The organism is Flavobacterium hydrophilum (genome assembly GCF_003202405.1).
Taxonomy (GTDB): Bacteria; Bacteroidota; Bacteroidia; order Flavobacteriales; family Flavobacteriaceae; genus Flavobacterium; species Flavobacterium hydrophilum.
Map to the genome: position 1 here is coordinate 980,271 of NZ_QJHL01000001.1, position 115,343 is coordinate 1,095,613.

The window sequence follows — 115,343 nt, forward strand, 5'->3', positions numbered from 1 at the left end:
ATTTTTTTTGAACTTTTTTTCGTTAGTATTTTTTCAAAATCATATCGGTTTGCCTGTTGTGTTTTGTTTAGGTTATAAAATTCCTGAACACTTTGAGGTACAATATTATCATTTAAATAGTCATCTAAATAACTTAAGCTTAAACCCGCCCGATATTTACTTGCAATCTGTTCATTGAATTTTATGAGTGTATTTTTCGGGTCTCCCAAAGGCTGATCCAGATTCTTTCGGGCCATAAGCATATAGTAATAACTGTATTGCTCGTTAAATGTCAGATTGGTAATGTTATAACTTTTAAAAAGTTTCATTTTTGAAAGTCTGCCCAGCATCTTTTGATCCATGTGATGTTCTTCCATATATTTCATCATCGTGTAAATCTGGATTCCGTCATATACCCAATTGTCTTTTCGGGGATCCAGGCGAAGGCTGTATTGAAGATAATTGTTTAAATACGTTTTTAAAAAGGTAATTTCAAACATGAATTCATCCGAAAAAGGACTTATAAAAGATGGCAGTTGATTCAGCCCGTAAAAAGGGTTCCGGTCATAATCTGCCTGGGAAACCGTAATTTTTTTATGCGGATATTTTCCAATAAAATCATTAGCAAAACTGATTACTCGATTGATAATAATCGCTTTTTGTATCTCGTCCAGTTTTTTGTTTTTTAAATTGGTAAGAACCTCCAGTTCACCATTATTATAGCTGTTAAAGGTATTTTGTTTTTCAATAAATAAATTAAAATCGGTTCTGTTATTTCCGGAAAAAAGATAGGTACTGAATGCAGGAGAGGAGGAATCCTTTGAAATTGAATTCAGATCACTGTTAATAGTATATTGATTTGGAATTTTAATTTCTAATTCATAATCAGTCACTGCATTTGCAATATCATCAAGATTGTAATTGTGATATTTTATAAAATCATGATTTTCGAAACGTGCAGGACTTAAAAACCAATTTCTAAGATTCATGCCTCCGTTTTGAGTATAACCATAACGGGTAAATTTATCACTTGGAATCTTAGAGCTATAAGTAAGATGTAAATCAATTTTACTGTTGGGAGGCAATTTGTTTTTTAGCTTGATTATGATAAAATCAGGATCTTCATTAGTTCTTTGCCATTCTAAAGTCATAAATTGATCGTCAGTCAGTTCTAATATAGTTGTGTTTCCGCGTTCTTCTTGTTTTGCCAGATGGAAGCCTTTATAAAACTCATCAGAAAAGCGCAATGCCAATGGAGTATTTTTATCAGAGAAGGCATTATTCCAGTCATTTAGAACAATAGAAGTCAAAGAATCTTCAGAAGTGTTGAAATATGTAATATCCTGTTTTATATTTAGTGTTTTAAGCTCAGGATTCACCGCCACCTCCATCTTAGATTGATGCTGCGCGAATTGTTTTAATGGGAACATCAAAACAAAAACGAAAAGAATGATTTTAAAAAATGATTTCAATGCTGGCTTAAAATTTAGGTGTATAACTTTAGTTACGGGCTTATGACTCTTTTGGTTTTATTGTAAAAATAATATAAAAAAAGCTGTTTTTAAACAGCCTTCTTTTTTTACGATATTTATTTAAACATATAAGTAATTAAGAAAATATAAGTTTTATACGGGTCAATTTAATGGACTTATATTATTTATATGGTAAAAAATATTAAAAGTTTGGACTTAAATCGTATTTCTTGTAGAATTTGTCCAGCACATCAACTACTTCATCTTCAGTATCTACAATTTTGAATAAGTTTAAATCATCTGGGCTTACCGTCTGCATTTTTTCAACCAAAACGGTTTTTACCCAGTCAATCAATCCTGACCAAAATTCAACACCTACTAATATAATAGGGAATTTTCCAATTTTTTTAGTCTGAATCAGGGTAATGGCTTCAAACATTTCGTCTAATGTTCCAAATCCTCCAGGCATCACTACAAATCCTTGTGAATATTTTACAAACATTACTTTTCGAACAAAAAAGTAATCAAAATTCAGGTTTTTATCATGATCAATGTAGGGATTGAAATGCTGTTCAAAAGGCAGTTCAATATTCAAACCAACAGAAGTTCCTCCGCCTAAATGTGCGCCTTTATTTCCTGCTTCCATAATTCCTGGACCACCACCTGTGATAACACCGTAACCGGCTTTACTAATTTTGTAAGCAATTTTTTCGGCAAGCAAATAATATTTGTCATCCGGTTTTGTCCTTGCTGATCCAAAAATTGACACACACGGACCAATACGCCCCATACTTTCATAACCGTTTACAAACTCGGCCATGATTTTAAAAATTGCCCAGCTGTCATTGGTCCTGATTTCATTCCACGTTTTTTGTTTCAAACGATCCTGAATTACTTTATCCTCATCATTGTCAAAATCTTCTAATCTCATTTTGTGTATTATTAATTTTATTTTATTCTTTGGTTTCTTCGGTGTAATTTCAATTTATATCAGAAGACAACAGCTTTGTCAAATGTTTAAAACCCTGACAAAGCTGTTGCACTAAATTAACTCTTTTTTTGAAAATTGTTATAAAAATCGGTTATTAATTCCCTCAAAAATAAAGTTGTTTCATTTAACTACTTCATTCCTATTGTCTTTAGGGGACTAAATTCATTTTTTTTGATTATTTTTTTACAAGTTTCTCTTTAAAAAAATCAATAGTTCTTTTCCATGATAAAGTAGCTGCTGCTTCATCATATCTTGGTGTTGTGTTGTTGTGAAAACCGTGGTTAACCCCCTGGTAGAAATAAGCAATATTTTCAACTTTATTTTTATTCAGTATTTCCTCAAAAGCAAGCCAGCCTTCATTGACACGTGTATCAAGCTCCGCGTAATGCAAAAGGAGCGGAGTATTTATTTTTTCTGCTTCATCTTTGGTGGGCTGTCCGCCGTAATACGGAACTGCAGCTGATAAAGAAGGTATTTTTACTGCCATCATATTCGAAATCCATCCGCCAAAACAAAACCCGACAACGCCAACAGATCCATTACAATCTTTGTGTGATTTCAGATATTCGTATGCGGCAATAAAATCCTCCAGCATTTCTTCTCGGGTTCGTTTTTTTTGGAGTTCACGTCCGGCATCATCATTGCCTGGATATCCACCTAGTGGAGATAAAGCATCAGGTGCCAAAGTAATAAACCCTTCTATTGCAGTCCTTCTTCCCACATCTTCAATATAAGGGTTTAATCCCCTGTTTTCATGTACAACAATAATTCCTGGTAATTTTTTCTTAGTTTCTGCAGGCTGGGATAACTGTCCCTTGATGTTTCCTCCTCCTTTTGGGGAATCATAATTGATGTATTGTGTTTTTAATCTTGGATCAGTTGGCTGAATCAAAATACTATCGACATAATTTGGTGTCATAAAACTTAAAAGAGAAGGAAGGGTGATAGCTCCTACAGCAAAAATGGAGAGTTTTTCAATAAACTGTCTTCGCTCAATTTTATTGTGAGCATAGTCATCGTATAAATCAAATATTTCCTGGGATATATCTTCTTTGGTTAATTTCCGCATATGTTAATTATTTAGAATAATTTAGAAAAAAAGTTCAAAAATATAAAAGTAAAAAAAAAACAATTAAGAGTGTTTTTTTTACAATTTTGAATAATGTATCATGTTTTTTAAAAGTATGGCATCGAATTAAAAGTTATTTAAGGAACTATATCTTTTTTTACTATTTTTATTAAATGTATAAATTACAGCTAACATATTTGTAAGCATATTTAATTTTTAATGATGAAATTATCGTATCAAATACTTTTAGCATTTACCCTGATAATTTTATTGTCTGTTGCTGATTCTTATACTAATTATATGCTGTCAAAAAAAGTACAGCTTAATTCACAGTTTCTTGCCAGGTCAGAAGAGATAATTCGAAATTCGAATAAAACCCATAAAGCTATTATTGAAATGCAGAGTGCTTTTCGGGGTTATTTGCTTACAAATGATGAGACTTTTCTAGACGCTTACTTTAAAGGAAGTCAAATTGTACCCAAACTCATAAAAGAGCAGCAGCTTCGGATTGGTGATGGCAACAAACAGCGTGGAATATTAGATTCAATCAAAAACTTGCATAACAATTGGCTCAGCTATTCTGCTCAATTGATATATTCGAGGGAAAAGTTTCCCAATTCGTATCAAAATCTGTTTGATAGTTCATTGAAAAAGCACGTTGGAAAAAAAATAAATGATGCTATTAATGCCAAATTTTCAAGATTTGATAAAATAGAATATAAAATGAGGAAACGCCATACGGACAGATTACTGATTTCCTTAAAAAACGCCCATACATTTTCCCTTATTTTCCTTACATTAACGATCGTAGTAGGCGTGTTTAGTACTGCGTTTATCTTGGTGGTTACGACTAAAAGAATCAATTTAATGGTAAGCCTTGCCGAAAATATTTCAAAAGGTAATTTCACCCGTGTTAAAGATACGGGTAACGATGAATTATCTGCTCTGGCTGTTTCTTTAAATAGAATGTCTGAAAAGTTAGATAAAAATATTCATGAATTAAAAAACAGAAATGCTGAGCTGAATAAATTTGCGTATGTAGTTTCTCATGATTTGAAAGCTCCCATTCGTGGCATTCATAATGTTATTACATGGATTGAAGAAGATCATGCTAATGAACTTTCGCCGGCTCTTAAAAGGTATCTAAGGATTATCCCCCAAAAGACACAGCGTATGGAGGCACTCATTAACGGTCTATTGGATTATGCAAGATTGAATCTCAAAACCCCATCAGAAAAAATAAATACAAATGCCCTTGTTCAGGAAATTGCAGATTCTATAATCCCTAGAACTTTTACATTTGAAATAGGTGATTTGCCCGATTTGTTTACAGAAAGAATCAAGCTCGAACAGGTTTTTGCTAATTTGATAAGTAATGCAGTAAAATACACGCCACAGGAGAAAGGAGGAATAATTCAGATTAAATGCAAAATATTTCCTAACTTTTATGAATTTTCAGTAAGAGATAATGGAATTGGAATTGCGGTAGAATTCCATCAAAAAATATTCGAAATATTTCAGACACTTCGCGAACAGAATGAACAGGAAAGTACTGGTGTAGGCTTGGCAATTGTAAAAAAAATAATAGATGACCAACAAGAATCCATTACCGTAAAATCGGCATTGGGAGAAGGTGCTGAATTTATCTTTACGTGGAGAAATAATTAAGACGACAAACTTTTACAAATAGTAATAACTAAATGAAAAAACCAACAATTTTATTAATAGAAGATGATGAACTGGACATCATAAGTGTAGAGCGTTCTTTAAAAAAAATTGGTAGTGAATATGTACTTCATACAGCTTATAATGGTATTGAAGCCTTAAAAGTCCTTAGGGATACAAATTTGGGATTGATTCCGGATGTTATCCTTTTGGATATTAATATGCCAAGAATGAACGGAATAGAGTTTTTAAAGGAAATAAGAGAGGATAAAAAACTTAAGAATTTAAAAGTTTTTATAATGACTACTTCTTCTGAAGGTGATGACAGATTTGAAGCAGAAAAATTAGGAATATCAGGTTATATCATCAAACCTTTGAATTATACGGATAATTCGAAAAGACCTGATTCTATGGATGCTTTTGTCCAATTTCATTTAAGGAAAATATTGCTTGATGAAAACATATAAATGTTTTTTAATGATAACTTAGAGGTTTATTATTGGAATTTTAAGTTATGATAATTTGGTTGCCAGAATTTTTTAAATCATTCTATATAAGATTGGGAATATGAAAAAAATAAAAAATAACAATACACAAAATCCTGAAAGTGTAGTAGTACTTCCGGTTCTTGCTGGAGAAAAACCTATAAAAACCAAAGTGAAGAAAGCAGATTTGGAGGAGTCTATTTTGACAGATGCGGAGTTTCTGAAGATTTTGCTCAAAGTTAAAAACGGTAATTTCACTCAGCGCTTTCCAACCGATCAAAATGGGACAAAAAGATCTATTTGCGAAACTTTAAACGAAATCATAGACCTAAACGAAAGAATGGTTTTTGAATTCCAAAAGGTAGGTAAAAGCATCGGTAAGCAGGGAAAACTAACGAATCGTGTGGCACTTGACGGTGCAAGAGGTTCCTGGAGTTCCTGCGTAGATTCGGTTAATACACTGATATCAGATCTTGTGCATCCGACTATTGAAATTGCACACGTAATTACTTCGGTAGCAAAGGGAAATCTGTCACAGGAAATGCCGCTTTCTATTGAAGGGAATCCGCTTCAGGGAGAATTCCTTAGAATTGCAAAAGAGGTAAACGGAATGGTGAAGCAGCTAAACCTTTTCTCGATGGAGGTAACCCGTGTGGCGCGTGAGGTAGGTACAGAAGGTAAACTGGGAGGTCAGGCAAAAGTAAGAGGAGTTGGTGGTGTTTGGAAAGATTTGACCGACTCTGTAAACAAAATGGCGAGTAACTTAACCGGTCAGGTACGTAATATTGCCGATGTAACCACGGCGGTAGCAAAAGGAGATTTATCTAAAAAAATTACTGTTGACGTAAAAGGAGAAATCCTCGAACTTAAAAATACCATCAATACGATGGTGGATCAGCTGAACTCCTTTTCTTCTGAGGTAACGCGTGTGGCACGTGAGGTAGGAACCGAAGGAAAACTGGGAGGTCAGGCACAGGTAAAAGGTGTAGGAGGAACCTGGAAAGATTTGACCGATTCGGTAAACCAGATGGCATCCAACTTAACCGGTCAGGTGCGTAATATTGCCGATGTAACCACAGCGGTAGCAAAAGGTGATCTTTCTAAAAAAATTACTGTTGACGTAAAAGGAGAAATCCTTGAACTTAAAAATACCATCAACACAATGGTGGATCAGCTGAACTCATTTTCTTCAGAGGTAACCCGTGTGGCGGTTGAGGTAGGTTCAGAAGGAAAACTGGGAGGTCAGGCAAAAGTACGAGGTGTTGGTGGGGTTTGGAAAGATTTGACCGACTCTGTAAACCAGATGGCGAGTAACTTAACCGGTCAGGTACGTAATATTGCCGAGGTAACCACAGCAGTTGCAAAAGGCGATTTATCTAAAAAAATTACAGTAAACGTTGCAGGGGAAATTCTGGAGCTTAAAAATACAATTAATACGATGGTGGATCAGCTGAACTCCTTTGGTGCCGAGGTAACCCGTGTGGCACGTGAGGTTGGTTCGGAAGGAAAGCTGGGAGGTCAGGCAAAAGTAAAAGGAGTTGGTGGAACCTGGAAAGATTTAACAGATTCCGTGAATCAGATGGCATCAAATCTTACAGGTCAGGTACGTAATATTGCCGAGGTAACAACGGCGGTAGCAAATGGTGACCTTTCGAAAAAAATTACAGCTGTTGCTGAAGGAGAGATTCTGGAGCTTAAGAAAACCATCAATACGATGGTGGATCAGCTGAACTCATTTTCATCTGAGGTAACGCGTGTGGCGCTTGAGGTTGGTACCGAAGGAAAACTGGGAGGTCAGGCAAAAGTAAAAGGTGTGGGCGGAACCTGGAAAGATTTAACGGATTCTGTTAATCAGATGGCATCCAACTTAACCGGTCAGGTACGTAATATTGCTGAGGTAACAACCGCCGTAGCAAAAGGCGATTTATCCCGCCAGATTACCGTAGATACAAAAGGGGAAATCCTTGAGCTTAAAAATACGATTAATACGATGGTGGGGCAGCTGAACTCATTTGCATCTGAGGTAACCCGTGTAGCACGTGAGGTAGGAACCGAAGGGAAACTCGGAGGACAGGCTCAGGTTGAAGGTGTTGGTGGAACCTGGAAAGATTTAACGGATTCGGTTAACCAGATGGCGGGAAACCTTACTGCTCAGGTACGTAACATTGCTGAGGTAACAACAGCGGTGGCAAAAGGCGATTTATCACGTCAGATTACCGTGGACGTAAAAGGAGAAATCTTAGAACTTAAAAATACCATTAATACGATGGTGGATCAGCTCCGTGACTTTGCTTCGGAGGTAACAAGGGTTTCTCGTGAGGTAGGTACAGAAGGAAAACTCGGTGGTCAGGCAAATGTACCAGGAGTTGCCGGAACCTGGAAAGATTTAACAGATTCGGTGAACCAAATGGCGGGTAACTTAACTGCTCAGGTACGTAATATTGCCGATGTAGCGATTGCCGTTGCCAATGGGGATATGTCCCGAAAAATTACCGTTGACGTGCGTGGAGAAATTCTGCAATTAAAAGAAACCCTAAACACGATGGTGGACCAGTTAAGGGAGTTTGCTTCTGAGGTAACCCGTGTGGCTCGTGAGGTAGGAACCGAAGGAAAACTGGGAGGTCAGGCAAATGTACCGGGTGTTGCCGGAACGTGGAAGGATTTGACCGATTCGGTGAATCAGATGGCGGGTAACTTAACCACACAGGTACGTAATATTGCTGAGGTAACAATCGCCGTTGCTAATGGGGATATGTCCAAGAAAATTACGGCCGATGTACGTGGAGAAATTCTTCAATTGAAAGAAACCGTAAATACCATGGTGGATCAGCTTCGTGCTTTTGCTTCTGAGGTAACGCGTGTAGCACGTGAGGTAGGAACCGATGGAAAATTAGGAGGACAGGCATTTGTACCCGGAGTTGCCGGAACGTGGAAAGATTTAACGGATTCGGTGAATCAGATGGCATCCAACTTAACCGGTCAGGTTCGAAACATTGCCGATGTAACCAAAGCGGTAGCAAACGGTGACCTTTCGAAACAAATTACGGTGGATGTTAAGGGAGAAATCCTCGATTTGAAAAATACGTTTAATACGATGGTGGAACAGTTGAATTCCTTTTCATCTGAGGTTACGCGTGTGGCGCGTGAAGTAGGAACGGAAGGAAAACTGGGAGGACAATCTGAAGTAAAAGGGGTTGCGGGAACCTGGAAAGATTTAACGGATTCGGTTAACTTAATGGCTTCTAACTTAACTTCTCAGGTACGTGGAATCGCAAAAGTAGTAACATCTGTAGCAAAAGGAAACTTAAAACAAAAACTATCGATTGATGCTAAAGGTGAAGTTGCACAATTAACCGACACGATCAACGAAATGATTGATACGCTGGCAACCTTCTCCGATCAGGTAACAACTGTGGCACGTGAGGTAGGAGCTGAAGGTAAACTGGGAGGTCAGGCGAATGTACCGGGAGCTTCCGGAACCTGGAAAAACTTAACAGAAAACGTAAATCAGCTTGCGGCAAACTTAACAACTCAGGTACGAGCTATTTCTGAGGTGGCATCAGCGGTAACACAAGGGGATTTAACTAGAACTATTGGTGTTGAAGCCAAAGGTGAGGTGGAAGCTTTGAAAGATACCATTAACCAGATGATTTCGAACCTGAAAGCAACAACTTTAAGAAATCAGGAACAAGACTGGCTGAAATCGAATTTGGCTAAGTTTACCCAAATGCTTCAGGGGCAAAAGGAATTAAATTCGGTTACCAAGAAAATCCTTTCTGAGCTAGCAACCGTTGTAACTGCACAACACGGACTTTTTTATATTTTACAGGAAGGGGAAAATTTTGAAGATTCAAAACTGAATCTGATTGCTTCTTATGCTTACATTAAAAGGAAAAATTCTCCAACGCAATATGCAATGGGAGAGGGACTTATAGGTCAGGTTGCGGTTGAAAAAGAAAGAATTATTTTGAGTAATGTACCGAAAGATTATATCAAAATCAATTCCGGGCTTGGAGATGCAAAACCAAAAGATGTTATTATTTTACCGGTATTATTTGAGGGACAATTAAAAGCGGTTATCGAATTGGCATCATTGGATACTTTTAGCGAAACTCACTTAGATTTCCTCGAAGGATTAACAGAAAGTATTGGTATTGTATTGAATACGATCGAATCGAATTCAAGAACAGAAGAATTACTGGTTCAGTCCCAATCTTTGGCGGGTGAGCTTAAAAGTCAGCAGGAAGTATTGAAAAACACCAATGAAGAACTGGAAGAGAAAGCTTTCTTATTAGCGAATCAAAAAGAAGAAGTAGAGCTTAAAAATCAGGAAGTTGAGGTAGCGAGAAAGGCATTGGAAGAAAAAGCCGACCAGCTGACATTAACATCCAAATATAAATCGGAGTTTTTAGCGAATATGTCACATGAACTTCGAACTCCATTAAACAGTTTGCAGATTTTGGCAAACGAATTAATTGCAAATAGAGACGGTAATTTATCAGAAAAACAAATTCAGTTTGCCAAAACAATCAACTCATGTGGAGATGACCTTATTCAGCTGATTAATGACATTCTGGATTTATCTAAAATCGAATCCGGATATATTTCTGTTGATTACAATCCGATTAGTTTTGATGAAATCAGCCGATTTGTAGCTTCTACTTTCAATCCGATCTCAGAAGCCAAACACCTTCGTTTTAATATTATTATGGATGATGATCTTCCTGAAGTAATGGAAACCGATTCGCAGCGATTAAATCAGATTTTGAAAAATTTACTTTCTAATTCGTTTAAATTTACGGAAAAAGGAGAAGTAAAACTGAAAATTTATAAAGCTAATAACAATTGGAAAACCAATAATCTCAGCCTTGAAAATGCAGAGAACGTTGTAGCTTTCGAAATTTCAGATACCGGAATTGGTATTTCTAAAGAGAAGCAGAATATCATTTTTGAAGCGTTCCAACAGGCGGAAGGTTCTACAAGCCGTAAATATGGAGGAACTGGTCTGGGGCTTTCTATCAGCCGTGGACTTTCAGATTTGCTTGGTGGAAGTATTGAACTGGAAAGTGAAACGAACGTAGGAAGTAAATTTACCTTATTCCTTCCTTTAAAGTACGTTCATGTTGCTGAGGTAGAAAATATAGATGTAAATGAAGAAAATGATGTAAAAGGCCGAATTAAATCATTGCCATCAGAAAAATTCAACAGATCTGATATTGATTTGTTCTTTGTGGATGAAGTAGGAGATGACAGAACCGATATTAAGCCGGATGACAAAGTATTACTGATTGCTGAGGATAATTTGATTTTTGCGAGAATTATGCTGGAGCAGGCACATATTCATGGTATTAAAGCGATTGTTACTACCAAAGGAAATGATGTAATTGACTTTATCAATCAGTTTCGTCCCCATGCCATCACAATGGATTTAAATATGCCGGATACCAGCGGATGGAAAATTCTGGACAGATTAAAAACGGATTTTAATTTACGTCACATTCCAGTGTATATTATTTCGGGTGAAGACGAAAGAAATAAAGGCCTTAAGCGCGGTGCGAGAAATTTTTTCGTAAAACCGGTAAAGAATGATTCATTAAATTATTTGTTTAATGATATTCATGATTTTAAGAATAAAAAGGTAAAAAACCTGCTTGTAGTTGATGATAATCAGGCAGAATTAGACAGAATATTACAAGCTGTAGATGGCGATGATATTACAATATTCTACGCTAAAACGGCTACTCAGGCAGTTGCACTTTTGAGAGATCATTCGTTTGATTGTATTATATTAGACTTAAAACTGCCCGACGCAGATGGACTTGAAATTATTACCGACTTAGAAAATAATATAACAGGTCAGGAAACAGCCATTATTATACACTCTGCCGGTGATGTTACCAAGAAACAAAAAGCGAAACTCAACAGATTTGCGCATAGTATCATCACAAAGAGTGCTACTTCAATGGACGAATTAATTGATCAGACAGCCTTATTTATGCATCGTGTTCATAAAGAATTGCCTGATACTATGAGAGAAGTAATAGAATCATTTTATTTAAAAGATGATGTGCTTCCGGGCAAAAAAGTATTGCTTGTAGATGATGATGTACGTAACCTGTTTGCATTGACTACTGCTTTAGAACGTTATGGATTAAATGTTATCAGTGCCGAAAGTGGTCAGGAAGCCATTGATTTAATTAATGAAGATAAAACCATTGATATTGTTTTAATGGATATCATGATGCCGGAAATGGATGGTTATGAAACGATGAAACGCATTCGTAAAGACTCTAAACATAAAGATCTTACTATTATTGCTGTAACGGCAAAGGCGATGAAAGGAGACAGACAGCGCTGTATAGAATCAGGTGCCTCAGATTATATGACCAAACCTGTAAATGTAGAACAGCTGTCTTCATTGATGCGTGTGTGGCTTAAATAATTCAAATTAGATTTCAATATAAAAACAGAATGAAAGACAACGCAATAAAAATCCTGATTGTGGATGACAAAAAAGAAAACCTGCTTTCTTTGCAAGTTATCCTGGCTGATCGTGGTTATCAGTTTGTTGAAGCAACATCAGGAAAGGATGCCCTGCGGATTCTGTTGAAAAATCAGGATTTTGCAATTATACTTATGGACGTGCAAATGCCATTGATGGATGGTTTTGAAACCGCTGAATTAATTCGGCAGAGTGATAAACTCAAACATGTTCCTATTATCTTTTTGACAGCCAACATGAATACTAATGAGTATATATTTAAAGGCTATCAGTCAGGCGCGGTTGATTACATGATTAAGCCGTTGGCACCAGAAATTTTGCAGGCCAAAGTGATGGTTTTTACCGAATTGTTCCGAAAAAATCAGGAGTTAAAAAAGAAGGAAGAAGAAACACAGGCTCTCAATGAAATCATTTTAAAAAACAATGCCAAGCTTGCTTCTCAATATGAAGCTATTGCAAAACATGCAGAAGAACTTAAGAAGAAAAATATGGAGCTTGATGCTTTTACCTACATATCAAGTCATGATCTTCAGGAGCCTTTGAGAAAAATTCAGACTTTTGCGAATCTTATCATGGCAAATGAATATCCAAATTTATCAGAAGATGGTAAAGCCAGGTTTAACAGGATTCTTTATGCGACTAACAGAATGCGTGAGCTTATCAACAGTCTTCTTACTTTTTCCCGCGCAACTCTTGATGACAGAAGGTTTGAAACAGTAGATTTAAATGCTATTATTGCTGATGTAAAAGCAGCTTTATATGAAAATTTATCAGAAAAAAATGCTGTTATTGTTACTGATTTTCATGATAATATTAAGGCTATTCCGTTTCAGTTTGTTCAATTAATGGAAAATATGATTCATAATGCCATTAAGTTTTCACAGCCGGAAATTCCATTACAAATTACGATTAAAAGCCGTTTTGTTGATAGCTCAGTTTTAAATGATGTGCAGTTATTACCTAACGTTAAATACTGTCATATTAGTTTTGGAGATAACGGAATAGGTTTTGAGCAGGAGCACAATGAAAAGATATTTGGAGTTTTTCAGAAATTACATGGCCGGGATTTGTATGAAGGAACCGGAATTGGGCTTGCCATTGTTAAGAAAATAATTGAAAACCATGATGGCTTTATAAATGCCACAGGCGAACCCATGAAAGGAGCCACATTCAATATTTACATTCCTTATTAGAGTAATTTTTAAAATTTACACAAAAACAAAACCATTAAAGTTAATGGTTTTGTTTTATAAGTCTAATATCTAAAAACTCTCGGACTGTTTACCGGATCTGTTTCTTCCAGATCCTGATCAAGATCATATTCCAGATCAAGTGGATCCTGTTTCGAATTATCTGTGGCAGAATTATTAAGATCGCGATCATTTTCATCATAATCTTCTTCAAGATCGTCATCAATATCGTTTAAACCTGTTTCATTATCCCATTCATCTGCATAAAAATTAGTGTCGGGATTATTTGCAGCCTCATATTCATTATCTCGTTCTAACGCATTAGAAAATTGATTATTTAATTCATCATCATCTTCATTGTTGATGATATCATCATCCTGATTTACAATTTCTTCATCATCATTATCTCTTTCATATTGGTCTATATAACTTTCATTGTCCAAATCCTGATTAGTTACATCTGAAAATGGTCTCATATCGTCTTCCGGATGATGAAAACTACGAACATCCCGACCGTAATTTTCCTGGTGTTGTGTTGTCATAATAAATGATTTAAAAGTTATTTCTGTTGTTACAAAAGCTGTAAAAATCAAAGTTAACCTAAAATCATTTTTTTTAATTTATAGAATTTTGTTTGGTAATTATATAATTTGCAGAGTGTTAATTTTTTGTTTTGAAAATAAATTTGGAAAACATAAAAAGCACTCAATAATTAAATACAATGTAAATTATATAACCTAAAAAATATATTTTGTAAGTTTTTTTGTCTGTATTTTAAAATATTTGCTACGTAAATTTATTTTTTTTTGAATAATGCCGAGTAATTATGTATGAATTAATTTATCCAAATGACTTATGAATAAAAAAGGACCTATAGTAATTATTGAAAATAAGCAGGGAGATCGTAAGTTATTTATAGAGGTTTTTTCTGAATTGAATTATCCAAATCAGGTAATCTATTTTAATAACCCGGAAACTGCCTGCAAACATTTGCTGCGACATAAAATCAAACCGTTTCTTTTCTTTTCGGATATTGTTTTGTTGAATATTATGAATCATAAAGTGATAGAAACTAATATTGATAATGTAGGTACATTGTTTAATTGTCCCTATCTTTTTTTTACGACATCTTTTAATCAGACGTATGTAATTGATCCTTATTCGATACCTACGCAAAGTTACTTTGTCAAGCCTTATGATTATGTTGAATTCAAAAAAATTATAAAAACAATAATCGATTACTGGCTAAAATCGAAATCAATTGTTCAGCATACTAAAAAAACAATAAAAACCAGCGACACTCAATAAAGAAAGGCACCATTTTGGTGCCTTTCTTTATTGAGGTAAGTAAATGTAAAAAGTAGTTCCCTGATCTGTTTTGCTGGATACTTTTATAAATCCTTCATGATTTGCAGCTATTTTCTTAACCAGTGTTAATCCCAAACCACTGCCGTGATACTGATCATTATTGTGCAGTCTGAAAAAAGGATCAAAAATTTTAGAAGCGTATTCCTGACTAAAGCCAATACCGTTATCGCTTACACAAATTTTCACATACTTAATATCTTTATTTCCTCCAATTTCAAGTATTTCTTCAGTCTGGGGCTCTATTGCTTCAATTTTAATTTCCGGTATAATGCCCTCTTTTATATACTTAATAGAGTTGAGGATTAAATTTGTAAAAAGCTGCTGTATCTGATAGGAGATAATATTAATTTGAGGAAGTGGCAAAATAGTAATTTTAGCCTTTTTTTCTAAAACAGAGTCCTTAATATCAGCAACTGTTTTTTTCAGCACTACATTTAGATCTGTTTTTTTATATTCTTTTTTTACAAAAGTAATTCTGGAATAGTTAATAAGGTCGGCCATTAACTGACTCATATTATTAACTGAGAACAGCACACGTTCGAGATTATGTTTTGCGGTTTCACTTAAGCCTTGTTCATTCTCAAAAATTCTTTTGCAGAACATATGAATTTTTCGGAGAGGTTCCTGTAAATCATGACTTGCTGCAGATGTAAAAGCCTCAAGCTGCTCGTTGTGTTTTTGTAATTCAATATTTTTATTTGTCAATAATTCATTTGTAGTTACTAAATCCGTAATATCTTCGAGGGCCAGAAGAATCAAACCCTCAGGTGTTGAATTGAGTATAAGACTGGCATTTACTATAATGTTTTTTTTCTCTTTGCCAGCACAGATAATATCTATTTTTAAATTTTCTACCGAAAATTCAGGGTCTACTTTAATTAATTGCTGCTTAAATTCCGGAATGTCCCATTGGCAATTTCCAATTTCAAAAAGACTGAAGCCCTCAGTAATTTTTTCGTTTGTATTAAAATATTCGTAAAATGCCGGATTGGCACTCTTAACGATAAAGTCCTTGCTTACAACTAATAATGGCTCACGAATGGTTTTAACAATTAATTCGGAATAATTACGCATTGATATGAGCTGTTTCTGACGATCGATAAGTTCGTCATTTAGGCACATCAGTTCTTCATTGTTCGACTGAAGTTCTTCTGTTGTAGTTTCCAGTTCTTCATTCATCGCCTGCAGTTCTTCTCCACTACTGAGTAATTCTTCATGACTTGTTTGTAATTCTTCAAAAGCAGTTTGTTGCTCTTCGGTTATTCTTTTTATGTTTTCCCTTAATTGTGTCAACTCTCTCTCAAGTTCATCGATACGTTTTTGCGCTGAATTATCATGTAGCTTTTTATCTTCAGGGAGCGGCATCTTATAAAAAAGAATCATAAGGTGCTCATCATCATTTGGAAGTAAAAATATTTCAAAAGAAATCTGATAGGATTGTGCCTTAACCTTAATATCGTCTTTTCGGATGTTTTCCTTTTCTTCTTTTATTTTTGAAATAGCATTCTGTAATTCAAAACCAATCCCTTCACGGGCCATTTTTAAAATATTAAAATTTGGTTTTCCTGGTGAAGGAGCTAAAAATGGACTGGTGTCACCATGAAAATGTACAATGTCAAGATTTTTATTAATAATTACACTGGCCGGAGTATATTTCGTTAGTAAAATGTCTGAAGTGATTTTTCTGAAATCATCTTCCGGAAACGCTTTTACTTCAGATTGCAATTTTACCTGTAAATTGCCCGGTACAGGTTTAAATGACTGTGTATTATATTTTCCCGGTACAAACTTGCGAGCATAAATTCTTTCATGTTTTTTCACGCTCTCAAATAAATCCTGAGAATGGGTTACTGATTCTGATTTTCCAAGAAACAGCAGGCCTTTTTCTTTTAATGAATAATGAAAAGTACCTAAAACTTTATTTTGCAGATAAGGATCAAAATAGATGAGTGTATTTCGGCAGGTAATTAAATCGATTCTTGCAAAGGCAGGATCTTTTACAAAATTATGTACGGCAAAAATACACATATCGCGAATAACTTTGTTAATATGGTAATTGCCATCACTTTTAGTAAAATAATTATGCAATCTTTCCTCTGACACCGCCTGAACATCCTGATAAGAATAAACGCCGGACCTGGCTTTTGTGATGCATTTCTCTGATATGTCAGAAGCAAAAATCTGTACCTTAATGTCTTTACTATTGGTTTTCAAAAAATATTCATGAAGACAAATAGCTAAAGAATAGGCTTCCTCTCCTGTGGAACATCCTGCTACCCAGATTCGCAGGTTGTTATTTGTGATATTTTTGATTAATGATGGAAAAACATTTTTGGACAGATTTTCAAAAGCTTCAGAATCTCTGAAAAAATAAGTTACATGAATTAAGAAATCACTAAATAAGAGATCCTGCTCATTTTTACTGTTTCTTAAAAAATTATAATAATCTTCTATGGTACTTTTCTCTGCTATAACCATCCTTCGCGCTATGCGGCGTCTTATAGTAGGGTGTTTGTAATGTCTAAAATCATTACCTGTTCTCGAAAAAATAAGGTTAATGATTTGTAAGATAATTTCCTCGTCGTTTCCGGGAATATGTTCTTCTTCTGTATAACCATAATTTGAAATATAGCTATTGCGTATTTCCATCAATTGTGATGGGATTTTTTCAGGAGCCAGAACGTAATCAGCTGCGTCAGTATCTATAGCGCTCTGAGGCATTCCTTTGTAAGCTGAAGTGTCAGGATCCTGCACTATTGTAGCACCTCCTAATTCCTTGATTTTTTTAAACCCTACTGTACCGTCAAAACCAGTGCCGGAAAGTATAACTCCAATAGCAAATGTTCTGTAGACATCAGCAAGTGATTCAAAAAAAATATCGATGCTGTTATTTCGTTTTTCGCTTCGGGTTATTTGCTTAAGTTTTAAAAAACCTTCTTCTGCTATGAGAAGATTGTTTTCCGGAATAACGTAGATATTATTCGGTAACAGATTTATATTGCTAATAATTTCGTGTACAGGTATATGGGCATATTGTGAAAGTATTTCCGTAAGACTGCTGGGATAATCCGGTGATAAGTGCTGGACAATAACATATGCCATTCCTGAATCTGGCGATATTGCTGAAACTACCTTTTTAAAAGCATCTAATCCTCCGGCAGATGCACCAATACCAACAATTGGAAATTTTTTGGCTATATATTTGATTTCATCGGTTTCGGTTACTTTCATGAGAAAAATTTTCAACAAAGATAACCAGTGTTATACTATAAAACTAAAGCTTTTATAGTCAAGTGGAAATTATGTAAGATTTTAGGTTCAAAACTATAAATTGAAGTGGTTAGGATATGACTAAGCCTCTTTTAATAGAAATTCTGGTCAAATTTATTTATAAGTAAAATTCTATACAATATTACGTAAAATAGTTTTCATTGCGCCAAAATCATTTGGCTTTACATAATAACCTGCCGCACCCAAATCCTGAAATTTATTTTCGAAGTCTGAGGGTATTGAGGTAGAAAGTATTATTACGGGGATGTGTTTTATTAGTTCTTTTTTATTCATTTCAACTAATAATTCCATACCATTCATCATAGGCATGTTAATATCTAAGAAAATGACATCCGGATGTATTTCATTACAGACAAGTTTCTGTAATGCCTGAACAGGATTATGTATTGCAGTATACGAGGCAGCGGCCGATACTTCTTCGAGTGCCTCTAAAAAGAAATCGCAGTCATCATAATCGTCATCAATCTGTAAAATGTTTTTATATCTCATAATTGCTTTAATTGAAAATTATATCATAATTAAATAAAATTATGATTCTAAAGAGAAAGGTAGATTTCAATAATGTATTATGCAGTTTCAGGACTGTATGAACACATAAAAACAATTATATATAACACAAAGTAGATTTTTTTCATAAATAATATTAATTATTAGAATTAGAAGTCTTTAATAAAGTTGTAAGTGGATTAATCTACAAGGATTTTCAGTGAATCTTTTTGATGCAGGACTGCTTCGTTTTGATCTCTTGTATAGTCTTCATCATCACAATGAGGGGAACAATTAGAATTTATAAGTGAAATAAAAACAGTGAGTAAAATAATTGAAAAGTTCAGTTTTTTCATATCATTAAATTTATGAGGTAAATTAATTCTTATAAAAATATCCTGTTGTTAAAAATTTAATTTATATAATTTTTATGTTTTGTTACATAATACCCATTTCAAACTGATATTGATTTTAAGATAATTGACCACAATGTTTTAATGCACAATTGTGTAAGGTGTATTTAGAATTCTGTAAGTATTTAGCAGCTAATAGTTTTACATTTCAAATTATAAAAGCTAAATAAATAATATTATGAAAAAATTACTAATATTAAAGGTTGCATTCGTGCTTATTACTACAGGATTATTGTTGTCGTGTAAAAAAAATGATGGGAATACTGAATATTCAAATGGAATTGATTCTACAGAAATGACTGTTGATACTGTTGGGCCGACAATGGATACTATTAATGCTAATTCAGAAAACGGTACTGGAACAGGTGCAAATGGAGCAGGTACGACTGGAGCAACCGGTGAAGGTTCAACCGGCTCAGGATCAGCCGGAACAACACAAAAGGGTAATACTTCAGTAAGAACAGATTCCATTAGTAGTGATAATGGTAAATAACTTATGCCAACTTTTCAAAACTAAACTCTATTTATGAAAAAGCCTGTAATGATTTAAATCGTCATTACAGGCTTTTCTATTTAAAACTGAGCAAGCACAAAATATTAGAATCAATTAGATTCTAAATAAGTTTTAAAATTTTTAAGATCCTCTTTCACCAGTTTTTCAAAATAAGGATTAAGAAGTTTAGCAGCACCTTCACCTGCAATTCCAAGTGGGGCGTGATAAGATATAGTAACAATTATTTCTGTCCCTTCGCTACTTGGCCTGAAAACAACTTTTCCGGCATTTTTAATCGAAGATTCCGGTAGTGAATTCCAACTGATAAGCCTTTCTTTTTCATCTTTAACAATTTCGGCTATCCATGAAAGTTTTCCAATTCCGGCCGGACCTTTGGCTGTCCATTTAGATGTAGTATAACTTAAAGGTTTAACAGATTCAATATGAGTCATGAATTTTGGCAGATTTTCAAAATCACGCCAAAAAGTATAAACTTCACTAATAGGCTTATTAATTGTACTGTTAATTCTGATATTTACATTAGAAGCTTTATCATTCTTTAAATGATCAACAGCATCATAGATAGGGCAATAGCCGGACAATCCTCTTAAAAGCATGGTGCTGCCAGTGCCAATTTTCGCAACGTTTTTCTTTTCTTCGGATAAGCCTTTGTAGAGTAAATAACCCCCACTGGTAATCATTGCAATTCTTTCGAGTGTCGAAACATTCGTTTTTAATTTTGATTTTTTTTGTATTTGTGTCGGTGTTAATGCATTCGTTTCCATAATTTCTATTTTTTTATCAATTTGTTTAATTGAAATATTGTGTTTAAGATGTTAAAAATAAATGGTTTACGTTAATTTAGTTTTATACTATTCTGATGATTAATTACAAATTTAACCTGTGTTATACGTCGTCAATAAAATTTTTAAAGTAGAGAGAGTCGACAGGAGAAGTTATAAACACAAAAAAACCGTTCAGTCAGAAACGGTTAGTCTGTTTTTTTATCTTTTAAAGGTCTCTGTCGCGATACAGGTTTCTTTTATTTTTGACTGTATCATCTTCATCTAAATCTTCATCATCATCATGAAAATTATCTTTATCTAAATTATTATTCTCCACATCCTCTTCCTTTAAGTCGTCTGTTTCATCATTATCTTCAAACAAATCATCCTCTTCTTTCAGTTCATCTGCGTCAGTAAAATTTTCATCTTGTTCAAGATCATCTGGGTCTATGTCGTCCGTATCTCTGTAGTTTTCATCCGGATCATTTTGATTATAAATATTTTGTTCCTCTTCATTTGTAATAGAACTATCTAATACATTTGATACTGAATCATCATCTTTATATTGTATTTTGTCTTGAAAATACAGGTCACTTTGATCGTAATTTTCTCTTCCAGCTATGTTCATAATAATTAAATTTTGAGGTTATATACTGCTAAAGTACAGGTAAGAAGGATTAAAAAATTACATCAGGAGTATTTGTAATTACATAATTTACAGACTGTTGAATTGATGGGTTTAGTTATATACTGCTTATGCTGTCAATAATGAGCTTTGCGGTTTTATCAATTGTTTGTAATACAATTTCTTCAGGAGTTCCGTGAAAAACTTCTCTATGACTTATTTTCTCAGTTGGAGTTGTAATGTAGAAGAAAATGGTGCCTACTGGCTTTTCTTGGGTTTCGCTACCACCCGGGCTTGTTAACCCGGTGATAGCGACTGTTATTTTTGAATTAAATATTTTAGATGCCTGTTGTGCCAATATTTGTGTTACTTCAGCAGACTCGGGCGTGTATTTTTCAATAATTGCATGTGGAATATTTAAGATTTGTTCTTTAACAAACACATCATAGCAAACAATTCCGCCCCGTAAAATTTCTCCTGAATGAGTGGTCATTGCAAATTCAGCACTCATTCTGCCGGCAGTAGCGCTTTCTGCAAAAGCAATATTCCATCCTTTTGATGCTATTGCTTTACTACATTTCATAACAATATCTGAAGGCATATCAGGATATATTATACTAATTTTAGGCATTCACGTTCATATACTTCTTTTCGGAGTCCGCTACTGGAGAAACGATGATTGCGTTTATTGAAAACAAGCTTGATCTCCATTTTGTCACAATATTCGCGGCCGGTAAAGTTTTTGTCTCTATATTCTTCTCCCAGAATACGAACATCAATAGGAAGTGCCTGAAGTATGTCCTGAAGATCCTGCTCAGTGGTATACGGAATAATCTCATCTACAAATTTGCAGCCTTTAAGTTGTATGTATCGCTCAACAACAGATTGAGTGGGTTTGTTTTTTTCGGGTCTGTCAATTGTCGGATCTGTTTGCAATCCTACAATTAAATAATCACAGTGTTGTTTTGCTTCCTCAAGCATTCTAACATGTCCTGCATGTAATAAATCAAATGCACTAAATGTAATTCCGGTTGTCGTTCTGGTTAATTTCATCTTACCTGTTTTTAATCGTTGTTAATAAATTGCGAATTCGGTTTATAATTTCGGTTAGATAGTATTAATGTCAATTTCTACAAAAATAAAATTTAATAACGATGATTTCTTACAAATCAAGCCAAAAGAGTTACATAATTTTCATGTGTAAAAGTTGAAGGATGTAGAAATTATATATAAAACTACTTTACGGCCTTTTTGGTTGCTAAAGGTATAATGGCTTTCATATCTGTTTTATTTAATGTGAATTTTCGACAAATCAGTTTGAGCCGGACCATTAATTACTGTTCCTTCTATATCAAATCGGGAGCCGTGGCAAGGACAGTCAAAAGATTTTTCATCATTATTCCAATGCACTATGCAGCCCAGGTGAGGGCAAACGGCAGAAAAGGTTTTTAAAGAATTGTCATAATCACGATAAACTGCAATTTTTTTAAATCCGGAAGAAAGTACAGCACCTTCTCCGGAAGGTAAATCTGCAGTATTATTTAAGTCGGATCCACTTACCCAATCCAGATATTGAGAAGCCATATTACCTGCTTCTTTAATAAAATCGCCTGTAGTTTTCAAAGTAATTCTGGACGGACTGTATAAATCTTCCCATTTATTTTTAATGCCCAAAATACTGTCACAAATAATCATAGCACCGATTGTGGTGTGCGTCATTCCGTTTCCTGAGTCTCCTGTAATGATGTAAATATTGTCGTCTCCGGGATTTTTTCCCATAAAACCAAGGGAATCTACAGTTTCCATTACTTGTCCGGACCATTTGTAAGTGAGATCATTTTCTAACATAGGGAAATAATTTCTTGTCCACGCTTCCAATCGGTCATAACGCGCTGATTCCGGAATACCTTCATCTGCCTGACCTGTTTTATGATCCTCTCCTCCCGAAATAAGCAAATCGTATTGATCATCATAACTTTCCAAACGGACATAATGATACGGCTGAGAAACCCATTTAGATTCCTGATCTCCCGTGTCCCACCAAAGAGCGTATGGAAGTGTGTCTTTCGGAATTTTTCCAGCAATTACATATGTTCTGTACGCATGCTGTTTGGTATGCATCGTAACAATATCATTAATTGGAGTGTTGGTAGCTACCACTATATGATCAGCAGAAAAGGTAAAACCATTTACTTTTGCCCCTTTTTTAGTGATGTCTTCTGCATGTGCTTCGGTATAAATAATTCCGCCAAGCGAAATAACAGCATCCGCCATTCCTTTCAAGTAATGTAATATATGAAACTGTGCCTGATTGCTAAAAACCACACAAGGTTGTTTTTCACAATTTGCCATTGCAGGAATTCCTTTTAGCAAAGTAGTTCGTAATCCTGCCTTTTGCGTTGCATGAAATTCTTTTTCTAAGTTTTCTTCTTTATCAGTTGGATCAAGGAATAAGTATCCGTTCACTCTTTTAAAAGAACATTCGATATTCAAATTGATAACATTTTTTTCTATCTCGTCAATTGCAGCAGCGTGGCTTTCGGCAGCCAGTTTTGTAGCTTCTTCTCCAAAAGTATCTTGAAGGAAATAGTATCGGTCATCAAGGGCACAGGTTAAATGTGCTGTTGTACGTCCGGTTTCACCGCTACCAATAAAACCATCTTCAACAATGACTACTTTTTTGCCTGCTTTCAATAATTTATAAGCGGTGGTAAGTCCTGCGATTCCGCCTCCAATAATAAGGACTTCTGTCTGAATATCCTGAGTAGGATTATTACCGGAAATGATCGGACTAGAATCAATCCAAAATGAAACATTTTCGCCAGAAGTAATACTCGAGCTTTTTAAAGTATTTGAATTATCCATAACATAAGTTTTATTAATGATTTAGCTGAAGCGTAACTCAATCAAAACTAATAATGACAAATATGGAATGCTTACAGTTTTAGTTTTAAAGTTTATAGGATTGCCATTGTGTTCTTTATGTAAGTATTCGGGTGAATGATATAAGTGTAAGAGGTTTTATATGAGTTAATTAGGTTTTTATGAATTTAAAAACTTACATATGAAAGCAGCTGTTATACATGGGCCTGGATCAATAAAATACGATACCGTTGATGATCCCAAATTAGTTGAGAAAGATGATATTATTTTAAAAGTCACTTCGACCGCTATTTGCGGATCTGACCTTCATATTTATTCCGGTGGATTTCCGCAGCCAAGGCCAATGGTGCTTGGACACGAATTTATGGGAATAGTTGAAGAAACCGGTTCTGCTGTTACACACCTTAAAAGAGGTGACAGGGTAGTGGTTCCTTTTCCGATCGCTTGCGGAAACTGTTTTTTTTGTAACCATGATGTTCCTGGAAATTGTGAACACAGTAATCCGGAACATTACGGACCTGAAGGAGGCATATTAACACAAAAAGGTGGTGCTCTTTTTGGCTATACCGATCTATACGGAGGATACGACGGTGGACAATCGCAATACGTTCGGGTACCTTATGCGAATTACGGACCAAGAATAGTTCCCGATAATTTATCAGATGAGCAGGTACTTTTCCTGACAGATATTTTTCCTACAGGATACACCGGAGTCGATTGGGGAGAAGTAAAAGGAGGAGAAACCGTAGCCATTTTCGGATCTGGTCCCGTAGGTTTAATGGCTGCCAAAAGTGCCTGGATTCGAGGTGCTGGACAAGTAATTATTGTAGATACTTTGCAATACCGACTTGACAAAGCAAAAGCAACAACAGGTGCAACAACCATACTTTGGGAAGATGGTGCAAAAGATGTTGTAGAACAGATTCGGGCACTTACACAAGGCCGTGGTGCTGATGTCTGTATTGATGCTGTAGGTTTTGAGCCAGATCGTAGTTTTGTAGATCGCGTTAAAGCTACAGTCAATTTTGAAAAAGGATCAACCAAAGTATTAGAAGCTTGTATGAGCGCCGTGAGAAGAAGCGGTATTGTTTCGGTACTGGGTGTTTATGGTGTTAATTATGATAATTTCCCAATTGGACAGTTTTTCGACAAAGGAATAGTATTGAAAGGAGGTCAGGCACCGGCACACAAACATATTGACAAACTTTTAGAATATGTAATTCAGGGAAAAGTAAAGCTGGATGATATCATTACACACAGACTTCCATTGTCTGAGATTTCACATGCCTATGACATTTTTAAAAAGAGAGAAGACGGCTGCGTAAAAGTTGTTTTAGATCCTTGGAAATAGTATTTAATTAGAAGATGAACTCTAAACAATTATTTGCTTAGAGTTTCATTTTTATAAACTATAATAAAAATATTATTTGATAGTGAAACCATTTTCTTTAAGGGCTTCGGTTACCTTGATTATAATTTCCGAAAGATGATGGCTTATAGATAATTCGGTTTTTACCCAATATCTAACATTAATCTGAATTGTATTTCCTGTAACGCCGGAAACGACAGCCGAATTAAAATAGTCCTTGTCCACAATTTCAGTGTCATTTTTCAATTCTTCGGTAATAACATTCAGCGCTTTCCTGTAATCCGTTATCGAATTAATCTAATATTTAATCAGGATTAGCAGCTTTTTCTGCTAAAATTTTCCACGTTTCCACTTTTTGACTAAACGAAGTCCCGGCATTTAAACCACTTGTTGACGGAAGAACGTAATACGATATCCCAATTTGGGGAGTAGAATATTTAGTATAAAATTTTGCTGCTGATTTGCTTTCGAAGAAAACATATTTAATGTTTGGATATTGAATATGAAAATTTACAAAATCATTTATGCTTTCATTGGTTATCTTAGAATCACTGCTTCCTTCCCTGATACAGGAAGCCAGTACATTCCAAAGAGCGATTTTATGTTTTTTCAGAAAGGTTTTACGATCGTCGTATGAGGTAGTGTAGTTTTCTTCAAAAATCGTAAACATGATTTTCCAGAAATGATTTCCCTTATTCCCATAATACTGCTGTTTTGCAATAGACTGATCGCCCGGCATAGTCCCGAGAATCAATATTCTGCTGGAATTATCAATTAGTGGATGTAAAGCCGTTTTATACATAAAAATTGAAAATTGAATGGTATAATAATACAAAAAACATCTGTCGTAGCACAGATGTTTTCTTGTAAAAATGAATATTAAAATTCTAAACAGAAAAGTATTATTCGGCTGCTACACTATTTACAACGTTTAAAGCAACGTCGTTAAGTATGCAATCTGCTTCTTTTTCTTCTGCTAATGTTTGTGTTAATAGTTTTGCAGCATCATTTTCTCCGAGTGTTTTTGCAAAAGCAACAAGCGTTCCGTAAGTCGCAATTTCATAATGCTCAATCTTTTGGGAAGCAGCAATAATACCGGCATCCCTAACAGGTCCGGGTGTTGTTTCTTCGAGGATACTGTCGCCTTCTTTAAGTAATCCGGCCATAGCCTCGCATTTTTTTCCTTCGGCATTTTCTGCTAAAAGGTCAAAAACTTGTTTTAGTCTTTCCACCTGAAGCTGAGTGATTTCAAGATGTTCTAAAATTGCGCTTGCAAGTCCGGGAGAACTCGCATTGGCCGCCATTTTTGGAAGTGCTCCAACAAGTGCGTTTTCTGCCCAGTAAATATCTTTCAGACTGTCAATGAAAAGTTCTTTTAATTCTGTTGCAGCATCCGGAGCCGGTTCTACAATGTTTATTTTTTCATTATTTTTTATAGCTTTTGTTTCAGTAGCCTTTTCTTGGGTCGCATTGGTCTGACCTTGTTTTTCTGAATTTTTCATGTTTATTTTTTTTAATTAAATATATAAGTTTGGTTCACGGTTCCAGAAACGGTGCACACCCATTGCAGCGATAAATTCCTGGGCAAATGCTTCAGATGCTATCTCGCTGGTAATAATAATTCCAGGATCGTCATTTGTTAGTTTTGAAGCAAAAGTGGTTCCGCTCAGCAATTCAGATGCTTCTCCGTCAGCGCCTATAACTTTACAATGTTTGTAAGCATCATTAAGGTACTCAAGAGCATCATCATTTTGTGCCAGAACATTCAGCCCAACTCCGTGAGGAACATACACCGCATCAAATAAAACGGATGAAGCAGTAAGGAAACTGAATTCAGCGGCAAGTGCTCCATCAGAATCCGTAAGAACTGATCCCAAATGTGGAGCAATTACACATCCTTTTGCACCTTGTTTTTTAAGGGCGCTTTTTATATTCATAACCGCTGCCTCAGAAACTCCGTCAGAGCAAAGAATAGCCACTTTTCGGGATTCGATTGTTGGTGAATTGGTTGGATTTTTAACCATACTCAATGGCTCAGATAAACTTACAGAGGATTCGACCGTTTTAGGCTCCTGATTTCCGCCTTCGTTTTCCGGCGAAACGCCTTTATTAGCAGGGAATTCAAGTATCGGAGGTACAGAGGCTCCAAGTCCTAATGCCACTTTTTCAGCTAATTGAGCATCTACCTGCGAAAGAAGTCCTAACATTCTGATTCTGATCGCAGTCGTTTCTACTTTACCAAGTTCAAAACGAAGTGCTTTTACAATATGGCTTTTTTCTTCCGGAGTCTGGCTGTTAAAGAATAATTTTGCCTGTCCGAAATGATCTGCAAAACTTTCGCTTCTTTCTCTGACTTTGTGTGCTTCAATACGTTCATTAAAACTCGAGAATCCGCCTTCAGCAATTTGAGCCTGGTACGGACATCCCCCGCCTAATGAATTTGGATGATAACTTACACGGCCTTTATTAACTTCCTGACGCATGAATCCATCACGCTGATTGTTGTGAACGGGAGCAACACTTCTGTTAATTGGAATTTCATGAAAATTTGGTCCGCCTAATCGGGTAAGCTGTGTATCGGTATAAGAGAATAATCTTCCTTGCAGCAATGGATCGTTCGAAAAATCAATTCCCGGAACAACATGCCCAGGGTGAAAAGCAATCTGCTCTGTTTCTGCAAAGAAGTTATCCGGATTTTTGTTCAAAACCATTCTTCCAATAATAGTAACCGGCACTAACTCTTCGGGAACAATTTTTGTCGGATCAAGCAAATCAAATTCATATTTGTTTTCATCTTCGGAAGGTATTACCTGAACGCCTAATTCCCACTCAGGAAAATTACCCATTTCGATTGCCTGCCATAAATCTTCTCTGTGGAAATCCGGATTCTTACCCGAAATTTTTTGTGCTTCATCCCAGGCTACAGCATGAGTTCCTAATTTTGGTTTCCAGTGAAATTTCACAAAAGTAGATTCATTAGCTTCGTTGATCAGTCTGAAAGTGTGAACACCAAAACCTTCCATCATACGATAGCTTCTTGGAATCGCACGATCAGACATTGTCCACATAATCATGTGCATGGATTCTGGCATAAGCGAAATAAAATCCCAAAAGGTATCGTGTGCTGATGCAGCTTGTGGCATTTCGTTATGAGGTTCAGGTTTTACTGCATGAACCAAATCCGGGAATTTTGAAGCATCCTGAATAAAGAATACAGGAATATTATTTCCTACCAGGTCATAGACTCCTTCCTGTGTATAAAATTTAACTGCAAACCCTCTAACATCTCTGGCAAGGTCAGTAGAACCACGAGAACCGGCAACTGTAGAAAATCTTGCAAAAACGGGAGTCTTGATTCCGGCTTCTTGTAAAAACCCGGCTTTTGTCAATTCAGGAATCGGATTCGTTACTTCAAAAAAACCATGAGCTCCTGAACCACGTGCATGAACTACACGTTCCGGAATTCTTTCATGGTCAAAATGAGTAATTTTTTCTCTTAAAATAAAATCTTCCAGAAGAGAAGGACCACGATCGCCTCCTTTTAGTGAATTATTATCATCATTAATGCGAACACCCTGATCGGTAGTCAGGAATTTATTAGTTCCGTCTGATTTGTTTATCGACAAATCACGTTGTTTTTCGTCTTGAAAATTTTTCATATAGTAATCATTTACATGGTTAAATTAAAACTTGTTTTTTTTTTTGAATTGTTTTTTTAAAGTCAGATTTACAGAAAGTTACATGGATAATTTCTCGTATTTTTCAAATTTACCTTATAATAAAACAGTGGTTTTATAGAATTGTAAATTGATATTTCACAATTACCATTTGCCTTTTGAAAACTCTATATAATCTGCAAATGTGGACGTATCTGCATCGTTACAATGTCACATCTTTTCGGCTGCGATAAACAAAACAAAACACTCATGGCAATATCTTCAGCTTTCAGCATTTCCATTTTATTTATTTTTTTTTCATGCTCTTCTTTTGTACCAGGCTGCATATCGCTTGTTACGGCGCCGGGCTCAATAAGGGAAACTTTGATTCCGAAAGGATTGACTTCCTTACGCAAAGAAGTACTGAATCCTCGTATTGCATGTTTTGTTGCAACGTAAATAGTACTTTCCGGGGAATCTGTTTCTGCACTCATAGATCCAATATTTATGATATATCCTGATTTTTGATTTTTCATCCTTGAAACAGCTTCCTCTGCAAAGGCTAAATACCCGGTAATATTGGTGTCAATTACATATTTATAATCTTCGTAAGTGCTGCTTGTAATTCCGTCGGCCCCAAGTGCAGCATTATTAATAAGAATATCCATTCCGCCAAGTTCCTGATCCGCCAATTTTAAGATTTTATCGATATCTTCTTTTTTTGTTACATCGGCCGGAGTGCCATAAAGTTCGCAGTCAGGAAATTTTTGTTTGATGTCATCAAATGCATTTTTGAAATCTTCGTGGTCTCTTCCAAAAATCAGTACACGTCCGCCAAGCGAGACTAATAAATCGGCAATAGCTTTTCCTATACCGGTTGTACCGCCTGTAATAACAATTCTTTTGTTTTTTATATTTTGTCCAAAGTAGTTCGTTAAATTTTCCATATTTGTGTTTTATAAAGTGTCTGATTGATATTTGTAAAGACTGTTTGTGGGTTTCGGCAGCATTTTTTTCTTGATTAGGTCACCATTGAACTTTAATTAAGCCAAAACCAGAAATATTATATTCATGCATTTTTGCATTTTTCATGAATGGCTTAAGTATTTCGTTTTCATGAAATACTTTCATCTGAATCTTATTACCCTTCAGTTTGATAATTTTTAAATTGTACGACATGTCTTTATCCCCGTCAAGATGTATGGCAACCGATTTTCCTCTTTTGTGAGGTGTCGTCAAAGGATAATCGATAAAAAGAAGAAAATCTTCATCGATTTTGATGTATTGTCTGGATACAATTCCAAAGGCCATTCCGGCTCCGTAAACTTCCTGGCCAACCTGACCGCTTTGTTGCCATCCATTATATAAATCTTCTAAAGGAATCCATAAATCAGATTGTATTTCTCCTGTTTTTACTTCCTCCGAAAGCATTTCTTTTGGCAGCATAGGAGGGTAATAATAGGCAATTCTGTTTATGGCATATTTAATAAACTCCGGAATCAGGGTTCTTAAAGAGGGTAAAATATCAACATCCTTCGCCTGAATAAAATATTCTGACAATGCAGCATAAACTTCCAACTCTTCGTAAGCCGCTGTATAGGGGGCATCATTGAGCGGAAACACTGAAAAGAAATTCGTATAATTTTTGCCATAGCCATATTTGCAATCATAAAGCTGAATATTTTTAAAGAGTCCGGTAAGACAGGTGTAACTTATATCCAGATATAATTTTTTTTGGGTAATCTTGTACAATTCTAATAGTGCACCGGCTGCAAAAGCGGTATTATTTGCCTGATACAATATGTTGATGCCCAATGCTGTTAGTGTTTTTGCAGCTTTTTTGGCTTCATTTAAATAGCGTTTTTCTTTGGTCAATTTAAAAACAAGCAGCATTAAGTGTGCGTATGCACCCGCAACATCTCTTTCTCCTCCAGCTCCGGGAGCTGTTTCTTTTTTGATTGTTTCAAGTGTTTCCATATTATAAAATACGGGCCATACATACTTAAAATGATGGGCAACTTTTATAACATACTCAACAGAATCCAGCAGCAGTTTTTTTGCTGTTTTTTCACCATCCAAAGCCAGTCTTGCCAAATTCATTAATGGATGATGCAAATACCAGGAATCCATTACCATTTCTTTTTTTTGCTCTTCAGATTGGTCAAGTTTATCAGCGAGTGCAGGGAGCCAGCGATTTATGCAATTTATTTTTGGATCGTAAAAGGCAGGCAATCCGCTAATTATGTCTGAGTAGATCGGATGTTTTTCTCCTTTCCAGTTTTCGTATTCTTTGTAGGGAGTCAATACAGCAAGCTGAACCATGCTCTCAGAAGGCGTTTCATAATCACATAAATAAGCATTAAGATAGGGAATTCCGTTAGTCTGGGTCCAGGCGCCTTTGCTGTGATATAAATCCGTTAAGGACTTTTGAGCTATATCCGGCCAATCGTGATATTCAATTTTTGACTGTGGAATTGCTTTATATATGTTGACAAGATTATTTAAAAAGTGTTCACAAATAGCCGGCGTTTCTTCTATTGTTTCAGCTTCCAGAACTACATAGGCATCTGAAATTATAAAAGATTTACCTGATGGAAGAGGAAGCTTGTCCGTGATGGGCAGCTGAAAACCAATTTCAGGCCAGGTTCCTCCAACGGCATTTTTTGATTCAGTTTCAGTGGCTTCACAATATTCAGACAGTGAAGTTAAATTTTGAAAATAAAAAAATGAACCTGTCGCGGGTTTTGTGATGCTCGCAAATATCAATCCGGATCGGGATCCAAATTGCTCCATATGAATTTTTCCAGTAGTGTTTTCTACACTGCCATCTTCTGTAAGAGGTATAATGTCTCTTGGCCAAAATGGAATCATTAATGATACATTGGCTGTAAAAGTGGTGGTGTAATGCAACAAAGGTTTTGTTGTGTTCGGAAAATCTACGCGAACTTCATAGCTTCCCAGTTTTGAATTTAATGCAATGACAATCGTATCTCCATCATCAAAAAGATTCACGACTTCAAAACAGCTGTTCATACCAAATGCTGCACGAAAAGCTATTTTTCTGTTTTGAGGTGTAATGACTACAATCCAAAAAGAATCGCCCGTGTTATAAAATTGATAGCTATAATCAAGAATTTTTCTTTCTAAAAGTAATGCACTATTCTCAATATCTAGCTGCACCGTTGTGCTCCAGGGACTTACTGTATGCATAATGATAAGTTTTAGGTTGTTTTACTTTTTTGAAGTACCGGTTTAATAAATGCTATTATTCCCCGGTTTCCATATTAGGGGCATCTATCGGTTTTGATTGCGAAGATCCAATCTGGCGTAAATAAACAGTTAATACAACAATAGCAAATACAGAAAGAAACTCGCTTTGCCAGTTTTGAAAAGATTCAAACCAAAATCTGGAATCACTGATATAATCAGAGGCAGTTTCTAAAGTTTTGCCTTTCAATAATAATTGCTCGTTTTCGTCTTTAAGACTGCCATAAAAATGGGCCACAAAAGAAACTATGAAAAGAAAAAGCAATACAATCGATAATGAATGTTTATAGATTTGAAGTATAAAACCACCTTTTTTAACAGGCCACGGAGCATCTTTTCGGGTAGGAGAGGGTTCTCTGTCCACTTCTTCCTCTTTATCAAGATCTTTGGATTCTGAAGAACCCTTCTGCATTAAAAAGACAGTAAGAATGACTAATAAAGCCATTTGCAGAAATTCACTTTCCCAGTTCTCAAAAGTAGCCTGAATAAAATGTCCCGAAACCAGATAAGATGAAAGGTTTATTACTGTGTTGCCTTCATCTATAAGTTCTTTATTATGTTCCTGAAAACCAAAAATTATTTGGCCCAAAAATGCTCCGAAAAATAAAAGCAGGAAGCAAATACCCAAACCGTTATTGCGTAAAAAAGTTTTCATTATGTCATTTGTTTATTACAAATTGACAAACAAAAACTCACTTTTATTTATATAATTCCAGTCTTGTCTTACAGAATTATGTTCTAAAGTATTTAAAATCAGGTATAAAAAAACCGTCTGAGTAATCAGACGGTTTGATTTTTGAATTAAAAAATATCAGTTATAATGCGCTATTTTGCATTTTATTTATTTTTTCTATTTTTTCGGGAGAATCAAAAACTTTTTCAAAAAGTTTGCTTTTTTCTTTGGCAAATCTCTCTACTGCTTCTAACTCCTGAATGGTCATTTTAGGACGACCGGCCCAAAAGTTAGTAGATTTCTCTATTTGTATTTCTACTAAATCCCTTAATTGTTTTGCTCCCATAACGTTACAAATATACTATTTTTTTATTATCTCAGTAATTAGAGGTCTTTTTTTAACTTAAACAAAACAAATTGATAGTCAGCTGTTTTGGTCGTATTGTACTTTTCAATACTTTTTATTTCAACACTATTGCTAAGTGATGTCAGGTCTTTTTCCCGAATGGTTCTTTCATGTTCTTTTCCTTTTCGGGTAATCGTTTGTTTTTTTTCTATAATCTTTATTTGCTGTTCCATTCTACCTCCTGAAATCTCCAGATATTGTTTTAAAATGATCATATTCGAAGAAATTTTTTGTTTGTACAGACGATGTTTATGCAGGGTGTTTCCAAAAAACAAAATAGTATAGTCAGGATTAGAAATAAAAAAATGAAGAATACACATAAATACTGTAGCTAAAACTTCATCATAATCGTTATTATTAATTTCGGCCAGATCGTTAACGATTATGGTATTTTCATAATTTTCCAGATTTCCAAAACCTACGCTGTACCAATTCAGATTTTTATTTATAGGAGAAATGGAAACAATTTTGGTTATTTCCTGAATGCCCATACTAATGAATCGAAACTGGTAAACTTCGTTAGTAATTCCTTCAAAATTATAATTATACGCTTTATCTAAAAAATCCAATTTAGTTTATTTCAATTTATAAGTAAATATAAATATCATTTTGGATTATTAATTATAAGAAAGAATTTTATTGTTATTTATTAAGGTTTTGTGTGGTGAGATTTTTCTTAAAGCGTCGATTCTAAAAGAAAAAAAACGACAATCCGAAAAATAAGACAAGATTCAATGTTTTTCCAAAAACGTTTCCAGTGAATTGAATTCATCTTATTAAAGATTATCGTTTTCTTAATATACGTTTGAATTGATTTTGTAGTTTTGAATATAATTTCAAATTTTCAATTAAGTTACGAAAAAATGTTTAAATGTAGGATTTTTATTTATATATTTTTATTTAAATTTAAATTTTATCCAAAAAAAAGCTATAGTTTTATCAGGAACTTCAGTTATGACCCCTGTATTTTCAATGTAGGAAAATTTAATTTTCATATAGATTTTTAGAATAAATTTCTGTTCTTTGTACTGCTTAAGCAATATCTAAAAAAAACAACAAGCCTTAAAATATTTAGAAGGCAATATTATTTTGGACATTGAGTTAAGTTTATTATCATGTTTATGTTATGGACAACAAAAAGTTTATATTAAGTTTAAAAAAAGGCAATGAAGCTTCTTTCAAACAGGCTTATTTAAATTACTACGACAAACTGATAAATATCGCTAAACGATTTAATTTTACAGTACTTACGCCACAGGATTTTGTTCAGGAAACTTTTTTAAGACTTTATAATAAAAAAGAATTACTTAATGAAGATGTTTTATTTGATAAACAATTGTTTACAATATGCAAGAACATCATAATTAATCATGTTAACCGCGAAAACAAAATTATCCAGCTCGATCCTTCACAGTTTCAGCCAGAGCATGAAGATTCAGAAACAGGAATTTTTGAAGAAAGACAGGAAAAACTACAAACTTTCATAAATCAGCTTCCTGAGCAGCAGCAAAAAATATTTACTTTACATAAACTGGAAAACCTTAGCTATAAGGAGATTGCAGCAATTACGGATCTTTCTGAAAAGACAATTGCCAATCATATTTATCTTGCCAGTAAATTTATTCGAAAAAAAGTCGAAGACCATTAGGAACTTTTTTATTCTCGTTTGTTATATATAAAAATGAGAGCAAAAATGCATATTGAAGCGTATAAAACGAATGTCAGAACAAAAAAGGATGCAAGCCTGCTTGTAGCTCTTTTACAATTCATCATTTCTGATTGTATTATCAATTTTGATTTCAAAAACCGCGAAAGAATTCTTAGGATCGAAACCAATAGAGACATTCAGGAAATGGTGTATGGTGTTTTTACTAAACAGGGATTTTATTGTAAAAAACTTAACCCGTAAAAGGTCATGGATAAAGAAAAAATGGACAAGGAATTTGAAAAATTATGGAACGAAACTCCACTTTCGCATTCAGAAAGCGAAAAAGAAGCTTCATGGGAACAATTTCAATCTAAAACCTTTGCTGCTAAAAAGCCAAAGTTTAAAGTTTGGCGCTATGCAGTAGCGGCAGCAGTCATCATTTTTGTGCTGATAGGAACTGGTATTTATTTTAATGGTAGTCCGTTACAGGATGATATTTACCTTACTTCAAATACAGTTGAAAATACTACTTCGATAATTAAAACTGTAGCCCTCCCTGATAGTTCGAGGGTAGAACTGAGCCCAAATTCTAAAATTGTATATGCTAATAATTTTGAAACCAACAGAAAGATTATAGTAGAAGGTGAAGCCTATTTTAAAGTTACAAAAGATAAAAAACACCCTTTTCAGGTTTTCTGTAATGAAACTACAACTACTGTTTTAGGTACTTCTTTTACGGTTCAGGAAAATGCACAAAAAGGAGTGACGGTTTCCCTTTATGAAGGAAGTGTCCAAATGAATGTAAAAGATCAGGATAAAAAATGGATACTTAAACCGGGTGAAAAATTTATTTATGGAAACAATACTGCTGAAGTAGCCGAATTTAACAGATTTACAGATTTTGAAAACGAAAAACTGAGTATTGTCAGCGATTATATTAAAACAAACTATGGCTATACTATGACAATTCCGGAGGAATACAGTAATCAGCGAATTACAATTAGAATCAATAAAAAAGAAGATTTAAAAACAATTGTTCAATTAATATCAGAAATGTATAACTTAAAATTTGAAATAAACGATGAAGTAAAACAGATTACTTTTCGATAGAAAAGAAAAGGATGCACTAGCCGCGAAACTAAACATCCTCCTCATAGTCAGGGTAGTATAGAACTATCCCATGTAATAATAATTCAAAAATACAAAATTTCATGAAGCATATAATTTCAGCATGCTTTTTTTTATTCAGTTTGTGTATGTTCTCTCAAAATGTATCAGTAACTGTAGATCAAAATATGACATTAAAAGAAGTGTTTAAGCAAATAGAGAACCAAACGGATTTTAAATTTGCTTTTACCGATCAGATTAATACAAACCAAAGGTATTTTAATCAAAAGAATACTTATAAAAATATCGAAATAAAAGCCCTTATCAATGAGCTGAATAAGAACAATTCGATTCAGTTTTCTATCGTTGGGAATAATATTTTCGTGAAGCAAAAAACTTCTAAAGCAGCTACTTCCAAAAAAAAAAGTAAGTTAACCGGACAAGTTCTTGATGAGAATAAAGAGCCTGTTATTGGCGCCAATATTTTTATTAAAGAATTGGAAACAGGTGTTACTAGTGATGCAGACGGGAAGTTTTCGTTAGAATTGAATAAAGGAACTTATACTGTTGTAGTCAGTTATGTTGGTTTTAAAAATGGAGAAAAACAAATAACAGTTTCTGATGATGAAAGAATAAATTTTATTATGGATGCCGACAGCCAGCAGCTGGAGCAGGTAATTGTTACAAACTCAAAAGCAGTTGATGTAAGAAATACGCAGATGAGTGTCAATAAACTTACGATGGAAGAGATCAAAAAAATTCCATCAGCTATGGGAGAGCCAGATCCTTTAAAATCAATATTGACATTACCGGGAGTTACAAATGCAGGAGAGCTTTCGTCAGGTTTTAATGTCCGAGGAGGTGCTGCCGATCAGAATTTGACTCTTTTAGACGGAGCCCCTGTGTATGGAGACTCTCACATGTTTGGTTTTTTTTCCATCTTTAATGCAGATGTGGTCAACGGACTGGATTTATACAAAGGAGGGATTCCTTCAAAGTTTGGAGGAAGGGTTTCTTCTGTTCTGGATGTGAGTCAGCTAACCGGAGATTTTACAGATTATAAGGTGAATGGAGGAATTGGATTGATATCCAGCCGTTTGCTGGTACAAGGACCAATCAAAAAAGAAGTTGGTTCCTTTGTTGTTGCAGCGCGAACCTCTTATGCCCATTTATTTTTAAAGCTGGCAGATAATAATAATTCAGCAATGTTTTATGATATAAATGCTAAATTAAATTATCGTCTGGGTGCTAATAATACGCTGGCTTTTTCCGGATATTTTGGAAATGACGTTTTCGATATCAATGAACGTTTTTCAAGTACTTACGGAAACACAATGGGAATTTTAAGCTGGAAGCATCAGTTTTCTGATAATTTAAATACCAATTTATCTGTTTTCTACACCGATTATAAATTTAATTTGGGCATTTCAACCGAAAATTTTGAGTGGGACAATACCATAAAAAGTTATGGATTAAAGTATAACTGGAGTCAGACTGTATCTGAAAAGCTTAAACTTAACTACGGAATAGACGGTCAATATTTTGATTTCAATCCCGGTACCGTACAGCCCACCAGTTCAGATTCACCGTTCAATTACAAACAGCTTGATAAAAAATATGCTTTAGAATCGTCTGCTTACCTTGATTTCGAACATCAGATTACCGAAAAATTGAATCTACGCTACGGACTTCGTTATAGTATGTTTTACCGTTTAGGAGGAGAGGAGATTAGCACTTATGAAAATGGACAGGCAGTTGTATACAATCCGTTATATAATATTTATGAAGAAGGTACTCCAACAGGAAGTATCTCTTATAAAAGTGGAGAAACCATAAGTAAGTTCAATAATTTAGAACCGCGTGCAGCATTATCATATGCTTTTAATGATGATAACTCGGTAAAAGCGAGTTACAACAGGATGGCACAATACATTCATATCTTATCAAATACACAGTCACCATTGCCAATGAATATCTGGACACCAAGCGGACCTTTTACAAAACCACAGCTTCTGGATCAATATGCAATAGGCTATTTTAAGAATATTAAGGATGCTGAATATTCTTTTGAAGGAGAATTGTTTTATAAAAATATCCAAAACCGTATTGATTACATAGACGGTGCAGATATTTTGGCCAATAATAATATAGAGCAGGTTATCTTGAATGGCAAAGCCAGATCCTATGGTTTGGAATTATTATTTAGAAAAAACACAGGTAATTTAACCGGCTGGGTTTCTTATACACTGTCAAGAGCTGAGCAAAAAACTCCCGGCAGAACTTCCGAAGAACCAGGAATAGCAAACGGTAATTGGTATTTATCAGGATATGACAAACTGCATAATCTAAATATTGTGGGTAGTTATCTGTACAATCCAAAATGGTCTTTTAATGCTAATTTTTCATTGCAGTCAGGTATGCCTGTAACGTATGCAAATGGTTATTATGAATTTGGAGGAATCAATATTCCTAATTTTTCACTTAGAAATGAAAACAGATTACCGCTTTACCATCACCTGGATCTGGCAGCGACTTACACGCCTAAACCGGATAAAAAGAAAGGATGGCAGAGCTATTGGGTGTTTAGCATTTATAATATCTACAACCGACAAAATGCTGCTTCTATGACATTTGCAACAAATGAAGATACGGGAGCGAATGAGACCAGAAGACTATCCATTTTTGGAATAGTACCTGGTATTTCTTATAATTTTAAATTTTAATGAATATGAAAAGGCTTGAAAAATATAATTTTAGAAATAAAATACTGACTCTACTGAGTTTTCTTTTTGTAATAACTTTTTCATCTTGTGAAGAAACAGTGACTCTTGATTTAGAAACCGGTGAAACAAAAATAGTTGTAGATGCAGAAATTATCTGGCTAAAAGGAACAACTGGTAATCAACAGACCATAAAAATCAGTAAAACAGCTCCTTATTACAGCAACACTACGCCAAAAGTTTCCGGAGCCCAGGTAAGGGTTGAAAACAGTAATGGCGATGTTTTTACTTTTAATGAAACAGAACCTGGGACTTATGTATGTACTGATTTTGTTCCTGTCATTAATATGGATTACACCCTTTATGTAACAGCAGAAGGACAAAATTTTACAGCTGTTGAAAAACTGACTTCTGTGACGCCAATTGACAAAGTAGAGCAAAAGATTGTTCCTGATTTTGGAGGTGAAGATGTAATTGAACTTACCTTTTATTATAAAGATCCTGCAAACGAGGTTAATTATTATCTCACAGATTATCAAAGTGATTTCCTGTTGTTTCCGGAATATGAATTGACAGATGATGAATTGTTTAATGGAAATGAAATAAGCACACGATTTTCAGACGAGGATAAAATGAAACCCGGAAAAACAGTTCAAATTACGCATCGTGGTATTTCTAAAAATTTCTATAATTACATGAAATTAATTTTAGAAATATATGGAGGAAGCCCTTTTTCTGTTCCTCCCGGAAATATCAGAGGTAATATCGTAAATACGAGTGATTCCAAAAATTTTGCTTTTGGTTATTTCAGACTTTGTGAAGCAGATAAAGTATCGTATCTGGTAAAATAAAGATTAGATTATTTAGGTTGATTTGTATGTGCATCTGCTATTAAATATTTTTTTGGCAGATGTACGCTTTTTTATAATCTGCTTAAACGTTACATCATTTTTCCTTCTTTTACATACTCTTTTTTTATTCCCTGAAGAAGGTGATTGAGGTTAATATTTTCGTTATCTTCTTCCAGTGTTCTCAGGCAGGCATATTGGATGATGTTCACAATATTGGCGCCGGTAATGTCGTACTTTTTTGAAAGTTCATTAAGATTAACATCTTCAGCAATTTTGATTCCTTTAGGCAGATTATTTTTCCAAAGCTGCAAACGTTCACTATAAGAAGGCACTTCAAACTCAATTATGGATTGAAATCTTCGGGTAAAAGCGGTATCAATATTTGCTTTAAAATTAGAAGCCAGAATAACCAGTCCGGGATGATTTTCGATGCGCTGAAGTAAATAGGAAACCTCCTGATTGGCATATTTATCATGAGCATCACGAACATTTGTACGTTTTCCAAACACTGCATCAGCTTCATCAAAAAAGAGAATCCAGTCTTTATCAGCTGCTTTGTCAAAAAGAGATGAAAGATTTTTTTCTGTCTCACCGATGTATTTCGAAATTACCATAGACAAATCAATACGGTAAACATCTCTTTTAGTGTATTTTCCCAAAAGCGAAGCAGTAAGCGTTTTTCCCGTACCCGGTGCACCATAAAACATAACTCTGAAACCGGGTTTAATCTTAGCTTTCATATCCCATTCGTGAAGTAAAATTTCATTGAATTTAAGCCACGTTTCTATTTCTTTTATTTGATTTAAAGTATTGGAATTAAGTACCAAATCATCCCAGTCTAATTGAGTTTCAATTAATTGAGCAGGAAAGATACTGCTCAGCTGTGGTTTAAGGATTTTTCCGGTAATGAATTTTTCAATGTATTCATCTTCCAAAATTAATAAACCACTCAGTTTGGGTTCACCATTTGGAACAGCTTCTATTTTGATGATCCCTTTATGATAAAGAAAAGACTGATTGTGTAAATAATTATAAAAGGCAATTCTTTCGTTAAGATTATTTCCGGCAATTAAAAACTGAGCTGTTTCGCCTGTAGGTAAAATGCCACGATGGTTTTTCGTTTTTATTCCGCCAAACTCAGGCAGTTCACCGCCATTTGGTAAATATTCTGCAATAATCGAACTTAAAAAATCGGGTTTCACGTGCGGCGCAAGAGCCAGTCCTAACAAAAGGGTGTCAATTTCTGTGAGGTTATTTTCGATGATGAATTCGTTTATAAAACCATTCGAATCAACTTGATTCAAAACAGGTTTTTCCATTGGGTTTTCGGCCAGGAAAAGAGTATCAAGCTGAAATACGAATTGGTTTTTTAAGTGTTCGAATAGTGTTTCCATAACTACGTTCTTAAGAATTCGAGTAATTTATTTCCTAATATTACCTGTTCATCAATTGATGAAATTAATTCTGATGTGTTGTATTCAATATTTTGAATATTAGGAAGATTTCCGTTCAGGGTTTCTTTCCAATTGTTTTTGTTGTTTAATTCAACAAAATTGTAAAGTTCTTTTTGTTGGTTAATATCTTTGAAATAATTAGGGGAATCAATCAATGGATAATAGCCAGAATACGGTTGTGGCAAAATACCCAATGATGAAAAATAAATTTTATTTTCTTTAGGTTCAAATATGAAAAACAAAGGTTCGCTGTAAATGCATGTTCTTAATAAAGCAAATTTCCTATCCAATAGTCTTTCTTTTAATTCCTTTAGCTGAGGAAGTATATGATCAAGAATACCAAAATTATTGAAATCTTCGTTTGATGACATTGAGATTTTACTTAATAACACGATCATTTTATCCAGTCTGGGTTTCCATTCGGGAGTATTTTCAAGAAAATCACTAATCGTTATAGCGCTTCTGGGCGGGAAATCATCATTGCCTTCCTCATCATCAGGGTTGTATATATAGAATGTTATCATTAGATATTAGTTTTTATCAAAAATTAATAAGTAAAAGTATGTTTTTTTTGCGTTATATGCTTTGCCATAAAGTCACTACTGCCTTCATGAGTTTTCCTTCAATTTGTATGCCCACACTTCCTTGAGGATAAAGAGACAATACCCCGCGTACGTTGTCTAGACTCACCCACATTTGATGACTTGCGGCCATTGTTCCTTTTCGTACATCAGTTCTGTTTAATGTTCTGATTAAAGCTTCCAATTCGGGTGAATTCAAAAGGGAACGGGCTAAACTTTCTAGTTGTGCAAAATCAGTTCCAAGATTAAACATACTAACTCTCGATTCAATATTGGCAAAAGAATTTACAAAGAAATATTTCCATGTATGACCGGCTGCGATATGTGCAATATCAGCATTTTCAATCGTAACAACCACAGATGTGCCATCAGCTATAAGGAAACTTTTACTGCCGACTTGTCCGGTTCCGGCGACACCTCTTGCCGGGACATTTAAATTTGATGTACCTAGGCATTCATTGGCCAGATTTATGGCATATTGTAATCCGTTTTCCCATTTTGAAGCTGCTCCACTAGTGGCAACTCTGTCAAAGAAATTAATTATTTTATCAATTTTTTTGAATCTATGTACCGGACAGGCTTCTAAAAAGTCAAGAATAAAGGTTGAGCCAGATGTGGCGCGAGACAATCCGTTAGCAATTGCTTTATCGACAATAGTCATTACATCGGCAAAATTTCCAAAATGATTAATAAAGTTTGTTAATTTGTCAAGGTCCTTAATTTCATCCAGAACTTTAATCAGGTCATCAACCACTCCACCGGCTTGAGTTAGAAGATTTCTTAGTTTAGCCACGGTTAAGTTTTCCATGTGAAGGAGTTTCTCTAATTTGCCAACTGTCATTCCGGGGTCGTCCAGAAATCTAACAAAATCATCCAATTCACCTGCGAGAGCCTCTAGTTTTGGCAAGGCTGCATTTATATCTGTCAATCCTTCCAGAAAAGGAACCAAACGATCTAAGGCAGCGCTTCTTCCTAAAATGGTTACTACTTTGTCAGCATCTGTAACTGTGTTAAATACAGCTAATAATCTGTTAGTATCTGCAAAAGAATCAAAAGCAATGACTAACTTATCCAATTCCGCAACTTTATCAAAAAGAGCAATTATTTTATTGATATCAGAAGCTTCTTCAACTATTCGGAGCATTGTTGCAAAATCGGCAGCTTTGGTTACAATTCGAAGCAGTGCCGGAATATCATCGGCAGTCTGAATCAAAGTAATTAATCTTCCCATATTAGCTGTTCCTACGCGTTCCATTGCAATAATCATTTTGTCAATATCACCTGCTTCAGATAATACTTGTACAACTCGTGCAAAATCATCGCCGGAGCGTTCAAGTACAATAAATAATTTTGCTAATTCTTTTGCTTTGCTTAATATAGTTATAAGGGTTTCGGCATGACCAACCTGTATTCCTCTTTCAATGAGCGTTAAAATCCTGCCTACATCATCTGCTTTACTAAGAATAATAAGTAATTCATCTGCTTTTCCAACGGCAAGTAACGCCTCAATTATTCTTGCTACATCATCAGCACTGCTCAATAGTTTGATTAACAATTCAAGATCTTTAATCTTATCCATTAGCAAAAGCAGTCTTTCAAGATTGGCAATGCTGTCTATCAGTGCAATAAGAGCTCTGACATTTTTTACTCGTGCAACAATTCTTATGAATCGTGACAAAGTTCCTACTCTTGCTACAATTTCGGCAATTCTTCCTAAACGTGGAATCCAGCCCATTAAACGTGCATAAACACCTGTGCCTATTAAAGCGAAAGCGATTTCAAAAAGGGCTCTTCCAAACAATCGTCCTCTTTCGTAAGGCGATAAACCTTCAGTAGTAACTGCTCTGTAAATGAAATAAATGGCGGTAAGTACTCCTACAACTATACCAATAATCATCAATACCAGCATAACTTTGGCAAATGCTACACTAAATACAAAAACAGCAATTAGAATAATAATAACGATTATGAGAATAGCTACCCAGAAAAACAAGGTTCCCATTGCATCCCATAAAGCAGACACCAGGCTGGTGAAGCCTTCGACAAAACCGTGTGCCATTCCTGAGATAAAATCAGTTACATCATCCCACCAGGAACGGGAACGATTGAATTCTTCGTCAAGATTTGCAGTAAATTGATTTAATATTTCTGATTGTTGAAGTAAACCACTACTTACGGTTTCGCGCATGTTGGTAATATCATCGGTGAGCTGGCTGTTCCATCTCGTATCGCTTTCGTCAATTTTTTCCTGTAAACCACCATCAAGCGAATCTGCAACTGTTTGCGTTTCGGTTTCAGATTCACGGGCACCGTCATCTATTGTTTTGACAGTATCTGTTTTTAGTTTATCTGCAGATTCCTGGTATCCGTTTGCCGTTTCAGCTAACGAATTGTTAATAGTATCCTGATTAGAAGTAAATTCATTTTTAAATTGAGTCGAAATGTCCGTTACTTTTTTAATAACGTCAGTAATGTATTTGTCTACATCTTTATGATGTTCATCAATGGCATTGCCTAAATCATTTTGTGCTTCGGCTACCTCTTCATTGTACCAGTAAATTTTCCCTATATCGTTTTTGAAGTGATCGATTTCTTCTAATGTCGTAGCTTCATTGGTATCAATTTTTGCAAGTGTGGTTTTTAATATATCATCTAATTCGGCGTCAGTTTTTACAGGTAATGTTTCTAATATGGTTATTTGTGAATTAACACTTGTTTCCAATTCTGTTTTTAGATTGGTGGTTTCTTCATTTAAACCATTAATGGCTTCCCTTGCACAATCAGTTATAGTAGTTATTATTCCCTCTCTTCTGTCAACAATAGCGTCTATGGCTTCTTGTTTTTTATCGCCAAAATTAGAAGCAATATTCGAGGCATCATCTCTATAATTATCTGCTAATCGTAATGAATGAGTGACAATTTCAGAAGAGATAATATCGCCGGATTCCTGAATTTTTTGTACCGTTTCTGGTTTACTCGACCATGCCGCTTCAATAATATCTCCCACATTGTCTTTACCGCTATACTGACCTTGTTTTTGACGGATAATGGAATCAACCTGTTTAATGTTGTTAGAAGTTGTAGTCAACGCCTGAGTTGATTGTTCGGTTCCTGTAGAAATCACGCTCTGTGCCTTTTCTTCGGCAATTGAGCAAATCAGTTCGGTTTTGGTTACAATAACCTCATCAACCCTTAATAATTCTGCATCAGCCGTATCTCTTGCGCTTTGTATTTCACTATCCCTTTTTTGGATAATACTATTGGTTGTCTGTTCATGCGCTTTGTTAATTTTTTCAATTGTGACTCTTTTAGTTTCCTTCAATCGATCAATTTCTGCCTGAATAGTCTCTTTGTTTTTTCTTTTTTCTTCGTTAATGCCGTCTGTTAGTTCTTGTTTTTTATTTTTAAAATAGGTTACAGACGCTTGTTTTTTCTCTTCTACATAAGCAAGAAATAAGTCATAACTGGCAAAACCACCACCCGTTTCACCACCTCCGGAAGAAGACGAAGTCGCTTCTGAAGTAGAAGTTGTACTGCTCGAAGTTCCACCAGAAGAATCGCTGCCCGATGTTCCCGTATCAGCTGATTGATTTACAGAAACGCCTCCTTCAGATTCCGTGCTTGTTTCCTGAGTTGATTCTGAAGTCGCTTCAGATGTAGATCCGGCTGTTGATTGATTTTGAACAGCACTTGTAGTGCTTGAAACGGATTGATTAGCTGAATTGCTATTTGGATCTAATGTACTTTGATTAGTTGCTGTACTTTGCGTATTGGTATCTGTTTTGCCTGATCCTGATCCCGGAGTATCTTCAGAAGAAGTGTTTTCAGTTGGATCAGTTGCTGCTTTCGTGCTTTCCTGAGTTGTATCAGTTTCTGCATTTGAGGTATTTGGTTCTTCTTCTTTTTTCTGAATAGCCGGTTGAGGTGAACCTTGTTGAATGGTATGTGTTAATTCGTGAGCTAATAAATGCTTTCCACTCTGAGAATCCGGGCTAAATTTTCCTTCATTAAAATAAATATCATTTCCATTTGCAAAAGCCTGCGCCCCCAGTTCTTTATTCATTTGAACCGCGTTTGAATCATTGTGTATGCGGACATCTCCAAAATCAGTTCCGAAACCAGACTCCATCTCCGTTTTCGTATTTTCGGGAAGAGATGAACCGCCGCCTTTTGAGCCGTTAAGTTTTTGCTCAATATTAGGATTGTTTTTTTGTATATCAGATTGTGTCTTTTCCTGAACGGTTTCTTCTTTAACAGGCTGAAGCTGAACCACAGGAGTTATAGACTCTGCTAATGGTTTTTCCTGAATTTCATTTTCAGATTCTTCCTTTTTCTGAATTTCATTGTTTTGTTTTTTTTGTATTACAGGAGCCGGAGAAAAAAAGGTATCACTGTTTTTATTTTCATTTTTAGAAACCACTTTATCTGCAACAGCATCAGCTTCTATTTCGTATTTATCGTTCGATTTTCCTATATTGAGTTTTGCCTGAACTCCAAAAAAAGATTCTTCTCTCTTACTTCCTGAAGGAGCAGAGTGATTGGGAGAAGAATTATTTTTTTTAGAAAAAACGCTCATTTTAAATGCATTTTACAATTTATTTTTTCTTTTGATTGATAGCACCTTGTTGAATGGTATGAGTGAGTTCATGAGCTAATAGCTTTTTTCCTTGTGCTGAATTTGGATTGTATTTTCCTTTATTAAAATATATGTCAACCCCATTTGTAAAGGCTTGTGCACCCATTTCCTGACACATCGTGACTGCATTGTCGTCAGTATGAATTCTTATCGGACTAAAATCAACTCCGAAGGATTTTTCCATTTCAAATCGTATAATACGATTTAAAGGATTTCCGCCTCCTTTTTTTAAATTATTTTCAATATTTGAAGTTGGTTCTTTCTCTTCCTTTTTCTGAATTGATCCTTCGTTCGTTTTCTTCTGAACACGTTCCTCTTTTTCTTCAGCTTTCTTTTGAACAGGTTCTTCTTTTTCCTCAGTTTTCTTTTGGACTGGTTCCTCTTTTTCTTCAGCTTTCTTCTGAACAGGTTCTTCTTTTTCCTCAGCTTTCTTTTGGACCGGTTCTTCTTTTTCTTCAGCTTTCTTCTGAACAGGTTCTTCTTTTTCCTCAGATTTCTTTTGGACAGGTTCTTCTTTTGACTGCAAAAGCCCTCCGCCAGAAAAATTGTTATTTACAACTTTATCGGCCACTTTATCAGCCTCTACCTCAAAGCTGTCACCCGTAGTTCCGGTTTTTAGTTTTTTTTGAATTTTTGGTCCAAAAAAAGGAGAAGGAGAGGGGTTAGCTATTTTTTTGTGTTCAAATTCTCTCATGATTTATTATTTTACCATTTTTGGTTAATAATTTGTTTAACTAAACAAACTGAAGATTATTCCCAATAATACCTTCTTTCTCTAACACGCTTTTGATTTGCTTATACCAATACGGAAATATTTTAGAGAGTCGAAGTTCAATCTCGTCAACAACATATTTTTCATATTTTTTCATTCCAAAAAAATGCGAATAGCCAATATTATCTGCATATTTTCCCTGCTCTGTTATGTTTTCTCCTTTCAACAGTATTTCAGGATTATTGTTTTTATAGTTCAATAGCGATGCTAGCGTATATTGTTCTATTAGAATGCAGGTTTCATAACCCTCTTGTTTCAGTTCAGTAAAGTTTTTTTGGTTTTCGACGTATATTTTCTCCAAATCATAATAGCTTTTTATAAATTCATCGCGGAGATTGAGATTGCTAAAACCAAATATTCCACAACTATAGGAATAACCTAAATTGGTATGCCAATAAGGAAGATTACGGGTGTATTTGTTGAAAAACTCTACCTGCTTTTTATAATGGATTTCATAAGTATCTTCTTTGCGTTCTACTATTACATCATCAAAACTAAAATCTATTTTTTTCTTAATAAATATGTCAGTGTCTATGTGAATAAATGGTTTTGTCTGCAATTCCATAGCATTAATTTTAGATTTCATCCAAAGTTCTATTCTATTGTTATTCTGTACTTTGGTAACGGCACATGGAAGCATATATAAGAACTTAAATCCTAATTCATCTACATAAAGTTCAATTTCGTCATACCACATATGACTGTATAAGACACTTAGGGCGGTCATGTAGATCGTTTCCTTTAGTTTGTCTCCCATTTCCCATCTGTTATTTATTATGGGAAGTACATCAAGGCTATAAATCATCCTGTGTTGTTGTTTCATATGTGTGATATTATTACAGTTATTTTAAACAATGCCTTCTTTATCTAAGGCACTTTTTACTTCTTTATACCAATACGGAAACAGTTTAAAAAGCCTGTTTTCTATTTCCTGAACTAATGTCACTTCTATATTTTTTTTGACCTACAATGTGTGAGTAACCCATTTTATCTGCCAGCTGGAAATTTTCGAACAATGTTTTTTTCCACAGCAATAATGTTGGTTTAATATTATGATGAGCTAATAATGACGCAAGATTATATTGTTCTAAAACAATGCAGGGTTCTATTTTTGCTGTTTTTGGATTATGATTTTTTATAAAAATTTCTTCTAAATCATAAAAAACTTTTAAAAACTGATTCCGAAGTTCCAAGTCTCTAAAACCTAATACACCGCAGTTAAATGCATATCCCAGATCTGGTTTCCAATAGTCTAAGTTTTGAGTATATTGGTTAAAAAAATCTACCCGATATTGGTACATACCGTATAATTCGTAATCGTTTTGTTCAACAATTACCTTATCAAAATCAAAATTTATTTTTTTCTTTATAAAGACATCATTGTCAAGATGCACAAAGGGTTTGGTTTGTTTTTCCATCACATCAATTTTCGATTTCATCCAAATAACAGTGTCCTTATTACTGCTAATTTTAGTAACTCTGCAGGGAAGCATGTATAGAAACTTATAAGCTGTTTCATCAGCATAAAGTTCGATATCCTGATACCATAAATGGCTGTATAGTATACTTAATGCAGTCGAATAAATTGTTTCTTTAAATTTATTCCCCTGATTCCATCGATTATTACTGACAGGAAATGCATCTAAGCTGTAAATTATTCTGGGCTCTTCCCTCATAAAATATTTTTTTTAATTGTATGAATTAAGTTTTTTTCTTCCAAGAAAGTTACATTGTTATATAAAGAAGCTTTTCGGCTGTGTTTATATAATCGTTTCCATTGATAATTTATTCCTGCTATTTCCGAGGTTTTTAGATGTATCTCATTGTTATGAAATTTTTTCATTTCATCAAATGAGGAGTGCCATACCATTTTGCCCAAAAGAGGTGATTGGGTAAGGCCTAATCTCGAAAAATCATTGGGGAAATTATCTACATTTATTTCCTTACCATAGATTTTGAATTTATAAACCAATGTTTCTCCGTTTTTGGTTCTGTAAAATTTAGAGGTGTATCTCTTTATGTCAACTTTATGCTTAATTGGGTTTAAATCTTCTTCGTTTTCATACATTATGTCCAGATCATTTACGCGCATTTGATAGTACTGACGAAGGTTCAAATAATCTGCTATTCCTCCACAAAAAGCGATTTTTGACAAATCAAGATTATCGAATACAAATCCAAGCGCTTTTTGCTGTTCAGTAAGAATATTTTTTTTATCGTATTCTAAAAAAGAGTCATTTTCAATATTCATACGTTTAGTTTTTACCAGTTAACATATATGATTCGTTTTTTCCAGGCCAATTTTATGATGCTCAGATTCCAGTTTAATTTTTCTAATAAAACATCCTGTGTTTTTCGCTCTATAATTATTGTGGGACTTTCATCTCCATTTACAGTCAGTTTTCCAGGACGCTGCAAGAATTCGTTTTGCAGCAGTTCTGTAGATGATGTTTTCATTATATCCCAATTACTCAATACAGCCTCCAGCATTGCTATCCCTTCTTTCTTCATCTCTTCAGAGAGTATAATGTTTCTCTCAATAGGTTCAGCTATTGGAATGTTGCATAAGAATTTTTCGAAAGCCATAGCGTTCTCATAATCCTGTTCTTGTCCTGTAGCTATATAATGCAAAAGGTGCGCGGCAACTTCTGGATCATTTATAGTCTTATCTTTGTTGAGTAGCCTGCAATTTTCAAAAAGAGATTTCATAAAAGGATGTACCAATAGTAAACCTGCATTTTCAAGATATAATCCGTTACTATCTGTTTCAATAAGATCTTCTTTCTGCTCAAAAGAAGAATCTTTTTCCGCCATTATTTCTTCGCGTTTGTTTAGATTTTTTTCTGTTGAATCATTTGTCACGGATTCGCTATTTTTATCGTTACGATGGATATTTTCATTTTTGTTTTTTAAGAAAATCAAATCGGAGTCGGGTGTGGTTTTTTCCTTATTTTCTTGAATTCGTTCTCTTTTAATTTCTTTTTCTTTTTCTGCTTCAGGCTCATTTATTTTTGTTTTATCTTCAATTTTTGATTCATTTTTTATCTCTGCTTTATTCTCTATTTGCACCTCATTTGTTATCTCTTCTTCAGTTTTTATTGGTGCTTGATTTTTTGGAAAAGTTTCGATTCCCTTTTCTTTTTCTTTTAAAATAATGTTGTCTAATTTTTTTTCGATAATCAAAACAACAGCATCAAGATTAGCAAGTAATTCCAGTTCGTTTTGGCTCTCAATCTGATTTTCAATTTCTTTTAGAAAAAGTGCTTTGTGTTCTAAAAAGCTGTTTTTTTTATGAAACTCAAATACACTGCAAATCAATCCGGAAAGCTTTTTTTTTAAAATTACATCGCTTGTTTCCAAAAGGTTTAAAACAACAATTTCCCACATTAAAAATCTCTGATTTGGAATTAATAGATTTTTTGAAACACCGGTTTCAATGTGTTTTTTTATAGCGTTGATTCTGATTATTTTGGCATTGCTGCCTGCCTTATTTTTTTGGGTTAATATTCCTTTTTTTATAATTGTTACAATTTGGCTATCCTTAAATTGTTTGATAAACCTCGTTCTCACAATTGGTTTTTGGACTGCATTTTTCCATTTAAAAGCAAAGGTTTCATCATGGAGCATTTCATCAAATGTTGAGTCATCTACTGTTTTGAAATCATTGTTTAAGCTTGTCCACCAGGCATCTGTGCCTGTTTCCAGAAAATGAAAAAAGCGTTCTATTTCTTTTTCTTGTGGTTTGATGAGTTTATAGCCTTCTAAATTTGTTCCTTCATTTTCAAAAACTTCTTCAACTTGTTTTGTGATTTTTTGTAGAATTTGCTCTTTAAAATCTTTATAATCCAAATTTTGATTTATGGCAATATCAAGGTTTAGTTTCTCTAATTGTATACTGTGCGAAGGGTTTTTCGAATCCAATGCATTGAAGTATTTTTCTAAAGTTGAGAATATTTCCTTTTGTAAAAGCACATCAATATGGTCCTTGAGATAATATCCTTTTTCTTTAGAATTGGTATTTATCTCAAGGAAAACTTTATTGATAATATGTTTATTTGAGTCTTGCATTAGTTGTAAGAGCTTCTATTTGTATATTTAAATTGGCCACTATAAAATCGATTTTTGGAAACACTTTTAACATGCCTGACAAAAACTTTTTCAATGATCCATCTGTATCGGCATTGAATTTTCTTTCTATGAAACTTTGAAATAAATTATTGAAAAGCAATGCTGTCGGAACAATCAGTTGTTCAGATTCTTTAAGCAGTTTTGGCTCCTGACATCTTAAAATCGTATAATACAAGGAAGTATTTAGTGATATGAGTGTTTGTACTGCTGCAGTCAGTTCTGGATTTTCCGAGTTAATAGCACCAGCGACAACTAGAGATATTAAATTGAAATGTTCCTGTGTGAATAATTCAGATAATTTATCATTTGACTTACCGATGATGTAACTCTCAAGATCTTTTTGAACTGTGACCAGCCTGTTTTCGGTTTCAGAAATTAAGCGATTAGTTTCTCTACTGAATTTATTTGAAACAGAAATTTCTTTTAATTTGGAAATCGTTTCAATTGAATCTTTTACAAATAGATCAGCATTGTTAAGACAAGTATTTTCTTCAACGGGTTTTCTAATTTCTATTACTTTTGGCCCATCGGTTACAGAACCGCATTTTCCTTCTGCAGTTAATGAAACGGAAACAGAAGGGTCTTTAAATATAGAAATTGGTCTTGTTATCGGGTCTTTTTTATCCGTTACTATTATTTCAGTATCAATTTTCCAGGTATACGCTGTGGCATTTAGAGAATTGTTGTTTAAGGTTAGATTTCCAGCCGGGTCTATTGTAAAAGTAAAATCAGCAACAGGAAGCTCTAAAAGTGTAATGGTAAGATTAGAGGGTTTGTCGTCTACAAAAATGGTTACGTCTTTGACATCTTTAGGTACATCGCCTGGAACAAACATATATTTTTCTCCTAATGTTACGAGAACTCCTTCTCCGGAAATTACAGCTCCTTTTACATTAGGCTGAAGAGTAAGCGACACAGGTTTATCGTTTCGACAAAAGGATATTTTGTTTACTAATTTACCATCTACCAGTACTTTTGGATCTTCAATTTCAAAACTTACAGGATGCATGATTTGGAAACCGCAGTTGCCATTGTCTGCACTAAGAGTAACATCAAATGTGAATTTCTTTTGCGATTCACTATCATGCTTGTAGATATGTTTTATTTCTGTTTTGTCATCTGTTATAAGATCGGTTTTGTCTCCAAAATCCCAGGTATATTTATTACCGTCAATGTTTTCTCCAGTTACGGTAAAAGTGACTTCGGTTTCGTCAACTGCCGAAGGTTTTGAAGGAACTGCAGTAAAATCGAATTTTGGTTTTTCAAAAATGGTTATCTTACAATTCGTATCAAAATTATTGACTGTAAAGGTTATCGGCTGACCTATTAGCTCTTTGCTGACTAAGTTTGGATCAAAAACGAGTGCACCATATTCATTTACTTTTATACCTCCGCTTTGATCAGGTCTAACATCAGCTTTTACAAAACCTCCCGTTGGAGATACTTTAAAAGGCAGAGGAGGAGTTTTGCTGTCAAAGCAAATTTTATCTACAGGCAAAGTAAGCCCTATATTGTTTTCGTCACAACATAAATACGGTAGTGAAAAATCAGCAACAACCGGATTTAAAATGGGTATGCCTTCCGCAAATTTTTCAAAGTCACCGGTTAAAGATAGTCTACGGCTTTTATAATAAGGTGTTTTTTCTTCCAGATAGAGCATTATAAATGTGCCTCCGGGAGCTACGCCTGCTTTGTGCTCATATCCGTGGTTTTTATTGAGGTAATATTTGGTAAAATATTGGATGGTTTTATCCAGTTCATTAGCATTTACTGCCAGAATCATGATATTAAATCCAAGTCCGTTTTCTAATCTAATTTGTTGAATAGCTTTTAGTGCTTCTTTGTAATTACGTCCCTGATGTCCTTCAATTCTATAAAAATCACTGTCAAGATGTATTTCGAGCGGTTTTTTAGTATTCAATAAATCATCATGGTAACTCACATTGTTTTTTTGTAATCCTAAAATGGTTTTATCAAAATCCCAGGCGTTAATAAGTGAATCTGTTACATTGTTGTAAAAAGGAATGGCTTTTTTGCCCAATTTGCCCAATTGTAAAGAAGGTGTAATTTTTATAACATCATATGAAGAATTGTAATTTTCTAATAATTGCAAACTTCGCAGAATAAGGCTGTACATTTTTTGTCTGGCTGTATTTTCGCCATAGCATACTTTTATTTCATCTGTTTTTACTTCATCCGCTTTTACCTTTTTCTTTTCTTTTGAATCTATAAAAGGAGCGTCATCATCTGCAAGGCAGTCATGGCAAGTGGTAAGACTTTCTCCCGTAAGTAAAGGCGATTTGTAAAAGGCATGACGAAATTCAAAACAAGGTTCCTTTTTTATTAATTCGCCCAGCATTAAATGTTTTGGAAAAGCATTAATATCCGGATAACAATAACTATCATCAATAGTAAGCAAAAGTGCTCTGATTTCGTTGTAAGTATCCACAAGATCGTTAAGCAGATCATATCGGTATTGAAAATCTGGTGGAAGTACCGGGTCTCCTTCGAAATTAAATAGTTCGTCTATATTTTTCTGAATTGATTCTAAAACGACTTGCATGTTTAAGCCTTTCAGCAGTTTGTTGTTGCCTTCCTGCAAATTCTTAACAACATCGTTTTTGAAAATTCCTTTGGTAAAAGTTTGTTTTATGGCATCGAGATGAACAAAATCTTCTTTTTTAAGTACAATTCTGTTTGATTTTAGGTCTGGTAAATTATAGTATAAATTAGAATAATTGATTTTGTCAATCATACTGTCAAGACTTATTATCTTTTTTGCAACGTCTTTGCTGACAATTAAAACTTTATAATTGCCCACAATTTCTAATCCCTGATTGTCACACGAAAGGCTTACGCAAAGATCAGATTCTTTTTCATAGGACTCCAGATACAAAAGAATTACGGCTTCTTTAAACTCAAATTTTGTATTGGCAGGAAATTCTGCTAAAGAAAAATACGGGTCTTTTTCTTTTTTTTGCTGTTCTTCTGTTAAGAGTTCAAAAAGTGGCAATTGCTTGTTTGACCCATCATAAAAAAATGGTTTATAAGCTGCTTTTGCATTATCATAAATTTTGCAATGCGTATAGGTTTTAAAGTCAAAATCGATTTTTTTATTTCCCAATACATCTGCCTGATATAATTTAAAAAGATCACCATCAGTAGTAACACCGGTTCCCTGCGTTATTGAAATGGTTTTTTTATCCGGATCATAAGCAGGATAAAATCCGCAAACTATACCAACGCCACTCAGGTAAATGCGGGATAGGCGATCCTGATTGTCAAAAAAATCTACTACCTCATTAAGGTTTCCTTCTGTAAGTACCTGATTCTTTGTGAATCTTCGGTATTGTGTTGTTATTGTTGAAAGTTTTGCTGACATGAGAATAGTTTTTATAGTGATCCTAAATTCGTTTTTCCTAGTATAATTTTATCTGACAATCGCTCGTTTTCATCGCTGCAGTCAAACAGTCTTCCTGTTGGGTAAACATTGTCGAGAACGGTTAACGCTTTAATAAAGCTGATTAATTGAGGTTCTGGCTGCTCTTGATTCAAATCGGTTTTGGCGAACAAATAGTCTTTGTATGTTTTTTCAAATTGAACAAGCTGGTTTTCTGCGGGGTCTTTTATATCTTTTTCCCTATATCCAATCCAGCATATTTTTGCCAGAACGTGAGCCGGTAATTCTTCCTTAATTATTTTTTCTATATAATTTCTAAAATCGGTATTGGCAAATCGCAATGTATATCCCGGCAGCACTACACTTACACGGTAGGAGTAGGGATCTATAGGCTCGCAATTATCGCATTCATCGGCGCAGATAGGCATGAAAGTCTCAGGATTTACGGTTGTTAGGTTTACATCTGGACGAAGCATCATGTGTTCTATCAAAAACATTCCTTCTTCGGTAAAATCTTCTTTCATGAATTTAATCAAATCCAGAATCGATTTTTCTAAATCCTTCAAATCACTATAGTATTCAAATCTGCGGGCAATAATGCGGTCTGGATTTTTCTTGTCTTTAATGGCTGGATTTATAATGTCATAAGAATATTTTCCGGCATCTGACTTTTGAATTAAAATATTGTCGACAATGGATAAATCTTTTATTGTGCCGTTTTTAAAAGCCTCTTTTATTTTATATTCCCTAGTTTGGATAATTTGCAATACGGCAAAATAAAGCTCCTTATTTGCTGCCGATGTATCGAAATATTCTGCGGTTGAAGAAAGTACAATTTCCTTGTTAGTGTCTACAATACGCCATCTGTAAACAGATTGATTGTCTGAATCAATAAAATTGTACATTTCGACAAACGAATTAGAAAGGTTCCTGCGGCTGTAATCTTTAATACCAATGAGTCTCGAAATTCTTTTTTCGGCTCCTGAAACATTATTGGTATTCCATAAATTGGCAACAGGCTGTTTGTAATAATTAAAAGCATTGCCGCGCTCTTTGCTGACTACTTTATAATCTTTCAAAAAGTTTTCTTTGTCGCGTAATACTACCTGATCTGTAGTGTTGCCATAAATGGTTTTGTTCACAAATACGTATTCAGAGAAATTTTCGGCAAAACGGGACAAGAGGTGATCTAAAATTTTATTTCTTCGTTCAATATTATTGTCCTGCTGGTCAAAAAGCAATGCTGTAATAGTTTCATCGTCGTAATTTTTTTCATATCCGGTTACAATGTCATCAACTCCTTCAATGTCTTTAACGACTTGCGTAAAAAGGGTTCGGGACAAGTTTCCGCTTACTGAAAGCATTTCGTTTACCTTACCTAATTGTTTAAAATAACTTCCTAATATCTGATCAAAAAATAAAAGATATCCTTTTAATTGTTTGGCTTTAGATTTACGTTCCACAGATGATCTGGAAGGAAGCCCGACTTCGCCAATTCCATAGGTTTCAGGAAAATCATTTTGTATGGTTGTATAAAAATCGGTGTTAAGATATTCGCCATTTGGTATTTCTAATTCTTTATTTTGGCTGGCGTTTGTTGTCGCTTTATCTTTTTCGGCTTTTATGGCGTCTAAATAAATTTTTACCTGAGCCTGATTGATATTAAGAGGCAATAATCCTTTGTTGTAATTGAAAACACTTTTGACACAAACAACAGGTTTTTCGTAAGGTGAAAGGCAAATAAGCCATTTGTTTTCCAAATCATCACCGCCGCAATTTCCCAAAGAAATATCTTTAATCAAAAGTACATCCGGCACCGACATTATTATTCTCATGATATCTGAAAGGCGCACTTCGTTTCTCAAATCGGCCGTAAGCAATTCTTTAGTATCAATAAAACCATTCTCTAAACTTGGGCCGTCAAAAATTTCCAACGTTGAATATCCTTTGTCAATCATTTGTTTTAAAGAATAAAAATTGACCGTTGTTGATAAGTAACTTTCCAGAGCGTCAATAACATTGGCATGAACCAGTTCTTCATCGGCTTCTGTATCTACTTCAATATCTGCGCATATTTTGATAGGGTAGTCTACCACTTTTTTTATGTCAACAAGATCTTCACAAAGGTTTCTGTTGGCATGATACTGCTTTCTTATTTTTTCTTTAACAGCTTCTATTTCTGAAGGTTTTGAGCTTTCAAAATCTACATAAAGATCATACAAGCCATTGAGTTCAAAAGATTTTCGTAACTCTGGTGTTGCAGATAGGTTTTCATAATCTTTAATATCATAAGAAAGTTTATCTTTTTTGCAGTCCACGTAAACTGTTTTTTCATGTTTTGCGAGCCAGCAGTTTCTAACGCCTTCTATGTCTATAAATAGTTTTCGGTAATCATTTTGCGTGACTGGACTTGATGACAATACTTCTGAGGCTTTAAAAAACTGTTTTGGAATGCCTTTATTAATGTCATTAGATTCTAATATATTTTCTATAGGGAGATTAAGTCTCATCCCAAGATCAGAAATGGCGTAGCAAAGCATCTCCAGCATCGTAATACCCGGATCATGCTCGTTAAAATCAGTCCAAAATTTACTGCCAAAAGACTCGATATATTCGATTCCTTTTTTTCTCAAATAAAAGAAATCCAAATCGTCCTCGGTTGCTGATTTTTTAGGAATGGTGATATGTTGGTTTAGTAGCGGCATTTTTCAGGTTCTTCTGTGGTTGTTTTTGTACAAGTTATTATGTTGGTACTGATAATGTGGTTTTTAACAGAAACTAAAATGTTTTTTGGGCTTGATGGGGACAGTGTGGTTAAAAAGTCTAAAAGACGTACATTGTCCTTATTGCTTTCTGTATCTTCTAATGGTTTAGGATGTTCTTTATCTGTTTTCTTATCGATGTATATCGCCATCTCAAGCGTAGATAAAAAATCGACATAATGTAAATTTTCGATATATTCTATCACAATACTGCGCTGCAGTTCAACTCCGAATATGATTTGCTTAGAGGTGTCAAATGCCCAAGGAGATAAAAACTTTATAAGATCTTCGTTGAGCTGTTTCTTGTGAAAATTCTCATCGTATTGTGGATAAAACTTTACATCCAATTTTATTATAACTTTTTCATAATCAGGATTAATTACTTTTGCAGATACCAGCATTGAGTTTTTAGAATTAATAAAACTCTCTATACTGTTCAATGTGGCTGTGCTTACTCTTGGCTCATAAATATCGAATACATTTTTGTCTATAATATCCGGGATTACTACCAGCGTTACTTTTCCTGGTGATAAAAATGAGGTACTTGTACCAGAAATAAAGGTATGATTAAGACATTTTACTCTAAAAACACTTGGAAATTCCTGTAAAATAAGATGCTCATAATCCCAAAGCGTAATAGCTCTATTTTTGTGACGCAAGCGTTCACTTACACGGAGATAATAGGAGGGATCAGACTCCAATGGTTTTCCATCAAATGAATTAAAGGGCTGTTCAATACTTTTAATCTGCGGAACTCTGGTAATTAATTTAGATATTGTTTTGGCAGGCAATGTACTGTCTAAATGAGCTAAATTGTTGTTGTTATCAAAAAATTGTGCGGTAACAACTTGGGTTTTCACATCGATAACTTTGCAAACGGCATCATAATCTTTGTGCATTTTTGCTTTTACCCAAATTGTATCGGCTGGAAAAAGTGTATTATCATTAGTTGCTTGTTTTGGAATGCTAAATTTTACGATACCCGATTTTAAAAAGTTATCGATACCATTTGCTAAAATTTCTTTATCCAGATTTTTCCAATAATTATCGCACAATATGTACCATGCTACTTTTTGTTTTCCTGTAAAAGTAGGAACGCTGATGTTTTCACTTCCTTCTAATATTTGAAATAATAATGAAATTTGCTGCTGTATTTCGGCATCCTGAAGGCCTACATAAAATTCGCCTCCATCGCAATAATCCGGAACCAGACAATTGGTAGTTGGTGTTCCACTCTCTAAAATTTCTTTATTGATAGCTTGTTGTTTCAAATACGAATGTTCTTCACGCTGACCAAATGGAGCTTCATGAAACAATTTTATTCGGTTAGATTTGTAGGCAGAAATACTAAAATCAGTAGTTTCCTCAGCAGAATAATTCAGGCTTATGCTTTCTACAACTGGTGTGTAAGGCTCATTTGGGATAGGCGTTGTTGGATCTGTCGTCACATTCATTATGGCCAAAGTATATACTTTTGGAAATAATGAATGTAAAAATGATTGATTTAATGTCAATCGTATCGGGCCGCTTTTTCCAAGCTCATAATTGCCTTTTACATTGATTTTCGATTCAAATATTTTATCACCATCTTTATCTTCAAATAAATCGACCGTTTTATCTTGCTCGTCCCAAACTTCTTTGTTTAAAACAGATAAGGTTGCTTTAAAATAACCTTCTGTAACAATTCCACCGTCTGGGTTTATTTGAAGTGATTCGTTTGTTTCTTTAACAGCTTCTATTGCATCATTAATTTCTACAGGAGCTTTTATTTCCGAATTGTTTTTTTTAGCAATTCCATCTTCAGGCTGGTTGGCATTTATTAAGTTCTTAACGCTATCTTTGATGAAAATGGCATCAATAAAACTCTGTTTGCTTATGGTTTCAAGGAAACTATTTTTGTAAGCTGCATAATGAGTTACAAATGATAAAGGAGTGTTTTTCCACTTTATGTTAATATATGCGTCTGTCCATTTTTTAGAAAAAATTTCAGGATAGTTTATTATAAACGAACTGTTTTTTTCGGGTTGTGTTGTAAAAGGAAAGAAAGGTTTTGCTGCATTAAGCACTCCGGTATCACTTTCTAATAATAGAGATTTTACATCTTTTACTTCAACTTTTGCGTTAATAGCAAATACTTTACTTCGAACTAAACTCCTAAAAAGATTATGCCCATTTTTATTTTTTGTATTGATTAAAAATCGAATTACAGGAAGTTCTGTCGAGAAAAATTCTCCTAAAACTTTCTGGTCGTAGTTAACAATTTCCGGATCATCTTTTAGTATCTGAAAAATTAATTTAAATTGTTTGCCTCCAATGCCTGAAGATTCATTTACATTCTTAAAAGCAACGCTTTTACTAAGTTTAAAATTTCCAACCCATCCTTTTTTACCACTATATAAAATACTGATGTTTGCTATAAGATCGTCAACAGTAAAAGGAATATCAAAAGTTAAGTCATCAACAAAAGTAATAGTAACAGCGATATTTCTATCGCCTTCTTTAAGATTAAATAATTCTGAAGCTATTGCAAAACCTAATTTAGCATCGTCTAATTTTGGAAACTTCTCTTCACGTGATGTATATCCAAAAGGAAACCAATATGGAGCTTCTTCTTTTAAAGGTTCACCTTTTCCGTCAAGGGAATTGGCAATTTCGCTGCATTTTATTTCGCCCAAATCAACGTCATTATATACGCTTTTTAGGTACGCTATATTGGCTTTATTGGCAATAAATTCTTCTGTGGTTTTGTATATTAATTTTTTGCCATCGGGATCTTTTCCGGCATCAAGTTCTGTATTTACGGCTATTTTTTCTTCTGCAATTTTTTTAGCCAGCTCAAAAATGATACTAACCTTATCTGCTCTTGCAGGAAGTTTTTCGATTTGCAGTATGTCTTTATAAAAAAAGTCTAAATGCTTTTTTGTAATATCATTAAGTTTGTTTTGGGATAATTCCAATAATTTCAGGAAACATACAAACAATGTCATGTGAGGAGTAAGGTCCTGATTGATATTGGAAGTAGATAATGTTTTGCTAATGTTTTCTTTTAAAGCAGCATATTCTTTGTCTGTTCTTTTTGGGATGCCATCCGGAAGATTATCTTTTGAGAAACCGAAATAACTAAAAAATTCCTGCCAATCGCCTTCTGGAGTTTTATCGTTATTCGTGTCGAAAAAGTTGACTTGTTTTGCAAAATTATAAGCAAAGAGCAGCCAGTCTTCAATAGTAAAATCATGAAGCTTCAAGTTGCCCGGCTCTAGTGCGTCACTAAAGCGTTCTTCCTGGTTGACTCCATTTCTTTTAAAAATAACATTGTCTATTTGGCTGTTGGTACTCATAGCTTATAAACTTTTAAATATTAGTGCCTTCTCCTTTGTAAAATGGATAAACTAGATTGCTTCTTGAGTTTGTACTTCTTATTCTGTAATCGATTATGACCAATAATTCTCCTTCTAAATCATCACCTTGTGTGATGTCAATTTTGTCAACATCAATTCTTGGTTCGTAATATAAAATGGCCGTTTTTATGAGCTCTGAAACATAGGTTTTTAGTGTTCTGTCTAATGTTTCAAAAAGTAATTCGTCCATATTACAGCCATACCTGGGCAGCATAATACGTTCGCCAATTTTGGTAGAAAGTAATATCTCCAGACTGCTTTTAATATCTGCCTCATCAGATGTCATGACGACTGCTTTAGTGTTTTTTTTAAACTCTGGCGGAAAACTCCATCCAGTACCTAAAAAAGCTTCTTTACTTTCCATAATTAACCTATTAAAACGGTTGGACATCCTATTACAATTGTTCCGCCATGCGCAGTTGAGTCTCCCATTCTTGCGGCTGGTTTTCCTCCAATAAGCACTGTGGCTGAACCCGCTATAATACTATCAGGTGGACCTGTGCAAGTGATCATATCTCCTAAACAGGCTGCCGGCTGACCGCCTATCAATACTGTAGGTGCGCCTGGCGGCAATATTGGGCCGCCTACATGAGGAACAGTTGCTGTTACCATTGGGCAAACATGCATATCATTGATTCTTGCGGCTGGTGCTCCCATAATTTTTTTATTTAAGAATTTGAACTGAAAGTAATAGGAGGGACGAGTTAATTTATCTGAACAATGCTGCCCTTAACTATCGCCACTGCTGCCGACGACATTTCTGCGCCAGCACTGCCTTCGGCTTTAAATTGGGCGGTTGCTTTTACATTTACATTGGTGCCTTCAATTTTTACATCGCCTGTTGCTTTTATTGAAATATCGCCTGCACTTTCCATTTTTATTCCTGCGCTGTCAATTGTAATCACGTTAGAATTTTCGTCTTCAATAACTATAGATCCTTTGTCTTCGTCCAGTGTTATTTTTTTTCCTGCCGGAGTTTCGATAGCTATCGATTTTTTATCATCATCAAACAGCACTTTCATTTCACTTCGTGTAAAAATCCCTTTTTGATGGTTATCGTCAGCTGCTTTTAGCGGAGCAGGTTTTGCACTGCTGTGGAGCATTCCTAATACAATGGCATCATTAGGATCTTCGTTGATGAAGCCAATGATTGCTTCGTCTTCAATTTCGGGCCTAAAAAAGGTACCTCTGTTGTCACCTGCATCCAGGGCAGCAACTCTGCACCAAATACCTTGTTCTTCATTATTGATAATGGGTATTTTTACCAAAATTCTGTCTTCGCTGTCGGGATCGTCCTGAAGCTGGGTTACAATACCAATATGCAGTCCTTTTATGGATGGAATTATTCCTGAAGCCGACGGTGTATTGATGTCATAAGTTTCAGAAAACCATTCCGGATTCAATCCAAACTGCGCGTTTACAGTCCAATTTCCGTTTGCAATTTCATGGAAAACTCCTGTAATGTATGCTTTGCCATTAAAACGATCTCCAACACCTTCAAGCATAATAATCGTGTTGGGTTTTACTGCGGGAATACCTTGAAATTTGACTCTTCCACGAACTTTTGACAGTTGTTGAAATAATAATTTTGCATCCGCCCAATCTTGCAATTCGGTATCCGTAACATGACCGCCGTGACGCAATTCTAAATTTTCGAGCTTTACTATATCGGATAAATCAGAAGGAGATAAATTTCCGTTTAGGCTTACGCTCGGATCTTTGGCTTCAATTTCTAATAATTCCTGATTCGACGCATTCCAACTGTAAGATGAAACTTTGGCAAACTGATTTCGAGCATCAATTTCGGCATCAAAATCTAACATACTCGCACCAAAAGCAACTGTTTCAACTGCTTCTGAAGCTAAATCTGGTTTTTTAATCGAAATTTTACCGTTTTCGACAAAACATAATTTTCCATTGGCTTGTGCACGGGAAACAATAAAATCCCAGTCGGAAGTATTGTACTGTACTAACTCTTTATGACTAAAATTGGTGCTTTCCACATCTTTTTCTAATCCGTAAGTGCCTATAATATCTTCAAAAGCATCACTGTCTTTTACATCATAAAAATATTTGCTTTTTCTCCCAATGGTCATTTTTACTGCTTCGTCTTTGCATTCCACAATTAACAGCGATGAATTATCTTTTATTTTTATGGAATGTTTTACAACTATTCCTTTGTAAATAGTTTCTTCGTCACTGTGATAGCCTGCCTTTATTTCTATTTTTTTTCCTGGAACGAGCAAATCTTCATTACTTAATTTAAAATCTTGTGCGGCAGCATCTCCATCGGTCAAAATAATTTGCGCCATAGGTATTCTATTCACCTCATTATGAACTACAATGCTCATTACCTGGTAAATGCCAGACAGTTCAGTTCCCTCAATGAGCAATTTGTGCGTTACTAAATCTGCACTTTTACTGGTTTGTATGACGCCGCTATTGTTCATCATTGTTGTTTTTGTAGAGGAGGGAAAAATATTTTTTGACCAATTTTTAATTTTCTGAAATTGATAAGCTTGTTGGCTCTTGCTACTTCGAGATAATATTTTGAATCACCATAGATTTTAAAAGACATTAAAGGAAGCGTATCGCCTGCTTTTACAATTCTGGTATGTGTTAAATCAGGAGATTGATTGTTTTGCTGTTTTGCTCTTAACTCATCCTCAACAACTCCTTTAAATTTTCCTTTTGCAATAGCCCTAACGGGGGTTCCATCAGGTCTGAAAAGTTTATACTCAATGGTCATTTCTGTGAGAGATCCTTTAAAGAGCAGACTTCCCCAGGCAATTTTTAAATAGTTTGGCTTATGTTCTGTGCCATTATATTCTAAAATTACCTTTCTAAAATGCTCAATGTCTTCAATAACACCATTTTCTGTACTTTCTTTGCCGGCAATAACGCCAGTTCGGTCAAAAACAAAATCCAGTTCTAATTCCTCCGGAGCAATTGCGGTAAATCTTGGTGCAGGACTGCTCGTTCCGGCTGCCTGCGTTGTATCTTGTTCGATCTTGTAATGAAAAGTATACTTTTCAGGATTCATCAGAGTAACGAACTCTTCAATATCCGAAATTGGATTGTTGAATTGAGGATCGCTGTAGGCAATGATCTTCAGTTTTTTTAATTCACCATTAGTTGCAGTCATATCAGCGTTCTTTTTTTCGTTCAATAATCTTCATTACCTGCTCGACACACTCAGCTATATTGTCTTTTTCAGTAGCTGATGAAGAAGCTGGTTTTGAACCCGAATTTGGATTTTCGCTCACGTTTATTTTAATATGAAGCTCTTTGATTTCAATTGGCATGATAAAATTATTTTTTATGAAGCGTGAAATAATTATAAGCGAGTTCAAAGCTTTCAATTACAATTTTGCTTTCTAAGGCACTAAAATCTTCAACTGCCCATTTTACAGGATAGGCATGTATAACTTTCCAGTGCATTAAAGGTTGATGGTCTTGATTCAGGAGTTTTACAGTTAAATCTACAGGCTTAAATTCGAAATTTTCTAATGCTTTTCGGCACCATTCAATTACGTCAGAATCAATAAGTATCCCCCTTTTTAAAACCAAATTGGGGTATTTGGTTTTTACAGGAAGTTTGTGTTTGAATCTATTTTCTCCACCCTCTACAATTTCTTCTGTTTCAAGATCTACAGAAAGTCCTGAAACAGATTGAAATTGATGGTCTTTTTCTTTTGTACCCAGTGAATCAAATTCAACCAGAAAATGAAAGCCTACGGGTGGATAATAGTTAGCCATAATTAGTCATTTTGAATAGATAAGCCTTCATGAACCAATTCTATTGACTCGATGGCTACTTCGTTTCCATCGGCTTTTAAATCAGTTGACTGCACTTTTGTTGGCCATGCATTTTTTACTTTCCAGGTAATCACAGGTTCGTGTTCCTCATTAAGTAATTTGATGGTAATATCCCTTCTTTCGATGGTGTTTAGTTTTACCGTATTCCACCAGGCGTAATATTCATTATCGCTTTTAAAAGTGCCTCTTTTCATGGTAATGTTAGAGAACTTCTGCATGCCCGGCATCTTGATTTTGCTGTATTCCGGACTTGCGCCCTGACGGTATTCAATAACTTCAGTTTCGACATCTAATCCGGAAACCTCTGTAAAACCTATTTTTGTTCCACCCCAGTCAACTGAGAAATGAAACTTTGATAATGGATAACTCATGATCTGTATATTTTTAATGATGATTATTTAATTAAGATTCCTGCATTTTGTGAGAGAAACGAAGGATGATAAACTCAGCCGGACGAACTACTGCCATACCAATTTCGATTATCATTTTACCGTCTAAAATATCCATCGCTGACATGGTTTGTCCCAATCCGATTCTTACGTAAAAAGCTTGTTCCGGTTTTGCTCCGGCCAAAGCTCCGGCTCTCCATTGAAGAATTAAGAAATTCTCAATCATAGCTCTTACTCTTATCCAGGTATTGGCATCGTTAGGTTCAAAAACGAACTGTTCACTTGCTTTTTTAATAGATTCCTCGGCCATATTAAAAAAGCGACGAACCGGTACATAGCGCCATTCACTATCATTACCGGCTAGGGTTCTTGACCCCCAAACCAAGGTTCCTTTGCCGGTAAAAGTTCTGATAGCGTTGATAGATTTACCTGCAACCGTATCAATATTTAAGTTGTCCTGAATGGTATTTGTTATTTGAACGGTTGGTTTTATCACATAGTTCAGACTTACATTTGCAGGAGCTTTCCATACGCCTCTGTCTCTGTCAACTCTGGCATAAACTCCCGCAATAGCAGAGCTTGGAGGAAGTGTTATTGGGAGGTTGTAAATTTCAGTAAGGATCTTATTAAAAGTCGCATTGTCGATATTTTCTAAAGTGCTTAGTTTTCTTCCGTTCAAAGCGCCATTATTAACATCTTTTCCGCTCACAGATTTAATCGCATTTACAAGTGAAAGCAGGGATGCTTTAATACCGGAAAAATTATTTGTAACTATAGTAATTCCGGTTTGAGTGTTTAAATCAGTGTAGTTTACCAATTTTTTTAATTCTTTATCAAAACTTACAGTATCCGTTGATATAATTTTTAGCAGTTTAGCTGTTGCGTTCTCGTCCTGTATCTTCTTTTTTAATGTTTTTAGGTTTTTATATACAGAGTCAATTTTATTTGCATCAGTAAAATTCAGATTAAATGCAGTCAAAGTACTTGTGATACTATTTGCAATAACCATATCCTCATCAGATATCGTGCTGATTGCTGCATTTGCTTCGTCGTTCAGCGAATTTCTCAAAAGAGACAAGCTTTCTAGAGAAGTAAGTAAAACATTCAGTTTATCAAGGAAAGCTGTTTTTTTTGCAGGGTTACTAACAAAGGTTCCACCTAAATCAAAACCAGTTGCATCGTTACTGTACATCTGTAAAAACAGATCACTCACTTGACCGGAAATATCTCCGGGTGTAGTGGTGACATCAATCAATTTAGCTACAGTCGCATCAATCCCTGTAGCTGGATTTTCGATAGTTACCAGTCCTGCAGCGATTTGATCATAGGCTTTTGCCGTATAGGAGTAATGTTTTAATATAATTTTACTACTGTCAAACGCATAGTCTAATATGGTTTCTAAGTGAGGATAATAAACAGCACCGTATTTAATAGTGTCTTTTTCAGAACTAATTTTAGCTCTCAAATCATCTATATTAGTATCTGTTGGGCTTGATTCATCATAACTTAAAGTATCAATTAAGGTAAATCTGTCCTGCAGGTTTTGACATTGCATTAATGCATTATTGTATAATCCGTAGAAATCAGTTGTAGTTATGCCGCTTACTTTTGTTGCATCAGGAAATAAAATTAGTGTTGGTTCGTCTACCTTTTCTAATTCTGCTAATCCGTCGTTTAATGCAGTACTGTTATTGATTGCTGTAATCTGAGTGTCTGCCTCATCTAAATCATTTCCATAACGCCCTACCGAAATAATGTAGCAAGGACCACCGCCATTTGCAAAGAATAACTGCAAAGAATAATACATCAAAAAAGGCTGTTTTGAAGTTGGCTGATCCACAACAATAGATCTTGTGTCTCCATTATCACCTGAAACATCATTAATGGTAACACTAATTGTTGTTTCTGGTTTTGCAAAGCCAAAAAAGCGTTCGTATTCTAAAAGAGATGTTATTCTTGTTGGTTTCAATTTCAAATCTCCATTAATCTTGTTTGTGGCTTTTTCAGTATAGCCAATAAAACAGGGAATCGCTGTTTCTACCTGAGCAACAGAAGGAGGAAACTTTACGATTTCCTCAACATATACTCCAGGCGTTTTGTAAGTTGTTGCCATAATTGATTTGTTTTTTAATTATTAAATAAATATTTCCGAATAGTAATCACTATTGATTTTTATTATTGATTTAACAGATGGATTAGGGTATTGACTGTTTTCTGGTTGTACAGAAGTAAAATCGGTATCAGGGTTAAGTTCAACAAAACCAGAGAGTGTTAATGGTTTTACTGCTTTGGTTTCAATTACGGTTCCTGCTTTTCGATTTATGTATTTCCATAACGTTTTTCTATTATCAAAATGAATCTTAAAATTCGGACCTATCATTTTACCCGAATTATTCAAAATATCTTTCGAATTGTTGTCGCCTCGCATCGCCAATGAAATTATTCCGAAAACATCTTGTCTTTCGGGAGTATGGAGTTCAGATATGAAATGCACTGTAGTTTCTTCTGATACCAGATAATCATTTGAAATGAGTACATTATTATTAATCTTTGGAATATACTCAAAACTTATGGGTTCAGTTGAAGGCTTGACGTTGCTGAATAAAAAGATTTGTTTATGGGCAAATTCCAAATTAGTATAATTCTCAAACTGATAGTCGTTGACAGAGACTTTAAAGTCTAGTTTTAAATCAGCGGGAACACTTATAAAAGGATCGATTGTATCATCTTCCTTTACTTTAATGTATACCCTAAATCCTGTTTTAGTTGGCTTAAACAGCATTTTGAAATTTCTTAAACGTATGCTGGTTTCAACAGTTGGAGTTATGGATGTAAATGAATCACTATTGAATTTGTGAAGCATCTTTCTCTTATCCTCAGTCGACATAGCTGTATATGTATCTTCACCGCTATTTAGGAAATAATTGTGTAAGAGTGTTACCTCAAATAACAATCCATATCTAAGATTAAAACTCATGACTGTTCTTTTCTTTTTGTTATACCTTCTAATTGACTGATAAGTTGTCCTTCGGCCTGTGCGATGTTGCATTCAATTTGTATCATGCTCACTTTATATAATGCTGATGGAAATTGTTTACCGCCTAATGTCCCCCATATATAATTTAATTCTTCAAAAGTAGGAGTGTAGAGTTCAACTGTAAATCTGAAATTGTCAACATTACTCATGGCAATATTGTTTCTGTTGTAAATAGTATTGGCTTGTGTAAAAAGTTTTTTTCCCTGAAAGAATTCAATGATTTTTGAAATATCTTTAAGTGAGTTGATATATTTATCTCTGTTAGCGCTAAAAAGGATATAAAGATTTAAATTGATGATGCTGTTTTTATAAATTGTTTTAGCATTTTCGATAGTATGATTTGGGAAGTTTTTTAAAGTAGCTTCTTCGTCTAAATTGATTAAAGTAAGTGCCACACTATCTTTTAAGGTTGTAGCAATATCTTCATTTTGAGACTCTAAAAAGGCAATATTTTCAGCAACTACAGATTTTTCCAGCCCAATTTCATCGAGATAGTTGTTTACTTGTTCCGTAATTATTTGAATCACTTCAAAAATCATCTTAAATAAAGTTTTTAGATATCATTAATTCGAATTATAGCTCTTGTAAAACCAATATTTCTAGCTTATTCTTATGATTTATTATTAATCAGCTTGTTGTGTTACTGTTCAATAATTATAGAGACTCAGATCATTAAAATTATCAGCTTCATCACATAAAGCAAAATAATTAATGACATGAATGAAGGTATGCCAGATCATAAACCTGGCAAACACATTAAAATCTATTGGGATTTGTGGGATTTAAATTGTAGTAGAAAATTTAGGCTAAGATATATACTTGTTATGATTTTACTTACAAAAAAAGAATGTAAATATGTTGCAAGTTATAATATGAAACAAACAATTGTAAAATGATACAGGATATTTCGAATATTATGTGAAGGGTAAATCACGAATTTAAGCAATTACAATTTGCTTGAAAATATTGAAAAACGTATTCGAATTTGAAATAAGACTAAAAACATTTTTTTTCTATAAGCCTTTATTTTTGAGGCTATTTAATACATGGTTGAAGTGAATTTATTTTTTAAATTAGTACCCATAAGTACAAATACACCCCTTAAAAAGAAAAAATAAAACCCGTTTTTTTTTGTATTAGGTTTACATTGCAAGATGTTTGATTAGTTTTTTTATTGAATTAACAATTCACGGATCAAACCAGAATTTAATTATTTAGTTTCTATTAAATCAATTTATGAAGAACATTAAAACATCTATTTTAAGTGTTATTTTATTTTTTTCAATCTCTTTTAGCTCCAATGTTCTGGCTCAGCGGACAGATTTTCATTTTGATCATATTAATTATGATGTAAGTTTCTCTCAAAGTATGATCTCCAGTATTCATCAAACCAGAAAAGGGTTTATCTGGATAGGGACTGCAAACGGTCTGATCAGTTATGATGGCTACAACTTTTCAAGATACGTCTATAATAAAGATATACTGACCACTATAAGTAATAGTCATATAAACGTGATATTGGAAGATAACGAAAAGGAGCTTTTGATAGGAACCAATAATGGTTTAAATCTTTTTAATAAAAAAGAAAATAATTTTTTAAGAGTTGATGTTCAGAAAGTCAAAGGAGGACGAAATTACATCTCTTCTATTATTCAGGATGATAATAACAGGATTTGGGTTGGAACATTTGGAGGAGTAAAACGGCTCAATAAACAGAAGTATTTATTAGAAGAAATTTCTAATGATCATAATTCTCTATTTAGAAAAAGCAGGGTTCTTTCTTTATTCTATGATAACAAATTAGGTGTATTCGTTGGTACATCTAAAGGATTGGAATGTTTTGATCCTAAAAATGGTTCGAAAAAGAACTTACCTGAAGGCCTAAAAAATAATGCAGTTTTACTACATTCTAAAATCTGGAAAGTAGTTAAGGAAAAAAATGGTGATTTATGGTTTGCAACAGAGACTAACGGAGCGTTTCATTATTCAGAGGCAAAAAAAATGGTAACCAATTATGTAGTTGATTTCAATAACAAGAGAAGCTTATCATCGAACTGGATCAATGATATTGTAGTGGCAGATTCGAATACTATTTGGTTTGCTACTAAAAATGGTTTAAGTGTCTTTAAGAAAGATAAAAATGGTTTTACAAATTACAGACACAATCCATTAACAAGCTATAGTCTTTCTGATGATGATGTGAAATGTTTTCTAAAAGACCGTCACGGAGATATTTGGGTTGGAACAAATGGCGGCGGCGTCAACTTTTTTCAGAAAACCAACACTAATTTCACCAATATCACAGAAGTTATTAAACCAAATTTTGGTCTTAATAATGCATTTGTAAACGCGGTTGCGACAGACAGTGACGGCACTTTATGGGTTGGAACAAATGGAGGAGGACTGAATCATCTGAATTTTCAGAACAATCAAAATACTTCTTATCTAATCAATTATAATGATTTTGAAAGGACGGCTAATATGATAACGTCTCTAGTGCATCAAAATGCGCAGAATTTATATTGCGGAACTTTCAAAGGGCTGTTCAGGTTCAATAAAAGCAGTAAAACTTTTAGCATTCTTCCGCTTTCACAAAAGAATTCAAAAGAAGGTGAAAGGCCTATAACTTCGTTGCTAATGGATAATGGAGATCTTTGGGTGGGTACAAACGGAAACGGATTAAAAAAAGTTGGACAGGATGGTACTGTTGAAAGCTATATGGCAGATGGTTCTGGAAATTCAATCAGCGATAACTTTATTACGGATATAGCAAACAGAAAAAATGGTTTATGGATCGCCACGCAATATGGACTCAATTTCTTCGATAAAAGATTAAAAAAAGTTACAAAGGTATTCAAGACAGGAGGGAAGAGCAAATTGCCAAACAATAGCCTGACGGTTATGTTTACGGATTCTAAAAACAGATTTTGGATTGGTGCTGAAAGCGGTGGAATCAATTTATTCGATGAAAAGTCAGAACGCTTTTTTGAAATTAATAAAGCAATGGGCTTTACGGACGAAACCATAAAAAGCATTTCAGAAGATTCGGAGGGGAATATTTGGGTCAGCGACAATAATTTGCTTTATAAGATCAAAACCAAAAAGAATAACCCTGTGCCCAAAATTTCTGATTTCGAGATTACGTATTATTCATCAAAAAATGGGCTGAAAGTAAAACAGTTTTCTAATAACAGCAGTACGAAACTGAATGACAAACTTGTATTTGGTTCCTCGAATGGCCTAATCATTTTTAATCCTTCAAAACTCATTAAAACCAAAGATAACAGTGAGATAGTACTAACAAAGCTGATTGTAAATAATGAAGAAATAAGACCCGGAAATAAGGATGTTCCGTTAGATAATTATATAAGTGAAACGTCAGAAATTACTTTAGGGTATGATCAGGGCTATATTGGTCTTGAATTTAGTGCAATGAATTTCGTCAATCCTGAAAAAAATGAGTATGCTTATAAACTGGAAAGTTCTTTTAACAAAGACGATTGGCATACTCTGGGTAATCAGCATTATATTAATTTAACGAATCTAAATTCGGGCACATACCTTCTAAAAATAAAAACTTCAGATGCCGGTGGTAAATGGAATCCGGCTGTCAAAACTTTAAAAATAACAATGCTTCCTCCCTGGTGGAAAACATGGTGGGCCTATATATTCTATTTTGTTTTGATGCTGGCAGGTTCTGTTACGCTTTTTCGTTTTTTCAGAAATCGTGAATTACTAAAACAGGCCTTTTATTTAGAACAGGTAGAAAAGCAAAGACAAGAGGAATTATACAAAATGAAACTTGACTTTTTTACCAATGTTTCGCATGAAATCAGAACCCCACTGACCCTTATAAGCGGACCTGTCGAAGAACTTTTAAGCGGTGCGGAAAAGGATTCGAAATTAGAGCATAAATTAAAAATCATAAAAAATAATTCAGACCGTTTATTAAAATTGGTAAATGAATTAATGGACTTTAGAAAAGCAGAAAAAGGTAGTATGAAGATCTATTGCGAACAGCAGGACATTGTTTCCTTCTGTTTTGATATTTATGAGTCTTTCAGAGGCTTTTCTGTTGAGAAGAAAATTGATTACAAGTTTGTATTAAATATCAATACAGCCCTGATCTATTTTGATAAAAACCAGATGGAAAAGGTAATTTACAATCTGCTTTCGAATGCTTTTAAATTTACTAATAAAGGCGGCAAAATCACTTTGGCAGTAGAGCAAAAAGAGGAATCCGATTCTATAGAAATCAAAGTAAAAGACAATGGTATCGGAATTCCTGAAAACAGAAAAAAGAAAATTTTCAAGAACTTTTTTCAGTTGGATGATCGCGGAAGCGCAAATTTGGGAAGTGGAATTGGTCTGGCTTTGAGCAAAAGTATTGTAGAACTCCATCATGGCGAAATAAAAGTACAGACGGAAGCCGATGCCAATTTTACTACGATTTTTACCATTACACTAAAGAAAGGAAAAGATCACTTTAAAAAATCCCAAATTGTAGAACACAGTGCCGTGTCTATAAGTGAATCCGAAAGCCCAATTTCTGATATTCAAACAGAATTTGATAAACATGAAATTGATTATTTAGAAGAATCAGAAGGCAATACTAAGAAGACGATTCTTGTTATTGACGATAATGAAGAAGTACTGTCTTTTATTTCGGATATTCTGCACACGGAATACAGAGTTTTAAAATTCACAAATGGTCAGGATGCCCTTGACTATATGGAAAAAGAAATTCCGGACCTTATTGTAAGTGATGTAATGATGCCTGAACTTGATGGTTTTGAATTGTGTAAGATTTTAAAAACCAGTCTGAACACCAATCACATTCCTGTTGTCATGTTAACGGCAAAATCCTCAACATTAAACAGAATTGAAGGGCTTTCTACCGGCGCGGATGCTTATATTTCAAAACCTTTTAGTATTGAGGAATTGAAATTAACGATAATGAACCTGTTGTCTTCAAAAGAAATAATGCGTCAAAAATATGGCGAAAGATTTATTTCAGATTCAGAACAGGAAAATGTAAATACTCCTGAAGGATTATTCGTGAAAAAACTGACTCATATAATTGAATCAAACATCGATAATCCAAATTTTGATGTGAATGATCTGGTCAATGAAATAGGAATGAGCAGAACGGTACTGTATAAAAAAGTACAGACATTAACAAATCACTCAGTAGCGGGTTTTATAAAAAACATGCGATTAAAAAAAGCCGCAAGTTTATTAATGAACACCACTTATTCTGTATCTGAAGTAACCTATATGGTTGGTTTTAATGACAGGAAACATTTTAGCAAGGAATTTAAAAAGTTCTATAATCTGTCGCCAACGATTTATAAAAGTTCACAAACCAGCAAAGAATAATTAATTACAATATATATTTTACATAGAGACGCACAGTAGTGCGTCTTTTTTTTATTAGGAAACTATACCAGATGTTAGAGGCACTACTGTGCGTCTCTACAATATCGAATATATATTGATGGTAGAAAATGCTTGTAGGATTTTGTGTTATTTTTTGCCTTTACATCCCAAAATACATTTCTATTGAATTTTAAGTTTTTTATTACGAATCCCGTTTTTAAAGGGATAAAAAGGGGTGAAATTGATAAATAAATACGTTCGTGCCCCTAAAAACGAATATATTGCTCCCCTGATACCGTCATTTATTAATCACTTTTGCAATATAAATTACTAATGAATTTATCTAACTAACCAATTTAAAATTTTAACAATGAAAAACAACAAACACGTAAAGATGCTTTTTCTTGGAGGGAATTATCTAAAATTAATGTTAACCCTATTTATGTGTGTGATTGCCACAAACATGAGTGCACAGGAAAGTCTGGTTACAGGAAAAGTAACAGACAACACAGCGATGCCTTTACCGGGTGTAAATGTACATGTCAAAGGAAGCACAAAAGCAACACAAACTGATTTTGATGGTAACTTTAGTATCAATGTGCCTTCAAAAGGGATATTGGTTTTTTCTTTTATCGGGATGGATGAGGTTGCTGTAGAAACAGAAAATAAAAAGAACCTGAAAGTAGTATTGAAACCCAGTTCACAAGTATTGGATGAAATAGTAGTAGTAGGTTATGGTATAAAAAAGAAGAGCGACGTAATCAGTTCCGTTGCATCTGTAAAAGCAGATGACCTGATAAAAGTAGCCACATCTGATGTTGGTGAGATGCTTAGAGGAAAAGCAGCCGGAGTTCAGGTTACTCTATCTGATGGAGGTCCCGGAAGTTCTTCTTCAATACAAATCAGAGGAAAAAAATCCATTAACGGAAGCAATGAACCAATCGTGATTGCTGATGGTATAGTAATAGGAAGTATCAACGACATCAATGCAAATGATATCGCTTCTTTAGAAATTTTGAAAGATGCCGCCGCACAATCTATATATGGAGCAAGGGCATCAAATGGTGTAATCCTAATTACGACTAAAAGAGGAAAGGCAGGAAAAGCAAAAATTGCCTATAATGGTTTCTCAGGCGTTCAGACCGTAAACCGAAATTTTGACATTTACAGCGGTGAAGAATTTGCACAATTAAAAAGAGAAGCGTACAGAACCAGTAACAATGGTGTTTACAGACCAGACAATCAGGTTTTTTCTCCGCTTGAATTAGAGTCTGTTCAGTCAGGGAAATACATAGACTGGGAGGAACATATTATGAGAACAGGTGTTACCAATAACCACAGTTTAAGTGTTTCTTCGGGAACTGATAAGACCAGTATTTTTACCAGTCTTAATTACATTAATACAACAGGTGTAATTCCGAATTCTGATTTTGAGAAAGTAGCGATGAGGATTAATGTGGATCAGAGAATCAATAACTGGCTGAAAATAGGAATGAACGCTTCACTTCAGTTTTCAGAATCAAACAATCCAAATTCAGGTAATGTTTTGAATAATTCAATATCAAATGATTCAAGGGTAGGGAATATCCTGAGTTATTCTATTACGACATCACCGCTTGGCAGAATTTACAATGACGATGGATCTTACCGTCATTTGCCGGGAGGAATACAGGAAACACCAAATCCGCTTATTGATATCTACGAAACCACATTAAATGAAACGAGCAGAAATGATATTATGAATGTTTTTCTGGATATCAATATTCTAAAAGGCCTTACTTATAAATTAAACACCAGCAGAAGATCTTGGAATTACAAAGGCATGGCTTTTAATACTTCAAAATCACTTTCGGGTATTGCAAATTCAGGACAAGGAAGCGGAAGCATTTCTTTTAGGGACAATGTGGAATATCAGATCAGTAATATTTTGAATTATAATTTCAAAGTGGCAGAAAAAAATCATTTTGCTGTTACAGGGGTACAGGAAACTACTACATCTGAATATAATGATTTTAGAAATTCGGCAAGCAGAATACCAAGTGACATACTTGGAATATATGGTTTAGAAAGTGCCTTTTTAAACACACCTGAAATTGGTGGAAACGAAAGATCTTTAATTTCTTTTGCAGGAAAACTGGAATATGACTTTGACAGCAAATATTATTTTACAGTTTCAGGAAGAGCTGATGGTTCATCCGTATTTGGAAAAAATAATAAATGGGGATATTTCCCAGCGGTAAATGCAGCGTGGAATGTTTACAAAGAAGATTTTATAACAGAACATGCTCCCGTAATCAGCAACTTAAAATTAAGAGCGAGTTACGGAAAAGTGGGTAATCAGCCTCAAAATCCGTATCAGAGTATGGCTAGTGCTAACCAAAGGGATTATATCATCAATGGGATAAAAGTATCGGGATTTATTCCGGGAAATCAACTGTCTAATCCGGATTTGAAATGGGAGACTTCAACACAATTGAATCTTGCTGTGGATTTCGGTTTATTCAAAAACAGATTAAGTGGTACTGTTGAAGTTTATGATACCGATACTTCAGATTTATTGATTTATGAAGCACTGAATGCAAACACAGGTTACACAACCAAATTGTCTAATCTTGGAAAAGTAAATAACAAAGGTCTTGAGATCAGTTTGAATTCTGAACTTATAAAAAAGAAAGATTTTAGTCTGAATCTGGGTGCGACTTTTACAAAAAATAAAAACAGCATCGTAAGTATTTATGGCAAGGATACAAACGGAGACGGAAAAGAAGATGATGCAGTTGGAAATTTATGGTTTATTGGCAAACCAATCGATGTGTATTACCAGTATAAAGCGGTTGGAATCTATCAGATTGGTGAAACTATTCCTGTAATTACCGGTACGACATTATTGCCGGGAGATATAAAATTATATGATGCAAATCCGTCAAACGGTGCAACTCCAAATCCTGATGAAGACAGGGTAATCACTTCAAAAATGCCGGACTGGTTCGGAACAGTTTCATTAAGCATGAAATACAAACGTTTCGATTTTTCTGCTGATGTTTATACTGTTCAGGGCATTACGAAAGACAACGCTTATTTATATGGATACGTTCAGGGCGGATCTTTAAGAGGTGTTAAAAATGGTATCAAACAAAACTACTGGACTCCTGAAAATCCGGGTGGAAACTGGCCAAGACCAAGAGACGGTAACGATCCGCCTTACATGTATACTTTAGGGTTACAGGATGCTTCATATATAAGACTGCAAAATGTATCGCTTGGTTTTACCCTGCCGGAAAACACACTTCAATCATTAGGATTGACGAATTTAAGACTTTATGTAACGGGAAGTAATTTAGTGACCATTACAGATTTTCAGTCGTACAGTCCTGAAAAAAATGTAGGTGATTATCCGGAACCTGTTACTTGTGTTATCGGTTTACAAGTTGGTTTTTAATGGCGCAGTTTAACACATATAATAAATTAAAAAATAACAAGATCATGAAAAATATAAATTTTCTATTTGTTTTGATATTCGTGTTTTCTCTGGGATTTACTTCATGTGAAGATTTTCTGGAAGAAACCGTAAAAGATCAGATTGCAGTAGATTATATCTACACGACTCCAGCCGGTTTAGAGGTTGGTGTAAATGCGCTTTACAATCAAATGCGATACTATAATCTGCCATCAGGTGATAATAGTGATTTGTGGGCCAATGTGTTTTTTATGGTGGCAACAGATTTAGGATTGCACAGAACCTGGAATACCCCTTATGGAACCGGTCATAATCCGGCTGCTTATACAGGATCAAAATGGATTCAGGGATATAAAATTATCGACAGATGTTCTGCTATTATAACTTCGGCAAGATCGGTTTCTATGGATGAAAATGCAAAGAAAAGACTGGTGGCTCAGGCTCGTGTAATCAGAGGTGAATTGTATCTGGATTTGAAACAAATGTATGGAGGGATATTAATTGACACTATTCCAACCACTCCGGAAAACATCAATGATCCCGTAGAATACAAAGTGGCCAGCGATGCTGATGTATACAAATTAATCGATGGAGACCTTGATTATGCAATCGCCAATCTTCCTTTTAAAGTAGATCCGGGACGTTATGGTCAGGGAGTTGCAAGACACATTCGCGGAAAAAGTGCCTTATGGCAGCAGGACTGGACAGGAGCTGCAGCACAGTTTGATGCTATTATAAATGACGGAACACATGCTTTGGTAACACTAGGTGAAGTGTGGGGACAAAATGCCAATCATAAAGAGTCTCTTTTCACTTATCAGAAAGATTTCTTATTAGGTCCAAATGATAATTTAGCAGGTGGGGGAGGTTCCTGGCTGAGCAGTGTTTTTACCAACAGAACTTACGAATTAAAGCCAAGCGAACTGGTTCAGGAAGTAGCTTACGGAGGACAGTCTTTAGGCTGGTTTTACCCGAACAATTATTTGAAATCACTTTATGATCAGGCTAACGATTTAAGGTTTAAGACCTATTATTATTCGGATAATTACCTGGATTATAAAATTAATGTTGCCGGAAATCCAAATTTTGGCCAGCCAATTACCAATCCTGCAATTGCAGCTCCAAACGGGAATTACAGAGCATGGCATTGGAGTTTGAAAAAATACCATGATACAGAGAAACTGCCTCAGACTTCAGACAGCTACAAAGATTATATGTATTACAGATTAGCCGAAACGTATTTATTGGCTTCTGAAGCATATCATAATTTGGGTAATGATACAAAGGCGCTTCAATACCTTAATAAAGTAAGAAGAAGAGGTTACACAGGAGATCCTTTAAGTACAAATGCTACTTATGATATTACAACATGGACTCTGAATACTTATTTGGATGAATCAGCAAGAGAACTGGCTTTTGAAAACAACAGATGGTTCCTTTTGAAAAGATTAGGGCTTTTGGTAGAAAGACAAAATTTATATTTCCGTTCAAGTCCTTCAGGTACTATTTCAGGTGAAGTACAGCTAAAAATGACTCCCGCAATGGTAAACATGCCAATTCCTCAAAGCCAGATTGATCTAATGGGAAAACCTGCAGGATTTAATGTAGGATATTAAGCTAAAGAATGTTTTCAAAATAACAACGGATCTGGAAATGATGAGTTTTCAGATCCTTAAAAAAATAACACGATGATAAATAAACAAATTATTTTAGGTGTACTGACTGCTTTTGTATTTGCTTCATGCAGCAACGATGAAAAAGTAGTTTTTATAAATGCAGATGAAGATGGAGGCCCCGTTAATCCGAATCCTGTAACGCAGACGCTAAAAGAGAAAGCAAAATTTAAAATAGGGGCTGCGGTAAAAATGAAAGACCTGCAGGGAGAAGTCAGTTACAAAAACGCGGTTTTAAAACATTACAATCAGATTTCTGCAGAGTTTGAAATGAAAATGGCAAGTATCTGGACTTCATCCACTGCCAGTAATTATACAGCAGCCGATTATTTGGTAAATTTTGCCAAAGACAACAACATGGAAGTACACGGACATACTCTGGTCTGGTATAATTCATTTCCGGACTGGTTTAAAAATGCAAAATACGACTCCATTACCTACGAGGCTAAGGTGAAGGTTTATATTACTGATGTAGTAACACGTTACAAAGGAAAAGTAAAAAGCTGGGATGTAGTAAATGAAGTTTTTGCAGATGGTGGAGCTTTACGCGATGAGAATGTGATAAAACCGGTATTTAAAGATCCAATTGGTTTCTACGGAAGATGTTTTCGATACGCAAGAGCAGCAGATCCGGATGCAAAATTATTTTACAATGATTATAGTGTGGTCATAGATGCCGGAAAAAGAGCAGCCATAAAAAAGATGGTGACGAGATTTAAAGCCAACGGAGTTCCGATTGATGGTGTAGGAGATCAGTTTCACTATGCGACCGACACAAACAGACAAACGATGAAGACCGGTTTTACAGATCTTGCTTCAACAGGACTGCTAATTCATATTTCAGAATTAGACATTAAAGTAAACACGGCTAAATCTGATACATATGTTTTTAATGATGTGGAGAATCAAAAACAGGCAGAAACCTATAAATACATTACAACGATGTATGAAGAACTGCCTCAAAACCAAAAATTTGCCATCACAACCTGGGGTGTAACCGATAAATATACCTGGCTGACAAGCTTCTGGCATTCAAAAGAATATCCGTTGCTTCTGGATGCTGATTATAACAAAAAACCGGCATATCAGGGATTTTTAGATGGTTTAAAGTAAAAAGAAAATTAGAGTCAAGGAAAATAAAAGAAATAAATGAAAGAGCAAAGAAGAAAGACTTCTCAACAGTCTTGCTTCTTGCTTCTCAAATCCTGCTTCTATTCTCTCTTCTCTCAAATAACATTCAAATGAAAAATACAATTACACTTCTGTACTCTTTTATCCTCTGTTGTTCTGTTGCATTCGGACAAAATAGTTCAGATAAAAATACCATAATCGGCAAGAAAGTTTCAGATCTTCTGGCTAAAATGACTCTTGAGGAAAAAATCGGACAGATGACCCAGATTACTTTAGGTACTTTTGAAGATAAAGGAAAACCGGATCTTGTTGAAACAAAACTAGCTGAAGGAATTCAGAAGTACCACATTGGTTCGATATTAAATACGCCTTATCCGTATGCGCCTACTGCAAAAGGATGGAATGATATCATGACTGCGATTAGTAAAGTAAGCAATAAAACCCGACTTAAAATTCCGGTTTTATACGGTATCGATGCTATTCACGGTGCGAGTTATACACAAGGCGCTACTTTATTTCCGCAGCAAATTGGTATGGCAGCAACTTTCAATACGGAAATTGTAAAAAAAGGAGCCGAAATTTCAGCTTACGAAACAAGGGCTTCCTCGATTCCGTGGGTGTTTTCTCCTGATTTAGATTTGCCGAGAAATCCGGCATGGTCCAGAATTTGGGAATCTTTTGGAGAAGATGTGTATTTAACTTCAAGAATGGGTGAAGCTATGATTTCCGGTTTTGAAGGCGGCGACATTGGTTCGAAATACCACGTAGCTTCCTGTATGAAACATTTTATTGGCTACGGAAGCACTACCACCGGAAAAGACAGAACACCAAGTATTATTCCGGAGCGTGTTTTAAGACAATTTGATCTTCCTATTTATCAAGCCGCTATTAAGGCTGGTGCCAAAAGCGTCATGATCAGTTCCGGAGAAATAAACGGAACACCGGTTCACGCCAGTAAATACTTAATCACCGATGTTCTGAAAAAAGAATTAGGGTTTCCGGGTGTGGTTGTAACAGACTGGAAAGACATCATCTATCTCCACACTCGTCATAAAGTGGCGGAAAGCAACAGAGAAGCAGTGAAAATTGCTGTTTTAGCTGGTATTGACATGAGTATGGTTCCTGAGAATTATTCTTTTTGTATTGATTTACTGGACTTAGTAAACAAAGGAGAAATTCCGATGTCACGAATTGACGATGCGGTAAGCCGAATTCTTAAAATGAAAATGGAACTGAATTTATTCGAAGGCACAATCGCCGATTCAAAACTGTATCCAAAGTTTGGTTCTCCTGAATTCATTAAAGAAGCCTACAATGCTGCAGCAGAATCGATCACTTTGTTAAAGAACAAAAATGCGGTTTTGCCTTTAAATAAAAACGAAAAAATACTCGTTACTGGTCCGACTGCCAACAGCATGGTTTCGTTAAACGGAGGGTGGACCTATACCTGGCAGGGAGATAAAACAGATGAATTAGCGGGAGATAAATTCACCATTCTGGAAGCATTGCAAAACAAAGCAGGCGCAGCAAATATTCTGTATACCAAAGGAGCCGATTTAATGCTTGAAAACGATCAGGAAATTGAGAATGCTGTAACATTAGCAAAGGACGCATCGAAAATTATTCTTTGCCTGGGCGAAAAAAACTATACTGAAACTCCTGGTGATATTAGCAGTTTGTATATAAGTGCTTCACAAATAAAACTGGCATTGGCATTATCAAAATTAAATAAGCCCATTGTTTTAGTTTTAAATGAAGGAAGACCCAGAATAATTAGTGATTTTGAAGATAAAATGGATGCGGTTATTCAGTGTTATCTTCCAGGAAATGAAGGAGGACGAGCTTTGGCGGATATTCTGTACGGTGACGTAAACCCAAGTGGAAGATTGCCTTATAACTATCCGAGATATCCAAATTCATTAGAGAAATACAATAGAAAGTACACTGAAAGTCTGGCTACCGACGAGCAAAATGACGATGCAAAATATCAGAGAAGCTACCAGCCTCAGTTTGAATTTGGTACCGGATTATCGTATTCGACTTTCACGTATGCAAACCTTAAAATTGACAAAACAGAGATCAATGCCACTGACGAAATTGCTATTAGTATTGATGTAACCAATACAGGTAAACTGGCCGGAAAAGAATCGGTTCTGCTGTATCTGAGCGATTTGTATGCCAGTATCACACCGGAAGTAAAGGCTTTAAAACGTTTTGAAAAAATAAATTTAGCGGCAAATGAAACCAAAACGGTTCATTTTACATTGAATCAAAAAGATTTACAATTTGTCAATAACGACTTAAAATGGGTTTCAGAAAAAGGAACTTTCAAAATTACAATCGGGAATCTCTCACAGCAGTTTTTATTGAAATAATTAGACTATCTAACCTTTTATTAACCAAAAATTTTGAAATCATGACTACAAAAATAAATTCAATATTAAAATTACGATATTTCATTTTAGTGCTTTCTATAAGTTTACTTTCCTGTGAAGCTGATGTGCGTGAGGTTTATTTATATACACCGGGAAAGCTGGAAGCAACTTCTACCAATACGGCTATTAAGGCAGGCGAAACGGTGACCTACACTAGTACTTCAACAAAAGTGCGTGCTATAAAATGGACTTTTCAGGGTGGGTCTCCGGGTTCATCCGCCGACCCAAATGTGACTGTAAAATATGCCAAAGGCGGAAGTTTTACTACAACACTTGAAATAACATATGTTGATAATCTAACAGAGAAAAAAACATTTGCTGTTGAGGTTGAAGCACCTGCAATACCTCCGGTTGTTGTGCCGGTTGATGGACTGAAAATTTATTCTGACAGTCCGGATTTTACAAAAACAGCCCAAACGTTGAACTGGGTTTCAAGTAATCAGTTTGTTATTTCACAGGTTGCTGAAGGTGGATATGAAGAAGCTTTCAGAAGCTTTACACTTCCGGCGACTCCTCCGGCAGCTGAGGCAAAATGGGCGATGGCAATTTTACAATTTACAGCAGTTACGGATATTTCGTCTTATACCTATCTCAATCTGGCAGTAAGAACAACAAGTACTGGCAAGATTAGATTCAGAATGAAAGATGCCTCGAATACGGGTTATGTTGAATTTGATGCTACAAGCAATCTTTATGGTTTAAAAAGAGACGGTAACTGGAATATGGTTCAGATACCAATTGCTAAATACAAGGAACAAAATCCATTATTAGACTTAACCAAAATCAAAGACATATTGGTATTAAGAAGTGTTGACCCGGAAGATGTCAGAACTTTAAATAATTATACTTTCGACATTGATCATATCTATTTGTCTAAATAAATTTTGTCCCCAAGACTATCATTTGGGACAGTTTTTATAGCTGTCCCAATATTTTCTTCCAAGAATTATACTAAAAATTAAAGATTCATTTTAATGAAACATTCCATTTATTTATTGTTCTGTTTTCTTATAAGCCAAATTGCTTTACAGGCACAGAATAACGTAAAGTATCCAAAAGTCGAAGCCAGACAAAATGCATTAGATCCGAACTGGGTTTCTTATGAAGCAAAAACCGTAGATAAACTTCCTGCCTTTAAAATTAAAAAAGAAGGACCGATTTCTATGTACGGTGGACGCAAAGTCTGGCAGAAAGAAGCAACCGGATTTTTTAGGACACAAAAAATAGAAGACAGATGGTGGATTATTGACCCGGAAGGATATCCGTTTATTTACAAAGGTATTGCCGTTTTTAATGCCGGGCGCTCCGTAAATCAACAAAAAGCATTTGATAAAAAATATGGTACTCCTGAAAATTGGGTAAAACAAGAGTCCCAATTTCTACGCAGCAACGGATTTAATGGAGTGGGTGCGTGGTCGAATGTAGATTTAGTGAGAAAATCCGAAAATCCGTTGGTTTATACCGTAATTGTTTCACCAATGGGAATGTATCATTCGGATCATATTAAAAAATACGGCGGTAAATATAAAGAAGCCAGCTGGCAGAATTATCGTTTTGATTTGGTTATGGTTTTCGACAAAGAATTTGATGGGTATGTCGAAAAAGCGATAGCTCCGATTGCCCAATATAAAGATGATAAGTATTTGATGGGTTATTTTACTGATAATGAACTGCCATGGTACAACGATGCTTTGGATAAACATTTAACTTTATTGGCCAAAGATGAGCAGGGCTATATTGCTGCAAAAGAATGGCTGGACCAAAGAAAAGGTTTTAACGCTTCGATTACAGATGTCACTCAGGAGGACCGTATGGCATTTACGGCATTCTATTTTGAAACGTATATGAAGAAAGTAACAGCGGCACTTCGTAAAGCAGATCCCAATCATCTTTATTTAGGATGCCGTTTCAATCAGGATAAAGAACAGGAACTGACCAATCCGGAAATTTTTAAAGTTGCCGGAAAATATATGGATATCGTTTCGATAAACCATTACAGAAAATGGGAACCAGGACAGGAGCTGATGAACAATTGGGGTGAATGGTCAGGAAAGCCATTTCTAATCACAGAATGGTACACAAAAGGAGAAGATTCCGGACTGCCAAACAATACAGGTGCGGGATGGCTTGTGAGAACACAGAAAGAAAGAGGGCTTTTCTATCAAAATTTCACATTAGAATTACTGAAAAATAAGAACTCCGTTGGCTGGCACTGGTTTAAATACATGGATAATGATCCGGAAGATTTAAGTACGGATTATTCCAACAGAGATTCGAACAAAGGGATCGTCAACAGTAAGTTTGAGCCCTATGTGCCATTATTGAAAGAGATAAAAATAATCAATGACAATGCTTACGAGTTGACACGTTATTTTGATAAATAAAAAGAATTAGAAAATAAAGTAGAAACGTATTCTGAAACAGATTAGCTATGTTTTATTTAAGAAAAAAATCTGCTAAATCTGTTAAATCTGCGAGCTTAAAATTTTTTTCTCGCAGATTTAGCAGATCAGCAGATAAAATTTAGCTATGTGAATTTAAAAAAAGTAAAACGCCTTTTATACACAAAGTAAATCTATGTTTCTATGTGTTTAAAATTAATTAGACCATATAATTAAAAATAATGACTATGAAAAAAATTGTAATGCTGTGCTGTACTTTATTTGTGATGGGAAAAGCAATGGCGCAGGACATTCCGCTACTCTCTAATATTTCAGCACGAAATAACATTAATTTAAACGGGAAATGGAGCTATATAGTCGATCCATTAGAAAACGGCTATTATGATTACCGTCTGATGCCCTTTAAAAACAACGGGTTCTTTGAAAATAAGAAATTCAATACTTCAGAATTAACCGAATACAATTTTGCTACTTCGGCTACAATGGACATTCCATCTGACTGGAATACAAAAGACGAAAGATTGTTTTTTTATGAAGGAACAGTTTGGTTCCAAAAAGATTTTAATTATAAAAAAGATTCCAAAACGAAAGGAATTCTATACTTCGGAGCAGTCAATTATGATGCAAAAGTGTATGTAAATGGAAAGTTTGCCGGAAGCCATGTTGGAGGTTACACTCCTTTTAATTTCGATGTTACTAATCTTTTGGTAGATGGAAATAATTTTGTAGTTGTAAAAGTCGACAACAAACGTCATAAAGATAACGTTCCAACCGTAAATATGGATTGGTGGAATTATGGCGGAATCACCAGAGATGTGGCATTAGCACAGGTTCCGAATACTTATATCGAAGATTATCTGGTTCAGTTGGATAAAAAGGATAAAACGAAGATTTCAGGCTGGATTAAACTGAATACCGAAACAGCAAATCAATCGGTTTCAATTAACATTTCCGAATTAAAAATCAAGAAAAACATCACCACCGATTCAAAAGGAATGGCTTATTTTGAAATCAAAACAAAACCGGTTTTATGGACACCGGAAAAGCCAAAATTATATGATGTTACCATAACTAAAGCTGATGAAAATATTGCAGATAAAATTGGTTTTAGAACCATTGAAACCAAAGGAAAAGAAATTTTGCTTAACGGGAAAAAGGTTTTTCTAAGAGGTATCAGTATTCACGAAGAAGCACCTTACAGACAAGGAAGGGCGTGGTCTCAGGAAGATGCCGTTACCTTGCTTACATGGGCGAAAGAGTTAGGATGCAATTATGTACGTCTGGCACATTATCCTCACAACGAAAACATGGTAAGAGAAGCGGAGAAAATGGGAATAATGATCTGGTCTGAAGTTCCGGTTTACTGGACTATTTCCTGGACAAATCCGGATACGTATGCCAATGCAGAACGTCAGCTGCATGACATGATTTACCGGGATAGAAATCGTTGCGGAATCGTAATCTGGTCTATCGCTAACGAAACACCTCATGGCGATGACAGGGATGTTTTTTTAAGTAAACTAGCGAAATTTGCCCGTGCTCAGGATAATTCCCGCTTAATAAGTATGGCTATGGAAGTTACCAAAAGTCCAAACAACACCAACACACTTCATGATAACATGAATGAATTTGTTGACATCGTAAGTTTCAATCAATATTTAGGATGGTACAGGGGGACAAACGAATCCTGTAAAGATATGAAATGGGTAATTCCGTACAACAAACCTGTTATTATCAGTGAATTTGGCGGAGAGGCTTTACAAGGATTGCATGGTGATAAAAAAGAGCGTTGGAATGAAGAATATCAGGAAGAATTGTACATACAAAACACTCAAATGTTTAACCGTATTGAGGGGCTGGCAGGAGTTTCTCCGTGGATTCTGGTTGATTTCAGGTCGCCAAGAAGACAGCTTCCTAATATTCAGGATTTCTTTAACCGCAAAGGACTGATTTCAAGTTCAGGAATAAAAAAGAAAGCTTTTTATGTCATGAAAGACTGGTACGAACAAAAAGAAGCAGAGTATAAATAAATTGTTTTAATGTTGATAGTGTGAATGAAAAGCCAAATAGAAATATTTGGCTTTTTTTTATGAATAAGAACATATAAACCCCTAAAGAAGAACTATTATCTCCCCTTAAAAATACTGATTTCATAATATTTGTAATTAGAAAATTAACTATTTAAAAAACCTAAAAAACAAATTAAAATGAAAAGAAAATTACTTAAAAAGGAGAGTTTATCATGTTTTGCCTTGCTGCTATTTGGTCTTAATTTTAGTTTTGGACAACAAACTATTGGACAATTTCCGGTAATGGATGGCGGATTCGAATCGCAGGTGATATCCAATATAGGTTCTATCACACCACATGCTACAGATTGGACAATTAGTACTTCGCCTGCATCTGTTACAAGAGATATCATTACGAATGCTGCTGCTGCCCGTTCAGGAAATAAATATGTTTCTTTTTCTAATGCTGCATCCGGAAGTACAAGATTGCAGTCTCCAATTGCCAGTACTCTTGCTGTAAGTACACAATACACAGTTCAGTATTATTTTAAAGCGGCTGTTTCTCCTTTAGCCTATTTAACCGGAGCGATTTATATCAATGGCGCCGGGGCTAACGCAGCAATAGTTCCTAAACCTGCCGCATTTGTTGCTAATACCTGGATAAAAGCATCTGCAACATTTACCACAACTGCCACAGCAGGAGCATCAAGATTTGCATCTCCAAGAATTAATGGGACTACTAATACTACCGATATTATAAACATTGATGACTTTGTAGTGTATGCAGGACCTTTGGATGAAACCGCTCCGGATGCTCCATCAGCACCCACAGTAAATGGTCTGGATGTAAGCTGGACAGCTCCCGCAACAGGAGTTGACGGAGGAGGATATGTAGTTGTTCGTTATGCCACACTTCCGGCTGCTGATAATGACCCTAAACAAAATGGGATATATAAAGTAGGAAACACTTTAACTGAAGGCACTGGTTCTTTAGTCGGAACTGTTGTTTATGTTGGAACTGGCACTTCATTTACAGATCCAGTGGCAGGTTCTGTTTCCGGCAGCGATTTCTATAAAGTATATGCTGTCGATAAGGCATTCAATTATTCTTTGGAAACGACATTGGAAACGAATGAATGGAGTTTAGAAAATCCAATTAGTATATATCCGGCTCCGGTAAAAGAGAACCGATTTACGATTTCTTTGCCTGCATCTATTTCCGGAAAAGTGGCTGTTGGAATTTACAATATATCGGGACAATTAGTTTATAAAACAGATGTGGCTGATGCTATTAATTCTATTGAGGTACGTCCTTCTCAAGTGCTTACAGCAGGAGTATATATTTTAAAAGTAGAAAACAACGGAAATACAAGTACGCAAAAAATATTGATAAACTAAAACCGTATTTTGATTAATAAATTTTTAAAAAAAACTTCCAATGTCATTTGATTTTGGAAGTTTTTTATTTTTCGAAGAAGAAAATTATTTTATGAAATTAAAGAATCCTTTTTTCCATTTCGAATATGTTCACGATGTGAGATTCCCCAATTGATCATTTCGGTAATTATAGGCCCGAAAGATTTGCAATAATCAGTTGATTCATAAAGTATCGGTACTTCTGCGTCACGGTCTTCTGTTCTCTTAACCAGATTATTGAGTTCCATATCCTTTAATTCTTTCGAAAGCATGCGTGAAGTAATTCCGGGAATGCTTTTCTGAATTTCCTTAAACCGTAGATTACCATTACAAATCGAATTGATAATTGGCAATTTCCATTTTCCTCCTAAAACATATAAAGTATCCTGCAGTGCCTGAACTTCTTCTTTCTGATTTCTCAACATTGTTATTTATTTTATACTAAGATATAAAACATTTTATTTTTTGAGCACTGTTCCATTAGACTAAAAGCTCGGTTTTTATCTTCATTTTATGTAGAGATAAAATGGTATACTCAATGATACCGCTGAAAAAGAAATGCCTTTTCAGATTTAAATTTGTCCTGTTAATTTAAAAACATAAAAAATGGACAATTTAAAAAATAAAGTGGCAGTAATTACCGGAGGAAATAGTGGAATTGGTTACGCAACAGCCAAACAATTAAAAGAGCAAGGTGCAACCGTTATCATTACAGGAAGAAGAAAAGAAGCAATTGAAGCAGCGGCTTCTGAATTGGGAGTACATGCTATAGTTGCAGATCAATCCCGTATTTCTGACATTGAAAATCTGGTTTCAAAAGTAAAAGAAGATTTTGGTCAAGTTGATATTCTTTTTATCAATGCCGGAATTGCCGGTTTAGGAACGATTGAACAAGCCACAGAAACCTTATACGATGACATTATGAATATCAATTTAAAAGGAGCTTATTTTACCCTAAGCCGATTTATTCCGATTTTGAAAGATAGTGCATCAGTAGTATTTCTTTCCTCCAACACAGCCAGTATGAGCGGAGCAGGATCATCCATTTATTCTTCAGGTAAAACAGCACTTAATGCCGTAATGAAAATTGCCGCTGTCGAATTAGCGCCTAGAAAAATCAGGGTAAATTCGGTTAGTCCTGGTCCAACAGAAACAGAAGTAATGAAAAAAGTAGGTTTAGACGAAGCCACCGTAAAATCGATTATGGATGTGGTGGTAGATAAAATTCCGTTAAAACAAATGGGAAGCTCAGAAGATGTAGCAAAAATGGTTTCACATTTAAGCAGTGACGCTTCAAAATTCATTACCGGAGCCGATTTCATTATGGATGGCGGAATGGTTTTGGCTTAAAATTTTTTGTTTAAGGTTTCAGGCTGAAATAATTTAAACGCAAAGTCGCTAAGATCTACGCAAAGGTCGCAAAGTTATTCATTTCATAGCTTTGCGACCTTTGTCTTTTATAAAACGCTATCAAAAAAGCCTTTGTGCACTTTGCGGTTAAATCCTTTTGGGTAAGTCGTAAAACATTTCACATTTCACACTGTCCATTTCACTTCTTACTTCGTCCGGTTGAACTATTTTCTGATTTAAAAAGAAGGATTGTCAAGCTACTTTTGACGAAGAAATTAACTGATAAACCAATAATTTAAATCAAAACAATATGGAAACTAAAAAACAGAAAACATGGGTTATTATCGCTATTATCATTTTAGGAATTATCGCTTTTTTAATTCCGAATCAGATTGCAGCACAGACAGGAATAAAACGCACCGATTTACAAAAACAGGACCTGAGCGTTCCGGGACGTGAAGCGGTTCAGGCACGAATTGATTTTGATGGACATTCGGCTTTTGGAAAACATTCTCATCCGGGCGAAGAGGTTATCTATGTACTTGAAGGCTCATTAGAATATGAAGTTGAAGGACAGGCGCCCGTAACATTAAAAGCGGGAGAAGTGCTTTTTATTCCGGCAGGCGTAGTGCACTCCGCAAGGAATAACAGCAATGCAAAAGCTTCAGAACTGGCAACTTACATTGTAGAAAAAAGGAAACCGATTCTGGTTCTGAAAAAGTAAACCACATTTAAAATTTTCAAATTTCAGTCTGTCCGTTTCAACCTTTACTTCGTCCGTTTAAGCTCTTTTCTGATTGTATAAAAATGGTTATAGAAATACTTTTGACGAAGAAATTAACGGATAATCAACTAATAAAAAAATAATACTTATGAAAACTTTATTCAATAGTGCAAAAATAATTTTAATGCTTCTTTTTATGAATGCCGCCATTGCACAAGCTCCAAAACAAGAAGTAAACAGTTCACTGGGAACTTTAAAAGAAATCAATGCCGGATTATTAAATGTGGGTTATACAGAAGCAGGACCTTCAAACGGAACACCGGTAATTTTGCTTCACGGCTGGCCATATGATATACACAGTTACAATGAAGTGGTTCCTATTTTAGTTTCAAAAGGATACCATGTTTTTACACCTTATTTAAGAGGATTCGGAACTACAACCTTTCTTTCAAAAGCCACTTTTAGAAACGGACAGCAGGCAGCTTTGGCAAGTGACATTATCGCCTTTATGGATGCGCTGAAAATCGACAAAGCCGTAATTGGCGGTTTCGACTGGGGTGCAAGAACAGCTGTAGTAGTATCGGCAATTTGGCCGGAACGTGTAAAAGGTCTGGTTTCAGTAAGCGGTTATTTGGTGGTAAATCTGGAAGCTAACCTGAAACCATTGCCTCCAAAAGCAGAATTAGGATGGTGGTACCAATATTATTTCGCAACCGAAAGAGGAAAGTTAGGTTACACTCAAAATACGTATGAATTCAATAAACAAATCTGGCAAATAGCTTCTCCACTATGGAATTTTGACAAAGCTACTTACGATCAGACAGCTCAATCATTTAATAATCCGGATCACGTAGCAATTGTGATTCATAATTACAGATGGAGACAATCTCTTGAAAAAGGAGAATCCAAATACGATAGTTTAGAAAAACGTTTGGCGGCAAGACCGGCAATTAAAGTTCCGACTATTACAATAGGAAGCGATTTTGACGGCGCTTTCGCGGATGGAAAAGCCTACGCAGACAAATTTACTGGTAAATACGAACACCGAATCCTAAAAGGCATCGGACACAATGTTCCTCAGGAAGATCCGGAAGCATTTGCAAAAGCAATTATAGACGTAGATAATTTTAGTAAAAAGTAAAAAGTAAAAAGTAAAAAGTAAAAAGTAAAAAGTATCAGTAAAAGTCTATTCACATTTCACATTTTACAATTAACAACTCACAATTAATAAAAAAGTCATGGAAACAAAAATCGTATACACAGGAAAAACACACACTACAGGAGGCCGTAACGGTGCTTCTCAAAGTTCAGATGAGCAGTTAAACATTAAATTAAGTTCACCCGGAACTTCACGTCCGGGTACAAATCCTGAACAGCTTTTTGCTGCAGGCTGGTCGGCTTGTTTTATTGGTGCTTTAGGAATAGCGGCTTCGTCACAAGGGATTAAACTTCCTGTAGATACTGCCGTAAACGCGGAGGTTGATTTATGTGTAACCGAAGGTGAATATTCTCTTCAGGCACGTTTAAACATCAGTCTTCCGGGAATCGACCGTGAGATGGCAGAAGCTTTGGCTGCCCAGGCACATCAGACGTGCCCTTACTCTAAAGCAACGAAAGGTAATATTAACGTTGAGATTACTATTTTGTAAAAAGTTAAAAGTGAGATGTGAAATGTTTTAAAATAATTTTTCACATCTCACATTTTACCTCTAACATTTAACGCACAATACAGATGAAAAATATACTAACTTTTATAATCCTGTTTCTCTTAACAGGAAACACCATTTTCAGTCAAAACTATCCAGACAAAAAAGGTTTTGCTCTTTTAGAATTGTATACTTCCGAAGGCTGTTCGAGTTGTCCTCCTGCTGATGAACTGCTGGGCAAAATTCAGAATGAATACAAAGACGACAATGTTTATGTTTTGGCTTATCACGTAGATTATTGGGACAAACAAGGTTGGAAAGATGTTTTTAGCAATGCTGATTTTACCAAAAGACAATATGATTATGCTAAATTTATGGACAAAGCCCCTATTTACACACCTCAGGTAATCATTAATGGTAAGGCAGATTACATAGGTTCTCAGGAAACGAGTCTTCGAAACGGAATTAAATCGGCAATCTCAAAATCTGCTTCGTCAAATATAACTTTTGAAACAACTCAAAATGATGCTAAACTTTCTATAAATTTTAGCATTGAAGGAACTTCGAAAAACAGCCGTTTGTTTATTGCTGTAATTCAGAAATCGGCAAAAAGCAATGTAAAAAGAGGAGAGAATGCACATCGTGTTTTATCACATTACCAAATTGTTCGTCAGCTGCAGTCGGTTGATTTGAATAAAGCTAAAAAAGGAACTGTCTCAGTTCATCTGCCTAAAAATTTCAATAAACAGGATTTTGAAATTATTGGCTTTGTACAGGATATGAATTCGGGTGCTATATTAGGAGTTAAGTGTGCGTAGTTTATTAATCTCACGCAGATTTTGCAGATAAAGCAGATTATTGAATCTATGTTTATCTGTTGTAATCTTTTCAAATCTGCGTGAAATATTTTTTTCAAAATAAACTTATCTTTGACAAAGCAGTATTTAAAAACAAATAAAATATGGAAAAAATAAAAGGCTTTCAGGTTTCCCGAAAGTTGATTTGGATAAGTTCTGTTGCGCTTGCCGTTCTTGCTTCAATACCAAAATTATTTGATGCTGCTTCTACACCCGGAGACATTGTGATTAATTCTTCGATTACACTGTTGTTTTCTATTTTTATATGGTATTATAATATTTACAGTCTGCCTAAATTTTCTTCACAGCGTACTCATACAAGCTTTTTCAACTGGAAGCTTTTATTTAGTGTTGTTTTAGGTATCGTTGTAATGGTTATTTTGGTAATTGGACATCAGGAACTTTTTCAAATCTCAAAAATGGATGCTCCGATTATGTTTGAATTACGGGGTGTTTTGATCAATCTGATTGTGTATATGTTTCTGCACCTGCTTTTTCAGAACTATCAGACACAGCAAATGAGAGTAGAGTTGGAGCGAACACATACCATGAATCTAGGAGCACAATACGAACTTTTAAAACAGCAGGTTAATCCGCATTTTTTGTTTAACAGTCTGAATACTTTAAAGTCTATGGTTGATATTAACGATCCGATGAGTTCTGATTTTATATTGAAACTTTCTGATTTTTATCGTTTTACACTCGAAAGTAGGAAGTTGGATTTAATTCCGCTTAGGGAAGAACTTCAGATTCTGGATTCGTATGTGTATTTGCTGAAAGCCCGTTTTGAAGACGGATTTATTCTGCACAATAACACAGATCCAAAACAATACGATTCGGCTATTCCGCCTTTTACTTTGCAATTATTAACAGAAAATTGCATTAAGCATAATGTCGTTTCCTTAGATAAACCATTAGAAATAAAATTATATACTGAAGGTGATTTCTTAGTAATCGAAAACCCAATTCAGCTTAAAAGAGGTGTATTGTCTACCGGAGTCGGGCTGGATAATATTAATCAGCGTTTTATGCATTTGGTTCACAAGGAAATCGAAATTGACAAAACAGACACTATTTTTAAAGTAAAAATTCCCCTGATTTATGACTATCATAATAATTGAAGATGAAGTAAAAACGGCTAAAGCACTTGGCCAGCTAATTTTGAGTATCAGGCCCGATGCTCAAATTTTGTCGTACATACAAAGCATAGACGGAGCAGTAAGTTATTTGTCAGAGAATGATCAGCCGGATCTTATTTTTATGGATATTCAGCTGGCAGACGGCTTGTGTTTTGAGATTTTTAAAAATGTGGAAGTGTTATCACCGGTCATATTTTGTACCGCTTTTGATGATTATGCTATTGATGCTTTCAAATCAAACGGGATCGATTATGTATTGAAACCCTTTTCCAGGGAAAGTATCGCCGGAGCTATTAAAAAAGCGGCAGAGTTAAAGAATTTCTTCCAAAGGAATAAAAAAGCAATGCCTGATTTTGATTATTTGTTGACCCGAAATGGCGAAAATAAAGGGAAGAGCAGTTTTTTGGTTTTTAAAAATAATAAGTACCAAACCGTTTTAACAGAAAATATTGCTTTGTTTTATATAAAAAATGAAACCCCGACGATTATGTGTTTTGATAAAACAGAATATCAGATTACACAATCTCTTGATGAGGTTCATAAACTGTTATCACCAACGCAATTCTTCAGAATCAACAGACAGTATTTGGTGAATTTTTCTGCAATAAGAGAAGCTGAACATTATTTCTCAAGAAAATTAATTATCAAACTGACCATTCCGACTGAAGAAAAATTATTGGTTGGAAAAGAGAAAGCTACGTCTTTTTTGAGCTGGTTGGAAAACCGATGAAAAATTTGTTTCAGGTTTTAAGTTTCAAGCCCCAAAAATGACCGAATGAGAACTATATAGTTGTAATTAATTTGAGAAAACCGAAATCTATATCAATATAATATGTTTAATTTTTTTAAAAATAAAAAAGATTTACCGGAATTTGACTTTATTAACTCATACTCTAATAAAGAAAAATATTTTGTTCGTGTAAAAAAATGGAATTGGTTAAATCCTGAACAAATCTCTTTATTGGAAAAAGATTCTGACGGGAAAATCAAAATGACCACATTAGAGTATTGGCCTCAGGAAATGTTCTTAGATGCTGACGGACAAAAAACTATTTCGGAATATTTCGGTATTTTAATTAAGCAATTTAGAGATAGTAAAATGGAAATTCCATCCGATTTGGATAAGTTTATGGTAGAAACGCTTTTGAGTTTAAAGACGGATTTAAGGGCGATTGAGTTTATGGATTCGCCAAGTGAAATTAAAGCCGCATATAAGAATCCAATAAAATAATGGATTTGACATACATCATTAACTTGAAACAAAAAACCTGAAACGAAACTAATTCATTTTTGATGGCGGCATTCCATACTGTTTTTTAAAAGCAAATGAAAAATGCGAAAGATCTTCAAATCCCACTTCCAAATAAACTTCAGATGGTGTTTTACCTTTTTCTTTTATAAGAAAATAAGCCTGTTGCAATCTCTTTTGTAATAACCATCGGCTGGGTGAAATTTCAAAAATACGCTGGAAGTCACGTTTAAAAGTCGCCAGACTCCGGCCTGTGAGGTAAGCAAACCGGTCTAATTGCACATTAAAATGAAAATTCTTCTTCATAAAAGCTTCCAGATCAATTTTGCCTGGCTCATTAAAGTCAAATAAAACATCTTTGAGTTCGGGCTTGCATTGTAATAAAATAGTAATGGCTTCTTTTACTTTTAAAGTCTGAAGTTCCTCGGTTATTAATTGATCTTTATTGATATAAGGAATTAAAGAGTCCATTAAACTTTTAAGCAGCGGAACTTCCTTTAATTGAAAAATAGTTTCCGTTTCAGGACTTTTAATTAAACTGGTTTTCTGATTGTGTTTTATAGAGAAATCACGCAGTACTTCCTGATTAAAATAAATTGAAATGGACTGAAATGCGGTATTAGGATCGGGTTGTTTAATGAATTTTATAAGCTGATTCCTTTTGATAAATCGAAAATCTCCAGGCTTAAAAACATACTCTTTGGTACCATTGTTTAAAGTAAGTATGCCTGAAATCTGAAAACTCAAAACATGTTCTGCAGCAAATTGTTCGCCTTCCCGATTTTGAGTGTAGTAGCAGGAATAAGCAATTGGCGATGTTTTTTGATTTATTTTGGAATCGTTCATATTACAAATTTATAAAAAATCAAGCAGTACCAATTCCTGATACTGCTTAATTAAAGTTGAAAATATTTTAAACATATAAACAATGAGTTTAAAAATATATACCGTAATTTAATTACATTTGACCATTATCATTGATATTGATATTGCATTTTATTATTTCTTTCCGGTATACCATTTTCCTTGTGCTGTATCAAAAAAACTTCCGGCATCATCATGGTCTGTCGATAAACTGATATCTATCCATTTTTGCATTTCTTCTGTTCGGTTTTGATCAGCATTTTTTAAAATGCCAATTGCCTCGCTTCCTAATACAAGATGTACAGGTGGATTTGGATGAGAAGCTAAATCAACCATCACTTTGGCTGCTTTTTCAGGATCTCCAACAGCAACAAATTTTCCACCTTTAAAAAAATCAGTACGCTGTTTTACCATTTCGTAACCTTCTATTTCAGGGGCATAAGACATCGAAGCACCCGCCCAATCTGTACGGAAACCACCTGGTTCAACGCTGGTCACGAATATTCCTAACGGAGCAACTTCTTTGGCCAGAGCTTCGGTAAAGCCACTTAAGCCAAATTTTGCCGCCTGATACATTGTTAAACCCGGATTTCCAACGCGCCCTCCAATTGAACTAATTTGTAAAATCCTTCCTGAACCCTGTTTGCGCATGTAAGGCAATACAGCACGGGTAATTTCTATTGGTGCATATAAATTGGTCTCTAACTGACTGCGAACCTGCTCAGCGGTGTAAGCTTCAGCAGCGCCAATGATTCCGAATCCGGCATTGTTTACCAAAACGTCTATTCTTCTAAAATGTTCTACTGCTGTTTTAACAGCACTATAAACCTGTTCATCATTCGTAACATCTAATGCTAAAGGAAAAATTTGATCTTTAAAACGTTCAGCCAAATCATTTAGCTGATTGATATTTCGCGCTGTTGCTACGACTTTATCACCGCTTTCTAAAACTGCTTCAGTAAGATTACGTCCTAATCCTCTTGAGCTTCCTGTAATAAACCATATTTTATTCATTGTAATTGTATTTAATTGTTCTTTGCAAATTTACGTTGGAAGGCAACTTTACTATTTTGCTGAAAAGCTCAATTTTATTTGTTTAAAAGCTCATATTTGTTTTGCGAAAAAGCCACAAATACAATAAGTTGATTTTAGAATAACATAAATAGAATCTCGCAAAGTCGCAAAGAAAATTAAACTTGGCCTCTGCGACTTTGCGAGATTAAAAAAAGAAGCTTAGTTTTTTCCTGAAAACCTTGGTGTATAAGTAACACTATATAATTTTCTAAACATTAAATAAGTTACGCTTACCATTGTAAAAGCAATAATAGCATCGGTTGTAGCAGAGAAACCCAATACAGCGAGTTTTGAAAAGAAAGCAAAGATAATGTCGAAGAAAACTCCCGCAAATACCCATTCTTTCAATCGTAATAACCTGTTCGGAATTAATAAGGTAATGACACCCGCTACTTTAAATATACCTAATAAATAAATGAAATGTTCCGGATAGCCTAACTCTTGTGTAATTTTCCAAACAATCGGATTTGTCGTAAGTTCAAAAAAACCGCTGGCACCAAACCATAAAGAAGTTAAAATAACGCCTGTCCAATAAATAATTTTTGTTGTTTTTGCATTCATGATTTTAAATTTTTAAGTTGTTAAACAGGACAAATTTGCGTCAAAGGCGATCGGTTTCATATTGATATTTTGGTGAAATGGACAAATTGAAATGCCAAATAGACAATCGATAAGTTCATTTGATTTTATAACTTTACAATAGACTTTTCAAACCTTAATTGTCCCATTTAAATGGAAGCCAAAATACTTTTACAACAGCATATTGCGAAAACAGCTTCATTGACAGAAGAAGAATTCAATTATTTCTTTTCTCATTTTAAGCCAATGTCTTTTAAGAAAGGCCAGACTATAATTGGTGCAGGAGATAAGGTTGATTGTGAGTACTTTGTTATTTCAGGCTGTCTGAAGGCTTTTTTTATCAATGATGAAATAAAAATGTACATACTTCAGTTTGCAATGCCAACCTGGTGGACTTCAGATTATACGGCTTTATACAATCAGACTCCTGCAACAATCAATGTAGATTGTATTACTGATGCCGAAGTGCTTTGTCTTTCTAATACTGACCGCGAAAAACTTTGTGCAGGATTTCATCAGATTGAGCATTTCTTTCGCTGGCGAACCAATAAAGGATATATTGCTTCTCAAAAAAGGCTTTTATCTTTTATGAATAATAATGTCAAAACACGTTATGAAGAACTTTTGATATTGTATCCGCAATTATATAATCTTGTCCCGAAGCATTTAATTGCCGCTTATCTTGGTGTTTCAAGAGAAACTTTAAGCAGGCTGCATAATTCTTAGTTTTTTAGCCACAGATTTGAAGGATTAAAAATGATTTTGTTTCACGCAGATTTGAATGCAGTTGTCATCCCGAACGAGGGATCTTCGCAGGAAACTCCATAAACAAAATCTCCAATCTTTGTTTAGCTACTTGCGGAGATCCTTCCTTCGTCAGGATGACAAAAATGAGGGTAAATTTGCTAAAGGAAAAAAATCTTAGTGAATCTCCGTAAAGAACTTTGTGGATCTCTGTGAAATAAAACCATAGAACTTCATCCCAAAATCAGAATGTGATCTACATCACGTAACCAATTTTCATAGTCGCCGTTCCTTTGTATTGTACTTTTAAATACAATAAAAATGGAAACAACAAATTTTAAAATCGTAAGCTCAGACAGCAGCGTTGACTGGACCGGAAGAAAAGTAACCGGTGCACATAATGGTACAATTAGTATCAAAGAAGGTAATTTCATTTTAGATAATGGAAATGTAAAAGAAGGTAATGTCACCATTAACACTTCTTCAATTAAAATTCTGGATATAACAGATCCGGCAGCAAACGCACAATTCGCAGTTCATCTTGCCTCAGATGATTTTTTCTCAATCGAAAAATTTCCTACAGCCTCTTTTGATATCTCTTCAGTAAAGGAAATATCAGGTAATACTTTTTATCTTGAAGGAAACCTTACCATAAAAGATATTACACACGTTGCCGGTTTCGAAGCAGTAGTTGAAAACAACAGAAATGCAATTACCCTTTCCGGTAAACTGGTTATTGACCGTACTAAATACGATATCAGATTCCGTTCTGGAAATTTCTTCAAAGATTTAGGAGATACCTTGATTTATAACGACTTCGAATTGGATTTTAATATCACTGCCGAAGCCATTTCAGAACAATCTAAAAACTAAAGCCATGCCTTACGTAAAACTCGAATTGACTCGTGAAGGCGTAACACGAGAGCAAAAACAAAAATTAATCAGCGGAATTACGAATTTAATTACAGAAGTATTAAACAAAGATCCGCATTTAACCCACATTGTAATTCAGGAAATAGAATTAGACGATTGGGGTTACGCAGGAGAACAAGTATCAGTATTAAGAGAAAAAGGCATAACTGCCGATAAAAAATAAAGATCATGAAAAAACAAACCATAATTGTAACAGGAGCATCATCCGGTATTGGAAAAGGAATCGCTAAATATTTTTTAGACAGAGGCGATAATGTAGTTATCAATTCAGTAACACCAGCTTCATTAGAAAGTGCTTACTACGAATTTGGAGCAGGAGATAATCTGGCCATGTATGCCGGAGATATAAGCAATAAACAAACCGGACAAGAGCTGGTAAGAATTGCAATCGAAAAGTTTGGTTCTGTTGATGTGCTGGTTAATAATGCCGGAATCTTTGACAGTAGACCATTTTTAGAAGTTGATGAAGCTTATCTGGATAAATTTTTGACCACTAACCTTAAAGGAACCTATTTCACTACTCAGGCTGTCGTTCCACAAATGCTGGAGCAAAAAGGCGGTGTTGTCATTAATATTGGAACCCCTTTAGTGAATCACGGATTAGGTGGCTGGCCGGCTTCGGCACCTGTAGCAAGTAAAGGTGCAATTCATTCTCTGACGATTCAATTGGCAGCCGAATTTGGAAAACAAAATATTCGTTTTAATACCGTTGCTCCGGGTGTAATCAGAACTCCAATGCATGGTAATGCAGTAGATCAGAGTGCCGGTGTGCATTTATTGAACAGGGTAGGAGAAATTGATGACGTTGCCGAAATGGTGTACACGGTGGCGAAAAGCAATTTCATTACCGGCTCCATTATCAACGTTGACGGAGGGAAAGCCGCAGGACATAATTTAAACTAAAATGAAACTTTTATTAACGGCTTTTATGCTCTGTATTTTTCAGGGCATAAAAGCACAAAATACTATCAAAATGGAAAATCAGAAAGAAGAGGTTCTTGCAATTACAAATGCAATTGAAGACCAGTATTTTAAAGGAATTTATGAAGGCGATGAAGCACTTTTAGGAAGTGTCTTTCATGCGGAAGCTTTGCTTTTTGGTGATGTAAAAGGAGAACCCTATTTCAAAACCATTGCATTATATCTGGAAGGTGTGAAAAACAGACAAAGCCCAAAAGATTCAGGAAAGCCTTTTAAAGGAGAAATTTTGAATATAAAAGTGGTAAACTCCATTGCTGTAGCAGAATTAAATGTAAAAATGTATGATTTTAATTATCGGGATTTTTTATCTTTCCATAAGATTAACGGAAAATGGCTGATTGTTAATAAAATGCTGACGGATATAAGTGAATAAATTTCAAAACTAAAAGTCATGTGGTACAATACAAAAGCAACAGAATTACTTGGAATTCAATATCCAATACTTCAGGGACCCTTTGGAGGTAATTTATCAACGGTAGAATTAACTGCAGCCGTTTCAAATGCCGGTGGACTAGGCGGATACGGGGCTTATACCATGAGTCCGCAGGAAATTTTTGAAACAGACAAACAGATTAAAGCAGCGACCAATAAACCTTATAATTTGAATTTGTGGGTAGCTGATCATGATATTGCTAAATCTGGTTTGACAGACGAACAATTTAATAAAGCGAAAGAACTATTTAAACCCTATTTTGATGAAGTCGGAATTCCGTTACCGGAAAAACCGGCTCCATTTCAATCCAGATTTGAAAACCAGCTCGAAGTAATTTTGAGAGTTCGTCCTAAGGTGTTCAGTTTCATGTTTGGTGTCCTGCCGGCCGATGTTTTAGAGCAATGTCGAAAATTAGGAATTGTAACAGTTGGAGCAGCAACCACTTTAGATGAAGCCATTTTTTTAGAAAATTCAGGTGTTGATATGATTATTGCTTCAGGTTTTGAGGCAGGCGGGCATCGTCCTTCTTTTTTAGCTTCGGCTGAATCATCTGTAACAGGAACTTTTGTTTTATTGCAACTAATCAGGGAAAAAGTAAAAATTCCGGTTATTGCAGCTGGCGGAATTGCCAATGGAAAAGGTGTTGTAGCAGCTCTGGCTCTCGGTGCAGGGGCAGCTCAAATTGGTACGGCATTTTTAGCGGTAGACGAGTCGAATGCATTGCCTGTACACAAACAAATGTTATTCTCGGATGCTGCAAAATATACGACTTTGTGCCGTGCCCACACAGGAAGGCTTGGCCGCGGAATAACCAGCAGAATTGCAAAAGAACTTTCAGGAAAAGAATCCGATATATTGCCGTTTCCGCTACAGACCACTTTTATGTCACCATTGCGAAAAGCAGCGCTGGACCAGCAAAAGTGGGACATGATTTTATTTTGGGGAGGACAAATTGCCCCAATTTTAAAACACACAAAAGCCAGCGAATTAATGCATGCGCTGATTACTGAAACAACTGCGTATTTTGATGATTTGAAAATGGAGTAGAAATTCATTTTTAAAAACGTAAAATGACTTTACAGTTGATAAATTTCATATAGAAGGAATAGTGTTGATTTTTGACTGCTCAATAAAAATCGTCATTTATAATGATGTAACAGATTTGATAGAGAAGTAATTTTACTTCAGTTTAGATAATGAAAGACAGGTGATAAAAAAATAATGGATGTATTTTCTTAACATAAGTTAATTTAAATCTGTTTCTGTTTGTATTTCTTTGTTTTAAAAAGGCGTACTGCATTTCGGGAACAGCGCCTGTAATTGTATCAAACATTTTTAAAGCCAGTTAACTATGAAAATTCAAACAGCCAAGTTTTTTTTAGCGCTTCAGTTTATCAGTTTATTTCTCATCACCTCATGTCAGGGAGATGATTCAAAAGAGATGACGCCTAATCCTGAATTAGAAAAGGCACAATTGAAAAGCTTTCCTTTATCTGAGGTTTCAAATCTGAATATCAAAATAGTACATCCTGAAATAGTCGATGGAGAGGAAAAAAAATATGGCGAAATTGAAATTACCATTCCGGCTGCACATCAAGGTTTGATGCTGAGTTTAAAACAATTCGATTTAGATCAAAATAAATATAGCATTTCTCCCTCTGTTGGCGAGCTGCAGGATTTTTCGAAAGGACCAATTACATACACGATATCATCCAATTTCTACGAAAATAAAAGCGTGCATTACAAAGTAAAGGTTGCAATTGAAGCAGCCCCTGTAAACCTGAATTCAAAAATTACGGGCTTTAGTTTTGAGAAAAGCAAAAATCCTTCTCTTGAGTCAACTATTAATGCCGTAAAAATTGTCGAGTACGAAAACTATTCTGAAAATGCTATTTATATACTTGTACCTGTAGGAACAGATTTTTCTAAATTAACACCCACTATCGCTTTTGATGCCGCCAAATTGTACTACAGCTTAGGAACGGAATTCAAACCTTATACTTCAAATACGATAGTAGTGGATTTTAAATACCCAAAACATTTCTATCTGCAGGCAGAAAATTCAAATGGTACCAAGTCTAAGGTGTATAATGTGATAGTAGATGTAAAAGATCCAATTAAGTTTGAACAGCTTCCTGTTATCACGCCAAATGTAAAAGCAGGTGACGGCTTAACTACGCAGTATTTTGCAGCAGCGGTTAAATGGATAAACCAAGGAAATCATCCGATTAGGGGACTGTCTGTCCAGAGTTATAAAAACAAAACGTATCCATTTGATAATTATACAGGCGATGCAAATATTATTACCGCAATCCTTTCAAATCCTGTTGGCGGTACTGATGGTGTTCTTCCGGGAGAAAAGGGCGAAGTAAATATAACAGTCAAAAAAGTCTCAATTACAGGAAAATATGCGACAACAGCCGTATTTGCGCCTACTTTTAATTTTAGCAACTACACCATTCATAATTGGCCTGTTGCAGAAAGAGTAGAAGGGATTTTCAATACTGCAGAGCTAACGGTCGAAAGTACTATTTTCGAATAATCATTTTTGATCGGGAGTAAAAATACTTTGGCTATACCCATTGCAAGGTATTTTTAAAATGTGCATGGTCTCAGACCTTGCACATTTTTTTTGTTCTTAGAAATTCGAAATTCTTTAAAATTAGACTTTGAATTTTCAATTATAGAGTAGTGAATTCTAAATAATTTAAAACATGAGTCATGAAAAAAATGTATGCTATTTTCTGCTGCTATCATTGACAGTTTGCTGTTCTTTTGATCTGGATCTTACCATCAATATTACTGGCTCAGCTGAAAAAACTTCATGTTTACCACAAAAGGATAGCTTATCCACAATTATTGCTGTGCCAAAAGATATAGATCATTCAGAAGAATCACACCGAAGAGATAGAGACTGGGAAATTTTAACTGGAAGTTAGTCTTGGAATACTATTTAAAATAAAAAAGCTCCGGATTTCTCTGGAGCTTTTGTTTTAGTAAGTAGTCCGTGGGGGAATCGAACCCCCCTTACCAGGATGAAAACCTGGCGTCCTAACCGATAGACGAACGGACCTGCTTTGTTATTGCGGGTGCAAAAATGCAACTAATTTTAAAAAACACCAAATGATTTTTTAAGAAAGCAGTTAAATTATGATGTGAATATCCTGTTTAGAAATAATCAATCTTATAGAAAATTACTTTTTTAAGGATGTATTTATTTGATTGATAATGGTTTGTTTTTATATGAAAAAAGAGTAAACTAAGTTTTTTATTAAATGATGATTTTTAATAAATTTTAAAATCATATTAAAAATTATTTGTTTGAAAGAATATTCTTTACTTCCAGTTGTTTTTTTTATTATTCAAAGAGCTTTTTAATATGACAAATTCGGATTTGAAATACAGCACGGATAATAGTCCGGTTATTGAATTGAATGAAGTACAGGAAATGGAGATTTTTCTTTTGGGAGATATTCGCGAGACTTTACTAAATCAGGTCTTGACCTGAATTAACGCAAAATAAAAAGAAGCCTGAGAATTCTATTTCTCGGGCTTTTTTATTTTTAGTCTTAACAGACTTCTTTATCCATTTGTCTGTTGATTTTTACGCTGTCAACAAATATTTTTTCCGCTTCTGATAACTTAAGTATGGCACATTCGATAATCACTCTACATATTGAAATAGGATAATTAGTATATAATTCTATAAAATAATCCATTTAATTAATTGTATTTACTCTGCTAATACTACTAAAAACAGGGTATGACAAAAATTTAAAAGTAAACGACAAAAATTTAAAAGTCATTACTGTTTTATTAAAATACTTTTGGCGCAAGGTAAAATTATCGATAGTGTATTTTTTTTAGATTAAAATTATATAATCAGTAAATATAAATAGATAATCCTGAGACTTCTTAAAATTAAGAACCAATTAAAAAATAATAAGGACAATATGAAAAATCTGCTGTTCACAGTATTATGCTTCGTCATATTTTGGAATTCATCTGCTCAAAAAAAAGCAATGCTTTGGTACAATAAACCTGCTGCTGCATGGACAGATGCATTGCCATTGGGGAATGGAAGATTAGGAGCAATGGTTTATGGAATACCCCAATGTGATACCATACAGATAAACGAAGATACTTTTTGGTCCGGAAGTCCTTATCAAAATAACAATGCAAATGCAAAAAAGAATTTAAAAACAATTCAAAAATATCTTGAAGACGGAAATTATATTGAGGCTCAAAAGCTGTCTCTTGATGCTATTATAGCAGATAGAAAAACTACTTCACACGGACAGGTATATCAGTCTGTTGGCAACCTAATTTTAAGAATGCCGGGACATGAAAAACACACTAATTTTTACAGAGACCTCGATTTGAATACGGCTGTAGCCACTACTTCATATAAAGTACACGGAGTTTCATTTAAACGTGAAATATTTACTTCATTTCCGGATCAGCTGATTATTATTCGCCTTACTTCAGACAAAAAAGGAGCTATAAATTTCAACACTTCTTTTGCCGGACCATTAAAAACGCAAATGGTAACCGTAGCTTCAAAAGTGCCTCCAAATCAAAATAAATTACTTGTGGTTACGGGTAAATGCACCAAAGAAAAAGAAGAAAACATTCCCAATCTTTTAAATTTTAATGCACAGATCAAAGTAGAAACAAAAGGAGGAATTCAAAAAGGATCCGGAAACAGCATCGTTGTTACCAATGCCAATGAAGCAATAATTTATGTTTCTGTTGCGACCAATTTTAAAAATTATAAAGATATATCCGGAAACGCTGAAAAGAAAGCTCAAGAGTATTTATCGAAATTTTCAAAAGGATACGAAAAAGCAAAACTAGATCATATTGCGGTCTATCAAAAGCAATTCGGCAGGGTAAAACTTGATTTAGGGCAATCACAGCAAATTGCAAAACCTACAGACCAGCGAATTTCAGAATTTGCAAATGCCGATGATCATGATTTGGTTGCTTCCTATTTTCAGTTTGGACGTTATTTATTGATTTCTTCTTCACAACAAGGAAGCCAACCCGCTAATTTGCAGGGAATCTGGAATCCAAATTCGGGTCAGTATCCAGCCTGGGACAGTAAATATACAACCAATATTAATGTAGAAATGAATTATTGGCCTGCTGAGGTGACCAACCTGAGTGAATGCCATGATCCTTTTATTCAATTGATTAAAGATGTTAGCGTTACAGGAAAACAAACAGCTTCTGAAATGTATGGTAGCAGAGGCTGGACCTTGCATCATAACACAGACTTGTGGCGTATGACCGGGGCTGTGGACAAAACTGCGGGTATATGGCCAACTTGTAATGCATGGTTTAGTGCACATTTATGGGAGAAGTTTCTTTTTTCGGGAGACACAAATTATCTAAAAGAAGTCTATCCAATTTTAAAAAGTGCCTGCGAATTTTATCAGGATTTTCTAATCAAAGATAAAAAAGCGGGTTATCTCGTCGCATCACCATCCATTTCTCCGGAGCACAGTCCGGGCCTGCATTTTTATGATGTTGTAAAACCGGATGGAACTGTAAGCAAAGAAAGATGTAATGTTTTTGCCGGTGTCACCATGGATAATCAAATGATTTTTGATTTGTTGTCCAATACCATTGATGCCAGCGAAATATTAGCAATTGATGCTGAGTTTGCTAAGCAGTTAAAAGATATTCGTTCTCAATTGCCTCCAATGCAGGTAGGGAAATATTCTCAATTACAGGAATGGATGGAAGACTGGGATCGTAAAAATGATGCTCATCGTCACCTTTCGCATTTATGGGGCGTTTTTCCCGGAAGAGAAATTTCACCATTTAAAACCCCTGAACTTTTTGAAGCATCCAGAAATACCCTTGCAGGAAAAGGAGATGCAAGCCGTGGATGGTCAATGGGATGGAAGGTTTGTCTGTGGGCACGTTATCTGGATGGTAATCATGCCTATCAGTTGATTAAAAACCAGCTTAATCTGAAACCGGCAAACGCAACAATCAAAGATCCTGACGGAGGAACTTATACCAATATGTTTGATGCTCATCCGCCATTTCAGATCGATGGTAATTTTGGCTGCACTGCGGGGATAGCCGAAATGTTACTGCAAAGTCATGATGGTGCTGTGGCTTTATTACCGGCATTACCGGATGCCTGGTCCAATGGCTCAGTTTCTGGTTTAAGAGCACGAGGAGGTTTTGAAATAGAAAATATGGAGTGGAAAAACAGTAAAATAAAAACTGTTACAATACGATCAGATCTGAGTGGAAATCTACGATTGAGAAGTTATTCCAAATTACAAGGAAATGGACTCCTTGAGGCAAAGGGCGAAAATACTAATGTACTTTTTAAATCCCAGCCTGTGGCAAATCCATTAATTTCTCCGGAAGCTGTTTTAAATGGGATCCATCTTCCAAAAGTTTTTGAATACGATGTGGCTACTGAAAAAGGAAAACGGTACACATTTAACATAGCAAATTAACGATAATAATTAAAAGCAAACATATGAGAAACTAATTTATTTGATAACGAATACAGGTTTATGCCTCAAGGTGATAAAGCTTGTACAATGTTGAGTACACTAACTAACCAAACTAACCAAAATGTATGAAAAAAAAATTATCAAGACAAGACTTTGACTCATTTCAAGGGGTTAAAAAGAAAACTAAAATTACACTATTAATTTACTTATTGCTTTCTTTTTCGCTTTATGCAAAAGAAGAAAAGGGACTGAAAATTAAAGAGCAGAATGTAGTTTTCAGGGATAAATCTAAGACTGTAACGACAAAAAAAACTTCTTCTTTTCAGGAAAAAGGAATAACGATTACAGGAAAAGTGACAGATGATAAAGGCCTTGGAATACCCGGTGTTACAATTGTGATAAAAGGTAAAAAAATAGGCTCAGCAACAGATTTTGACGGAAACTTTAAAATTGAGGAGGTACCGGCAAAAGCTACTTTAGTATTTTCTTACATAGGTCTGGTGACACAGGAAATTCCAGTTGACGGCAAACTGACGCTAAACGTCATAATGAAAGAATCATCAACAGATTTGAACGAAGTTGTAGTAATTGGTTACGGCAGCACTAAACGAAAAGATTTAACAGGAGCTGTAGCCTCTGTAAGTATGGAAGAGTTGAAAGATATTCCGGCTACTTCAGTTTTGCAGGCAATTGCAGGAAGAATGGCGGGTGTAAACGTAACTATTGCAGATGGTTCTCCGGATATGCCCATTAAGGTGCGTGTAAGAGGAGGCGGTTCTATAACCCAGGATAACTCCCCATTGTTTATTGTTGACGGGTTTCAGGTAAATAATATAAACGATATTGCACCTGGGGACATAGAATCAATTGATACGCTAAAAGATGCTGCTTCGACTGCTATTTATGGTGCCCAGGGGGCAAACGGGGTTATTCTTATCACTACTAAATCAGGAAAAGCAGGTAAGACAGAAATCAATATGAATGCCTACACAGGGATTAAGAATACTTACAATTTAACAGAAGTATTATCTCCGTATGACTATGTCTATTTTCAAAAAGAGCTGGATCCTGGGGCAAATCCCAGTACTTCTTTTTACAGTATGTATGGAAGCTGGGATGATGTGGATATCTACAAATCTAAAAAAGGTACAGACTGGCAGGAAAAGATTTACGGTAATACGGGAGTTCAGAAACACTTTGATATTGGGATGACTGGCGGAGAATCGAGTCTTAAATATAAGGTTAATTATGTTCATGACGAGGAGGAGTACATTATGCTTAATTCGGCTTATAAAAGAGATTATCTGAGTTTTAACCTGAATAAAAAAATAAGCCCTAAGCTGACATTTGATTTTAATCCAAGAATTTCAAACACGGTTATTACCGGACCGAGTGTTTCCTCAGGAAGCAAACTTAGGGACGGAATTAAATATGCTCCTGTTTACAGCTTAAATGGTGGCCCTGGAAATGCATTAGGAGGAGCAGATGATATTACTTCAGCAGAAGCTTTAAGTTCTTTGAATGACCCTGTTTACAATATTATTAACGAATATAAAGATCAGAACAGGTTTAATGTGACTATTAACACGGGAATAAACTGGCAGCCAGTCAAAGGCTTAACGGTTTCCTCTAAAGGAAGTTATGCAGCCAACAGGGATTACACAGATAATATTTGGCTGAATAAAACTGGTGAAGCAAGTTCTAACGGAGGGCAGCCGGTAGCACGCCGTACAGACACAAAAGGCTACATATGGACGATACAAAATACGGTTTCTTATAATGTTCCTTTTGTAAATAATACACATAAACTGGATTTGATGATTGGTCAGGAAATGTATAATTCCCAAGAGGAAGAAATGCGCAACGATTCAAAATTTTTCCCTGTAGATTTTACTGCAAAAGATGTTTTGGCCATGTGGAATTACGGAACTCCACAGCCAACGTACACCACTATAAAAGAGCCTTCCAGAACCTCTTCGTTTTTTGGACGTGCTAATTATACCTTCCGTGAACGCTATATTTTCACGTTAACGGCCAGATCAGACTCAAAAAATGTATTTTCTGAAGAAAATCGTCAGGGATTTTTCCCGGGAGCGGCATTTGCATGGAGATTATCAGATGAATCATTTATGAAACCAACAACCAAATGGCTTTCAAATGCCAAAATGCGTTTGAGTTATGGTGAAGTAGGAAATGCAAGAGTAGGATCGTATTGGAGACAGGAATATGGGTTTCAGTCTTCCAGCAGAAATTTATATTACATAAATGACCAGCCGCAAAGTGCCCTGGTTACCTCAAATGTATTGAAAAACGAAAATTTGACATGGGAAACGACGATATCTTCCAACTTAGGTCTTGATTTAGGTTTTTTTAACCAGCGTTTAAAATTAAGTATTGATGTTTACAAAAATGATACTAAAGACTTAATCCTGGGAGTTGCATTACCTTCAAATTCGGGTTACGACACCCAATATCAAAACATCGGAAGAACTTCAAACAAAGGATTAGAGATTACTGCATCAGGTGATATAGTTAAAAATGACAACTTTATATTATCTGCTAATTTTAATATAGCCTTCAACAAGAATATTGTAAAAGAGTTGGATGGCTCCAGTGAAATGATTGCTGCTTCCAATTGGGCACCAGCCGTAGGAAGAGATGACTACAGAGCTATCGTAGGACAGCCTGTAGGATTAATGTACGGATATGTTTCAGACGGATATTACACATTCGACGATTTTACTTATGACAACGTACAAAAGAAATGGATTCTGAATCCGGGTGTGGTTGATGCTTCTAAAGTAATAACTACTTCAGGAAATTATTTCGGACCAGGGCACATAAAACTTAAAAAATTAAGTGGCGACGGTACGGTAATCACTCCGGATCAGGACAGAAAAGTAATCGGAAGGGCTCAGCCTAAACATACAGGAGGTTTTTCGATAAGCACAGCTTACAAAGGTTTTGATTTGTCAGCCATGTTCAACTGGTCTTACGGTAATGATATTTATAATGCCAATAAGATCGATAATACCACTTTTAGCGGTTCAAAAAGATACCAAAACATGAGTGCCGAGATGAGCATACAAAACCGCTTTACAACAATTGATCCGGCAACAGGATACAATATTATGTTTGGTGAATATGCCAATCCTGCACTTTTACAGGAAATCAATCAGGGAAAAAGTTTATGGCATCCTCTTTCTAATTCAACCATTTTAACAGACTGGGCAATTGAAGACGGTTCATTCTTACGATTTGGAAGTTTAACAATAGGATATACACTGCCTGAAAGTATTACAAAAGAAGGGTTCGTAAAAAATGTGCGTTGTTACTTTACAGGAAACAATTTAATGATCTGGACCAAATATTCAGGTCAGGATCCTGAGGTTGACGGTATTCGCAATACACCATTAACACCAGGGGTAGACTGGTCTGCTTATCCAAAAGCAAAAACATTCCTTTTTGGGGTTAATGTAACATTTTAATAAACAAAGACATGAAAAAACGATTATACTATTTTAGCCTTATTTTTTTATTGGTTTGTATTTCTTGTGATAAAGATTTCTTAGACACAACCTCGCCTTCGAAACTGAGTTCTGAGACCGTTTTTAAAACCCCTTCTATGGCTAAAGCCGCTGTGATGGGCGTATACGGAAAGATGACGGATAGTTATATCTACGGTCAGAAATTATCGGTTAACTGGCAGGGTTTTTCGGATATTGAAACCAATCAGGGTTTTACTTCCACAGCCTACAACTCTACAACCAGTGATCAGGGAGCAGGAAATTTTTATGATGATCCTTACAACCAGACCACAAAATGGCAGGGGTTGTTTCAATTGGCTGAATTAGCTTCATCTTCTGTGGAGGGGATCAGAAATTCTCCTATTCTTGAAACTCAGGCTGCTAAAATGAAACCGCTATTAGGTGAAGCATTAGTGATGCGATCATTGGCTTACTTTGAGCTGGTTCGTAACTGGGGAGATGTTCCGTATAAAGAAGGTACTTCTAAATCTGATTTGTCTAATGTTTATATTGGAAAAGTAGACAGGGATCTTATTTATGCAAGTCTGGTTAAAGATCTGCAGGAAGCACAAGGTTATTTGCCGTGGCTAAAAACAGATGCGGAGTATTCAAGTGTAGAACGTATCACAAAAGGTTTTGCAAAAGGACTTTTGGCAAGAGTAGCACTTTTTGCAGGAGGCTGGTCTTTGCGAGATGGGAATGCGTTTCCGGGAAAAGACCTGGAGCATCATCCTTCAATTACTGAAACGGGTAATTACTATGTGGGGAGAGTTAAAAACTGGAGAGATTATTATCAAATAGCTGCTCAGCAAACTGCAGAAATGCTTGGAAATGCTGCAAACCCTCACCGTTTGGATCCTCAATATGAAAACATATGGAAATCGGTTTGTGGTTTACAGCAAAATGTAAACAACGAAAATTTGTTTGAAGTAGCGTTTGGTCTTGGAAATAATGGAGATATCGGTTCTTTAATGGGATATGAAGTGGCCAGTAACAGTAAATATGGCAGCAGAGGTTTTGGAGGTACTTATGTGGGGTCTCAGGCATACTACTTTTATTCATTTACTCCGGAAGATAAACGTCGCGATGTTACGCTTAGCTGGCTGAATTATACAAAAGATAATGTTGAAGGCGTGAAAAATGATCCGTTGAGTGTAAATTTTGCAAAATGGAGAATTTACTGGATGTCGAGCTCTTATTTATCCCTGCACAAAACAGCTAATTCACGTATTGCGACTGGTGTTAACTGGATTTTAATGCGCTATTCTGATATTTATTTGATGTTTGCCGAAGCTGAAAATGCATTAAATGGTGCAGATGCTGTAAACACAGTTGCAGGAATGTCTGCCAGACAGGCATTAGAAAAGGTTCGCGAAAGAGCTTTTGGAACCGGATCTTCTAAAATTCAGGCGTATGATCCTGATTTCTTTGAAGCAATTGTCAACGAACGTGCCTGGGAGTTTGGCTGCGAAGGTATCCGCAAACAGGATTTGGTTCGTTGGGGCTTATTATCTGAGAGAATGGAGACTATGAAAAAAACATTGTGTTTGATGCTTGATAATAAACAAACTGTAAAGATTTTTGATAAGACATACCTGCCAACAGATTTTCCTAAAACGGTGTATTATAAATTGAAAGATACTGAATACATAGACAAGACTTCGCTTAATTACTACACAGAACTTTCATCGAGCCCAGGTCCGGAGTACAAGAGTGTAAGCTGGTTTCCTAAAAATGCAGAAAAGCCTCTTACTGGTACTAATAAAAATTATATAGACTGGCCGGTGAAGGTTTTATTGGCCGGTACGGGATTGAACAGCAGTTATGATTATTCAGGTTTTTTAAGTACGATGACCAACGGTTCTGAAATTCAAACTAACCTGGCTCAGTTTTCTAAGGGTAATAACAGCTGTAATTACAGACACTTTTTCTGTATCTATTATGAGGATATTTTTGAGTCTAAAGGCAAAATAAATAACTCATACGGATTCTAAGCAATGACACTAATTTAATTTTAATTATATGAAAAATAAATTATTAATTTTTAAGGTTTTACTCCTGATTGTAACCCTCTTCAGCTGTGAAAAAGATTACAATGACTGGGATGTAGATTCAGATCATGACAGGCTTTTTAAGTCAATTGTTTTTGAAACTTCAGCAATTGCACCAACTTCTGTAGAAATAAAATTTACAAAATCAATTTCGGCTACAAAATATGTTTTTGAGTTCAGTAAAGATAATTTAGAATTCAAGGAAATTGTAAAAACAGTGGAACTTTCCGCCAGTAATTTGGTACCCTTTGCAAACTCTTCTGATCAGGCTAAAATAGAGTACCGCCAGATATTCGATGAACTTGACGGTACAACAGGTTATTCTGTAAGGATGAAAAGTATTGATGAAACTACAGGAAAGGAATCAAAATACAATCAAATCTATTTTTTAACTCCGGCTGAACAGCTTTTTAAAGGATTTACTGCTACTTCTACGAGCGTAAACTTAAACTGGACTATTTCACCCAGAGTTACCAATGTAATCTTGTATAACGAAGCTTCGGTATTGATTAAGGATTTTACCTTAACTCAGGAACAAAAAGACAAGGGCATACTTGCCATTGAAAATTTAACCAATGGTACAAATTATATAGTCAAGATTTTTAACGGAACCAGTGTTCGCGGAAGCTTAAATGTAAAAACGACAGGTTTGCCTAACAGTACAATCTATAATGTTTTGCTTACGGATACGGCAGCCAGTATCGGTACAGCTTTGCAGGGTCTTGTTGCTGGCGGGGCTACAGATATTACAGTAGAGTTTGCTGCAGGAACGGCTTACACTATAGGCGGGGATATTACGATTCCGACCGGGGTAAATAATATCGCTTTTGTAGGTTCTGCAAATGAAGATCATATACTGTCAAATTTAAACAATGCCAGAATCAGGGTTCAGACTAAAGTTAACGATATTGTAGTACAAAATTTAAGAACCACTTCTTCAGGCAGTTTCTTTATTGATCTGGGAACGAAAACGGTGCATGATGTACAGATAGAAGGATGTAATGTTTCACAGATCAATTCTATTGTTAGGGTTAGTGGGGCTAGTGTGGTGAATAATATCAATGTAAATAATTGTTTCATTTCACAAACCGGAGATTACGGAGTATTGAATGTAGGGGCAGGAGGTACTGTAAACTCAATAAACGTTTCAAATTGTACCCTTAGGGAAATTAGTACCCGTTTTGCCGATGTGAGAGTTAAGACAAACATCAATTTTAGAAACATTACTTGTGTAAATATTACCAAGGGAATGGGACATCTTTGGAATTTTGATAATAATAATCCGGTACAGGTTTCTGTGCAAAATTGCATCATAGCCGGCCCTAATGGCGGAATGGCTCTTAACAGTACTAATGGAAATTATAGTAATATCAGCATTTCATATCCGGGAAATTACAAAACCAAAGATGTAACAATTGGAACAAGAGCTTTAACCAGTATTGTAGAAGTTCCTCTCAACATAACCGACTTTTTTGTTGATCCTGCTATTGGAGATTTCCGTATCAAGCCGGGCATTGGCTTTGCAGGGACTGGTGTAGCTGGGGATCCTCGTTGGTTTTAATTTAGTGTTTTAGTTTATATTTTATAGTTTAAGTTGTTTGATTGGAAAGGAGCGTTCAATTGAATTCTCCTTTTCTTTTTTAATGCTTTATTCGGGAATAAATATAGGAAATGATCAAAAATTTAAAGTAATTGATTAAAAATTAGATGTTGGAACAATTCGGTTAAAATACTTTTGATATAACTGTAATTGTAATTAATATTCATTAGATTTAGTAGTGGCCGTTGATTAATTTTAACTCTTTAGATATTCAAATTGTGGTTAATTGATAGTGTTTATAAGTAACTTTAATTCAAAATGACGGCCATTTTCTAAACTAACTTAATTGTGGAGAAATGATTTAAAAAAAAGCAATGAAAATAGCGATTCGGGAGATGGAATACGGACTTTTAGAAGAAGAAAATAAAATTAGATTTGACAAAAACACCCCAAACGGACACGATTTAAGTACGGGTTATGAAATTATAAAGATTTATATTAATAGTTTAGTAGATAATAAAAAGTAATAAAAGTGATGAAATTAATTTCGGTTTTTATATTGTGTGTAAGCATGTTTTCTTATACAAATTCAGAGGCTCAAAATAAGAAGCTTTCTAAAAATAATGATAAAGGAAAAATTAAATATGATATAGTTGTTGCCCATGACGGAAGCGGTGATTATGTAACAGTTCAGGAAGCATTTGATGCAGTTCCGAAATCGAGTTCAAAGCGCACGGTTATTTTTGTTAAAAATGGTACATACAAACAAGTCATCACTTTAGAAACAGATAAAAATAATGTTACTTTAATTGGAGAAGATGTCAATAAAGTAATCTTGACCTATGATAATTATGCTAACAGAATAAATCCTGAAACTAACAAAAATTACGGAACAAGTGGTTCTTCGAGCTGTTTCATAAAAGGTTCAGATTTTTACGCAAAGAACATCACATTCGAAAATGCGTCGGGCCCTGTAGGTCAGGCATTGGCAATTCACATTGTTGGAGACAAAGCAGTATTCAGCAACTGTAAATTCCTTGGTTTTCAGGATACGCTATACGGAGGAGATGCCCGTCAGTATTTTAGAGATTGTTACTTAGAAGGTTCTACCGATTTTATTTTTGGAAGCTCTACAGCATTTTTTGATAATTGTATTTTGCATACCAAAGGAGGAAGTGCCATTACAGCTGCTTCGACCAAAGAAAAAGTGAAATACGGTTATGTATTCAACAACTGCAAAATTACCGGAACAGGAGCCGGTATTACTACATTAGGAAGACCCTGGCGCCCTTTTGCATCTGTAATTTTTTTAAACACAGTAATGTCAGATGCCATAAAACCTGCAGGCTGGAACAACTGGGGCAAAACTGAAAATGAACAGACTGCCAGATATGCCGAGTACAATTCAACAGGTACGGGAGCTTATCCAAATGAAAGGGTAAAATGGATGAAAAGTTTGACGACAGATCAGGTAAAAGAATATAGCGTAGAAAAT

89 protein-coding genes and 1 tRNA gene (2 of these 90 cut by a window edge) are annotated in these 115,343 nt (G+C 35.0%); 44 read left to right on the forward strand and 46 right to left on the reverse strand.

Features of this window, described 5'->3' with window-relative positions; translation table 11 throughout:
* The 3 genes from DMB68_RS03945 to DMB68_RS03955 all read right to left on the reverse strand — a co-directional run.
* A protein-coding gene (locus DMB68_RS03945; protein ID WP_110346337.1) for a gluzincin family metallopeptidase crosses the window boundary here: on the reverse strand, window positions 1-1,370 show its start. Its footprint begins 1,381 nt before the window's first position; 1,370 of the gene's 2,751 nt are visible here — the first part of the coding sequence; its start codon is at window positions 1,368-1,370; its stop codon lies off the left edge, out of view.
* A 283-nt stretch (window positions 1,371-1,653) separates the two neighbouring features.
* A complete protein-coding gene (locus DMB68_RS03950) occupies window positions 1,654-2,382 on the reverse strand; it encodes an LOG family protein (RefSeq protein WP_110345353.1) in 729 nt (242 codons plus the stop codon).
* 235 nt (window positions 2,383-2,617) lie between these two features.
* Window positions 2,618-3,511 (reverse strand): dienelactone hydrolase family protein, encoded by an 894-nt coding sequence (locus tag DMB68_RS03955; RefSeq protein WP_110345354.1) that lies wholly within the window; start codon window positions 3,509-3,511, stop codon window positions 2,618-2,620.
* Between the two features lie 222 nt (window positions 3,512-3,733).
* Between DMB68_RS03955 and DMB68_RS03960 the strand changes: the two genes are divergently transcribed.
* The 4 genes from DMB68_RS03960 to DMB68_RS03975 all read left to right on the forward strand — a co-directional run bounded on the left by DMB68_RS03960 (window position 3,734) and on the right by DMB68_RS03975 (window position 13,356).
* On the forward strand, window positions 3,734-5,179 hold the full coding sequence (locus tag DMB68_RS03960; RefSeq protein ID WP_165830091.1) for an ATP-binding protein: 1,446 nt from the start codon (window positions 3,734-3,736) through the stop codon (window positions 5,177-5,179).
* Window positions 5,180-5,211: 32 nt separating this feature from the next.
* Window positions 5,212-5,643 (forward strand): response regulator, encoded by a 432-nt coding sequence (locus DMB68_RS03965; protein WP_110345356.1) that lies wholly within the window; start codon window positions 5,212-5,214, stop codon window positions 5,641-5,643.
* A gap of 100 nt (window positions 5,644-5,743) precedes the next feature.
* A complete protein-coding gene (locus tag DMB68_RS03970; protein ID WP_110345357.1) occupies window positions 5,744-12,103 on the forward strand; it encodes a HAMP domain-containing protein in 6,360 nt (2,119 codons plus the stop codon).
* A gap of 29 nt (window positions 12,104-12,132) precedes the next feature.
* Window positions 12,133-13,356 carry a sensor histidine kinase gene (locus tag DMB68_RS03975; RefSeq protein ID WP_110345358.1) on the forward strand — a complete coding sequence of 408 codons (1,224 nt, stop codon included), beginning with the start codon at window positions 12,133-12,135 and terminating at the stop codon, window positions 13,354-13,356.
* 62 nt (window positions 13,357-13,418) lie between these two features.
* On the opposite strand, the gene DMB68_RS03980 is transcribed toward DMB68_RS03975, so the two are convergent.
* The gene (locus tag DMB68_RS03980; RefSeq protein WP_110345359.1) at window positions 13,419-13,895 is read right to left on the reverse strand and encodes a hypothetical protein; all 477 of its coding nucleotides are present in this window, start codon (window positions 13,893-13,895) and stop codon (window positions 13,419-13,421) included.
* Between the two features lie 313 nt (window positions 13,896-14,208).
* On the opposite strand from DMB68_RS03980, the gene DMB68_RS03985 reads away from it, so the two are divergent.
* A complete protein-coding gene (locus tag DMB68_RS03985; protein ID WP_110345360.1) occupies window positions 14,209-14,661 on the forward strand; it encodes a response regulator in 453 nt (150 codons plus the stop codon).
* A 27-nt stretch (window positions 14,662-14,688) separates the two neighbouring features.
* Here the strand turns inward: DMB68_RS03985 and DMB68_RS03990 are convergent, their stop codons facing one another.
* Together DMB68_RS03990 and DMB68_RS03995 are read right to left on the reverse strand one after the other, a co-directional pair.
* Window positions 14,689-17,952, reverse strand: a complete 3,264-nt coding sequence (locus tag DMB68_RS03990) for a CheR family methyltransferase (protein WP_110345361.1) — start codon at window positions 17,950-17,952, stop codon at window positions 14,689-14,691.
* A 171-nt stretch (window positions 17,953-18,123) separates the two neighbouring features.
* Window positions 18,124-18,501, reverse strand: a complete 378-nt coding sequence (locus tag DMB68_RS03995; RefSeq protein WP_110345362.1) for a response regulator — start codon at window positions 18,499-18,501, stop codon at window positions 18,124-18,126.
* 588 nt (window positions 18,502-19,089) lie between these two features.
* Here DMB68_RS03995 and DMB68_RS04000 point away from each other — a divergent pair.
* Complete coding sequence (locus DMB68_RS04000; protein WP_110345363.1) at window positions 19,090-19,404, forward strand: hypothetical protein; 315 nt, start codon at window positions 19,090-19,092, stop codon at window positions 19,402-19,404.
* 110 nt (window positions 19,405-19,514) lie between these two features.
* On the opposite strand, the gene DMB68_RS04005 is transcribed toward DMB68_RS04000, so the two are convergent.
* The 5 genes from DMB68_RS04005 to DMB68_RS04025 all read right to left on the reverse strand — a co-directional run bounded on the left by DMB68_RS04005 (window position 19,515) and on the right by DMB68_RS04025 (window position 23,679).
* Window positions 19,515-20,189: an SRPBCC family protein gene (locus DMB68_RS04005; RefSeq protein WP_110345364.1), complete on the reverse strand. Its 675-nt coding sequence runs from the start codon at window positions 20,187-20,189 to the stop codon at window positions 19,515-19,517.
* A 226-nt stretch (window positions 20,190-20,415) separates the two neighbouring features.
* Window positions 20,416-20,817, reverse strand: a complete 402-nt coding sequence (locus DMB68_RS04010; protein ID WP_110345365.1) for a hypothetical protein — start codon at window positions 20,815-20,817, stop codon at window positions 20,416-20,418.
* Window positions 20,818-20,932: 115 nt separating this feature from the next.
* Window positions 20,933-21,415, reverse strand: coding sequence for a CinA family protein (locus DMB68_RS04015; protein ID WP_110345366.1), 483 nt, complete (start codon window positions 21,413-21,415; stop codon window positions 20,933-20,935).
* Between the two features lie 11 nt (window positions 21,416-21,426).
* Entirely contained in the window at window positions 21,427-21,867 is a 441-nt protein-coding gene (locus DMB68_RS04020; RefSeq protein WP_110345367.1) for an adenylyltransferase/cytidyltransferase family protein, read from the reverse strand.
* A gap of 234 nt (window positions 21,868-22,101) precedes the next feature.
* Window positions 22,102-23,679, reverse strand: coding sequence for an FAD-dependent oxidoreductase (locus tag DMB68_RS04025; RefSeq protein WP_110345368.1), 1,578 nt, complete (start codon window positions 23,677-23,679; stop codon window positions 22,102-22,104).
* A gap of 199 nt (window positions 23,680-23,878) precedes the next feature.
* On the opposite strand from DMB68_RS04025, the gene DMB68_RS04030 reads away from it, so the two are divergent.
* Window positions 23,879-25,048, forward strand: coding sequence for a zinc-dependent alcohol dehydrogenase (locus DMB68_RS04030; RefSeq protein WP_110345369.1), 1,170 nt, complete (start codon window positions 23,879-23,881; stop codon window positions 25,046-25,048).
* Window positions 25,049-25,120: 72 nt separating this feature from the next.
* Here the strand turns inward: DMB68_RS04030 and DMB68_RS04035 are convergent, their stop codons facing one another.
* The 9 genes from DMB68_RS04035 to DMB68_RS04075 form a co-directional block, all read right to left on the reverse strand.
* A complete protein-coding gene (locus tag DMB68_RS04035) occupies window positions 25,121-25,312 on the reverse strand; it encodes a hypothetical protein (protein WP_110345370.1) in 192 nt (63 codons plus the stop codon).
* A gap of 58 nt (window positions 25,313-25,370) precedes the next feature.
* A complete protein-coding gene (locus DMB68_RS04040) occupies window positions 25,371-25,868 on the reverse strand; it encodes a DNA-deoxyinosine glycosylase (protein WP_110345371.1) in 498 nt (165 codons plus the stop codon).
* Window positions 25,869-25,968: 100 nt separating this feature from the next.
* A complete protein-coding gene (locus tag DMB68_RS04045; RefSeq protein ID WP_110345372.1) occupies window positions 25,969-26,568 on the reverse strand; it encodes a YciE/YciF ferroxidase family protein in 600 nt (199 codons plus the stop codon).
* Window positions 26,569-26,583: 15 nt separating this feature from the next.
* Window positions 26,584-28,725: a catalase gene (locus tag DMB68_RS04050; RefSeq protein WP_110345373.1), complete on the reverse strand. Its 2,142-nt coding sequence runs from the start codon at window positions 28,723-28,725 to the stop codon at window positions 26,584-26,586.
* Window positions 28,726-28,910: 185 nt separating this feature from the next.
* A complete protein-coding gene (locus DMB68_RS04055) occupies window positions 28,911-29,669 on the reverse strand; it encodes an SDR family oxidoreductase (RefSeq protein ID WP_110345374.1) in 759 nt (252 codons plus the stop codon).
* A 79-nt stretch (window positions 29,670-29,748) separates the two neighbouring features.
* A complete protein-coding gene (locus DMB68_RS04060) occupies window positions 29,749-31,932 on the reverse strand; it encodes a hypothetical protein (RefSeq protein WP_110345375.1) in 2,184 nt (727 codons plus the stop codon).
* Between the two features lie 55 nt (window positions 31,933-31,987).
* Window positions 31,988-32,644, reverse strand: coding sequence for a DUF6766 family protein (locus tag DMB68_RS04065; protein WP_110345376.1), 657 nt, complete (start codon window positions 32,642-32,644; stop codon window positions 31,988-31,990).
* 160 nt (window positions 32,645-32,804) lie between these two features.
* On the reverse strand, window positions 32,805-33,008 hold the full coding sequence (locus tag DMB68_RS04070; RefSeq protein WP_110345377.1) for a hypothetical protein: 204 nt from the start codon (window positions 33,006-33,008) through the stop codon (window positions 32,805-32,807).
* A 38-nt stretch (window positions 33,009-33,046) separates the two neighbouring features.
* A complete protein-coding gene (locus DMB68_RS04075) occupies window positions 33,047-33,637 on the reverse strand; it encodes a DUF6934 family protein (RefSeq protein WP_110345378.1) in 591 nt (196 codons plus the stop codon).
* Between the two features lie 557 nt (window positions 33,638-34,194).
* On the opposite strand from DMB68_RS04075, the gene DMB68_RS04080 reads away from it, so the two are divergent.
* From DMB68_RS04080 to DMB68_RS04100, 5 genes are all read left to right on the forward strand, one after another.
* Window positions 34,195-34,716 (forward strand): RNA polymerase sigma factor, encoded by a 522-nt coding sequence (locus DMB68_RS04080; RefSeq protein WP_110345379.1) that lies wholly within the window; start codon window positions 34,195-34,197, stop codon window positions 34,714-34,716.
* A 33-nt stretch (window positions 34,717-34,749) separates the two neighbouring features.
* Complete coding sequence (locus DMB68_RS04085; protein ID WP_231131577.1) at window positions 34,750-34,977, forward strand: hypothetical protein; 228 nt, start codon at window positions 34,750-34,752, stop codon at window positions 34,975-34,977.
* 6 nt (window positions 34,978-34,983) lie between these two features.
* Window positions 34,984-35,826: a FecR family protein gene (locus DMB68_RS04090; protein ID WP_110345380.1), complete on the forward strand. Its 843-nt coding sequence runs from the start codon at window positions 34,984-34,986 to the stop codon at window positions 35,824-35,826.
* 101 nt (window positions 35,827-35,927) lie between these two features.
* Window positions 35,928-38,546, forward strand: coding sequence for a carboxypeptidase-like regulatory domain-containing protein (locus DMB68_RS04095; protein ID WP_110345381.1), 2,619 nt, complete (start codon window positions 35,928-35,930; stop codon window positions 38,544-38,546).
* 5 nt (window positions 38,547-38,551) lie between these two features.
* Window positions 38,552-39,394 (forward strand): DUF4249 domain-containing protein, encoded by an 843-nt coding sequence (locus DMB68_RS04100; RefSeq protein WP_110346339.1) that lies wholly within the window; start codon window positions 38,552-38,554, stop codon window positions 39,392-39,394.
* Window positions 39,395-39,483: 89 nt separating this feature from the next.
* On the opposite strand, the gene DMB68_RS04105 is transcribed toward DMB68_RS04100, so the two are convergent.
* The 21 genes from DMB68_RS04105 to DMB68_RS04200 all read right to left on the reverse strand — a co-directional run bounded on the left by DMB68_RS04105 (window position 39,484) and on the right by DMB68_RS04200 (window position 68,309).
* Window positions 39,484-40,788, reverse strand: a complete 1,305-nt coding sequence (locus DMB68_RS04105) for an ATP-binding protein (protein ID WP_110345382.1) — start codon at window positions 40,786-40,788, stop codon at window positions 39,484-39,486.
* A 2-nt stretch (window positions 40,789-40,790) separates the two neighbouring features.
* Window positions 40,791-41,372, reverse strand: a complete 582-nt coding sequence (locus DMB68_RS04110; RefSeq protein WP_110345383.1) for a hypothetical protein — start codon at window positions 41,370-41,372, stop codon at window positions 40,791-40,793.
* Window positions 41,373-41,424: 52 nt separating this feature from the next.
* On the reverse strand, window positions 41,425-46,005 hold the full coding sequence (locus tag DMB68_RS04115; protein ID WP_110345384.1) for an eCIS core domain-containing protein: 4,581 nt from the start codon (window positions 46,003-46,005) through the stop codon (window positions 41,425-41,427).
* A 19-nt stretch (window positions 46,006-46,024) separates the two neighbouring features.
* Window positions 46,025-46,759: an eCIS core domain-containing protein gene (locus DMB68_RS04120; RefSeq protein ID WP_110345385.1), complete on the reverse strand. Its 735-nt coding sequence runs from the start codon at window positions 46,757-46,759 to the stop codon at window positions 46,025-46,027.
* A 40-nt stretch (window positions 46,760-46,799) separates the two neighbouring features.
* On the reverse strand, window positions 46,800-47,660 hold the full coding sequence (locus DMB68_RS04125; RefSeq protein ID WP_110345386.1) for a DUF6734 family protein: 861 nt from the start codon (window positions 47,658-47,660) through the stop codon (window positions 46,800-46,802).
* Window positions 47,661-47,745: 85 nt separating this feature from the next.
* Window positions 47,746-48,513, reverse strand: a complete 768-nt coding sequence (locus DMB68_RS04130) for a DUF6734 family protein (RefSeq protein WP_231131578.1) — start codon at window positions 48,511-48,513, stop codon at window positions 47,746-47,748.
* The gene (locus DMB68_RS04135) at window positions 48,510-49,088 is read right to left on the reverse strand and encodes a hypothetical protein (RefSeq protein ID WP_110345387.1); all 579 of its coding nucleotides are present in this window, start codon (window positions 49,086-49,088) and stop codon (window positions 48,510-48,512) included. Before DMB68_RS04135 ends, DMB68_RS04130 begins: the two co-directional genes overlap by 4 nt.
* An 11-nt stretch (window positions 49,089-49,099) precedes the next feature.
* On the reverse strand, window positions 49,100-50,905 hold the full coding sequence (locus DMB68_RS04140; protein WP_110345388.1) for a contractile injection system tape measure protein: 1,806 nt from the start codon (window positions 50,903-50,905) through the stop codon (window positions 49,100-49,102).
* Window positions 50,889-54,347: a PKD domain-containing protein gene (locus DMB68_RS04145; RefSeq protein ID WP_110345389.1), complete on the reverse strand. Its 3,459-nt coding sequence runs from the start codon at window positions 54,345-54,347 to the stop codon at window positions 50,889-50,891. Before DMB68_RS04145 ends, DMB68_RS04140 begins: the two co-directional genes overlap by 17 nt.
* A gap of 11 nt (window positions 54,348-54,358) precedes the next feature.
* On the reverse strand, window positions 54,359-57,070 hold the full coding sequence (locus tag DMB68_RS04150) for a hypothetical protein (protein ID WP_110345390.1): 2,712 nt from the start codon (window positions 57,068-57,070) through the stop codon (window positions 54,359-54,361).
* Complete coding sequence (locus DMB68_RS04155) at window positions 57,058-60,465, reverse strand: baseplate J/gp47 family protein (RefSeq protein WP_110345391.1); 3,408 nt, start codon at window positions 60,463-60,465, stop codon at window positions 57,058-57,060. The genes DMB68_RS04150 and DMB68_RS04155 overlap by 13 nt, the downstream gene beginning before the upstream one ends.
* 13 nt (window positions 60,466-60,478) lie before the next feature.
* Window positions 60,479-60,889, reverse strand: coding sequence for a GPW/gp25 family protein (locus DMB68_RS04160; RefSeq protein ID WP_053470587.1), 411 nt, complete (start codon window positions 60,887-60,889; stop codon window positions 60,479-60,481).
* A gap of 2 nt (window positions 60,890-60,891) precedes the next feature.
* Complete coding sequence (locus DMB68_RS04165; RefSeq protein ID WP_053470586.1) at window positions 60,892-61,182, reverse strand: PAAR domain-containing protein; 291 nt, start codon at window positions 61,180-61,182, stop codon at window positions 60,892-60,894.
* Between the two features lie 47 nt (window positions 61,183-61,229).
* Entirely contained in the window at window positions 61,230-62,978 is a 1,749-nt protein-coding gene (vgrG, locus tag DMB68_RS04170; RefSeq protein WP_231131579.1) for a type VI secretion system tip protein VgrG, read from the reverse strand.
* Window positions 62,975-63,670: a CIS tube protein gene (locus DMB68_RS04175; RefSeq protein ID WP_110345393.1), complete on the reverse strand. Its 696-nt coding sequence runs from the start codon at window positions 63,668-63,670 to the stop codon at window positions 62,975-62,977. The genes vgrG and DMB68_RS04175 overlap by 4 nt, the downstream gene beginning before the upstream one ends.
* A gap of 1 nt (window position 63,671) precedes the next feature.
* Window positions 63,672-63,830 carry a DUF5908 family protein gene (locus tag DMB68_RS23305; RefSeq protein ID WP_165830092.1) on the reverse strand — a complete coding sequence of 53 codons (159 nt, stop codon included), beginning with the start codon at window positions 63,828-63,830 and terminating at the stop codon, window positions 63,672-63,674.
* 7 nt (window positions 63,831-63,837) lie between these two features.
* Entirely contained in the window at window positions 63,838-64,284 is a 447-nt protein-coding gene (locus DMB68_RS04180) for a phage tail protein (protein WP_110345394.1), read from the reverse strand.
* Window positions 64,285-64,286: 2 nt separating this feature from the next.
* Window positions 64,287-64,715 (reverse strand): phage tail protein, encoded by a 429-nt coding sequence (locus tag DMB68_RS04185; RefSeq protein WP_008463601.1) that lies wholly within the window; start codon window positions 64,713-64,715, stop codon window positions 64,287-64,289.
* A gap of 31 nt (window positions 64,716-64,746) precedes the next feature.
* Window positions 64,747-66,846, reverse strand: a complete 2,100-nt coding sequence (locus tag DMB68_RS04190) for a phage tail sheath C-terminal domain-containing protein (RefSeq protein ID WP_110345395.1) — start codon at window positions 66,844-66,846, stop codon at window positions 64,747-64,749.
* 21 nt (window positions 66,847-66,867) lie between these two features.
* Window positions 66,868-67,710: a hypothetical protein gene (locus DMB68_RS04195; RefSeq protein WP_110345396.1), complete on the reverse strand. Its 843-nt coding sequence runs from the start codon at window positions 67,708-67,710 to the stop codon at window positions 66,868-66,870.
* Window positions 67,707-68,309 carry a DUF4255 domain-containing protein gene (locus DMB68_RS04200; RefSeq protein ID WP_110345397.1) on the reverse strand — a complete coding sequence of 201 codons (603 nt, stop codon included), beginning with the start codon at window positions 68,307-68,309 and terminating at the stop codon, window positions 67,707-67,709. The genes DMB68_RS04195 and DMB68_RS04200 overlap by 4 nt, the downstream gene beginning before the upstream one ends.
* A 697-nt stretch (window positions 68,310-69,006) precedes the next feature.
* Here DMB68_RS04200 and DMB68_RS04210 point away from each other — a divergent pair.
* From DMB68_RS04210 to DMB68_RS04250, 9 genes are all read left to right on the forward strand, one after another.
* Window positions 69,007-73,149: a hybrid sensor histidine kinase/response regulator transcription factor gene (locus DMB68_RS04210; protein WP_110345399.1), complete on the forward strand. Its 4,143-nt coding sequence runs from the start codon at window positions 69,007-69,009 to the stop codon at window positions 73,147-73,149.
* 370 nt (window positions 73,150-73,519) lie between these two features.
* A complete protein-coding gene (locus tag DMB68_RS04215) occupies window positions 73,520-76,588 on the forward strand; it encodes a SusC/RagA family TonB-linked outer membrane protein (RefSeq protein WP_110345400.1) in 3,069 nt (1,022 codons plus the stop codon).
* A 44-nt stretch (window positions 76,589-76,632) separates the two neighbouring features.
* On the forward strand, window positions 76,633-78,222 hold the full coding sequence (locus DMB68_RS04220; protein ID WP_110346340.1) for a RagB/SusD family nutrient uptake outer membrane protein: 1,590 nt from the start codon (window positions 76,633-76,635) through the stop codon (window positions 78,220-78,222).
* A 72-nt stretch (window positions 78,223-78,294) separates the two neighbouring features.
* Window positions 78,295-79,392 carry an endo-1,4-beta-xylanase gene (locus tag DMB68_RS04225; RefSeq protein ID WP_110345401.1) on the forward strand — a complete coding sequence of 366 codons (1,098 nt, stop codon included), beginning with the start codon at window positions 78,295-78,297 and terminating at the stop codon, window positions 79,390-79,392.
* Window positions 79,393-79,520: 128 nt separating this feature from the next.
* A complete protein-coding gene (locus tag DMB68_RS04230; protein WP_110345402.1) occupies window positions 79,521-81,785 on the forward strand; it encodes a glycoside hydrolase family 3 N-terminal domain-containing protein in 2,265 nt (754 codons plus the stop codon).
* Window positions 81,786-81,826: 41 nt separating this feature from the next.
* Complete coding sequence (locus DMB68_RS04235; RefSeq protein ID WP_110346341.1) at window positions 81,827-82,726, forward strand: PKD domain-containing protein; 900 nt, start codon at window positions 81,827-81,829, stop codon at window positions 82,724-82,726.
* Window positions 82,727-82,819: 93 nt separating this feature from the next.
* Window positions 82,820-84,229, forward strand: a complete 1,410-nt coding sequence (locus DMB68_RS04240) for a hypothetical protein (RefSeq protein ID WP_110345403.1) — start codon at window positions 82,820-82,822, stop codon at window positions 84,227-84,229.
* 245 nt (window positions 84,230-84,474) lie between these two features.
* Window positions 84,475-86,277 (forward strand): glycoside hydrolase family 2 protein, encoded by a 1,803-nt coding sequence (locus DMB68_RS04245; protein ID WP_110345404.1) that lies wholly within the window; start codon window positions 84,475-84,477, stop codon window positions 86,275-86,277.
* A gap of 177 nt (window positions 86,278-86,454) precedes the next feature.
* The gene (locus DMB68_RS04250; RefSeq protein WP_110345405.1) at window positions 86,455-87,654 is read left to right on the forward strand and encodes a T9SS type A sorting domain-containing protein; all 1,200 of its coding nucleotides are present in this window, start codon (window positions 86,455-86,457) and stop codon (window positions 87,652-87,654) included.
* Window positions 87,655-87,743: 89 nt separating this feature from the next.
* Here the strand turns inward: DMB68_RS04250 and DMB68_RS04255 are convergent, their stop codons facing one another.
* Entirely contained in the window at window positions 87,744-88,097 is a 354-nt protein-coding gene (locus DMB68_RS04255) for a winged helix-turn-helix transcriptional regulator (RefSeq protein WP_110345406.1), read from the reverse strand.
* 181 nt (window positions 88,098-88,278) lie between these two features.
* Between DMB68_RS04255 and DMB68_RS04260 the strand changes: the two genes are divergently transcribed.
* From DMB68_RS04260 to DMB68_RS04295, 8 genes are all read left to right on the forward strand, one after another.
* Complete coding sequence (locus DMB68_RS04260) at window positions 88,279-89,022, forward strand: SDR family oxidoreductase (protein ID WP_110345407.1); 744 nt, start codon at window positions 88,279-88,281, stop codon at window positions 89,020-89,022.
* Window positions 89,023-89,332: 310 nt separating this feature from the next.
* Window positions 89,333-89,746 (forward strand): cupin domain-containing protein, encoded by a 414-nt coding sequence (locus DMB68_RS04265; RefSeq protein ID WP_110345408.1) that lies wholly within the window; start codon window positions 89,333-89,335, stop codon window positions 89,744-89,746.
* Between the two features lie 148 nt (window positions 89,747-89,894).
* Window positions 89,895-90,887 (forward strand): alpha/beta fold hydrolase, encoded by a 993-nt coding sequence (locus DMB68_RS04270; protein WP_110345409.1) that lies wholly within the window; start codon window positions 89,895-89,897, stop codon window positions 90,885-90,887.
* Window positions 90,888-90,984: 97 nt separating this feature from the next.
* Window positions 90,985-91,395: an organic hydroperoxide resistance protein gene (locus DMB68_RS04275; RefSeq protein WP_110345410.1), complete on the forward strand. Its 411-nt coding sequence runs from the start codon at window positions 90,985-90,987 to the stop codon at window positions 91,393-91,395.
* 83 nt (window positions 91,396-91,478) lie between these two features.
* A complete protein-coding gene (locus DMB68_RS04280; RefSeq protein ID WP_110345411.1) occupies window positions 91,479-92,210 on the forward strand; it encodes a DUF1223 domain-containing protein in 732 nt (243 codons plus the stop codon).
* Window positions 92,211-92,353: 143 nt separating this feature from the next.
* Window positions 92,354-93,370, forward strand: coding sequence for a sensor histidine kinase (locus tag DMB68_RS04285; protein WP_110345412.1), 1,017 nt, complete (start codon window positions 92,354-92,356; stop codon window positions 93,368-93,370).
* Window positions 93,351-94,118 (forward strand): LytR/AlgR family response regulator transcription factor, encoded by a 768-nt coding sequence (locus DMB68_RS04290; protein WP_110345413.1) that lies wholly within the window; start codon window positions 93,351-93,353, stop codon window positions 94,116-94,118. The genes DMB68_RS04285 and DMB68_RS04290 overlap by 20 nt, the downstream gene beginning before the upstream one ends.
* Window positions 94,119-94,220: 102 nt before the next feature.
* Window positions 94,221-94,619 carry a hypothetical protein gene (locus tag DMB68_RS04295; RefSeq protein ID WP_110345414.1) on the forward strand — a complete coding sequence of 133 codons (399 nt, stop codon included), beginning with the start codon at window positions 94,221-94,223 and terminating at the stop codon, window positions 94,617-94,619.
* Window positions 94,620-94,667: 48 nt separating this feature from the next.
* On the opposite strand, the gene DMB68_RS04300 is transcribed toward DMB68_RS04295, so the two are convergent.
* The 3 genes from DMB68_RS04300 to DMB68_RS04310 all read right to left on the reverse strand — a co-directional run bounded on the left by DMB68_RS04300 (window position 94,668) and on the right by DMB68_RS04310 (window position 97,136).
* Window positions 94,668-95,483 (reverse strand): helix-turn-helix domain-containing protein, encoded by an 816-nt coding sequence (locus tag DMB68_RS04300; RefSeq protein WP_110345415.1) that lies wholly within the window; start codon window positions 95,481-95,483, stop codon window positions 94,668-94,670.
* A gap of 153 nt (window positions 95,484-95,636) precedes the next feature.
* Complete coding sequence (locus DMB68_RS04305) at window positions 95,637-96,515, reverse strand: oxidoreductase (RefSeq protein WP_110345416.1); 879 nt, start codon at window positions 96,513-96,515, stop codon at window positions 95,637-95,639.
* Between the two features lie 219 nt (window positions 96,516-96,734).
* Window positions 96,735-97,136 (reverse strand): DoxX family protein, encoded by a 402-nt coding sequence (locus tag DMB68_RS04310; RefSeq protein WP_110345417.1) that lies wholly within the window; start codon window positions 97,134-97,136, stop codon window positions 96,735-96,737.
* Between the two features lie 171 nt (window positions 97,137-97,307).
* On the opposite strand from DMB68_RS04310, the gene DMB68_RS04315 reads away from it, so the two are divergent.
* The 8 genes from DMB68_RS04315 (at window position 97,308) to DMB68_RS04350 (ending at window position 103,184) form a co-directional block, all read left to right on the forward strand.
* A complete protein-coding gene (locus DMB68_RS04315) occupies window positions 97,308-97,880 on the forward strand; it encodes a Crp/Fnr family transcriptional regulator (protein ID WP_110345418.1) in 573 nt (190 codons plus the stop codon).
* A gap of 339 nt (window positions 97,881-98,219) precedes the next feature.
* Window positions 98,220-98,771 (forward strand): YceI family protein, encoded by a 552-nt coding sequence (locus DMB68_RS04320; protein WP_110345419.1) that lies wholly within the window; start codon window positions 98,220-98,222, stop codon window positions 98,769-98,771.
* Window positions 98,772-98,775: 4 nt separating this feature from the next.
* A complete protein-coding gene (locus DMB68_RS04325; RefSeq protein ID WP_110345420.1) occupies window positions 98,776-98,994 on the forward strand; it encodes a tautomerase family protein in 219 nt (72 codons plus the stop codon).
* Between the two features lie 5 nt (window positions 98,995-98,999).
* Complete coding sequence (locus DMB68_RS04330; RefSeq protein ID WP_110345421.1) at window positions 99,000-99,734, forward strand: SDR family NAD(P)-dependent oxidoreductase; 735 nt, start codon at window positions 99,000-99,002, stop codon at window positions 99,732-99,734.
* A gap of 1 nt (window position 99,735) precedes the next feature.
* Window positions 99,736-100,185 carry a nuclear transport factor 2 family protein gene (locus tag DMB68_RS04335; protein WP_110345422.1) on the forward strand — a complete coding sequence of 150 codons (450 nt, stop codon included), beginning with the start codon at window positions 99,736-99,738 and terminating at the stop codon, window positions 100,183-100,185.
* Between the two features lie 18 nt (window positions 100,186-100,203).
* The gene (locus tag DMB68_RS04340) at window positions 100,204-101,292 is read left to right on the forward strand and encodes an NAD(P)H-dependent flavin oxidoreductase (protein WP_110345423.1); all 1,089 of its coding nucleotides are present in this window, start codon (window positions 100,204-100,206) and stop codon (window positions 101,290-101,292) included.
* Between the two features lie 304 nt (window positions 101,293-101,596).
* A complete protein-coding gene (locus DMB68_RS04345; protein ID WP_110345424.1) occupies window positions 101,597-102,787 on the forward strand; it encodes a hypothetical protein in 1,191 nt (396 codons plus the stop codon).
* 172 nt (window positions 102,788-102,959) lie between these two features.
* Window positions 102,960-103,184 carry a hypothetical protein gene (locus tag DMB68_RS04350; RefSeq protein WP_110345425.1) on the forward strand — a complete coding sequence of 75 codons (225 nt, stop codon included), beginning with the start codon at window positions 102,960-102,962 and terminating at the stop codon, window positions 103,182-103,184.
* Between the two features lie 62 nt (window positions 103,185-103,246).
* Here the strand turns inward: DMB68_RS04350 and DMB68_RS04355 are convergent.
* Window positions 103,247-103,318, reverse strand: a tRNA-Glu gene (locus DMB68_RS04355).
* Window positions 103,319-103,624: 306 nt separating this feature from the next.
* Here DMB68_RS04355 and DMB68_RS23710 point away from each other — a divergent pair.
* The 7 genes from DMB68_RS23710 to DMB68_RS04380 form a co-directional block, all read left to right on the forward strand.
* Window positions 103,625-103,753 (forward strand): hypothetical protein, encoded by a 129-nt coding sequence (locus tag DMB68_RS23710; protein ID WP_262510108.1) that lies wholly within the window; start codon window positions 103,625-103,627, stop codon window positions 103,751-103,753.
* Window positions 103,754-104,198: 445 nt separating this feature from the next.
* Window positions 104,199-106,730 carry a glycoside hydrolase family 95 protein gene (locus DMB68_RS04360; RefSeq protein WP_110345426.1) on the forward strand — a complete coding sequence of 844 codons (2,532 nt, stop codon included), beginning with the start codon at window positions 104,199-104,201 and terminating at the stop codon, window positions 106,728-106,730.
* A gap of 125 nt (window positions 106,731-106,855) precedes the next feature.
* Entirely contained in the window at window positions 106,856-110,218 is a 3,363-nt protein-coding gene (locus DMB68_RS04365) for a SusC/RagA family TonB-linked outer membrane protein (protein WP_110345427.1), read from the forward strand.
* An 11-nt stretch (window positions 110,219-110,229) separates the two neighbouring features.
* A complete protein-coding gene (locus tag DMB68_RS04370; RefSeq protein WP_110345428.1) occupies window positions 110,230-112,251 on the forward strand; it encodes a RagB/SusD family nutrient uptake outer membrane protein in 2,022 nt (673 codons plus the stop codon).
* A 28-nt stretch (window positions 112,252-112,279) separates the two neighbouring features.
* Window positions 112,280-113,869 carry a DUF5123 domain-containing protein gene (locus DMB68_RS04375; RefSeq protein ID WP_110345429.1) on the forward strand — a complete coding sequence of 530 codons (1,590 nt, stop codon included), beginning with the start codon at window positions 112,280-112,282 and terminating at the stop codon, window positions 113,867-113,869.
* A gap of 353 nt (window positions 113,870-114,222) precedes the next feature.
* Window positions 114,223-114,375 (forward strand): hypothetical protein, encoded by a 153-nt coding sequence (locus DMB68_RS23310; RefSeq protein WP_165830093.1) that lies wholly within the window; start codon window positions 114,223-114,225, stop codon window positions 114,373-114,375.
* A gap of 8 nt (window positions 114,376-114,383) precedes the next feature.
* Window positions 114,384-115,343, forward strand: the 5' portion of a protein-coding gene (locus tag DMB68_RS04380) for a pectinesterase family protein (protein WP_110345430.1). 81 nt of this gene lie beyond the right edge of the window; the window shows 960 of its 1,041 coding nt (coding positions 1-960); it begins with the start codon at window positions 114,384-114,386; its stop codon lies beyond the right edge, outside the window.

Bases quoted from the DNA above. Each gene is read 5' to 3' on its own strand.
- DMB68_RS04275 (WP_110345410.1), top strand. From the start codon at position 90,985: ATGGAAACAAAAATCGTATACACAGGAAAAACACACACTACAGGAGGC.
- DMB68_RS03965 (WP_110345356.1), top strand. From the start codon at position 5,212: ATGAAAAAACCAACAATTTTATTAATAGAAGATGATGAACTGGACATC.
- DMB68_RS04045 (WP_110345372.1), bottom strand. From the start codon at position 26,568: ATGAAAAATTCAGAAAAACAAGGTCAGACCAATGCGACCCAAGAAAAG.
- DMB68_RS04130 (WP_231131578.1), bottom strand. From the start codon at position 48,513: ATGAGGGAAGAGCCCAGAATAATTTACAGCTTAGATGCATTTCCTGTC.
- DMB68_RS04175 (WP_110345393.1), bottom strand. From the start codon at position 63,670: ATGACTGCAACTAATGGTGAATTAAAAAAACTGAAGATCATTGCCTAC.
- DMB68_RS04195 (WP_110345396.1), bottom strand. From the start codon at position 67,710: ATGAGTTTTAATCTTAGATATGGATTGTTATTTGAGGTAACACTCTTA.
- DMB68_RS04230 (WP_110345402.1), top strand. From the start codon at position 79,521: ATGAAAAATACAATTACACTTCTGTACTCTTTTATCCTCTGTTGTTCT.
- DMB68_RS04250 (WP_110345405.1), top strand. From the start codon at position 86,455: ATGAAAAGAAAATTACTTAAAAAGGAGAGTTTATCATGTTTTGCCTTG.
- DMB68_RS04210 (WP_110345399.1), top strand. From the start codon at position 69,007: ATGAAGAACATTAAAACATCTATTTTAAGTGTTATTTTATTTTTTTCA.
- DMB68_RS04160 (WP_053470587.1), bottom strand. From the start codon at position 60,889: ATGGAAAGTAAAGAAGCTTTTTTAGGTACTGGATGGAGTTTTCCGCCA.
- DMB68_RS04095 (WP_110345381.1), top strand. From the start codon at position 35,928: ATGAAGCATATAATTTCAGCATGCTTTTTTTTATTCAGTTTGTGTATG.
- DMB68_RS23310 (WP_165830093.1), top strand. From the start codon at position 114,223: ATGAAAATAGCGATTCGGGAGATGGAATACGGACTTTTAGAAGAAGAA.
- DMB68_RS03995 (WP_110345362.1), bottom strand. From the start codon at position 18,501: ATGAGATATAAAAACATTTTACAGATTGATGACGATTATGATGACTGC.
- DMB68_RS04285 (WP_110345412.1), top strand. From the start codon at position 92,354: ATGGAAAAAATAAAAGGCTTTCAGGTTTCCCGAAAGTTGATTTGGATA.
- DMB68_RS04295 (WP_110345414.1), top strand. From the start codon at position 94,221: ATGTTTAATTTTTTTAAAAATAAAAAAGATTTACCGGAATTTGACTTT.
- DMB68_RS04360 (WP_110345426.1), top strand. From the start codon at position 104,199: ATGAAAAATCTGCTGTTCACAGTATTATGCTTCGTCATATTTTGGAAT.
- DMB68_RS03950 (WP_110345353.1), bottom strand. From the start codon at position 2,382: ATGAGATTAGAAGATTTTGACAATGATGAGGATAAAGTAATTCAGGAT.
- DMB68_RS04185 (WP_008463601.1), bottom strand. From the start codon at position 64,715: ATGAGTTATCCATTATCAAAGTTTCATTTCTCAGTTGACTGGGGTGGA.
- DMB68_RS04270 (WP_110345409.1), top strand. From the start codon at position 89,895: ATGAAAACTTTATTCAATAGTGCAAAAATAATTTTAATGCTTCTTTTT.
- vgrG (WP_231131579.1), bottom strand. From the start codon at position 62,978: ATGATGAACAATAGCGGCGTCATACAAACCAGTAAAAGTGCAGATTTA.
- DMB68_RS04005 (WP_110345364.1), bottom strand. From the start codon at position 20,189: ATGGAAACGAATGCATTAACACCGACACAAATACAAAAAAAATCAAAA.
- DMB68_RS04340 (WP_110345423.1), top strand. From the start codon at position 100,204: ATGTGGTACAATACAAAAGCAACAGAATTACTTGGAATTCAATATCCA.
- DMB68_RS04025 (WP_110345368.1), bottom strand. From the start codon at position 23,679: ATGGATAATTCAAATACTTTAAAAAGCTCGAGTATTACTTCTGGCGAA.
- DMB68_RS04280 (WP_110345411.1), top strand. From the start codon at position 91,479: ATGAAAAATATACTAACTTTTATAATCCTGTTTCTCTTAACAGGAAAC.
- DMB68_RS04245 (WP_110345404.1), top strand. From the start codon at position 84,475: ATGAAAAAAATTGTAATGCTGTGCTGTACTTTATTTGTGATGGGAAAA.
- DMB68_RS04125 (WP_110345386.1), bottom strand. From the start codon at position 47,660: ATGAAACAACAACACAGGATGATTTATAGCCTTGATGTACTTCCCATA.
- DMB68_RS04345 (WP_110345424.1), top strand. From the start codon at position 101,597: ATGAAAATTCAAACAGCCAAGTTTTTTTTAGCGCTTCAGTTTATCAGT.
- DMB68_RS04120 (WP_110345385.1), bottom strand. From the start codon at position 46,759: ATGAGAGAATTTGAACACAAAAAAATAGCTAACCCCTCTCCTTCTCCT.
- DMB68_RS04110 (WP_110345383.1), bottom strand. From the start codon at position 41,372: ATGATAACATTCTATATATACAACCCTGATGATGAGGAAGGCAATGAT.
- DMB68_RS04350 (WP_110345425.1), top strand. From the start codon at position 102,960: ATGAGTCATGAAAAAAATGTATGCTATTTTCTGCTGCTATCATTGACA.
- DMB68_RS03970 (WP_110345357.1), top strand. From the start codon at position 5,744: ATGAAAAAAATAAAAAATAACAATACACAAAATCCTGAAAGTGTAGTA.
- DMB68_RS03960 (WP_165830091.1), top strand. From the start codon at position 3,734: ATGAAATTATCGTATCAAATACTTTTAGCATTTACCCTGATAATTTTA.
- DMB68_RS04020 (WP_110345367.1), bottom strand. From the start codon at position 21,867: ATGAAATTAACCAGAACGACAACCGGAATTACATTTAGTGCATTTGAT.
- DMB68_RS03955 (WP_110345354.1), bottom strand. From the start codon at position 3,511: ATGCGGAAATTAACCAAAGAAGATATATCCCAGGAAATATTTGATTTA.
- DMB68_RS04220 (WP_110346340.1), top strand. From the start codon at position 76,633: ATGAAAAATATAAATTTTCTATTTGTTTTGATATTCGTGTTTTCTCTG.
- DMB68_RS04060 (WP_110345375.1), bottom strand. From the start codon at position 31,932: ATGCATACAGTAAGTCCCTGGAGCACAACGGTGCAGCTAGATATTGAG.
- DMB68_RS04255 (WP_110345406.1), bottom strand. From the start codon at position 88,097: ATGTTGAGAAATCAGAAAGAAGAAGTTCAGGCACTGCAGGATACTTTA.
- DMB68_RS04300 (WP_110345415.1), bottom strand. From the start codon at position 95,483: ATGAACGATTCCAAAATAAATCAAAAAACATCGCCAATTGCTTATTCC.
- DMB68_RS04030 (WP_110345369.1), top strand. From the start codon at position 23,879: ATGAAAGCAGCTGTTATACATGGGCCTGGATCAATAAAATACGATACC.
- DMB68_RS04335 (WP_110345422.1), top strand. From the start codon at position 99,736: ATGAAACTTTTATTAACGGCTTTTATGCTCTGTATTTTTCAGGGCATA.
- DMB68_RS04150 (WP_110345390.1), bottom strand. From the start codon at position 57,070: ATGCCGCTACTAAACCAACATATCACCATTCCTAAAAAATCAGCAACC.
- DMB68_RS23710 (WP_262510108.1), top strand. From the start codon at position 103,625: ATGACAAATTCGGATTTGAAATACAGCACGGATAATAGTCCGGTTATT.
- DMB68_RS04320 (WP_110345419.1), top strand. From the start codon at position 98,220: ATGGAAACAACAAATTTTAAAATCGTAAGCTCAGACAGCAGCGTTGAC.
- DMB68_RS04365 (WP_110345427.1), top strand. From the start codon at position 106,856: ATGAAAAAAAAATTATCAAGACAAGACTTTGACTCATTTCAAGGGGTT.
- DMB68_RS04010 (WP_110345365.1), bottom strand. From the start codon at position 20,817: ATGAACATAGCTGGAAGAGAAAATTACGATCAAAGTGACCTGTATTTT.
- DMB68_RS04265 (WP_110345408.1), top strand. From the start codon at position 89,333: ATGGAAACTAAAAAACAGAAAACATGGGTTATTATCGCTATTATCATT.
- DMB68_RS04310 (WP_110345417.1), bottom strand. From the start codon at position 97,136: ATGAATGCAAAAACAACAAAAATTATTTATTGGACAGGCGTTATTTTA.
- DMB68_RS03980 (WP_110345359.1), bottom strand. From the start codon at position 13,895: ATGACAACACAACACCAGGAAAATTACGGTCGGGATGTTCGTAGTTTT.
- DMB68_RS04315 (WP_110345418.1), top strand. From the start codon at position 97,308: ATGGAAGCCAAAATACTTTTACAACAGCATATTGCGAAAACAGCTTCA.
- DMB68_RS04225 (WP_110345401.1), top strand. From the start codon at position 78,295: ATGATAAATAAACAAATTATTTTAGGTGTACTGACTGCTTTTGTATTT.
- DMB68_RS04290 (WP_110345413.1), top strand. From the start codon at position 93,351: ATGACTATCATAATAATTGAAGATGAAGTAAAAACGGCTAAAGCACTT.
- DMB68_RS04200 (WP_110345397.1), bottom strand. From the start codon at position 68,309: ATGATTTTTGAAGTGATTCAAATAATTACGGAACAAGTAAACAACTAT.
- DMB68_RS04260 (WP_110345407.1), top strand. From the start codon at position 88,279: ATGGACAATTTAAAAAATAAAGTGGCAGTAATTACCGGAGGAAATAGT.
- DMB68_RS04375 (WP_110345429.1), top strand. From the start codon at position 112,280: ATGAAAAATAAATTATTAATTTTTAAGGTTTTACTCCTGATTGTAACC.
- DMB68_RS03990 (WP_110345361.1), bottom strand. From the start codon at position 17,952: ATGAAAGTAACCGAAACCGATGAAATCAAATATATAGCCAAAAAATTT.
- DMB68_RS04190 (WP_110345395.1), bottom strand. From the start codon at position 66,846: ATGGCAACAACTTACAAAACGCCTGGAGTATATGTTGAGGAAATCGTA.
- DMB68_RS04140 (WP_110345388.1), bottom strand. From the start codon at position 50,905: ATGCAAGACTCAAATAAACATATTATCAATAAAGTTTTCCTTGAGATA.
- DMB68_RS04040 (WP_110345371.1), bottom strand. From the start codon at position 25,868: ATGTATAAAACGGCTTTACATCCACTAATTGATAATTCCAGCAGAATA.
- DMB68_RS04000 (WP_110345363.1), top strand. From the start codon at position 19,090: ATGAAAAAATTACTAATATTAAAGGTTGCATTCGTGCTTATTACTACA.
- DMB68_RS03985 (WP_110345360.1), top strand. From the start codon at position 14,209: ATGAATAAAAAAGGACCTATAGTAATTATTGAAAATAAGCAGGGAGAT.
- DMB68_RS23305 (WP_165830092.1), bottom strand. From the start codon at position 63,830: ATGCCAATTGAAATCAAAGAGCTTCATATTAAAATAAACGTGAGCGAA.
- DMB68_RS04050 (WP_110345373.1), bottom strand. From the start codon at position 28,725: ATGAAAAATTTTCAAGACGAAAAACAACGTGATTTGTCGATAAACAAA.
- DMB68_RS04330 (WP_110345421.1), top strand. From the start codon at position 99,000: ATGAAAAAACAAACCATAATTGTAACAGGAGCATCATCCGGTATTGGA.
- DMB68_RS04165 (WP_053470586.1), bottom strand. From the start codon at position 61,182: ATGGGAGCACCAGCCGCAAGAATCAATGATATGCATGTTTGCCCAATG.
- DMB68_RS04235 (WP_110346341.1), top strand. From the start codon at position 81,827: ATGACTACAAAAATAAATTCAATATTAAAATTACGATATTTCATTTTA.
- DMB68_RS04115 (WP_110345384.1), bottom strand. From the start codon at position 46,005: ATGAGCGTTTTTTCTAAAAAAAATAATTCTTCTCCCAATCACTCTGCT.
- DMB68_RS04155 (WP_110345391.1), bottom strand. From the start codon at position 60,465: ATGAGTACCAACAGCCAAATAGACAATGTTATTTTTAAAAGAAATGGA.
- DMB68_RS04145 (WP_110345389.1), bottom strand. From the start codon at position 54,347: ATGTCAGCAAAACTTTCAACAATAACAACACAATACCGAAGATTCACA.
- DMB68_RS04305 (WP_110345416.1), bottom strand. From the start codon at position 96,515: ATGAATAAAATATGGTTTATTACAGGAAGCTCAAGAGGATTAGGACGT.
- DMB68_RS04070 (WP_110345377.1), bottom strand. From the start codon at position 33,008: ATGGGAGCAAAACAATTAAGGGATTTAGTAGAAATACAAATAGAGAAA.
- DMB68_RS04085 (WP_231131577.1), top strand. From the start codon at position 34,750: ATGAGAGCAAAAATGCATATTGAAGCGTATAAAACGAATGTCAGAACA.
- DMB68_RS04090 (WP_110345380.1), top strand. From the start codon at position 34,984: ATGGATAAAGAAAAAATGGACAAGGAATTTGAAAAATTATGGAACGAA.
- DMB68_RS04105 (WP_110345382.1), bottom strand. From the start codon at position 40,788: ATGGAAACACTATTCGAACACTTAAAAAACCAATTCGTATTTCAGCTT.
- DMB68_RS04065 (WP_110345376.1), bottom strand. From the start codon at position 32,644: ATGAAAACTTTTTTACGCAATAACGGTTTGGGTATTTGCTTCCTGCTT.
- DMB68_RS04215 (WP_110345400.1), top strand. From the start codon at position 73,520: ATGAAAAACAACAAACACGTAAAGATGCTTTTTCTTGGAGGGAATTAT.
- DMB68_RS04325 (WP_110345420.1), top strand. From the start codon at position 98,776: ATGCCTTACGTAAAACTCGAATTGACTCGTGAAGGCGTAACACGAGAG.
- DMB68_RS04080 (WP_110345379.1), top strand. From the start codon at position 34,195: ATGGACAACAAAAAGTTTATATTAAGTTTAAAAAAAGGCAATGAAGCT.
- DMB68_RS04015 (WP_110345366.1), bottom strand. From the start codon at position 21,415: ATGCCTTCAGATATTGTTATGAAATGTAGTAAAGCAATAGCATCAAAA.
- DMB68_RS04100 (WP_110346339.1), top strand. From the start codon at position 38,552: ATGAAAAGGCTTGAAAAATATAATTTTAGAAATAAAATACTGACTCTA.
- DMB68_RS04180 (WP_110345394.1), bottom strand. From the start codon at position 64,284: ATGGCTAACTATTATCCACCCGTAGGCTTTCATTTTCTGGTTGAATTT.
- DMB68_RS04370 (WP_110345428.1), top strand. From the start codon at position 110,230: ATGAAAAAACGATTATACTATTTTAGCCTTATTTTTTTATTGGTTTGT.
- DMB68_RS04135 (WP_110345387.1), bottom strand. From the start codon at position 49,088: ATGAATATTGAAAATGACTCTTTTTTAGAATACGATAAAAAAAATATT.
- DMB68_RS03975 (WP_110345358.1), top strand. From the start codon at position 12,133: ATGAAAGACAACGCAATAAAAATCCTGATTGTGGATGACAAAAAAGAA.
- DMB68_RS04240 (WP_110345403.1), top strand. From the start codon at position 82,820: ATGAAACATTCCATTTATTTATTGTTCTGTTTTCTTATAAGCCAAATT.
- DMB68_RS04055 (WP_110345374.1), bottom strand. From the start codon at position 29,669: ATGGAAAATTTAACGAACTACTTTGGACAAAATATAAAAAACAAAAGA.